General features: G+C 50.6%; 117 protein-coding genes, 1 pseudogene and 1 other annotated feature (2 of these 119 only partly in view). Of the genes and pseudogenes, 99 read left to right on the forward strand and 19 right to left on the reverse strand.

Annotated elements, in window-relative coordinates; translation table 11 throughout:
- The 10 genes from FGI41_RS12005 to FGI41_RS12050 form a co-directional block, all read left to right on the forward strand.
- Window positions 1-236: the 3' end of a PAS domain S-box protein gene (locus tag FGI41_RS12005; protein WP_139490383.1), read on the forward strand. 2,332 nt of this gene lie to the left of the window's left edge; 236 of the gene's 2,568 nt are visible here — the last part of the coding sequence; its start codon lies beyond the left edge, outside the window; it ends in the stop codon at window positions 234-236.
- 150 nt (window positions 237-386) lie between these two features.
- Window positions 387-1,097 (forward strand): RNA polymerase sporulation sigma factor SigK, encoded by a 711-nt coding sequence (sigK, locus tag FGI41_RS12010; protein WP_139490384.1) that lies wholly within the window; start codon window positions 387-389, stop codon window positions 1,095-1,097.
- Between the two features lie 276 nt (window positions 1,098-1,373).
- Entirely contained in the window at window positions 1,374-2,651 is a 1,278-nt protein-coding gene (locus FGI41_RS12015) for a helix-turn-helix transcriptional regulator (protein ID WP_139490385.1), read from the forward strand.
- A 211-nt stretch (window positions 2,652-2,862) separates the two neighbouring features.
- Window positions 2,863-4,188 carry a helix-turn-helix transcriptional regulator gene (locus FGI41_RS12020; protein ID WP_176560249.1) on the forward strand — a complete coding sequence of 442 codons (1,326 nt, stop codon included), beginning with the start codon at window positions 2,863-2,865 and terminating at the stop codon, window positions 4,186-4,188.
- A 797-nt stretch (window positions 4,189-4,985) separates the two neighbouring features.
- The gene (locus FGI41_RS12025) at window positions 4,986-6,446 is read left to right on the forward strand and encodes a phospholipase D-like domain-containing protein (protein ID WP_139490387.1); all 1,461 of its coding nucleotides are present in this window, start codon (window positions 4,986-4,988) and stop codon (window positions 6,444-6,446) included.
- Between the two features lie 172 nt (window positions 6,447-6,618).
- Window positions 6,619-7,272, forward strand: a complete 654-nt coding sequence (locus FGI41_RS12030) for a hypothetical protein (RefSeq protein WP_139490388.1) — start codon at window positions 6,619-6,621, stop codon at window positions 7,270-7,272.
- A 433-nt stretch (window positions 7,273-7,705) separates the two neighbouring features.
- Window positions 7,706-9,178, forward strand: coding sequence for a hypothetical protein (locus FGI41_RS12035; protein ID WP_139490389.1), 1,473 nt, complete (start codon window positions 7,706-7,708; stop codon window positions 9,176-9,178).
- Between the two features lie 102 nt (window positions 9,179-9,280).
- Window positions 9,281-9,673: a VOC family protein gene (locus FGI41_RS12040; protein WP_139490390.1), complete on the forward strand. Its 393-nt coding sequence runs from the start codon at window positions 9,281-9,283 to the stop codon at window positions 9,671-9,673.
- A 389-nt stretch (window positions 9,674-10,062) separates the two neighbouring features.
- Window positions 10,063-11,307, forward strand: a complete 1,245-nt coding sequence (locus FGI41_RS12045) for an MDR family MFS transporter (RefSeq protein WP_139490391.1) — start codon at window positions 10,063-10,065, stop codon at window positions 11,305-11,307.
- Window positions 11,308-11,405: 98 nt separating this feature from the next.
- Window positions 11,406-12,185, forward strand: a complete 780-nt coding sequence (locus tag FGI41_RS12050) for a DUF4931 domain-containing protein (RefSeq protein ID WP_139490392.1) — start codon at window positions 11,406-11,408, stop codon at window positions 12,183-12,185.
- Between the two features lie 432 nt (window positions 12,186-12,617).
- Here the strand turns inward: FGI41_RS12050 and FGI41_RS12055 are convergent, their stop codons facing one another.
- Window positions 12,618-15,179 carry a PAS domain S-box protein gene (locus FGI41_RS12055; RefSeq protein WP_176560250.1) on the reverse strand — a complete coding sequence of 854 codons (2,562 nt, stop codon included), beginning with the start codon at window positions 15,177-15,179 and terminating at the stop codon, window positions 12,618-12,620.
- Window positions 15,180-15,366: 187 nt separating this feature from the next.
- Here FGI41_RS12055 and FGI41_RS12060 point away from each other — a divergent pair, with 187 nt between their 5' ends.
- On the forward strand, window positions 15,367-16,500 hold the full coding sequence (locus tag FGI41_RS12060; RefSeq protein WP_139490394.1) for a virulence factor: 1,134 nt from the start codon (window positions 15,367-15,369) through the stop codon (window positions 16,498-16,500).
- 262 nt (window positions 16,501-16,762) lie between these two features.
- Here the strand turns inward: FGI41_RS12060 and FGI41_RS12065 are convergent, their stop codons facing one another.
- Both FGI41_RS12065 and FGI41_RS25445 read right to left on the reverse strand, forming a co-directional pair.
- The gene (locus tag FGI41_RS12065; protein ID WP_139490395.1) at window positions 16,763-17,065 is read right to left on the reverse strand and encodes a hypothetical protein; all 303 of its coding nucleotides are present in this window, start codon (window positions 17,063-17,065) and stop codon (window positions 16,763-16,765) included.
- A 41-nt stretch (window positions 17,066-17,106) separates the two neighbouring features.
- Window positions 17,107-17,241, reverse strand: coding sequence for a hypothetical protein (locus tag FGI41_RS25445; RefSeq protein ID WP_255298439.1), 135 nt, complete (start codon window positions 17,239-17,241; stop codon window positions 17,107-17,109).
- 121 nt (window positions 17,242-17,362) lie between these two features.
- Here FGI41_RS25445 and FGI41_RS12070 point away from each other — a divergent pair, with 121 nt between their 5' ends.
- The 5 genes from FGI41_RS12070 to FGI41_RS25450 all read left to right on the forward strand — a co-directional run bounded on the left by FGI41_RS12070 (window position 17,363) and on the right by FGI41_RS25450 (window position 21,814).
- On the forward strand, window positions 17,363-18,157 hold the full coding sequence (locus FGI41_RS12070; RefSeq protein WP_139490396.1) for an SDR family NAD(P)-dependent oxidoreductase: 795 nt from the start codon (window positions 17,363-17,365) through the stop codon (window positions 18,155-18,157).
- Window positions 18,158-18,211: 54 nt separating this feature from the next.
- Window positions 18,212-19,543, forward strand: coding sequence for a redoxin domain-containing protein (locus FGI41_RS12075; RefSeq protein WP_139490397.1), 1,332 nt, complete (start codon window positions 18,212-18,214; stop codon window positions 19,541-19,543).
- Between the two features lie 39 nt (window positions 19,544-19,582).
- A complete protein-coding gene (locus FGI41_RS12080) occupies window positions 19,583-20,242 on the forward strand; it encodes a hypothetical protein (RefSeq protein ID WP_139490398.1) in 660 nt (219 codons plus the stop codon).
- Between the two features lie 105 nt (window positions 20,243-20,347).
- On the forward strand, window positions 20,348-20,632 hold the full coding sequence (locus FGI41_RS12085) for a DUF2573 family protein (RefSeq protein WP_139490399.1): 285 nt from the start codon (window positions 20,348-20,350) through the stop codon (window positions 20,630-20,632).
- Between the two features lie 270 nt (window positions 20,633-20,902).
- The gene (locus FGI41_RS25450; protein ID WP_139490400.1) at window positions 20,903-21,814 is read left to right on the forward strand and encodes a M15 family metallopeptidase; all 912 of its coding nucleotides are present in this window, start codon (window positions 20,903-20,905) and stop codon (window positions 21,812-21,814) included.
- A gap of 157 nt (window positions 21,815-21,971) precedes the next feature.
- Here FGI41_RS25450 and FGI41_RS12095 read toward each other — a convergent pair whose 3' ends face one another.
- The gene (locus FGI41_RS12095) at window positions 21,972-22,784 is read right to left on the reverse strand and encodes a serine hydrolase (protein ID WP_139490401.1); all 813 of its coding nucleotides are present in this window, start codon (window positions 22,782-22,784) and stop codon (window positions 21,972-21,974) included.
- Window positions 22,785-22,896: 112 nt separating this feature from the next.
- Here FGI41_RS12095 and FGI41_RS12100 point away from each other — a divergent pair, with 112 nt between their 5' ends.
- Window positions 22,897-24,519, forward strand: a complete 1,623-nt coding sequence (locus tag FGI41_RS12100) for a peptide ABC transporter substrate-binding protein (RefSeq protein ID WP_139490402.1) — start codon at window positions 22,897-22,899, stop codon at window positions 24,517-24,519.
- A gap of 16 nt (window positions 24,520-24,535) precedes the next feature.
- A complete protein-coding gene (locus tag FGI41_RS12105) occupies window positions 24,536-25,270 on the forward strand; it encodes a gamma-glutamyl-gamma-aminobutyrate hydrolase family protein (RefSeq protein ID WP_139490403.1) in 735 nt (244 codons plus the stop codon).
- An 81-nt stretch (window positions 25,271-25,351) separates the two neighbouring features.
- Here the strand turns inward: FGI41_RS12105 and FGI41_RS25455 are convergent, their stop codons facing one another.
- Window positions 25,352-25,483 (reverse strand): hypothetical protein, encoded by a 132-nt coding sequence (locus FGI41_RS25455; protein WP_255298440.1) that lies wholly within the window; start codon window positions 25,481-25,483, stop codon window positions 25,352-25,354.
- Window positions 25,484-25,633: 150 nt separating this feature from the next.
- On the opposite strand from FGI41_RS25455, the gene FGI41_RS12110 reads away from it, so the two are divergent.
- The 13 genes from FGI41_RS12110 (at window position 25,634) to leuS (ending at window position 35,803) form a co-directional block, all read left to right on the forward strand.
- Window positions 25,634-25,984 (forward strand): hypothetical protein, encoded by a 351-nt coding sequence (locus tag FGI41_RS12110; RefSeq protein WP_139490404.1) that lies wholly within the window; start codon window positions 25,634-25,636, stop codon window positions 25,982-25,984.
- Between the two features lie 120 nt (window positions 25,985-26,104).
- On the forward strand, window positions 26,105-27,181 hold the full coding sequence (locus FGI41_RS12115; protein ID WP_139490405.1) for a DNA polymerase IV: 1,077 nt from the start codon (window positions 26,105-26,107) through the stop codon (window positions 27,179-27,181).
- A 2-nt stretch (window positions 27,182-27,183) separates the two neighbouring features.
- Window positions 27,184-27,534, forward strand: a complete 351-nt coding sequence (locus tag FGI41_RS12120) for a thiol-disulfide oxidoreductase DCC family protein (protein ID WP_139490406.1) — start codon at window positions 27,184-27,186, stop codon at window positions 27,532-27,534.
- 3 nt (window positions 27,535-27,537) lie between these two features.
- Entirely contained in the window at window positions 27,538-27,726 is a 189-nt protein-coding gene (locus FGI41_RS12125) for a hypothetical protein (protein ID WP_139490407.1), read from the forward strand.
- 87 nt (window positions 27,727-27,813) lie between these two features.
- Window positions 27,814-28,338, forward strand: coding sequence for a YqeG family HAD IIIA-type phosphatase (locus FGI41_RS12130; RefSeq protein ID WP_139490408.1), 525 nt, complete (start codon window positions 27,814-27,816; stop codon window positions 28,336-28,338).
- Window positions 28,320-29,438, forward strand: coding sequence for a ribosome biogenesis GTPase YqeH (gene yqeH / locus FGI41_RS12135; RefSeq protein WP_139490409.1), 1,119 nt, complete (start codon window positions 28,320-28,322; stop codon window positions 29,436-29,438). The genes FGI41_RS12130 and yqeH overlap by 19 nt, the downstream gene beginning before the upstream one ends.
- Window positions 29,439-29,501: 63 nt before the next feature.
- Window positions 29,502-30,356, forward strand: a complete 855-nt coding sequence (locus FGI41_RS12140) for a shikimate dehydrogenase (protein WP_139490410.1) — start codon at window positions 29,502-29,504, stop codon at window positions 30,354-30,356.
- Window positions 30,357-30,650, forward strand: coding sequence for a ribosome assembly RNA-binding protein YhbY (gene yhbY, locus FGI41_RS12145; protein ID WP_139490411.1), 294 nt, complete (start codon window positions 30,357-30,359; stop codon window positions 30,648-30,650).
- A gap of 5 nt (window positions 30,651-30,655) precedes the next feature.
- On the forward strand, window positions 30,656-31,246 hold the full coding sequence (locus tag FGI41_RS12150; RefSeq protein WP_139490412.1) for a nicotinate-nucleotide adenylyltransferase: 591 nt from the start codon (window positions 30,656-30,658) through the stop codon (window positions 31,244-31,246).
- Window positions 31,230-31,817 carry a bis(5'-nucleosyl)-tetraphosphatase (symmetrical) YqeK gene (gene yqeK / locus FGI41_RS12155; RefSeq protein ID WP_139490413.1) on the forward strand — a complete coding sequence of 196 codons (588 nt, stop codon included), beginning with the start codon at window positions 31,230-31,232 and terminating at the stop codon, window positions 31,815-31,817. The genes FGI41_RS12150 and yqeK overlap by 17 nt, the downstream gene beginning before the upstream one ends.
- On the forward strand, window positions 31,811-32,167 hold the full coding sequence (gene rsfS / locus FGI41_RS12160; protein ID WP_139490414.1) for a ribosome silencing factor: 357 nt from the start codon (window positions 31,811-31,813) through the stop codon (window positions 32,165-32,167). The genes yqeK and rsfS overlap by 7 nt, the downstream gene beginning before the upstream one ends.
- Before the next feature lie 12 nt (window positions 32,168-32,179).
- The gene (locus tag FGI41_RS12165) at window positions 32,180-32,920 is read left to right on the forward strand and encodes a class I SAM-dependent DNA methyltransferase (protein ID WP_139490415.1); all 741 of its coding nucleotides are present in this window, start codon (window positions 32,180-32,182) and stop codon (window positions 32,918-32,920) included.
- 74 nt (window positions 32,921-32,994) lie between these two features.
- Window positions 32,995-33,242: a binding site (T-box leader), on the forward strand.
- An 89-nt stretch (window positions 33,243-33,331) separates the two neighbouring features.
- The gene (gene leuS / locus FGI41_RS12170; protein ID WP_139490416.1) at window positions 33,332-35,803 is read left to right on the forward strand and encodes a leucine--tRNA ligase; all 2,472 of its coding nucleotides are present in this window, start codon (window positions 33,332-33,334) and stop codon (window positions 35,801-35,803) included.
- 202 nt (window positions 35,804-36,005) lie between these two features.
- Here leuS and comER read toward each other — a convergent pair whose 3' ends face one another.
- Window positions 36,006-36,827 carry a late competence protein ComER gene (gene comER, locus FGI41_RS12175; protein WP_139490417.1) on the reverse strand — a complete coding sequence of 274 codons (822 nt, stop codon included), beginning with the start codon at window positions 36,825-36,827 and terminating at the stop codon, window positions 36,006-36,008.
- 83 nt (window positions 36,828-36,910) lie between these two features.
- Between comER and FGI41_RS12180 the strand changes: the two genes are divergently transcribed.
- The gene (locus FGI41_RS12180; RefSeq protein ID WP_255298441.1) at window positions 36,911-37,159 is read left to right on the forward strand and encodes a DUF4870 domain-containing protein; all 249 of its coding nucleotides are present in this window, start codon (window positions 36,911-36,913) and stop codon (window positions 37,157-37,159) included.
- 420 nt (window positions 37,160-37,579) lie between these two features.
- Here the strand turns inward: FGI41_RS12180 and FGI41_RS12185 are convergent, their stop codons facing one another.
- From FGI41_RS12185 to FGI41_RS12205, 5 genes are all read right to left on the reverse strand, one after another.
- Window positions 37,580-39,115: a solute symporter family protein gene (locus tag FGI41_RS12185; protein ID WP_139490419.1), complete on the reverse strand. Its 1,536-nt coding sequence runs from the start codon at window positions 39,113-39,115 to the stop codon at window positions 37,580-37,582.
- Window positions 39,112-39,462 (reverse strand): DUF485 domain-containing protein, encoded by a 351-nt coding sequence (locus FGI41_RS12190; protein ID WP_139490420.1) that lies wholly within the window; start codon window positions 39,460-39,462, stop codon window positions 39,112-39,114. The genes FGI41_RS12185 and FGI41_RS12190 overlap by 4 nt, the downstream gene beginning before the upstream one ends.
- A gap of 173 nt (window positions 39,463-39,635) precedes the next feature.
- Window positions 39,636-40,685 (reverse strand): ComEA family DNA-binding protein, encoded by a 1,050-nt coding sequence (locus tag FGI41_RS12195; RefSeq protein WP_139490421.1) that lies wholly within the window; start codon window positions 40,683-40,685, stop codon window positions 39,636-39,638.
- Between the two features lie 106 nt (window positions 40,686-40,791).
- Window positions 40,792-42,711, reverse strand: coding sequence for an asparagine synthase (glutamine-hydrolyzing) (gene asnB, locus FGI41_RS12200; protein ID WP_139490422.1), 1,920 nt, complete (start codon window positions 42,709-42,711; stop codon window positions 40,792-40,794).
- A gap of 86 nt (window positions 42,712-42,797) precedes the next feature.
- Window positions 42,798-43,223 carry a deoxycytidylate deaminase gene (locus FGI41_RS12205; protein WP_139490423.1) on the reverse strand — a complete coding sequence of 142 codons (426 nt, stop codon included), beginning with the start codon at window positions 43,221-43,223 and terminating at the stop codon, window positions 42,798-42,800.
- Between the two features lie 170 nt (window positions 43,224-43,393).
- On the opposite strand from FGI41_RS12205, the gene FGI41_RS12210 reads away from it, so the two are divergent.
- From FGI41_RS12210 to holA, 4 genes are all read left to right on the forward strand, one after another.
- A complete protein-coding gene (locus FGI41_RS12210) occupies window positions 43,394-45,880 on the forward strand; it encodes a DNA internalization-related competence protein ComEC/Rec2 (protein ID WP_255298442.1) in 2,487 nt (828 codons plus the stop codon).
- Window positions 45,881-45,951: 71 nt separating this feature from the next.
- The gene (locus tag FGI41_RS12215) at window positions 45,952-46,494 is read left to right on the forward strand and encodes an RNA polymerase sigma factor (protein ID WP_139490424.1); all 543 of its coding nucleotides are present in this window, start codon (window positions 45,952-45,954) and stop codon (window positions 46,492-46,494) included.
- A gap of 3 nt (window positions 46,495-46,497) precedes the next feature.
- A complete protein-coding gene (locus FGI41_RS12220; protein WP_139490425.1) occupies window positions 46,498-47,439 on the forward strand; it encodes a hypothetical protein in 942 nt (313 codons plus the stop codon).
- Between the two features lie 418 nt (window positions 47,440-47,857).
- A complete protein-coding gene (holA, locus tag FGI41_RS12225; RefSeq protein ID WP_139490426.1) occupies window positions 47,858-48,889 on the forward strand; it encodes a DNA polymerase III subunit delta in 1,032 nt (343 codons plus the stop codon).
- 293 nt (window positions 48,890-49,182) lie between these two features.
- Here holA and rpsT read toward each other — a convergent pair whose 3' ends face one another.
- Complete coding sequence (gene rpsT, locus FGI41_RS12230) at window positions 49,183-49,449, reverse strand: 30S ribosomal protein S20 (RefSeq protein WP_139490427.1); 267 nt, start codon at window positions 49,447-49,449, stop codon at window positions 49,183-49,185.
- Between the two features lie 156 nt (window positions 49,450-49,605).
- Between rpsT and gpr the strand changes: the two genes are divergently transcribed.
- The 9 genes from gpr to FGI41_RS12275 all read left to right on the forward strand — a co-directional run bounded on the left by gpr (window position 49,606) and on the right by FGI41_RS12275 (window position 58,996).
- Window positions 49,606-50,715, forward strand: a complete 1,110-nt coding sequence (gpr, locus tag FGI41_RS12235) for a GPR endopeptidase (RefSeq protein WP_139490428.1) — start codon at window positions 49,606-49,608, stop codon at window positions 50,713-50,715.
- Window positions 50,716-50,865: 150 nt separating this feature from the next.
- Window positions 50,866-51,507, forward strand: coding sequence for a hypothetical protein (locus tag FGI41_RS12240; protein ID WP_139490429.1), 642 nt, complete (start codon window positions 50,866-50,868; stop codon window positions 51,505-51,507).
- Between the two features lie 104 nt (window positions 51,508-51,611).
- Window positions 51,612-52,796: a stage II sporulation protein P gene (gene spoIIP, locus FGI41_RS12245; protein ID WP_139490430.1), complete on the forward strand. Its 1,185-nt coding sequence runs from the start codon at window positions 51,612-51,614 to the stop codon at window positions 52,794-52,796.
- Between the two features lie 8 nt (window positions 52,797-52,804).
- Window positions 52,805-53,110 carry a DUF3679 domain-containing protein gene (locus FGI41_RS12250; RefSeq protein ID WP_139490431.1) on the forward strand — a complete coding sequence of 102 codons (306 nt, stop codon included), beginning with the start codon at window positions 52,805-52,807 and terminating at the stop codon, window positions 53,108-53,110.
- Between the two features lie 181 nt (window positions 53,111-53,291).
- Window positions 53,292-54,263, forward strand: a complete 972-nt coding sequence (locus FGI41_RS12255) for an ABC transporter ATP-binding protein (protein ID WP_139490432.1) — start codon at window positions 53,292-53,294, stop codon at window positions 54,261-54,263.
- A 12-nt stretch (window positions 54,264-54,275) separates the two neighbouring features.
- Window positions 54,276-55,253 (forward strand): ABC transporter ATP-binding protein, encoded by a 978-nt coding sequence (locus FGI41_RS12260; RefSeq protein WP_176560251.1) that lies wholly within the window; start codon window positions 54,276-54,278, stop codon window positions 55,251-55,253.
- 102 nt (window positions 55,254-55,355) lie between these two features.
- Window positions 55,356-56,993, forward strand: a complete 1,638-nt coding sequence (locus FGI41_RS12265; RefSeq protein ID WP_139490433.1) for an ABC transporter substrate-binding protein — start codon at window positions 55,356-55,358, stop codon at window positions 56,991-56,993.
- An 83-nt stretch (window positions 56,994-57,076) separates the two neighbouring features.
- Window positions 57,077-58,081, forward strand: coding sequence for an ABC transporter permease (locus FGI41_RS12270; protein WP_139490513.1), 1,005 nt, complete (start codon window positions 57,077-57,079; stop codon window positions 58,079-58,081).
- 15 nt (window positions 58,082-58,096) lie between these two features.
- Entirely contained in the window at window positions 58,097-58,996 is a 900-nt protein-coding gene (locus tag FGI41_RS12275) for an ABC transporter permease (RefSeq protein WP_139490434.1), read from the forward strand.
- Between the two features lie 122 nt (window positions 58,997-59,118).
- Here FGI41_RS12275 and FGI41_RS12280 read toward each other — a convergent pair whose 3' ends face one another.
- Complete coding sequence (locus FGI41_RS12280) at window positions 59,119-59,922, reverse strand: alpha/beta fold hydrolase (protein WP_176560252.1); 804 nt, start codon at window positions 59,920-59,922, stop codon at window positions 59,119-59,121.
- Between the two features lie 185 nt (window positions 59,923-60,107).
- On the opposite strand from FGI41_RS12280, the gene FGI41_RS12285 reads away from it, so the two are divergent.
- The 3 genes from FGI41_RS12285 to FGI41_RS12295 all read left to right on the forward strand — a co-directional run bounded on the left by FGI41_RS12285 (window position 60,108) and on the right by FGI41_RS12295 (window position 63,177).
- Complete coding sequence (locus tag FGI41_RS12285; RefSeq protein ID WP_139490436.1) at window positions 60,108-61,199, forward strand: M24 family metallopeptidase; 1,092 nt, start codon at window positions 60,108-60,110, stop codon at window positions 61,197-61,199.
- Window positions 61,200-61,506: 307 nt separating this feature from the next.
- Entirely contained in the window at window positions 61,507-62,031 is a 525-nt protein-coding gene (locus FGI41_RS12290; RefSeq protein ID WP_255298443.1) for a sigma-70 family RNA polymerase sigma factor, read from the forward strand.
- Window positions 62,032-63,177, forward strand: coding sequence for a hypothetical protein (locus FGI41_RS12295; protein WP_139490438.1), 1,146 nt, complete (start codon window positions 62,032-62,034; stop codon window positions 63,175-63,177). It begins immediately after the preceding gene.
- 75 nt (window positions 63,178-63,252) lie between these two features.
- Here the strand turns inward: FGI41_RS12295 and FGI41_RS12300 are convergent, their stop codons facing one another.
- The gene (locus FGI41_RS12300) at window positions 63,253-63,957 is read right to left on the reverse strand and encodes a VOC family protein (RefSeq protein WP_139490439.1); all 705 of its coding nucleotides are present in this window, start codon (window positions 63,955-63,957) and stop codon (window positions 63,253-63,255) included.
- Between the two features lie 220 nt (window positions 63,958-64,177).
- Here FGI41_RS12300 and lepA point away from each other — a divergent pair, with 220 nt between their 5' ends.
- The 13 genes from lepA (at window position 64,178) to FGI41_RS12365 (ending at window position 77,824) form a co-directional block, all read left to right on the forward strand.
- The gene (lepA, locus tag FGI41_RS12305) at window positions 64,178-66,004 is read left to right on the forward strand and encodes a translation elongation factor 4 (protein WP_139490440.1); all 1,827 of its coding nucleotides are present in this window, start codon (window positions 64,178-64,180) and stop codon (window positions 66,002-66,004) included.
- A 174-nt stretch (window positions 66,005-66,178) separates the two neighbouring features.
- A complete protein-coding gene (hemW, locus tag FGI41_RS12310; RefSeq protein WP_139490441.1) occupies window positions 66,179-67,324 on the forward strand; it encodes a radical SAM family heme chaperone HemW in 1,146 nt (381 codons plus the stop codon).
- Between the two features lie 175 nt (window positions 67,325-67,499).
- A complete protein-coding gene (hrcA, locus tag FGI41_RS12315) occupies window positions 67,500-68,531 on the forward strand; it encodes a heat-inducible transcriptional repressor HrcA (protein WP_139490442.1) in 1,032 nt (343 codons plus the stop codon).
- Between the two features lie 93 nt (window positions 68,532-68,624).
- A complete protein-coding gene (gene grpE / locus FGI41_RS12320) occupies window positions 68,625-69,194 on the forward strand; it encodes a nucleotide exchange factor GrpE (RefSeq protein ID WP_139490443.1) in 570 nt (189 codons plus the stop codon).
- A gap of 56 nt (window positions 69,195-69,250) precedes the next feature.
- Window positions 69,251-71,089, forward strand: a complete 1,839-nt coding sequence (dnaK, locus tag FGI41_RS12325; protein ID WP_139490444.1) for a molecular chaperone DnaK — start codon at window positions 69,251-69,253, stop codon at window positions 71,087-71,089.
- 116 nt (window positions 71,090-71,205) lie between these two features.
- Window positions 71,206-72,345: a molecular chaperone DnaJ gene (gene dnaJ / locus FGI41_RS12330; RefSeq protein ID WP_139490445.1), complete on the forward strand. Its 1,140-nt coding sequence runs from the start codon at window positions 71,206-71,208 to the stop codon at window positions 72,343-72,345.
- A gap of 38 nt (window positions 72,346-72,383) precedes the next feature.
- Window positions 72,384-73,322 (forward strand): 50S ribosomal protein L11 methyltransferase, encoded by a 939-nt coding sequence (gene prmA, locus FGI41_RS12335; RefSeq protein ID WP_139490446.1) that lies wholly within the window; start codon window positions 72,384-72,386, stop codon window positions 73,320-73,322.
- Between the two features lie 17 nt (window positions 73,323-73,339).
- Window positions 73,340-74,071, forward strand: a complete 732-nt coding sequence (locus FGI41_RS12340; RefSeq protein ID WP_139490447.1) for a 16S rRNA (uracil(1498)-N(3))-methyltransferase — start codon at window positions 73,340-73,342, stop codon at window positions 74,069-74,071.
- Window positions 74,072-74,094: 23 nt separating this feature from the next.
- Complete coding sequence (gene mtaB, locus FGI41_RS12345) at window positions 74,095-75,453, forward strand: tRNA (N(6)-L-threonylcarbamoyladenosine(37)-C(2))-methylthiotransferase MtaB (protein WP_139490448.1); 1,359 nt, start codon at window positions 74,095-74,097, stop codon at window positions 75,451-75,453.
- A complete protein-coding gene (locus tag FGI41_RS12350; protein ID WP_139490449.1) occupies window positions 75,450-75,884 on the forward strand; it encodes an NUDIX hydrolase in 435 nt (144 codons plus the stop codon). Before mtaB ends, FGI41_RS12350 begins: the two co-directional genes overlap by 4 nt.
- Window positions 75,885-75,888: 4 nt before the next feature.
- Window positions 75,889-76,554: a deoxyribose-phosphate aldolase gene (gene deoC, locus FGI41_RS12355; RefSeq protein ID WP_139490450.1), complete on the forward strand. Its 666-nt coding sequence runs from the start codon at window positions 75,889-75,891 to the stop codon at window positions 76,552-76,554.
- A 141-nt stretch (window positions 76,555-76,695) separates the two neighbouring features.
- Window positions 76,696-77,154 carry a CidA/LrgA family protein gene (locus FGI41_RS12360; protein ID WP_176560253.1) on the forward strand — a complete coding sequence of 153 codons (459 nt, stop codon included), beginning with the start codon at window positions 76,696-76,698 and terminating at the stop codon, window positions 77,152-77,154.
- A 1-nt stretch (window position 77,155) separates the two neighbouring features.
- Window positions 77,156-77,824 (forward strand): LrgB family protein, encoded by a 669-nt coding sequence (locus FGI41_RS12365; protein ID WP_139490452.1) that lies wholly within the window; start codon window positions 77,156-77,158, stop codon window positions 77,822-77,824.
- A gap of 1 nt (window position 77,825) precedes the next feature.
- On the opposite strand, the gene FGI41_RS12370 is transcribed toward FGI41_RS12365, so the two are convergent.
- Window positions 77,826-78,770, reverse strand: coding sequence for a Na/Pi cotransporter family protein (locus FGI41_RS12370; protein WP_139490453.1), 945 nt, complete (start codon window positions 78,768-78,770; stop codon window positions 77,826-77,828).
- A gap of 92 nt (window positions 78,771-78,862) precedes the next feature.
- On the opposite strand from FGI41_RS12370, the gene FGI41_RS12375 reads away from it, so the two are divergent.
- The 4 genes from FGI41_RS12375 to FGI41_RS12390 all read left to right on the forward strand — a co-directional run bounded on the left by FGI41_RS12375 (window position 78,863) and on the right by FGI41_RS12390 (window position 82,213).
- The gene (locus FGI41_RS12375) at window positions 78,863-80,227 is read left to right on the forward strand and encodes a class I SAM-dependent rRNA methyltransferase (RefSeq protein ID WP_139490454.1); all 1,365 of its coding nucleotides are present in this window, start codon (window positions 78,863-78,865) and stop codon (window positions 80,225-80,227) included.
- Between the two features lie 102 nt (window positions 80,228-80,329).
- Complete coding sequence (locus tag FGI41_RS12380) at window positions 80,330-81,010, forward strand: hypothetical protein (protein WP_139490455.1); 681 nt, start codon at window positions 80,330-80,332, stop codon at window positions 81,008-81,010.
- 108 nt (window positions 81,011-81,118) lie between these two features.
- Entirely contained in the window at window positions 81,119-81,574 is a 456-nt protein-coding gene (locus FGI41_RS12385; protein ID WP_139490456.1) for a hypothetical protein, read from the forward strand.
- 3 nt (window positions 81,575-81,577) lie between these two features.
- Entirely contained in the window at window positions 81,578-82,213 is a 636-nt protein-coding gene (locus tag FGI41_RS12390; protein ID WP_139490457.1) for a PIN domain-containing protein, read from the forward strand.
- A 74-nt stretch (window positions 82,214-82,287) separates the two neighbouring features.
- On the opposite strand, the gene FGI41_RS12395 is transcribed toward FGI41_RS12390, so the two are convergent.
- On the reverse strand, window positions 82,288-82,830 hold the full coding sequence (locus FGI41_RS12395) for a GNAT family N-acetyltransferase (protein WP_139490458.1): 543 nt from the start codon (window positions 82,828-82,830) through the stop codon (window positions 82,288-82,290).
- Window positions 82,831-82,957: 127 nt separating this feature from the next.
- Complete coding sequence (locus FGI41_RS12400; RefSeq protein ID WP_139490459.1) at window positions 82,958-83,449, reverse strand: hypothetical protein; 492 nt, start codon at window positions 83,447-83,449, stop codon at window positions 82,958-82,960.
- 235 nt (window positions 83,450-83,684) lie between these two features.
- On the opposite strand from FGI41_RS12400, the gene FGI41_RS12405 reads away from it, so the two are divergent.
- Window positions 83,685-84,821 (forward strand): D-alanine--D-alanine ligase, encoded by a 1,137-nt coding sequence (locus FGI41_RS12405; protein ID WP_139490460.1) that lies wholly within the window; start codon window positions 83,685-83,687, stop codon window positions 84,819-84,821.
- Between the two features lie 248 nt (window positions 84,822-85,069).
- Window positions 85,070-86,116, forward strand: a pseudogene (locus FGI41_RS12410) (alkene reductase); the annotation flags it as partial.
- Between the two features lie 123 nt (window positions 86,117-86,239).
- Here FGI41_RS12410 and FGI41_RS12415 read toward each other — a convergent pair.
- Window positions 86,240-87,616 carry a UDP-N-acetylmuramoyl-tripeptide--D-alanyl-D-alanine ligase gene (locus FGI41_RS12415; protein ID WP_139490462.1) on the reverse strand — a complete coding sequence of 459 codons (1,377 nt, stop codon included), beginning with the start codon at window positions 87,614-87,616 and terminating at the stop codon, window positions 86,240-86,242.
- Between the two features lie 184 nt (window positions 87,617-87,800).
- Between FGI41_RS12415 and FGI41_RS12420 the strand changes: the two genes are divergently transcribed.
- From FGI41_RS12420 to FGI41_RS12480, 14 genes are all read left to right on the forward strand, one after another.
- Window positions 87,801-88,133, forward strand: coding sequence for a histidine triad nucleotide-binding protein (locus tag FGI41_RS12420; RefSeq protein ID WP_139490463.1), 333 nt, complete (start codon window positions 87,801-87,803; stop codon window positions 88,131-88,133).
- 99 nt (window positions 88,134-88,232) lie between these two features.
- Window positions 88,233-88,409, forward strand: coding sequence for a 30S ribosomal protein S21 (rpsU, locus tag FGI41_RS12425; protein WP_139490464.1), 177 nt, complete (start codon window positions 88,233-88,235; stop codon window positions 88,407-88,409).
- Between the two features lie 18 nt (window positions 88,410-88,427).
- Window positions 88,428-88,871, forward strand: coding sequence for a GatB/YqeY domain-containing protein (locus tag FGI41_RS12430; protein WP_139490465.1), 444 nt, complete (start codon window positions 88,428-88,430; stop codon window positions 88,869-88,871).
- A 142-nt stretch (window positions 88,872-89,013) separates the two neighbouring features.
- Window positions 89,014-89,688 (forward strand): NfeD family protein, encoded by a 675-nt coding sequence (locus FGI41_RS12435; protein WP_139490466.1) that lies wholly within the window; start codon window positions 89,014-89,016, stop codon window positions 89,686-89,688.
- 6 nt (window positions 89,689-89,694) lie between these two features.
- A complete protein-coding gene (floA, locus tag FGI41_RS12440) occupies window positions 89,695-90,696 on the forward strand; it encodes a flotillin-like protein FloA (protein WP_139490467.1) in 1,002 nt (333 codons plus the stop codon).
- A gap of 12 nt (window positions 90,697-90,708) precedes the next feature.
- Window positions 90,709-91,173 (forward strand): hypothetical protein, encoded by a 465-nt coding sequence (locus FGI41_RS12445; RefSeq protein ID WP_139490468.1) that lies wholly within the window; start codon window positions 90,709-90,711, stop codon window positions 91,171-91,173.
- A 127-nt stretch (window positions 91,174-91,300) separates the two neighbouring features.
- A complete protein-coding gene (locus tag FGI41_RS12450; protein WP_139490469.1) occupies window positions 91,301-91,549 on the forward strand; it encodes a hypothetical protein in 249 nt (82 codons plus the stop codon).
- Window positions 91,550-91,695: 146 nt separating this feature from the next.
- Entirely contained in the window at window positions 91,696-92,982 is a 1,287-nt protein-coding gene (locus tag FGI41_RS12455; RefSeq protein WP_139490470.1) for a helix-turn-helix domain-containing protein, read from the forward strand.
- A 20-nt stretch (window positions 92,983-93,002) separates the two neighbouring features.
- Complete coding sequence (locus tag FGI41_RS12460) at window positions 93,003-94,274, forward strand: helix-turn-helix domain-containing protein (protein WP_139490471.1); 1,272 nt, start codon at window positions 93,003-93,005, stop codon at window positions 94,272-94,274.
- Between the two features lie 6 nt (window positions 94,275-94,280).
- Window positions 94,281-94,427 carry a hypothetical protein gene (locus FGI41_RS24970; RefSeq protein ID WP_176560255.1) on the forward strand — a complete coding sequence of 49 codons (147 nt, stop codon included), beginning with the start codon at window positions 94,281-94,283 and terminating at the stop codon, window positions 94,425-94,427.
- Between the two features lie 199 nt (window positions 94,428-94,626).
- Complete coding sequence (locus FGI41_RS12465) at window positions 94,627-95,100, forward strand: hypothetical protein (protein WP_139490472.1); 474 nt, start codon at window positions 94,627-94,629, stop codon at window positions 95,098-95,100.
- A 134-nt stretch (window positions 95,101-95,234) separates the two neighbouring features.
- Entirely contained in the window at window positions 95,235-97,142 is a 1,908-nt protein-coding gene (locus FGI41_RS12470) for a CocE/NonD family hydrolase (protein ID WP_139490473.1), read from the forward strand.
- A 39-nt stretch (window positions 97,143-97,181) separates the two neighbouring features.
- Window positions 97,182-97,442 (forward strand): CDGSH iron-sulfur domain-containing protein, encoded by a 261-nt coding sequence (locus tag FGI41_RS12475; protein ID WP_139490474.1) that lies wholly within the window; start codon window positions 97,182-97,184, stop codon window positions 97,440-97,442.
- 101 nt (window positions 97,443-97,543) lie between these two features.
- Window positions 97,544-98,125 carry a Uma2 family endonuclease gene (locus tag FGI41_RS12480; protein WP_139490475.1) on the forward strand — a complete coding sequence of 194 codons (582 nt, stop codon included), beginning with the start codon at window positions 97,544-97,546 and terminating at the stop codon, window positions 98,123-98,125.
- Window positions 98,126-98,173: 48 nt separating this feature from the next.
- On the opposite strand, the gene FGI41_RS12485 is transcribed toward FGI41_RS12480, so the two are convergent.
- Window positions 98,174-98,776: a DUF3298 and DUF4163 domain-containing protein gene (locus FGI41_RS12485; RefSeq protein ID WP_139490476.1), complete on the reverse strand. Its 603-nt coding sequence runs from the start codon at window positions 98,774-98,776 to the stop codon at window positions 98,174-98,176.
- A gap of 208 nt (window positions 98,777-98,984) precedes the next feature.
- Between FGI41_RS12485 and yqfC the strand changes: the two genes are divergently transcribed.
- The 18 genes from yqfC to FGI41_RS12575 form a co-directional block, all read left to right on the forward strand.
- Complete coding sequence (yqfC, locus tag FGI41_RS12490; RefSeq protein WP_139490477.1) at window positions 98,985-99,266, forward strand: sporulation protein YqfC; 282 nt, start codon at window positions 98,985-98,987, stop codon at window positions 99,264-99,266.
- 41 nt (window positions 99,267-99,307) lie between these two features.
- Window positions 99,308-100,534 (forward strand): sporulation protein YqfD, encoded by a 1,227-nt coding sequence (yqfD, locus tag FGI41_RS12495; RefSeq protein ID WP_139490478.1) that lies wholly within the window; start codon window positions 99,308-99,310, stop codon window positions 100,532-100,534.
- 22 nt (window positions 100,535-100,556) lie between these two features.
- Window positions 100,557-101,546, forward strand: coding sequence for a PhoH family protein (locus FGI41_RS12500; RefSeq protein ID WP_139490479.1), 990 nt, complete (start codon window positions 100,557-100,559; stop codon window positions 101,544-101,546).
- Window positions 101,547-101,564: 18 nt separating this feature from the next.
- The gene (ybeY, locus tag FGI41_RS12505; RefSeq protein ID WP_139490480.1) at window positions 101,565-102,044 is read left to right on the forward strand and encodes an rRNA maturation RNase YbeY; all 480 of its coding nucleotides are present in this window, start codon (window positions 101,565-101,567) and stop codon (window positions 102,042-102,044) included.
- An 11-nt stretch (window positions 102,045-102,055) separates the two neighbouring features.
- Window positions 102,056-102,436, forward strand: a complete 381-nt coding sequence (locus FGI41_RS12510; protein WP_139490481.1) for a diacylglycerol kinase family protein — start codon at window positions 102,056-102,058, stop codon at window positions 102,434-102,436.
- A 14-nt stretch (window positions 102,437-102,450) separates the two neighbouring features.
- Complete coding sequence (locus FGI41_RS12515; RefSeq protein WP_255298444.1) at window positions 102,451-103,152, forward strand: DUF502 domain-containing protein; 702 nt, start codon at window positions 102,451-102,453, stop codon at window positions 103,150-103,152.
- Window positions 103,149-103,547: a cytidine deaminase gene (locus tag FGI41_RS12520; protein ID WP_139490482.1), complete on the forward strand. Its 399-nt coding sequence runs from the start codon at window positions 103,149-103,151 to the stop codon at window positions 103,545-103,547. Before FGI41_RS12515 ends, FGI41_RS12520 begins: the two co-directional genes overlap by 4 nt.
- Entirely contained in the window at window positions 103,540-104,457 is a 918-nt protein-coding gene (era, locus tag FGI41_RS12525; RefSeq protein WP_139490483.1) for a GTPase Era, read from the forward strand. The genes FGI41_RS12520 and era overlap by 8 nt, the downstream gene beginning before the upstream one ends.
- Before the next feature lie 706 nt (window positions 104,458-105,163).
- Window positions 105,164-105,316: a YqzL family protein gene (locus FGI41_RS12530; RefSeq protein WP_139490484.1), complete on the forward strand. Its 153-nt coding sequence runs from the start codon at window positions 105,164-105,166 to the stop codon at window positions 105,314-105,316.
- Window positions 105,307-106,074 carry a DNA repair protein RecO gene (gene recO, locus FGI41_RS12535; protein ID WP_139490485.1) on the forward strand — a complete coding sequence of 256 codons (768 nt, stop codon included), beginning with the start codon at window positions 105,307-105,309 and terminating at the stop codon, window positions 106,072-106,074. Before FGI41_RS12530 ends, recO begins: the two co-directional genes overlap by 10 nt.
- Window positions 106,075-106,290: 216 nt before the next feature.
- Window positions 106,291-106,926, forward strand: coding sequence for a transcriptional regulator CcpN (gene ccpN, locus FGI41_RS12540; RefSeq protein ID WP_139490486.1), 636 nt, complete (start codon window positions 106,291-106,293; stop codon window positions 106,924-106,926).
- Window positions 106,927-106,938: 12 nt separating this feature from the next.
- A complete protein-coding gene (locus FGI41_RS12545; protein ID WP_139490487.1) occupies window positions 106,939-107,766 on the forward strand; it encodes a pyruvate, water dikinase regulatory protein in 828 nt (275 codons plus the stop codon).
- Window positions 107,767-107,978: 212 nt separating this feature from the next.
- Window positions 107,979-109,832 carry a DNA primase gene (dnaG, locus tag FGI41_RS12550; protein WP_139490488.1) on the forward strand — a complete coding sequence of 618 codons (1,854 nt, stop codon included), beginning with the start codon at window positions 107,979-107,981 and terminating at the stop codon, window positions 109,830-109,832.
- 36 nt (window positions 109,833-109,868) lie between these two features.
- The gene (gene rpoD, locus FGI41_RS12555; protein ID WP_139490489.1) at window positions 109,869-110,987 is read left to right on the forward strand and encodes an RNA polymerase sigma factor RpoD; all 1,119 of its coding nucleotides are present in this window, start codon (window positions 109,869-109,871) and stop codon (window positions 110,985-110,987) included.
- Between the two features lie 83 nt (window positions 110,988-111,070).
- Entirely contained in the window at window positions 111,071-112,168 is a 1,098-nt protein-coding gene (locus FGI41_RS12560; protein ID WP_139490490.1) for a hypothetical protein, read from the forward strand.
- Window positions 112,169-112,395: 227 nt separating this feature from the next.
- Window positions 112,396-113,535, forward strand: coding sequence for an acyl-CoA dehydrogenase (locus FGI41_RS12565; protein ID WP_139490491.1), 1,140 nt, complete (start codon window positions 112,396-112,398; stop codon window positions 113,533-113,535).
- 112 nt (window positions 113,536-113,647) lie between these two features.
- A complete protein-coding gene (locus tag FGI41_RS12570) occupies window positions 113,648-114,373 on the forward strand; it encodes a tRNA (adenine(22)-N(1))-methyltransferase (RefSeq protein WP_139490492.1) in 726 nt (241 codons plus the stop codon).
- Window positions 114,364-115,343, forward strand: partial view of a Nif3-like dinuclear metal center hexameric protein gene (locus tag FGI41_RS12575; RefSeq protein WP_139490493.1) — the 5' portion only. Its footprint extends 136 nt past the window's final position; 980 of the gene's 1,116 nt are visible here — the first part of the coding sequence; its start codon is at window positions 114,364-114,366; its stop codon lies beyond the right edge, outside the window. The genes FGI41_RS12570 and FGI41_RS12575 overlap by 10 nt, the downstream gene beginning before the upstream one ends.

The following is a 115,343-nucleotide window of genomic DNA, read 5'->3' on the forward strand; positions in this document are numbered from 1 at the left end:
TCAGCCTCTGTCGGGAGGATGAGACGGCAGTCATCCAGATCAACGATCAAGGCATCGGCATCCCAGAAGAGATCCTGTCCAAAATCGGTCAGCCGTTCTTCACTACCAAAGAAAAAGGCACCGGCTTAGGCCTTATGGTCAGCAACAGCATCATCGAGAAGCACCAAGGCAAGATGTCGATTCAAAGCAAGCTGGGAGTGGGGACGACGTTTACGGTTATCCTGCCGATTTCCTAACCACCTGCTTACCGTAACCCTCTGTGGCGATGCATCCACAGAGGGTTTTTGCCATGCAATTTTTCCCATTCGTCTCGTACAGGCACACATAGGCGACCGCCCACATATGTATAGCGTATATACGTGACTTAACAGCAGGAGGTGGAAGCTGTGTCTGGCATCTTCATGGCGCTTTCCCTGATCTTCAAAGAACTGGTGATGTTCGTTGCTTACGTGAAAAATAACGCCTTTCCTCAACCGCTCCAAGATGTGGAGGAAGAAAAGTACCTCAAGCTGATGGCAGTCGGTGATCCATATGCCCGCAACAAGCTGATCGAGCATAATCTGCGGCTGGTTGCCCATATTGTGAAGAAGTTTGAAAACACGGGTGAAGACAGCGAAGACTTGATTTCCATCGGGACGATCGGGTTGATCAAAGCGATTGAGAGCTACCAAGTGGATAAAGGGACCAAACTGGCCACATACGCGGCGCGATGTATCGAGAACGAAATCCTCATGCACCTGCGCAGCCTGAAAAAGACCAAAAAAGACGTCTCGCTCCACGACCCCATCGGTACCGATAAAGAGGGCAACGAAATTACTTTAATCGATGTCCTCGGCACGGAAACCGACGAAGTGGTGGAAGCCGTGCAGCTCAAGCTGGAGAGCAACAAGATCTACCAGCATATTCACATCCTCGACGAACGGGAAAAAGAAGTGATCATCGGACGGTTCGGACTTGATCAAGACAAAGAGAAAACCCAGCGCGAAATCGCCCGCGAACTGGGCATCTCCCGCTCCTACGTATCACGTATCGAGAAGCGTGCGCTGATGAAGCTCTTCCACGAGTTTTATCGGACGAAACAGACCCAGGGGCGATAGGGGAACATTGGATACGACGGTAATGGAAACATACGAAACGAACGAGCAAGAAGGTAGAGATAAAGGGTAAAGGTATAGGGTAAGGGGTAGAAAATTAGGCCATAAACATGAACGGGGATTTGAAAAGACACCCCTGCGCTGTTCCGGAGAAGGAATGGGCAGGGGTGTTTGCCTTTTTTATTACCCAATAAAGAAACATGTGGTAAAATTTATAAAAGTAAATAATTCAAGTATTTTCTAACGGATGATACGTATATCGTTTGAGGGTGAATAATAATGTTTCCGATCGACTACGAGCAGCTAAGAGTAGAGCTAAGACAAAAAATAATAGATATACTCAACGAGTCTGGATTTACTGCCAAAGCAATTGCGTCTAGGATCAATATGACGGAAGCAGTTATAAGCAAATTCCTAAATAAAAAGCAATCCATAAAGTTGACCAAGCTTGATGAAATAACAAGCGCATTAGAGTTACCAGAAGGATACTTTTACCGTAACTATGTGGGGGAGTGTTATAACACAGATACTGGTAAATTGAGGAAGGAGAAAACAAAAGAGTTTATCATCCGAAGCTATACAGTAGGGTATACAGATATCGCTGAGCAGTTAGTTTCTGAACTCATTGATTTCTCAAAGAGCAATATGATAATCGTGTACGAGATAGCAGAATATTTTTTTGCCCAAAGGCAGTATCAAGTAGCGAAAGGCTTGTATCAGCGGATTGTGAGTGAGGAAACGAATACGCTGGCTGACCACTACTCCATCGGGTATCTGCGCTACTTCCAGATCGTCAGAGACAATATAGGCAAAGCTTACGAACCTTCCGTCAGACTGGAGAACCATGCTGAGCAGCTGCCAAACAAAGAATTGAAAATGGAAGCTTATATGCTCTTGGCTAAATATTGTTATGTTACGGAAGACTGGGAGCGAATGTCTCGTATCACAGATTTATGGGTGACTCTTACCAAACCAGATGATGGTGAAATGTATGGCTATAGCCTGTTATACAAAGCCAGTTCCTTTCACAGAATCGGTAACATAGACGAAGCGATCCGACTGACTTATCAATACGAAACGGTTGATCAAAAATTTAGTGAAATAGCGAAAGGAAACCGCATGATCTATGCGATTGATCAAGGTGAAATCGAGTTAATACCAGAGCTGATCGCCTATGCTAAAAGAATAAATGCTGTTGATGAAGTGTTTAGACCTGTGCTGAACAGTTATCTGAAAAACAGTATGTATGATCAGTTTCAGTCTTTTCTAAAGGACATCTCTCTCTATTTAAAACCTATTACTACAAACGATTTACCTTTTACAATAAAAAATTATTTGTATTACCACTATTTAACCGCTGTCTATTATGTTCGCATAGATGAAAATATCAATGCTATTCCGCAGTTGCTGAGTGCGGTATCACTGGCAGAACGCTTGGAAGACTACAACTTTATGAAGAAATGTCTTTACCTTTTCTATGAAAATTCTGCTTACGCGACTCTGGAACAAAAGCGGGAAGTAAAGCAGTTTGTTGAAGGAGGTGATCTACCGATATGAAAAATAAGTTTTCATACATGCTGATAACTCTGATGGCGTTAGCCTCAACGATCAAGATGGATGATTTTGGAATGAACTGGTAAAATGTAATCTTCTCTAGGCACTCATATTGTTTGGGTGTCTTTTTTATATCAAAATTAACTTTTATTATTTCGAAACCAAAAACGGAAATTCCAATTAAGATCATAAATGGAAGGAGGTTGTGGTTTCATTGATAATTGATCCAAACGTAATTCGTATCGAGTTACGCCAGAACATTCAAGTCCTATTAGAAGCGAAAGACTGGAAGCGTAAGCAACTGGCAAAAGCTTCTGGTCTAGATCGTGTGACCATCAGCAATATCCTAAACTCTAAACAAACCATGCAGCTGAATCAATTGGATGCGATCACCCAAGCGTTTGAGTTGCCGCAGGGGCATTTTTATGATTACTTCATTGCAGAATGTTGTAATGATCAAGGAAGGCTCAGGCCGGGGAAGCTAGGGGAGTTTGTTCTAAAGTGCAGCTTACTGAACAAGCATCGGACGATTGGAATGCTAATGAATGTCTTATTAGAAGATGAAGACCAACATAAGATCATTACTATACTTCTAGACATTGCCGAGAAGCTATACCAGACTCCTGAGAAGAAGACCGCATTACCCTACTATGAGAAAATCATTGCCATTGATCAGAAACGAGGAGAACGGGTAGCCTTATCTCTTTATCGCCGCTTCATGATCGTAAAGGAACTGGACCTTCGGCAGAAGGGGCGAGAAGCATTCATTCAATTTCTTCCCTATCTCAATATACTAAGCCAAGAAGGAAGCGAGAATCTTCTCTTCGATGCATACCGCCAAGTTCTTCTGTATTACGAAATAGTTGAAGAATGGAAAAGCCTATTGCATCATGCGTATGAGTTTGAGCGGTTATCAAGACGAACCAATGATCGAGTTGCATGGAGTGAGGCTCTCGTTTTCCAGATCACAGCATGTATAGGACAGAGGGATTATTTAAAGGCATTGCAGATCATTGAGCAACTTTCACTAATGGGGGATGAATACGAACGTATAGCGGAAGGGAAGAAGCTCCTGGTACTTATTACGATAGGGCGGGTTCAGCAGATTGAAACTTATCTAGGGTGGGCTAGGTCGAGGGAAGAAAAAGTTCAACTAATTCCAGCAGCTATAAATAGCTACCTACAACATAAGATGATCAAGGATGCTTCAGTTTTCATGGAGAGCAATGGGGATGATCTAGAAGATGGAATTCATGCAACCGATTATGATAAGCAGGGTTTAGTGATGCGACTAATTGAAGCCAGGTCAGAGTATTACTTTGCCACAGGTGATATGTTTCTAGCTTTATTTGACTTGGGCAACTTAATTGAGCAATCGTGGAAGCTTGGAAACATCAAACGGATGAAGCAGCTAGCAGAAAAAGTAATCCATTTATTTATGGTTCATCTCAAAATGATGACAACAGTCTTTGGAAATACGACAAAAGAAAAAGACGTTCCCCCATCCGCCAAGACAAAGGGAACGCCCGATCAAACATGATACATGTACATTGTAACGAGAAACGGTTAGGCAGGCAATGTACAAATGGAAGCCATCTAACCTAAGCCTGAATCAGATCCGTAATATCAACTCGACCGACTCGACCGGAGTCTTCAAATTTAATTTTCGCTTGATAAGGATTGTACAGATCGTCGTTAACGAATCCGACAAGGATCCCAGCTCGTCCCCTATGCTTTAACTTTTGAGGGTTGAGGGGCTCGACACGGTATCTGTTTCCGTGGATCAGCTCTGCCTTACTGACTGTTTCGCCTTTAACCTTACTCGTTACTACTACTCGCCTTATAATTCCATGCTCGTCCTTATAGGATCGAATGTCATTAAATCTCATAGTCATCCCCCTCGCCTTAGTATTTCTATAAAAACAAAAATACCCCCTCTAATTGGAATTATATTCCGATTAGAGGGGGTATTGTTTGGTGTATTATGAAGTAAAACGAACGGATATTTATCTGGTAGTCCTATTTAGTTATCTATAGAACGATGACACCATCTCCTGTGTGGGGATGGTTTTTTTACATATAGAACACGACTCACGAACGTAGCACTTCGTGTTAAACAAATTCAATAAACACTATGTTCGAGATTAAACACAAACAAATGGACAAAACAGGAAATGAATGCGCATGCATACGATAAAAACCGATCCTTTATTAAGAAAAAACAGATATCGTTAGCTCTTGTGCATTTACTAAAATAAAACAACATGATATATTCATTTTGTGATTATTATGTTCTTACCATTTAAACAACTCAGAAAATGAACGGGGGTTCTCCTTTTGACATCATCGTGGATTCGTAAAATCACCGCTGCCTCTCTCACCGCCGCCCTTGCTCTTGGCATCACCCTGCCGCTGGCGCAGGCTCCTGCTGTCCAAGCCGTCACGTACGACAGTCAGACGGTTGCATTTGGCCCTGGGTTTTCTGAAAATGTCGTGGATGCGTTCGTCCGCTATATCGACGCGGCACAGTTTACGATTGACGGTGCATTTTATGAGATTCGCTATCAGCCGATTGTAGATGCATTCATCCGCGCCAAAAACCGTGGGGTGCAAATTCGTCTGATCACGGACACCGACTACATCACCAACACCTTCACCCAGCAGCTCATCAGCGCCGGAATCGCGGTCAAAGGCGACAACCGCAGCGCCCTGATGCACAACAAATACGCGATCCTCGACGGCAACAAGCTGTGGATGGGTTCGGCCAATGTGACCGACACCGACAATGCCAACAACTACGACAACACCATCCTGTGGGAATCCCAGCAGCTGGCCGATATCTACAAGACGGATTTTGAAGAGATGTACGTGTACGGACAATTCACCCGCACAGCTTCTCCATCCACCCCGGATCAGCAAAAAGTAAGTGTGAGCACCTCCACCCGCACCATTCCGGTAGAAGTCTATTTTGCACCAGAGGATAATCCGATCCAGCAGCTGATCAATCTGGTCAACAATGCGAAATACAATATCTACTTTAATTACTTCAGCTTCACCGATGACAATCTGCGCCAAGCGATTATCGATGCGAAAAACCGTGGGGTGAACGTCGAGGGGATCTTCGACTCCAGCCAATACGGCTCCAATGGCCCATACGGTGAACTGGCGTATCTGGCGAATGCCGATATCCCGGTAAGCATTGCAGAGAACCGCTTCAATGGCAAAATGCACAACAAGGTGCTCATCGTCGACAAGGGCTACACCATTGGCGCTGTGGCAACCGGTTCGTTCAACGCCTCTGCCAATGCCAACGACACCAACAGCGAAAACCTGATGATCATCCGCGACAAAGCGACAGCGGACGCTTATTACGATGAGTTCCTGCGCATCCGTGGCGATTATGGTCGCGGTACGGCTTCCATTGACAAAACCACGGTAGGCCTCGGCACGAAGCAGACGGTCAAAGTCACCCTGCGTGCTCCGTCCACTTATCCGATTAATAAAATCAAGGTGATGGCCCCGCCGAAGTGGCCAGATCCAACTGCGTCCACAGTGACGGCGGTGAAGAGTGACGGAACGAACGTGTCGGGCAATCTGACGTTCTCCGGCAACTACGTCTATTTCACCAATGCCAATCTGCTGGGCAACCAAAGCGTGACCTTCACGTTCAACAACTGGACAGCACCAACGATTGCCGGAGACTATACCTGGTACATCGAGACCGTGACCAGCAGCGCGGCTGATATGTATGATTATTTGCCAGTACAGCTTCAGGCGGCGACAGTGACGGTGCAGTAGTATAGACAATAATAGGAAGAGCCACTCCAGTTTATGGGGTGGCTTTTTTTGACCCTTATTTTATGTACCAAATCATACATGTGTCGAATGTTTTAATGAAGGTATATAATTTTAATTTGAGAGAATGTCATTTAGATACTGAACTTAAGTCAATAGGATGTGACACTTAATTATGGTTAATATAAAAAAACTGATCTTATCTTATTTAGCGGTAACAATAATCTGTTTAACTGTTTCATCTTATGTTGGCTCTGCGGCATCAAACATTCAGAATGTGAAAGAATCAAATGTGGATCAAGGATTTGTCCAAAAAATGAGCCAATATGTAAAGTTAGATAGTAAAAAGAAACGATACTATTTAAGTAATCAAGCGGTCAACATCCTAACTCAGGAAGAATTAGATCAAGTTTTGCAAATCATAAAAGAAACCAATAGCATTTTGAACCGACATCAAAGCGAATTCATTGTAAACAATGGAAAGTTCACATACAAGCATCCAGATCAAGGTGGCATGCGGATCTCCACTATTAATACCAAGGCTTATTGGGACTACGATCTTTTTTGGTGGGGACACCGTTTTTATTTCCATACGAATCTGATTCGGGCTATTAAATCACATCCACTCTATATTGCGGCGGGTGCGGCAATGACCACAGGTACAATTAACGCGATTCTCACCTCTAGTGGATTACCTGGTTGGATTGCAAACATACTGGTGGCTTGTGGATTATTCACATTAGGAACGATTGTTTATACAGACAGGGGTAGAGGTGTATATGTCGATGCGTTTCACGGTACGGTAAGGTTCAAAGCGTATTCAGCATAGGAATCAGTGTGGGGGAGGGAGAAGGAATTGGCTGTTTATCGATCAGTTATACACAACATATTAGGTTTTCTCGCTATCATTTTGCTGGGAGAATATCATTTTCATTCAGCTTGGGAAATATCAATTGGCATGACCATCATCGCATTATCTGTCATTTTTTGGTCTATAGACTATAAAAGAGCAGAGAAAATGAACAGCTATTTATGGAACGTCCTTTTTCTATATCTCTTCATGGATTTCCTCATCATTTGGCAGTTAGTTAATTAGCTCGAGAATAGATGTTCAAAAAAACGAATGCAAAACATCCATAACAGATGGGAGGACATCTAATATGGATGTTTTTTCTTTCCACTCAGCATACCTTTTCCTTCCATTTTGCTTTAGAATACGAGTTGATAGAACCAACCAACTCGAAGAAAATGGGGGTACCTGGATGAAAAAATTTCTCCTGTCGACGCTTGCCTTGCTGCTCATCTCTCTGGGAGTGTTGCCTGCACAGGCGGCTACTGAGCCTGTTATGACTCCGAAAAAGCTTGCGATTTATTATGGCTGGCCTTCGCTGGTCAATGATGCGACTACACTTCAGCAGGCGAAGGATACGTTTGGGCAGTTTGACGTCATTGTGTTTGGTGATACGATTGAGGATACCAGCCACGGTGATCATGCCAACACCCAAGAGATTATTGCCGACCTCAATACCAAGGGCAAAAAAGTCTTCGGCTATGTCGACCTCGGCGTCTCCACGCAAAACCTGACCTATGAACAGCTGCAGGCCAAGGTAGACGCCTGGGATGCGATGGGCGTCTATGGAATCTTTTTCGATGATGCAGGCTACGATTATCTCGTGACCCGTGCTCGGCAGAACACGATGGTCGATTACGCGCACGCCGCAGGTCTCAAAGTGTTCATGAATGCATGGAGGATCGACGACGTACTGGCAGATGTGGATGAGACAGGTGCTGCCGTGCCGACCAAGGTAGGTGCCGGTGACTGGTATCTCGCGGAAAGCTGGCTGATCGCAGGCGGCAAGTACACCTCGGTATCCAGCTGGGCGACAAAAGCAGACAAGGCCCTTGCCTACCACCGTTCCAAAGGAGTAGAGATTGCAGTTGTTTCGACCAATGTTTCCAGAGGGGCAACCCCAACGGACAGCACCACCGATCCGTTCAAAATGGCGTGGTGGGCTGCCGCGATGTACGGTTTCCCGTTCCAATGGACAGATTATTCGTACTCCAGCGGCAACAACCAGCTCCATGTCTACGCAGATCCGAGTAACAGCTATGGAACCACCTTCACAGGAGATCCGTCCCATCTCAATAACGCCACCGTCAACGAGCGCATGACCGATAAAGGTAAAATTCGCGTCAATGGTGATGGCTCGACTACAGGCACAGGTGGATTCGAAGTGGTGACCCTGCCGCCAGGCTATCCGACGATTACCGTCAACGGGGATGCAAGCGACTGGAGCAGTGTGCAGGCAGCGGCAACAGGCACAACCACCGTAACCACGCTCAAAGCTGCCAATAACGCCACCAACCTCTATCTGCTCGTCCAAGGCACAAGCCTCAACGTCAAGGGACAGTTCTATCTCGACACCGACAACAACAACGCGACAGGCTACCTCGCTTCCTACTGGACAGCAGGCGGTGCCGACTATCTGATAGAGAACAGCTCTCTCTACAAATACACCGGTGCCAACAACAGCTGGTCCTGGCAGTTTGTCACGTCGCTTCCAACCAGCCAATACGTGAAAAATGCCACCACAGTGGAAGCCTCCCTCCCGCTCACGACGCTTGGGATTACTAAAGGAAGCACGATCCGCCTCGGCTACATCAAGGCTGACTCCCGTACCGAGCGCCTTCCAGCGTCGAATGTAGGCTTGCCCGCTGTGACGCTGCTTCCATAGAAGTGAGACTCGCTTTCGCTTGCAAGAGTAGTAGGATTTGCGGGAATGGGCAGCGAAATGAGAAGAGGAATGGCAAACATACAACCTAGGAGGACAACCAACATGGCAGTGAAAAAACTGGAACACGTGGGCATCATGGTTCGCGACATCGAAGCGTCTATTGCTTTTTATACCAATGTGATCGGTATGGAGCTCAAAGGCACGCTTGACCACACCAATGGCGTCATCAAGCTGGCGTTCCTCGGCTTCAAAGGTCACAACGAAACCGAGCTGGAGCTGATCCAAGGCTACAACTCCGACCTGCCGGAAGAGGGCAAAGTACACCACATCGCCCTCACCGTAGACGATCTGGAGGAAGAGATCGAGCGTATCAAAGAGCTGGGCGTCGAGCTGATCGACAGCGAGATCACTACCCTGCCGAACGGCGCACGCTATTTCTTCTTCCGCGGCCCTGACCGTGAGTGGATCGAGTTTTTCGAGCCTGCACGCGGGTAAGGATTTGGGTAGCACGGTTGCATTTTTCTGACGGCTGGCTTATGCTGAAATCATGTGACAATTCTACCCAAACCGATACGTATTCAAACCGATACTTATTCGACAGGAGCGATGAACCGTGGAGGCAATCAGTGTACAGATCATCAGTTAATCCATGCCCTGATTTGGGGCGTGCAGCTTTTTCTTTTTGAAAAAAATAGCTGAATAACTGATGATGTACAGGATGCCGGCATTGCTTTCTGTCTCTTTATTTTTGACGGAAGCAAGAGGGCTTCTTTCCGCATGCACTAGTGCGGGGAGGGCCTTTTTGCTATGCCTGTCAAGTCCATAAAAGCATGACAAGGCATTCCTGTAAGCCATCGGATCTGACCAAATGGAGGATGCGAACGATGAAATGGCTTACGTGGGATCGTAATTTGCAAGTACGGCTGTTCGGCGAGATGCTGATACAGATTTTCTTTTGGATGTTCTTTCCGTTTATGGCGGTGTATTTTTCAAACCAGTATGGCAAAGAGACAGCGGCCTGGATGCTGGCGCTGCCCTCGGTATTGGGACTGTTTGTAGGTCTCTTAGGGGGCTGGCTGGCCGATCGGATCGGGCGGAAAAAGACGATGATCGCCGGGATGCTGACACAGGGGCTGTTGTTTGTAATCTTTTGGTTCGCCTCGTCAGCAGGTTCGTGGTGGGAGTATCTGGCGTATGTGGGCATGAGCAGTGCCTACCTGATCTACCTGCCTGCAAGCCAGGCGATGGTGGCGGATTTGACTGAAGAAGCGGAGCGGCGGAGTGTGTTTGCCGTCTTTTATGCTGCGATGAATGTAAGTATTGTGCTCGGGCCGGTGCTTGGGGCGTATGTGTTCGAGCATCATCGGCTGTTGGTGACTCTGCTGTGCGGATTGGTGCTGATCGGCTATGCGCTGGTGATCGCTCTTTTTGTCAAAGAAACACTGCCCGTGCGCCAAAAACAGGAGCAGATGAAGCAACAGCGCGAAAATCCACTGGTGGCACAGTTACGCAGCTATCGTCTGATTTTCCTCGATAAGCCGTTTGCCGTCTATCTGTTGGCGAGTAGCCTAATCGCGGTCGTCTATATGCAGACCAGCCTGTACATGGCGGTATATGTCAGAGAAAATGTCCCGGTGCAGACGCTGTTCTCGTGGGCAGATGGCACGTTCACACTAGGTGGGACAGAGGTGTATGGCTGGATGATGGGCGAGAACGGGATACTGGTCATCACCTGCACGATGCTTGTGACCAGGTGGTTTCGGAACTGGAGTGACCGCAATGCCTTGATGCTGTCCGCGTGTCTGATTGGCACGGCGATGTTTGCGATGTCGTTTACTGCCAATGTCTGGATGCTGTTTGCTTTCATGGCGGTATTTACGCTGGGAGAGCTGATTCGCACACCTGTTGCACAGAGCTTTGTGAGCAAGTATGCACCTGCTGATCTGCGAGGACAGTACATGGGAGCGTCCAATCTCCAATTTACGTTGGGCAAATTTTTTGCTCCGTTGATCATCGGATTGGCCGGGACACTGCCGCCTGTTGGAGTATTTGGGGCGGTGCTTGTCTGCGCCTTGGTGAGTGCAGGGCTGTTTGCCTGGCTTTTTTCCATGATTGCCAGACAAAAATGAATGCAACCAAACATTTGAATATTTATCATCTGTCCAAAATGCGATAGAGTAGGGAGAAAGATGGGTTCGTCATTTTTTGCACGAAGCAGGTGATTTTTGTGACAAAGAGCAGACAGCTTCAGTTTAATCTTCAGATCGGCAGTCAAAAGCCAGAGAGCATCATTAACCGCAGCACGGCCTGCCCGTTTTGCGACCGTGATAGTCTGACCGACATCATCGAGGAACAAGGCCCGATCATGCTCCTCAAAAATAAATACCCGGTGTTGCAGGACACCTATCCGACCGTGCTGATCGAGACAGATGACTGTGACGCGGATCTGACCACCTATGACAAGGAGCATCTCTATCGGCTGATCCGTTTCGGCGTCCAGCATTGGCGGGCGATGGAGGAGAGCGGGGAGTTTACCTCTGTGATGTTTTTCAAAAACCACGGGCCGTATTCAGGCGGCTCGATTCATCATCCACATATGCAGATCATTGGACTCAACCATGTGGATTGCATGGAGCATACCCATGTCGATCATTTTGAGGGAGTGTTGATCGACGAGCAGCCAGGTGTATCGTGTAATCTTTCTACTCAACCGCGCATCGGTTTTTCCGAGTTTAACGTCGTTCTGCGTGACCGTGAGCAGATCGACCGGATGGCGGATTACATCCAGATGCTCACGCATTATGTGATGAATCATTTTCATAAGAGCTGCAACAGCTACAATCTGTTTTTCTACCGTTTTGGGGACACGATCAAGGTCAAGGTAATTCCGCGCTTCATCGTCTCTCCGGTCTTCGTCGGGTATTCGATCCCGCAAGTCCCCACCAATCTGGAGCATGTTGTCCGCGATATCCAAAACAGGTATTTGCAGCGGGAGATCTGCCCGTAACACAGTGCAACGGAGTTTCATACAATAAAACAAGTACCCAGCCTTCTACACATGGAGAGAAGGTTGGGTACTTTTTATTAGCCCGTGTTGGGGGAGAGAAGCAGGGTTCCATTGCTTACCTGCTTGAAAACTCGCAAGGATGCTTATACTGTCCGCTAGGAAATAAACAAAAGTGGGACGGGTCAAAAAGTTTCGGATAAGCAGATTCAAGCGAAGGAGTTTGCCCCTTGGCGGATTCAGGGAAGTGGGCCACTTTTGTTTATTTCCAAGCTGGGGGGATTTTCAAAGAGGTTCGCACTGGAACCCTGCTTCTCTGCCATCTTATGGGCAAGAAATCGTTTGGTAGGAATTTTGTGTTGGATATTACAAAGATGAAAACATACGACAAGGACTAAAGACCCTCACCGTAGGAAACGCCTAGATTTCAAAAACTTACTCAAACTTCATTACTAACTCATCCTGATTCCCCGCTGGCAGTACCACATCCACCGTGGTACCCTTCTCCACCTCACTGGCAAACTCAATGCTTCCCATGTGATCGCGGATGATCTTATAGGTCACCATCAGACCCAGCCCGGTGCCTTTTTCTTTGGTTGTATAGAAGGGTTCGCCAAGCTTGGGGAGGCGTTCTTGGGGGATGCCGCAGCCTTGGTCGATGAAGCTGATCTGGATGTGACCGGGTTCCTTCTGTTGTAGATGGATGTGCAGCTCCCCGCCGGTGGGCATGGCTTCGAGGGAGTTTTTCAGCAGGTTGATAAAGACCTGTTTTAATTGTTTATCCTCGCAGAAGAGGTCAGGTACGTCCGGTTCAAAATGTGTGATAATCTGCACGTTGTTCATGATCGCCTGCGATTCCATCAGGGAAATCACGTCCTGCAGCAGGGCGGCGGGCTGGTGGATGGAGAAGTGGGAGACCTGCGGCTTGGCGAGGAACAAGAGCTCGCTGACGATAAAATTAATACGGTCAAGCTCAGAGATCATGATGTCAAAATACGACTGGTACGGGCTTTCTGCCGTCTGCATCAGCTGGATGAAGCCGCGCAGAGAAGTCAGTGGATTTCGAATTTCGTGGGCGATTCCGGCGGCGAGTTGTCCGATGGCAGAGAGCTTTTCGGAATTGCGGAGCAGCTCTTCGGTGCGTTTGCGTTCGGTGATGTCGCGGCTGACCACCAGAATGCTGGTGACTTGACCCAGTTCATTGGTGATCGGGCTCAGCGACGCTTCGATGACCAGGTATTCCCCTGAGCCGTGACGTTGGCGGAACTCGGTAAAGACCGGTGTCTTGGTCTTCGCCATTTCCTGAAAACGAATCCCGGCCTTCTCCACCATGGTTGGATGCAACATATCAAACGAATACTTTCCTTCCAACCAATCTGGATCAAGTCCCAATACGGTCTGGTGGGAGGGAGAGGCGTAGCGGATCGTACCGTCGATATCAACCAAGCTGATCAGATCGTTCACGTTATCGGCGATCAGACGGTATTTTTGCTCGCTTTTCCGCAGCTTTTCTTCCATATGGATGCGTTCGCTGATATCCCGCAGGATGCCGGAGATCCCGACGATGTGGCCGTTGGCATCGCGTACGGCAGAGAGTGTGACACTGGCATGGAAGAGAGAGCCGTCTTTGCGCTGACGGACGGTCTGATAGCCAGATACGTGGGCACCTGCTTTGACTTGCTCGTAGATACGCATCTCCTGCTCGAGCAGAAAGGTGGGGACGGTAAGCAGACGCTTGCCCACGATTTCGGCTTCGGACCAGCCGGAGATTTTTTCGATGGCACGGTTGACTAGCAACGTGTTAAAATCACAGTCCATCAGCACAATGCCGTCGGTCGTATGATTGATGAACGATTCGAGCAATTCCTTGGTGCTGCGCAGCTCTTCCTCGGCTTTTTTTAGGCAGGTGATGTCAACGGCGGAGCCGAGCACCTCCAAGATTTCACCGTCCCGATAGATCGGCTTGAGCCGGGTCAACAATGTGCGGCCAGATCCAGTAGTAATCTCGAAGCTGACGGCTTCACCTTCCCAGGCCTGCTGGTAAAAACTTTGGGCATAGATAGCCAGCGATTCTGGAACAAAATCGGACAGCTCACGGCCTATCATCATGACGGGATCGGCCTTCAGCTGCTCCAGAAGTTCGCCTGCGGCCACTGTGTGGATGAATTTTCCGTTGATTTTTTTATATTTGAACAAGATGACTTGCTGCTCTTGAACCATCTCTTTCAACTCGCGCTGTGCTTGTTGCAGGGCGTCACGGGTCTGCTTTTGTTCGGTAATGTCTTTGGCCACGATATAAATGCCGATAGATGTATGTTCAATCATGATAGGAATCCCGGTGATATGGATATCTAAGAGTTCACCTGCTTTGTTCTGGATCACAATCTCGAAGTCTATCGTCTCACCGGCCAGGATTCGATAATACATCTCGTAGGTGCGCGGGCGCTCCTCTGGGACGACCAGAGAGAAGCATTCGGTCTGGAGAATCTCTTCGGAGCTGTATCCGGTGATGCGTTCGAATGCGGCGTTGACCCGCTGAAACCTCCCCTCTCGATCGAGTGAAAAGGCAGCATCAGGATGCAGCTCAAACAGCGAAGTGAATTTGAACTGCCGCTGCTCGTCGGTTTTTTTCTGCTCTTTGGTCTCTGGGATGTCCTCCATCACTGCGAGAAAGTAGCATGTATCGTCATAGACGAATGTATTGATTTTCAGCCCTACTTGAAAAATAGAGCCATCTTGGCGCTGTGCCTGAAACATATGCCTGCCATTCGTTGGATAAAGCCCGTCTGCAAGTGTACGGATATCAGGAATAAAATGATAGATCTTTTGGAGCATCACCTCATCAATCGTGCTGCCAAACAGAGAGGCGGCCATCTCATTGCAGAAGTGAATCACACCATATGTATCGACGGCCATGACACCGGCTGGCGTGTGGGCCAAAATCTGCTCCAGCAAACCAGTAGGACGAGGCTGAGTGGAGGTAGGACTTTTTTTCATGCTGAAAACCATCCTTGCACCAAAATGTAGTTGATGTAATACATTCTCCTTCTGCCATTCAATTCCTAGCACAAAAGTACAAAAAATTGACAAAATTTTCTCTTTACACTTCGATGTTTGACAAACGTGTATCAACATTGTACGTTGGGCATGATAAGCTGTTTTTTGGAAAAAGGAGGAATGGGTCTTGAACATCATCTCGATTGAACCGACACCAAGCCCGAATACAATGAAACTGACCATGGACGAAAAATTGGCGTCCGGCGTCCAACTTTCGTTTACACAGGAAACCAAGGCATCGGCCCCGGTGTATATACAAAAATTACTCGAAATCGAAGGCGTGCGAAGCGTGTTTCATGTGGTGGATTTTATCGCATTGGAGCGGATCACCACAGCGGATTGGCAACCGATCTTAGCGCAGGCCCGTGAGATTCTGGGTGGGAGCGTCGATGGAACATCGGTCGGCAATGCCCCGTCAGCAGCGGCCGATTCGTACGGCGAGGTGCAGGTCTTCGTCCAGATGTTCCGTGGCATCCCGATGCAGATCAAGCTGGTGACAGGCACGGAGCAGACACGCCAAGGGCTGCCGGAGCGCTTCGCCCAGGCTGCCCTGCAGGCTGGTTCGTCTTCGCCTAATCTTGTCATGGAGCGCAAATGGGAAGAAGCAGGCGTGCGTTACGGTGAGCCGAAGCAGATCGGGGAAGAGATGGCGCAGGAGCTGGACGCGGCATATGATCAGGCACGGTTGGACGAGCTGGTAAAGATGGCTCCACAGCTGACTGGCGAAGAGGTGACGGTGTCAAGACCTGAACCGATTCCGGTCACGCTTGCGACGCTGGACAATCCGGACTGGCGCAAGCGCTATGCTGCCTTGGAGCAGATGAACCCGACTGAGGAGGATATCCCGGTATTGGCGAAAGCGTTACAGGATGAAAAATCCTCGATTCGCCGTCTGGCTGTCGTCTATTTCGGGATGATTGGCGGCGCACAGGTGCTCCCTTATCTCTATGAGGGCCTCAAAGACAGCTCCGTCTCCGTCCGCCGCACAGCAGGTGATACCCTGTCTGATATCGGTGATCCTCAAGCGATTCCAGCTATGATCAAGGCCCTTGGCGACTCCAACAAGCTCGTCCGCTGGCGTGCTGCCCGCTTCCTTTATGAAACAGGGGATGAGACAGCACTGGATGCCTTGCGTCAGGCTGAGCACGATACCGAGTTTGAAGTGGCGTTGCAGATCAAGATGGCGATTGAACGGATCGAAAAAGGAGAAGCAGCCGCAGGGTCTGTCTGGCAACAGATGACCAATCGGGAGCGGGGATGATTGGGAAACTCGTTTTGTGAGAAAGGCAAAAGTGCTTTTTGAGGCTTTTGCCTTCTTCTTTTTATAGGTTGTGGCTCCGACAGGAGCGTGAGGAGCATCTGTTTTCCAGTCGCCTTTCCCTCACTTCGTTCAGCCGGTCTCCTTACAAACAGATGCTCCTCACGCTCTGCAGGTGGATGCCGACTTCTTTAAAAAGCTTCGGATAAGGCAAAGATGGTATAGAAGCAGATGCCTGAGTTCGTGCATATCCGCCGTTTACCAATCATCGAGGAGTAATGAGGAAAAAATGGAGGAAGGCCAGTTTTTTTCTTTTATTCCTTATTTTAAATCTATGGCTGTCTGGAGCTGTGGCGGCTGGCAAGCGGCGAGCCTCTTTAAAAATCCAGCTGAGCGGAGAAACAAGCAAAAGCAGCAGGCCTCTTCGAGTCTGCTTAGGGGCAAACCTCTTCGTACGAATAGGCTTCTTCGAACCCTTTTTGACCCGGCCGCTTTTGCTTGTTTCGGAGCGGACAGTCTCGGCATCCTTGCGGATTTTTAAGAAGGGGAGCAGATTGCCAGCCGCCACAGCTCCCGCACCACCGTAGACCCTCGCCTCTTCGAGTCCGCTTAGGGGCAAACCTCTTCGTACGAATAGGCTTCTTCAAACCCTTTTTGACCCGGCCCGCTTTTGCTTGTTTCGGAGCGGACAGAATCAGCATCCTTGCGGATTTTTAAGAAGGGGAGCAGATTGCCAGCCGCCACAGCTCCCGCACCACCATAGACAGCCCCCCACCCATAGACCCTCACCGCTTCGTGTGCTAGAGTAGAATCATATCATCTATACATTATTTACTAATTATTTTGATATGAGGGTGGCTGATATATGTCCAGCAGCAAGCAAACTGCACTGATCACGGGAGCCTCTGGCGGCATTGGCTTGGATTTGGCGCGGGAATTCGCAAAGGATGGTCATAATCTTGTTTTGGTTGCGAGAAGTCAGCAAAAGCTGGAGCAATTCGCAAACGAGCTTCGTCAGCAGTATCATATAGATGTCACGATTATCGCGAAGGATCTTTCGAAGTTGGGTGCTCCAGAGGAAATCTATCAGGAGGTAACATCCCAAGCCATACAGATTGATGTTTTGGTCAACAACGCGGGGGTGGGCCTTTTTGGAGAGTTTGCTGATAGTGAATTGCAGTCTGTACTGGATATGATGCAGCTTAATATGGTTTCCCTCACGCATATGACCAAGCTGTTTTTGCAGCCTATGGTCAAGCGAGACAATGGGAAAATTCTCAATGTTGCTTCGACCGGAGGATTTCAACCTGGACCGTTGATGGCGGTCTACTATGCGACCAAAGCGTATGTCCTCTCGTTTACCGAAGCCATTGCCAGCGAATTGAGAGGGACGGGGGTCTCGGTCTCTGTCTTTTGTCCGGGCCCGACCAAGACAGGCTTTGATCAGGCGGCTTCCGCCCAACAGTCCAAGCTGTTTACCGGGATGATGGTGATGGAGTGCGGGGAGGTTTGCCGGCTGGGCTATCGGGAATTTAAAAAAGGGAAGACGTTGATCATCCCAGGCTTCATTAATAAAGTGCTGACCAAAGTCCACCGTATCGTGCCGCGCAAGGTCATGCCTGAAGTGGTGCGGTATTTCTCAGACCGAACCAACAGCTAGAACCACCGAACAAGTCATACAGGTGCAAAACATAGACAAGGAGTGAATATCATCATGGCCAAAAAAGGGATCTCCATCGGGAAAAAAGCTCCGGCGTTTGAACTGGACTCCACACATGGCGTGAAGTCGCTTGCTCATTATCAGGGGAAGCCGCTTGTCATCGTGTTTTTGAGGGGGACATGGTGTCCAAACTGCCGGAAACAATTCCTGGAGTTGAATGAATACTACGAACGATTCGTACAAAAAGGCGTCAATCTGATCGCGATCGTCGGGCAAAAGCTGGCGAACGTCAAGCAATACGCAGAACACGAACAGATCAAATACCCTGTGTTCTCCGACGAAACGCGCGAGGTGATCAAAGCCTACGAAGTCTTTACCCCGATCAAATGGGACTCGTTCCGCATCGCGATCCCAAGCACCTATCTGGTAGACTCGAAGGGCTTGATCCGCTATTCCTATGTAGGCGATTCCCAGTTCGACCGTCCGACTGCCCAGGAGCTGCTCGATGTAATCGATACGCTCTCCGATACTCCTGTGCAGCAAGGCAATGCATTGGACGAACTGCCGATATTTCTGCGCAATATGCAAGAGACTTTCCGCCATGTCCAAGAAGCGGGACAATACGCGACCAAGAGTGTGGAGAACAATCTGAACAATATCAATCAACTGACACAGATACTTGCGGGGAATAACCAGCAGCTGGCAGGATTTACCGGGGCTTATGAAGAAAGCTATGAGGAACTGTACCGCAGCAGCCAGAAGCTGGACGCGACTTCGGGAGAGTTCGGCAAAATCCATGAGCTCAACAGTCAGCTCAGCCAGCACGTCCAAAGCACACATGATCTAATGCGCGAACTGATCGAGATGACCAACAGTGTGCACGAGATGAGCCGGGTGATCACCCAGATCTCCAACCAGACCAAAATCCTCGCCCTCAATGCCTCCATCGAAGCGGCACGCGCGGGTGAGCATGGAAAAGGCTTCGCGATCGTCGCTCAGGAAGTGACCAAGCTGGCCAACGGAACGGAAAGCTCCGCCCAGCAGATCACCACCCAACTGCAGTTGATTGAGAATAAGATTCAAGAGAGCTTTTCGTCTTTCAACGGCTTTGAGGAGACGATGCACCAGATCGGCTCTCAGGTCAGCAGCAACATCGAGGAGGTCCACACGATCTCCCGCGACATGCGCCGGATTGCGGAGCGGACCAATGACATGATCCCACAGATCGAAGCGATCAAAGACAGTCAGGAGGAAGCCCAAAGCCATCTTCACCGCATCGGGCAGGTGGAGGAGAAGATCAAGCAGGATATGTCTGAGATCCATCAAGATATGGACTACCAGCTGAATCTGCTCAAAGAGATGAAAAACCGGATCAAGACCAAATAAGCCAGCAAATCCAATCAAATAAAGTGAGGCGTTTCATTCATGACCCCATCCGTAACTCGCCACAACCGTCTGTGGCTCGTCGTATTTACTATGTTTGCCGTACTTTTCGCCCAGTTGAGCACAGCTGGTCAAGCTGGATTCGGATTCACCCAACAGGCGACGGCGGCCGAATCTCTTTTCGACAAAAACACCATCAGCGCGACTGTCCAGTCGACCAACATCACAGGAATCTACAAAGTACAGGTCAGCGGCAACATGAAAGCAACCGATATCTCCACGATCAATGTAAAGATCGAGAACACCACCTCCCGCGCCCTGTACACCGCATCTACCAAGCGATTCACCCTGAGCAAATCTGTTAAGCTGAACGCCGCTCCAACCAAAGTTATCCTCGAAGCTACCACCAAAAGCCGTGTCAAGGAAACCTATGAAGTTGCTGTCAACCAGCAGACCGCACTCATCGAGCAGATCAAGGTCACCAAAGGACAGTTCAGCAAGGACACATATGCCTACATCATTTCCGGTAAGGTAGCTTCCACCAAGGTCAAGGATGTTACGGTTAAAGTAGGCAATCAAAGCAAAAAAGCCACGATTGAGGAAAGCACGTTCAAGCAGACTCTTCTCGAGAAAAAAGGAGCCCGCATCTCGCTGGAAGTGAAGCTCACCGACGGCCAAGTGCAGGTCATCACCATTGAATAGGGCAGACTAATAAAATATCCAGGCCTATGCGTTATACTAATAGAAAAACCATTCCAACCGCCAACGACCATCAGGTGCCCGTTGGCTCCAGAAAGGAACGATCCCATGTCTGACAACAATCTCAACCGAATTCCCGATATCGACGGGCTACTGTATAAGTTCACCGAGCTGCTCACCGGCGAAGCCACACCTGAGCGCATTGAAATGGTCAAGATTTGGTGCCTCTACTCCCACATGGCCAAAGTCATGCCACCCCTCGTCCAGCACTGGGGCAGCGAGCCAGATCATCTGGAGACCAAAGCGGAGATCAAGCAGCTTTTTGAACAAATCAAGAAATGGAACCAAGAAAAAAACGCTCAATCCGCAGAGCCGCCTAAGAACCTGCAATAGGGCAGCATACACCAAGGCACATACCCAAGCACGTCAAGTAACGATGAAAAGACACGCGTCCCAAAATCCCCGTCTTCAGATGGCATTGGCCCATCTAAGATCCAAGCGGGAGAGAGGCAGCGTGTCTTTCTTTTTTCTCTGATTCTTTTTATACTTGCTGACAGAGATGAATCATACGAATTGTACAAATCGTACGAAGCTAGTCTTAGCAGAGAGGGACAGAGATTACGTAATAGCTCGTAACGGTAATAGAAAGAGAGATGCTTGATCATGCCATACGATATCTTTCGAGAATTCAATAAGCCCATTCCACCTGAAGCAGATCGGTGGGGGAGAGCGGGTTCTGATCTGCCCCCTGTACCACATGCACACGCACACGACCAGACCCCAGACGACTTCACCGATTGTGGCGAACCGCTCGTCTCCCTATCCGGTCTGTCACCCAAAATCCAAATCGCTCCCATCTACCACCAACAAGGCCTTCCGGGCGCCACTGCCGACTGTTATGCCCGAAGCACGGTAGCTCTGCGCCTCGTCCAAGCCGCCGAACTGCTTCCCGACGGCTACTCACTCGTGATCCTGGATGCTTGGCGGCCCTGCGAAGTACAGCAGGCTCTCTACGACAGCTTCCGGCAAACCCTGATCAACCAAGGCTGGCCCGACGATGAGACGCTCACCGAGGAGCTCCGAAAATACGTAGCCAAACCCTCCACCGACATCGACAAGCCCTCCCGCCATCTCACCGGCGGCGCCATCGACCTGACCATCGCAGGCCCAGACGGCTGGCTAGACATGGGCGGCCCGTTTGATGATTTTACGGCTCGTGCGGCGACCAGGTACTATGAAGAGATTACGAGAAAAGAGACGATGACAGAAGAGCGTGCATGTGTAGGAATCACGTCGGCTGAAACCAAGATTGCCGAAACCATAGATCCTTTACCTGAACACAAAACGGTTGCTGTTTCCGGCCTCACATCACTCCGATTGGATGCCAACGAAAAAAACGACGGCAAGCTCCAATACCAAGCTCACCGCCGTTACCTGTATCATTTGATGATCAGCGCAGGGTTCACCAACTACGCCAAGGAATGGTGGCACTACGACTACGGCAACCTCCCATGGGCCAAGCAGACGGGGGAAATACCGTTGTACAAGGGTGTTTTGAGTCCCGAAGCTATATAAAAAAGTGAGAATCATCAAGTTGCATATCGCAATTCCTGTTCGTTTTTAGTAAAAATGAACCAAACGTTCATCAAAGGGTGAACAAAACCACTATATATATCCATCCTCCCATTTAATAAGATCAACCAAGCCAAGCCACGCCAATTCCGGGAAAGCCTTATTTACGGCTATACGCCTCATACACCAGTTTCCCGATCTCACCGATGGCACGTTTGGCAGTCAGCGAATCGGTCGCATCTTTGGTCAGCACAGAGATCAGCACTGCGGATTGCCCCGTGTAGAGGATACCTGTATCGTGCTCGATGCCGGTGACAGTCCCGGTTTTATTCGCCAATTCCCATTTGGGCTGACCGCCGATGATGTCATGATCAGGATCCCCGAGCAGTAGTGGAAGAGCATCACGGAGCTGCTGGCGTTTTAGAATATCAATCATGCGCAGGCAGCTGTCGTAGGAGATTACAGAACCGTGGGCGAGGTGGCGCAGAATGGAGGCCATGTCGCCTGCTGTCACTTCGTTTCGCCCTTCTAATTCGGCTGGGATGATCATTAATTTATTATAGAACTGACTGTTCACCATACCTGTTTTGTCCATGATCGCTCGGATGCTGTCTCTGCCTGCCTGATCAATCAGGATGTTGGTTGCGGTATTATCGCTTTGGATAATCATCAGCATCACCAAGTCATAGATGGACAATGACAAGCCGGGCTGCAAATGCTGAAGTACCCCCGCACCGCCGACCAAGTCCTCCTGACGCAGGGAGAGGCGATCCTCGAATGCATATTTTCCTGCATAGACATCAGCGAAGACAGCTGTCATAATCGGCACTTTGATCAGACTTGCCGCAAAAAAACGCACATCAGGTTGATGCTCAATTTTCTCCTTCGTATGTAAATCCTCAATCACCACGCCCCATGCTCCACCTGCCTGATCGATAATTCGGAAAATTTGATCTTCCAAGGCTTTAATCATCTGCCATCGACTCCTTTTTTCGCCTAATTTATATACAAAAGAATAAATCTCATATAATATTAAAAATATTATCGCACTGATAAAAACCAGAGATTACAAGGGGGTACTTTGCATGAAGAACATTCCATTTCGGAAGATGGGCTACGCTTTTTTGATGAGCGCCCTGCTTGCCGGCTGTGGCAATACGGCTGCTCCAGAGACAAAAACTGGTGATCAGACAGCCGAACAGCCAGCGAAGCCTGCAGACCAAACGCTTGATATCAACATCAAAACCGAACCGCCTACAGCCGACCCGGGTCTTGCTGATGAGTTGATCGGGATTGCCGTAGCGAAAACCGCTTTCGACGGTCTGATCCGTATGGGTGAAGACGGCAAACTGCACGAATCTGTAGCGGAAAGCTATGAGATTTCACCTGATCTCTTAACCTATACCTTCAAACTGCGTGATACCAAATGGTCCAATGGCGACCCAGTGACCGCACATGACTTTGAATTCGCATGGAAACGCGTCCTCGATCCAAAAACCGCGTCTCCATACGCCTATCAATTATACTATATTAAGAATGGCGAAAAAGCCAACGGTGCCAAAGCAACTCTCGATGAAGTCGGCGTAAAAGCGCTTGACGACAAAACCTTGCAAGTCACCTTGGAAAATCCAGCCCCATTCTTCCTTGAACTCGTATCTTCTGTGACCTATCTGCCAGTCAACAAAAAGGTAGTAGAAGCAGATCCGAAATGGGCAGGGGAAGCCAAAACCTTCGTAGGTAACGGCCCTTACATCATGGAAACATGGGAGCATAAAAACAAAATCGTATTCAAGAAAAACCCGAACTATTGGGATGCGAGCAAGGTAAAAATGGAAACGATCAACATGTCTATGATCGAGGATTCCAACACCGAGCTTTCTATGTTTGACAGCGGTGAATTGGATTGGGCGGGCTCTCCACTCGGCGATATCCCAACCGATGCGCTGGCATCCAAGGCTGACCAGCTCAAAACCCAGCCGACAGCGGGTACCTACTGGTATACCTTTAATACCAAAGCAGCCCCATTTAACAACGTAAAAATCCGCAAAGCGTTTGCCTATGCAATCGACCGTAAAGCAATCGTAGACAATATCGTACAACAAGGCGGACAGCCGGCATATGGCATCCTGCCTCCATCCATGGCGCTCAAACCAGAGGGCTACTTCAAAGACGCGCAGACCGATGAAGCGAAAAAGCTGCTCGAAGAGGGGATGAAAGAAGCAGGTCTCACCACGCTGCCTGAAATCACGATCCTCTATAACACAAGCGAACTGCACCAGCAAATCGCAACCGCGATCCAAGACCAATGGCGTAAAGCACTTGGCGTAGAAGTCAAACTCAAAAACATGGAGCTGAAGGTTGTCCGTCAAGAAATGACCCAAGGCAACTTCCAAATCGCCCGTGCCAGCTGGATCGGTGACTTCAACGACCCGGTTAACTTCCTCGAAGTATTCCGTGAGCCAACCGGTACCAACAAGAGCAACTGGTCCGATCCGAAGCTGCAAGAGCTGCTTAAAGCCTCCGCAGTGGAGAAGGATGTTGAGAAGCGCAAATCGATCCTTGCTGAAGCAGACGCCATCGTGGCAGACGCGATCCCGGTCACGCCGATCTACTACTACACATATAAATGGCTTCAAAAAGACAATTTGAAGGGCGTTGTGATTGACGCACTGGGTTACCCAGATTACAAATACGCGCGTTTCGAATAAAAAGGGGAGAGTGGCCTTGTTACCGATTATCGGGATAGCAGCTTCCAGAATGTTTTTGCCGGGCAACACGCTGGATAAATACTACTATGTCGGCAACGGCTATGTAGACGGTGTCGCACGCAGTGGTGGCATTCCGTTCATCCTGCCGCTCATGCACGAGCCGAACCGCCCGATCCGGGAGCTGGTGGAGGCCGTCGACGGGATTATCCTCACGGGCGGTGAAGACCCTGCTCCGCATCTGTTCGGCGAAGAGCCGCATGCCAAGCTGGGTGAAGTCGATTATGAACGAGACCTGGCTGAGCTGGAACTGATCCAACACGCCATCGAGCTGAAAAAGCCGATTCTCGGGATCTGCCGCGGTATGCAAATCCTCAACGTGGCGTTGGGCGGGACTCTTATCCAGGACATCCCGAGCCAAGTGGAAGGGGCTTTCCAGCATTCGATGATCGGCTCCCGTCAACATGGTGCGCACAAGGTTACGCTCACCGACGGTTTTATCCGTCAAGCGCTTGGCACCGACCAGCTGCTCGTCAACACCTCGCATCACCAATCCGTCAAAGACATAGCTCCTGGGTTTCGGATTACCGCCATTTCTGCTGACGGCGTGATCGAGGCGATGGAAAGTGATGACGGTCAGATCATCGGTGTTCAATGGCATCCTGAGCGCATGTGGATGCACGACGACACGATGCTCAAGCTCGCCCATGCATTCATCCAAAAGGTAAAAGGACACAGCACGACAACGGCATAATACCCATGCCAAAACAAAACCAAAAGCCCTCTATCTAACGTCCCATGATGGCGTTGATGGAGGGCTTTTTTGCATGATGAACTATTCAACGACACGAAGCTCTACCGTGATGTTGCCACGGGCTTGTCCACCGACGAGTTCAACCGACTGCTTCAAGACTTTCAGGGTCTGCTCCATCGGGTACACCAGTTGAACCAGCAAGCACCATAACACCCCATAAGCCACCACATCACCATACAAAAAGGGAGACGGCCCGCGAAACGGACTGCCTCCCTTTTTCCTGTGATTCTGCGCCCTGATTCTAATCACTTCTCTGTGCGTTTGACCATACAATATCACAGCAAGATGTGGGGGTGGATGATCATGGCCAATAACGGAAACGGGCGTAACGGCTGCAATGGGAAAAACGGAAAGAACGGCAAGAATGGCAAGAACGGAAAAAATGACGTGAAGGCCAAAATTAAAGAAGCCATCTCCATATCAAGCTTAGAAACGGCTGAGCTGCTGATCATCGGACTCATCCTTGCTGGTGAATTAAAATACAACAGCATTCTGGTCAACCGCGATGGCGACATAGAAATTGTTTTCGCCGGCAACATCAAGAACCAATCCAACGGAAATGCCCAAAAGATGGCGGATTTCCTTGCCTCCAATAATTCCATGACCATTGATGAAGCGATTCAGGGGCTGCGCTTGCGTCTTTTTTCTGATTGAGGGGCTCCCCGAAGGCTCCCGCTCCCCCGGAGTCCATAGAAAGACAAGCTCTTGCATTTCATCTCATTCAGATGAATAATAGATATAATGAGAATGTACGTTTGGGGGTGGTGACCCGTTATGAAAAAATTCATTCACCTGGACATCGATGCGTTTTACGCCAGCGTAGAGCAGCTGGACCGGCCCGAATTGCGCGGAAAACCAGTGATTGTCGGCGGCACAGGCAATCGGGGAGTGGTCGCCACCTGCAGCTATGAGGCCCGCGCCTTCGGTGTACGCTCGGCAATGGCTGTGGCTATCGCCCGCCGGAAGTGTCCGCAGGGGATATTTGTTGCGCCCCGCTTCGACCGCTACCGGCAAAAGTCACAGGAGATCGCCGCCATCTATACCGCCTATTCTGACCGCTATGAACCGATCGCGCTGGATGAAGCCTATCTCGATGTCAGCCACTATGATAATGCGGTTCCGATCGCCCGTGAGATCAAAGAGCGGATCAAGCAGGAGACCGGACTCACCTGCAGCATCGGTCTTTCCTATAACATGTCGCTTGCCAAGATCGCCAGTGACCTGAAAAAACCGGACGCCTTCGTCATCATCCGTCCACATGAGGCGCTCGACGTGCTGCGTCCGCTCAAGGTGGGCTCCCTGCACGGCATCGGCCGCAAATCCCAAGAGATGCTGGCCGCCCGCGATATCCACACCATCGAGGATTTTTGGTCATTAGATGAAGAGGAAGCCGTCCGCCTGTTTGGCAAAATGGGACACGCTCTCTATCATCGGGCACGCGGGATCGATCACCGTGAGATTAAGATGGACCGGCCGGTTAAGTCGATCAGCCGCGAGACCACACTTGTGTTTGATGTATATGAACGCGACCAGCTCATCCCGATTGCCCGCGAGTTACTGACCGAGGCAGGGGAAGACGTCAAAAGCGAGAATGTCGTCCCGCAGACTCTAACTGTCAAAATCAAGTATTCTGACTTCACATTGCGCACCAAACAGCGTAAAGTGGAATCAGAGCAACAATGGCCGGACGTGTTGGACGAATTGCTTGACGAGTTTGATTTTTCCCATGGCGTGCGGCTGATCGGTGTCGGGTTCTCCAATTTCCTGACACCGGAAGAGGCGGCGGCCGAGCGGTACGAGCAGCTCAGCCTGTTTTCATCCCGTTCGGTCGATTGGCAAAGGGAGGGATAGCGATGCAACCCATTACCGTGTATGTTGACGAGACCTGCAACCTATGCCAGTTTATGAAACGCACCTTCATGCGCATCAGACACCCCAGACGTGCCGCCGTCGTCGAGTGGAGGCACTATCACGAAGCACCGTGCGGAATCGGCGACTACAACTGTGGCGATGCGATGAAGGTGCAGACCCCGGACGGACAGCTGTACCAAGGCTTTTACGCCGTACGTGTACTGGTCGGCTATACCTGGCTGGCTTTTTTGCAACCGCTCTTATACATCCCCGGTATCCCGCCGCTCGGAGAAAAAGCCTATGCATGGGTCGCCCGCAACCGCTATCGTCTGTTCGGAAAAAGGGAGGGCTGATGTATGAACCAACCGAACCGTTTTCACTGCTGTGCCACCTGCGAGCATTATCGCGTACAGAAAAACGAGACAGGCACAGGCTATCACTGCTCCCGTCTCGGATATGAGACCAAGCCCACCTACCAGTTCAACTGCTGGTCACCCAAGCCGCAGGTACAGCGGCTGATGGCGGGCAAAAATGAACCATCGTAGCATTTTTGCTTTTCTTTTGCAAGGCTGTGCCTTAATATGGTATAGTTAGTGCCGAAATCGCCTTGTGTGGCGGCATGGAGGTGCCTCGTGTTTCTGGAAAAATTGATCCCGGACCAATACGTGGAGTCAATCCACGCGATTGATATAGAAGACCTGCATAAAAGGAAGATTCGTGCCGTCATCACCGACCTGGACAACACCTTGGTTGAGTGGCATCGTCCCGAGGCAACCCCTGAAGTAATCGAGTGGCTCGGACGCTTGCATGAGAGAGGTATTCAAGTCACCGTGGTGTCAAACAATAAGCAAGAACGGGTTTTTCGTTTTTGTGAGCCGCTTGGCATTCATTGTATCTGGGCGGCGAAAAAACCGACCAACCAGGCATTTCTTCAGGCGGTCAAGGATATGAACGTACGCATTGATGAGACCGTCGTGGTCGGCGATCAGCTGTTCACAGACGTGCTCGGTGGCAACCTGCTTGGGTTTCACACCATTCTCGTCGTGCCGGTGACACAATCAGACGGCTTCTTCACACGGTTTAACCGTAAGATGGAGCGGTTTGCGTTTTATTGGATGCGGAAGAAAGGAATGATTTCGTGGAAGGACAACGTGTAGACGTACAATGTGCCGGCTGTGGCATCCAGATTCAGACGGAAGACAAGGCCAAGCCCGGCTTTACACCAAGCTCTGCGCTCGAACGCGAAGTCGTCATCTGCCAGCGTTGTTTTCGCATTAAGCACTACAACGAAGTGGCCCCTGTGGCGATGGGCGATGACGACTTTTTGCGCATCTTAAACAGCATCGGCGGCACCGACAGCCTCGTGGTGATGGTCGTCGATATTTTTGATTTCCAAGGTTCATGGCTTCGCGGCCTGCACCGCTTCGTCGGGAACAACCCAGTCCTGCTCGTAGGGAACAAAGTGGACCTGCTCCCGAAAAACATCAACCTCAACCGCGTGAAAAACTGGCTTCAGCACGAAGCCAAAGAACGTGGTCTCAAGCCAAATGATGTCGTGCTGGTGAGTGCCGGCAAAGGAACCGGGATCGACGAGCTGCTCTCCCGTATCGGCCAGCTTCGCCGTGGGAAAGACGTATACATCGTCGGTGTCACCAACGTGGGCAAATCCACTCTGATCAACCGTATCCTGCATGACTATGGTGCGGCAGACATGGAGATCACGACATCACCGTTCCCAGGCACGACACTGGACAAGATCGAGATCCCGTTAGAGGATGGCCGCTCCATCTTCGACACGCCGGGGATCATCAACCGCGATCAGATCGGACATATGATCTCACCGGATGATCTGCGCAAAATCACACCGAAGACACGGATCAACCCGACTGTTTTCCAGCTGTTCGACAAGCAGACCCTGTTCCTTGGCGGTCTCGCCCGGATCGACTACGTCCAAGGGGAGCGTCAGCCGCTCGCCTGCTATGTGGAAAACAATCTCTATATCCATCGTACCAAGCTGGAAAATGCAGATGAATTCTTCGCTAAGCACCATGGAGAAATGCTCCAACCACCGGGTGGCGAAGATGCGAAAAAGCTTACTCCGTTCGTCCGCCATCAGTTCAGGGTGGAGCCGACCGGCAGCCAAGACATCGTGATCTCCGGTCTCGGCTGGATCGCCCTGCAAGGCAAGGAGCGCGCGATCATCGATGTGCATGTACCAAAAGGCGTCAGCGTAGGACTACGCAAAGCATTGGTTTAATGGGTAACGCCCCTTCGATGATGGAGGGGCGTTTGTGGCACTGTATTGGGGGAGGGAAGCCCGTTGATTACAAGTAAAACCAAACTGGTGGGGCTCTTTGGTCATCCTGTCGGCCATTCGCAGTCCCCGCTCATGCATAACGCAGCATTTGAACACAAAAGACTTGCTTTTGCCTATGCCGCATTTGATATCCTCCCAGAGGACCTGGGAGAAGCCGTAGCCGGGATCAGAGCACTCGGCCTACGTGGTGTCAATGTGACCATCCCGCATAAGGAAACGATCATGCGCCACCTAGACGAGATAGACCCATTGGCTGCCCGCATTGGTGCGGTTAATACGGTCGTCAACGATGGTGGTCACCTGATTGGCTATAATACAGATGGGACAGGCTATGTGCGTTCCTTTGTCGAAGAGACCGGCGTGCTTTTGTCCAATCAAGTTGTCACCCTGATCGGTGCAGGAGGCGCGGCCCGTGCTGTAGCCTGCACGCTGGCTGACAAAGGCGTCCGTGAAATCCGCATCGTCAACCGTTCCCGTGAGCGTGCACAGAAGCTTGCGGCCCATATCTCACCATGGGTCAAGACCTCTGTCTATGCGCCTGACGATGGCAATGCGGTGATGACAGACACCACCTTATTGATCAACACCACCTCGATTGGGATGTATCCCAATGTCGATGAGATGCCTGTCCCACTCGACTGGCTTCATTCAGACCTGATCGTCAGCGACCTGATCTACAACCCGCTCGAAACCAAGCTGCTTACCACCGCCCGTGAGCTCGGCGCGATGGTACACTCCGGGATCGGGATGTTCATCAACCAAGGGGCCTTGGCCTTTGAGCTGTGGACAGGCGAGGAAGCACCGACAGACATCATGAGAGAAACCGTACTGAAACAACTGCAACAGGGAGGCCAATAAATGTTAACTGGTAAACAAAAACGATTCCTGCGCTCCGAAGCGCATCACCTGACCCCGATTTTTCAGGTGGGCAAAGGCGGCGTCAATGACAATATGCTCAAACAGATCCAAGAAGCGCTGGAAGTACGCGAACTGATCAAGGTTCAGATCCTGACCAACAACCTCGATGACAAGCACGAAGTCGCCGAAGCACTGTCCACTGGTGCAGGAGCGGAATTAGTCCAGCTCATCGGACATACTGTGGTACTGTACAAGGAATCCAGAGAAAACAAACAGCTGGTCCTGCCACGCTAAGCTCCATGACCCGAAAAAAAATCGGCATCATGGGCGGCACCTTTGACCCGATTCACAATGCCCATCTGCTTGCCGCCGAACAGGCGAGGGACGCAGTGGGCTTAGATGAAGTCTGGTTCATGCCCGCCAACATTCCACCGCACAAACAGCGCCCAGACATCGCAGACACACACCACCGCTTGCGCATGACGGAGCTGGCGACACAGGATCACCCACAATTTACGGTGACGGATATCGAACTGACCCGTGAAGGCAAATCCTACACGGTAGACACGATGCAGCAGTTGGTCGACACCTATCCCGACTACGACTTCTTTTTCATCATCGGAGGCGACATGATCGCGATCCTGCCCAAGTGGTACCGGTTCGATCATCTGTCCACACTGGTCCGTTTCATCGGACTGATGCGTCCCGGCTCCGTCTACGATAAAGAAGCACTGTCCGCCTACGTCACGTTCGTAGAAAACCCCGTCTGGGAGCTCTCCTCGTCGCTGATCCGTGAAAACGTGCGAACTGGAAAAAGTCTACGCTATCTTGTGCCGCCTACAGTGGAATGCTATATAAAGGAGAACAGGCTCTATGAGCATTTTGCATGACAGGGAGAGACTTCTGGCGCAAATCCGCGCCCAGATGTTTGAGAAACGCTACATTCATACCTTGGGCGTAGCCGAATCCGCCCGCATCCTGGCCCAGCGCTTTGGTGCTGATCTGGACAAAGCAGAGATGGCCGGGCTCCTGCATGACTACTGCAAATGCTGGGAGATCGACCGCCAGCGCCAAGTCTTAATCCGTCACGATTACCCGGCTGAATTGCTCGAAGCAGACAAGGAGCTGTATCATGCCTTCGCAGGAGCGATTGTGGTACAGCAGGAGCTTGGCATGGAAGACCCGGAGATTCTCCAGGCGATCCGCTACCACACCACGGGACGCGTAGACATGACCCTGCTGGAAAAAGTCGTCTGTCTGGCCGATTACATCGAGCCAAACCGCGCATTTCCGGGAGTAGAGGAGCTTCGCCAGCTTGCTGAGCAGGACTTGGACAAAGCACTGGCCCAAGCGCTCGGCGGCACCATTCACTTATTAATCGGGCAGAGAAAGCAGGTTTACCCGCTGACTTTGCTTGCCTATAATGACATCATCAAAAAACTAGGAGGGGTTACATGGTAAAAACAACGGAAGATCTCGCGAAACTCGTAGTCAAGGCAGCAGAAGACAAGAAGGCAGAAAAACTGCTGGTGATGGATATCACCAACCTGTCCACTATCGCTGACTACTTCATCATCTGCCACGGTAACAACGAACGCCAAGTACAGGCGATCGTACGTGAGATCCGCGACCAAGCACATAAAGCAGGCTATGATATCCGTGGGATCGAAGGGGAGAACGAAGGACGCTGGGTACTGGTTGACCTGCGCGACGTCGTTGTCCACGTGTTCCACAAAGAAGAGCGTGAGTTCTACAACATCGAGCGTCTCTGGAACGACGCGCCTTACGTCAACTTCAGCGAACAAGCGTAGGTGCCGTAGCGGATGTCGTATACTCACTTAGCCGCGATTTACGATCAATTGATGGCGGAGACGCCTTATGATACATGGATTGCATGGGCCGAGAAGCACTGGCAGCAGCACGGTAAGCCGCAGTCGATCATCGATCTTGGCTGCGGCACCGGCAACATCGCGATTCCTTTGGCACAAAAAGGCTACCAGGTCACAGGTGTGGACCTCTCCTCCGAGATGCTTACCGCCGCTGAAGCGAAGGCAAGAGCAGCAGGCGTCCGCATTCATTGGACAGAGCAGGACATGTGTGACTTGGAGCTTCCTGTGGCCGATGCGATCATTTCGTTTCTTGACTGCATCAGCTATGTGACCGAGGAAGAGGATGTCAAAGCGGCGTTTGCCAATGCATTCGCCCATCTGCGTCCAGGCGGTACGTTCCTCTTTGATGTACATAGTCCGTACAAGATCCTTGAATTCTTTGGCAATCATACGTTCACCCTACTTGAAGACGGGATCAACTATGTCTGGCAATGCTTCTGTGACCCGCTTCGCATTGAGGTGGAGCACCAGCTGACATTTTTCATCCAGCAACCCAACGGACTGTATGAGCGCTTGGAGGAAGACCATCTGCAGCGCGCCTATCAACCGATGCTGATGCAAAAATGGCTCAAAGATGCAGGGTTTGTCGATATCACCATCACGGCAGACTTTACCGATGAGCCGCCACAGCACACGAGTGAGCGCCTGTTTTTTACCGCGAGACGCCCGGAATAGGGGAAGCTGCATTGACATTGACAGCCAAATCTGTCTATAATCAATCATGTTATATCCCTACATGCACATATCGACTAGAAGCTATGATGCGGAATAGTACGTATCCCGGATTCAGCACATCCAGAGAGTTGACGGCTGGTGCAAGTCAACCTGAACCGATACCGAACTCACCTGTATCGCTCTCTTCCTGAAGACCTTGACGGTTGCATAAGGCAGAGCGTCTGATCCACGTTACGGACAATGAAGCGGGCAGTATCTTTTTATCGATCTGCCAACCAGGGTGGTACCGCGGGAATTGAACCAACAACCTCTCGTCCCTACAGCACATGTCTTGTTGCTTGTAGGTGATTGAGAGGTTTTTTATTTTTATCCCATTAACTTTTTGCAACTATGTTGAGGAGGCACATCACAATGGCAAGAACGTATGACCCTGCCCACATCGAACCAAAATGGCAGCAAGTCTGGCAAGAAAAAGGCACTCACCGCACCGTGGAGGACGCCAACAAGCCTAAATTCTATGCACTGGAGCAATTCCCGTATCCATCCGGCCATCTGCACATGGGCCACATGCGCGTATACTCCATCGGGGATATCATCGCCCGTCTGAAACGCATGAACGGATACCAAGTACTTCACCCAATGGGCTGGGATGCATTCGGTCTGCCAGCGGAGAATGCGGCGGTTAAATTCGGCGCACAACCTGCCAAATGGACCTACGAAAATATCGATTTCATGAAAACCCAATTGAACCGCCTTGGTGTCAGCATCGACTGGTCCCGTGAAGTAGCGACCTGCTCCCCTGACTACTACAAGTTCACCCAATGGCTGTTTTTGACCTTCTACGAGCAAGGTCTTGCTTACCGCAAACGCGCATTCGTCAACTGGTGCCCTGAGTGCTCCACCGTACTTGCCAACGAGCAGGTAATCGACGGCCTCTGCTGGCGCTGTGACTCTGAAGTAACCAAGAAAGATCTGGAGCAATGGTTCTTCCGCATCACCGATTATGCGGAGCGTCTGCTCAATGACCTCGATAACCTCCCAGGCTGGCCGGAAAAAGTACGCACCATGCAGAAAAACTGGATCGGCAAAAGCCAAGGAGCTAATGTCACCTTCACTATTCCAGAACTGGCTGACGAGCAAGTGACCGTCTTTACGACCCGTCCAGATACCCTCTACGGTGTCTCCTATATGGTGCTCGCTCCTGAGCATCCACTCGTACCACGTCTGGTAGCAGGTAAGGCGCAAGAGCAGGAAGTGCTTGCTTTTGTTGAGGAAATGAAAAAAGAAAGCGACATCACCCGCACCTCTACTGACGTAGAAAAAGTGGGCCACTTCACAGGCGCTTACGCCAAGCACCCGCTCACAGGCGAACAAGTACCGATCTGGGTAGCCAACTATGTCTTGCTCGACTATGGTACTGGTGCTGTTATGGGCGTACCTGCTCACGACGAACGCGACTTTGCTTTTGCGAAAAAATACGATCTGCCAATCAAAGTGGTCATCAACCCAACCGATGAAAACATCATGTGGGAAGAAGTAGGCATCACGTCTGCTTACACCGAAGACGGCACCCTGATCAACTCCGGCGACTTCGACGGCACGCCAAACCGCGATGCGATCCGCACCATCGCTGAGCACTTGGAAAAAGAGGGCAAAGGCGGCTTGACCACATCCTACCGTCTGCGCGACTGGCTGGTTTCCCGTCAACGCTACTGGGGCTGCCCAATCCCAATGACCTATTGCGATACCTGCGGCACTGTACCTGTACCGCGTGATCAGCTTCCAGTCTTGCTCCCAGAAGATGTCATCATCGACGGTAAGCGCAACCCGCTCACGTCTTCTGAAGACTTCATGAATACCACTTGCCCAAGCTGCGGTGGCGCGGCACGCCGTGAGACCGACACGATGGATACCTTCATCGACTCTTCCTGGTACTATCTGCGCTTTACAGATGCCAACAACCCTGACCTGCCATTCTCCAAAGAAGCGGCAGACAAATGGCTCCAAGTCGACGAGTACATCGGCGGGATCGAGCACGCGATCCTTCACTTGCTGTACTCCCGTTTCTTCACCAAGGTCCTGCACGACGCTGGCATGGTGAAATTCGATGAGCCGTTCAAGAGCCTGCTCACTCAAGGGATGGTACTCAAAGACGGCGCGAAAATGTCCAAATCCAAAGGCAACGTGGTTAGCCCGGATGACATGATCGAAAAATACGGTGCCGACACCGTCCGCCTGTTCATCCTGTTCGCTGCACCACCTGAGCGCGACCTCGACTGGACCGACACCGGGGTAGAGGGCAGCTACCGCTTCCTGAACCGCGTATGGCGCCTGATCGAAGCCAACACCGCACTCTTCGGCAAAAAGGCAGCTACACCCAAACCAAACGATGATGCGGCCAAAGATCTCTACCGCACCGTTCACCATACGATCAAAAAAGTAACCGAAGACATCGGCGAACGCTACACCTTCAACACCGCCATCTCCACGATCATGGAACTGGTGAACAAACTCTACACCTATCCTAATGAAGCCGACCGCAGCACCTTCGTGTTCGCACTCGAAACTCTGATCGTCCTGATGGCGCCTATCACTCCACACATCTCCGAAGAAATGTGGCAACTGGTGGGCAAAGAAGGCAGCGTCCACGAACAGACCTGGCCAACCTACGATCCACAAGCACTCGTCCTCGACGAAGTGGAGATCGTCATCCAGATCAACGGTAAAGTCCGTGACAAACTGGTTGTACCAAACGGCCTCTCCAAAGAAGAACTGGAGCAACACGTCACTGCTAATGAAAAAACACAAGCCCTCATCGAAGGCAAAACCATCCGCAAAGTGGTAGCCGTACCGGGTAAGCTGGTTAATATCGTAGTAGGGTAAGAACGTAGCAATAACGTAGCAATAACGTAGCCATAACCCCTTTTCGGGAAAACGAAGAGGGAAGAGGAGGCTTCCAATCCGGTAAAACGGGGCGGAAGCCTTTTTCTTATTCCCTGTTGCAGTGAGCCTCCGCTTCAAGCCATCCCTTCATTTCAACCCCAGCCCACGTACAAGAAAAAGTACACCTCAATAAGAGATGTACTCATGTAATAAACTGCTTTGACATTTCAACCCGATCCTCAGCGAACTTTTCATGTGTTCGCTTGAATACATCATTAAATACACCAGGAATGCCTTTTTCCAATGCTTTCAGACCTTCACCGGTGATGCCACCCGGCACACATACGCGCTGTTGCAGCTCCGGCAGGGTGAAGTGCTGGGCTTTGAGCAAGTCTGCCAGACCAATGATCATATGCGTGGTCAGTTGGACAGCAGCGTCACGGGAAATGCTCGTTTCTTCTACAGCGGATTGAATCATCTGTTGCAAAATATAACTCATAAAGGCAGGCCCACAGCTGCAAATATCCGAAGCAACGCGCAGGTATTGATCCTCAATTTCGACAGGATGGCTGATCTTGGAGAACAGTGCAACGATCCATTCACGCTGTTGGGAAACAACACGCGAGCCGTACTCTAACAGGGTCAACCCACTGGCCGCCGCGTTGGTGATACTGGGAATTACCCGCGCCACCGCACAAGGAACATACTGCTCAAGCTCCGCAATCCGTACCGGGCTGGTAATCGTGATGAGTAAGTGCTTAGGAGTCAAAGCATCAGCCATTTGTTCGAGAGCCTTCCGATATTCAAGTGGCTTTACACATAGGAAAAGTACGTCGCTTTTCTTCGCCACGTCCTTATTGTCATAAGCTACCTGCAACCCTGAATGAACCTGTGCCAGTGCTTCCACTTTTGAGGGAGTTCTGTTAGAGGCGACAATCTGGCTTGGCTGTAAGGCTTCCTGGCTGATGAGAGCGTTGATGAGGATGCTCCCCATGCTCCCCGTACCGATAAAGCCAACTTGCATGTATATCCCTCCATCCAATCTTCTTTTTCCATTGTATGAATCAGATGGGCAGTTGATGTGCATCTTTTCGGAACATGAATCGTATGAAGGAAGAGGACATCGTCCCATTGATCATCTGGCTGATCAAGCGGGAGCAGAGTGAGTTTGTCGCAAGCCATGCCAAAGAATCGCTTAACTTTAACATTACGATATTCTTGATTACCGCAGTTGGTTATGTGCTTGCGTTCTTGCTGGTCATCCCGGCTGTGATGATGGAGACCGTATGGGGATATGGCATGTTTCCTGTTCTGGTTGCGGCAAGCTTAGCTCTTAGCATCTTTTGTATCGTGTAGGTGGTTCGTGGGATTATCAGTGCGAACAACGGAGGGTATTTCCGTTATCCTCTGACGATTCGACTGGTGAAGTAGCGGTGTGAAGGGTAGGGAATTGTGAGAATAACATGTTGATGTGAGTTCACATTGGTGAAAATACGAAGTGGCGAGAATAGGAGTAAGTCCAATTAGACGTGGTATGACAATGAATTACTTTGTTCAATTGGGTTTTGGTGAAAGAAGGAAAAAGAAAAATCAGGGGAGACGGTCTCACCCTGATTTTTTTACGTTTCGGTTCTCGTCTGGGGGTACTGCCAGTTGATGCAGAAGTATTACCTAGTTCATGCAAAAGAGTTTCTAGTCCATGAAGTAGTGTTACTAGTTCATGAAGAAGTGTTATCGGTGCATGGTGAAGGGGTGCTAAGCGTAGTGAAACGTTGCTTATGCGCTCTCACGGACACCTGTGTGAGCTTTTACCAGGATCTCATCGTATTTCTTATCGTCACGTTCAGTGGAGAAGAACGTACCGAGGAAAGCGGCGAGGAAGCCGAGCGGGATGGAGATAATCCCTGGATTGGTCAGAGAGATCAGCGGTGTACCTACGAGGATGGCTTTACCTGCTTCTGGACTCCAGACGTTCGGACTGACAGCCACGAGGATCAGAGCACTGAGCAGACCTACCAGCATTCCTGTTACAGCGCCTGTTGTGTTAAAACGTTTCCAGAAGATCGTGAAGATGATAACAGGCAGGTTGGCACTTGCTGCAACCGCGAAGGCAAGAGCGACAAGGAAGGCTACGTTCATTTTTTGGGCAAACAGGGCGAGCAGGATGGAGATGATCGCTACCCCTACAGAAGCCCAGCGAGCAGCTTTCATCTGCTCATGTTCAGTTGCAGAGCCACGGCGTAGGATGTGCGTGTAGAAGTCATGGGCGAACGCAGATGCCGCAGAAAGAACCAGACCAGCCACAACAGCAAGGATGGTAGCAAAGGCAACAGCGGATACGAAGGCGAAGAGGAAGTCGCCGCCGAGAGCTTTTGCGAGAAGCGGAGCTGCCATGTTACCAGCTTTGTCAGCAGCCATAATGTTATCATAGCCAACGAATGCAGCCGCACCGAAACCGAGGAAGACGGTCATGACATAGAAAGCACCGATGATCCAGGTCGCATAGACAACAGAGCTGCGGGCAGTCGGAGCGTCTTTTACGGTGAAGAAACGGATCAGGATGTGTGGAAGACCAGCCGTACCAAGTACAAGGGCAAGGTTTAACGAGAGGTTATCCAGTCCATTCTTGAATTTGTTACCAGGGTTGAGGAAGGCTTCGCCAAGTGGAGTAGCGGTCTTCATATGTTCAAACATGTTGGAAATACTGAAGCCGAATTTGGCAAAAACCATGAAGGAGATGATGAATGTACCGGCCATCAACAGAACCGCTTTTACGATCTGTACCCAAGAGGTAGCTGTCATCCCGCCGAATACAACGTAGATAGTCATCAAGGTACCGACGATGAGGACGGAAGTGGTGTAGTCGAGACCAAGCAGCAGTTTGATCAGACCGCCTGCACCAACCAGCTGGGCAATCATGTAGAAGATGGAGATGGTGATCGTGTTGAGAGCAGCGACACCACGTACTTTTTTGTTGTCGAAACGGGCTGCGATCATGTCTGCCATCGTATATTTACCGAGGTTGCGGAGCGGTTCAGCAACCAGATAAAGCACGACCAGATAAGCGACCAAGAAGCCGATCGAATAGAAGAAACCATCAAAACCAAAGAGGGCAATCATCCCGGCAATCCCGAGGAAGGAAGCGGCTGACATGTAGTCACCGGCAATCGCCAAACCGTTCTGCCAACCGGTCAAACCGCCGCCTGCGGTATAGAATTCGCTTGTGGTATTGGTCTTTTTCGATGCGTAGTAGGTGATGACCAGTGTTCCGAGGACAATCCCCAGAAAGAGAAGAAATGCGGTTACGTTCATCGGCTAGCCCCTCCTTTTGCCATTTCAGCTTTGATCTGTTCTACATCTTCGTCAAATTTACGGGCTTTGCTGGAATACACCATGCAAAAGATCCACGTCATAATAAACTGCGCGATACCAAATACCCATGCCCAGCTGATCGCACCGACTGCTGGTGCATCCAGTACTGGAAAGAAAGCAGTCATAACAGGCAACGTGAAGTAGAAGACAAAGAAGAATACGGACATTGGCAAGATGAAAGCCCGCTTATCATGCAGAAGTTTTTGAAAAGAAGCAGATTGTACAACAGCGGTGTAATCTACTTCTGGTTTGGCGTTTTCTTGTCGAATCGCCTTTTTGGTAGCCATTTGAATTTCCCCCCATCACTCATCGTTATTTTTGCTGGAAAAATGGAAATGTAAGCGCTTTAATGATTACAATTTGATTATACAGAAAAATTAATAAACTTGTAACGATTCTGTGCGAAATGCTGATATGGGGGGGTGAGAAGTAAAAAAAATTACGTGTACGGTAGCAAAAATCACTCAACAGCGATTTTTGGGGCAAGTTTTACATACGTTTTTTCTCCGATCCCATTGATTTTTTTCAATTCATCTGCTGAGAGGAAACCACCGTGCTCACTGCGGTAGGCAAGGATCGCGTCTGCTTTGGTTTTACCGATTCCGGGCAAGGTCATCAGCTGATCGGCTGTAGCGGTGTTCAGGTTAACCTTGCCGGTGGCTGTACTGGATGCGGAAGAGGATGTGGGAGAGCTTGTGCTGTTGAGTGAAGAGTTTGCAGCTGACAGGGAGAGAGCGTCTGGCGGCTGTCCTGTTGCTTGTCCTGCTTGTGCTGTCTGATTGGGCAGAGTAATGACTGAGATGGTTTTGTTGTTGGCCGAAGAGGTCTCTTTTGTAGAGGGGATATAGATCACCATGCCGTCTTGTAATGGCAGGGCGAGATTGATCAGCTTCGTGTCCGCATCGGGTAAAAAACCGCCTGCTTGGGTAATGACACTTTGGATGCGGTCATTTTCGGAAAAGGTGTAGACACCGGGGGTTTTGACGCGTCCCTTGAGGTCAACGTACATGGGGTGGGAGTTGCTTTGGGCATCCGGAGAGGACGAGCTTGTCGTGTTTTTCTGGGCTGAGTCTATGCTGGAGGATGTAGACGTGCCAGTGTTAAGCGTGAGGGAAGAAGAACCAGATGTGGCTTGATTACCAAAACTGGAGGACGAATCAGTGATACGGGCAGAACCAGAATCATGAACCGAAGCAGAACCACGTACCGAATCAGCATCATGGCTCGAACCATTGTCATCGTTCGAATCAGCATCACGACCTGAACCATTGTTACCGTTCGAACCAGATTCCCACCCTACCTGATCAGCTCCACCGGCCTCTCCCATCTCCCCGCCGCTCAAATAAGCGGGAGGTGTAAGCGGCATCTCTGTCTCTTTTTCCGTATAGGAATATCCCCAAAAACTAAGCCCGATCACTAGCAACACCCCTGCGATCATCAAACCCTTCCGATATCGTTCCCACCAATCCATCAACATGGCACCAGCCACTCCTTCCGTACTCGGTCTCATCGAATCTTACTCATCTACCTTTATCGTAGATAAAGACAGAGCCTTGTGCAAAAAAAATTTCTCACAAGCAAGCAGAGAGGTTGGGAAACAAAAAAAGAACCGGGAATTATCCCAGTTCAATTTTGTTGCCGCGGCGCTGGTCAACAGCGGGGCTTACGTATGGTCCGAAATGATATTTTTGCTCAATGAAAATCTGATGCCACAGCATGAAGATCAGGATGGTCCAGATTTTACGGCTGTAGTCGCCATGACCTTCGCGATGCTCATCTAACATGTAGAGGACATAGGCTTTGTTGATCAGGTGATCGACCTTGGCTTCGAAAATAATTTCTTTGGCCCATTTATAGAATTGATGCTTCAGCCAGTAACGGGTAGGTACTGGGAAGCCCAGTTTTGGACGGGTTTTGATCTCTGGCGGCAGGAAGTCCTTCATCGCTTCGCGCAGGACGTGCTTGGTCGTGCCTTCGGCGATTTTGTACTTCGTCGGAATGGTGGAAGCGAACTCGAACACTTTTGGATCGATGAACGGAACGCGCAGCTCCAACGAGTTGGCCATCGTCATTTTGTCCGCTTTCATCAAAATATTGCCGCGCAGCCAGGTATGGATGTCGAGATACTGCATTTTGGTGACATCGTCATAGTCTTTTACTTTGTCATAGATCTTCTGTGTGATGGACCAAGGTGTCTGGTAGTTCGGGTCACGCAGGATATCCTCGGTAACTACTTTTTCCTTGAGATCTTCACTGAAGATCAACGCATTGCCGAAGAAGCGCTCCTCGACGGTTTTGGAGCCGCGGATGAGGAAGTTTTTGCCCTTGACGCTGTCTGGCAGCTGTTCGGCTACGCTGCGCATCGATTTCTTCATCCAAGCAGGCATGCCCTTGAACATACGCAGGGAGTTCGGTTCACGGTAGATGTTGTACCCGCCGAAGAATTCGTCTGCGCCTTCGCCGGAGAGAACGACTGTGACATGCTGACTCGCAAGCTCTGCGACGAAGTTGAGCAGGATCGCGGACGGGTCTGCGACAGGCTCATCCTGATGCCAGATCAGACGAGGCAAATCTGCCATGTAGCGCTCAGCATTCAATACCACTTCAAAATGCTCGGAACCGAGGTAATCGGCGGTGCGGCGTGCATATTCCAACTCGCTGTAGCCAGGGATGTCGGAGCCGATCGAGAAGGTTTTTACATTTTCAAAGGTGCGCAGCATCCCGACGATACTGCTGGAGTCGACACCACTGGAGAGGAAAGCGCCGCGCGGTACTTCACTGATCCGGTGTTTGTCTACTGATTCAAGCAAAATAGAACGGGTTCCCTCTACGAAATAGGAGAACGGCTTGCTTTCATCTGGCTTGAACTCGACTTCCCAATACTTCTGGGTGGTGAGCTTATCGTCCTTGATGATAAAAGAATGACCCGGTTCAATCCGGTAGATCCCTTTGTACATCGTCTCAGGGTCTGGCACGTATTGGAAGGTCAGATAATGATAGAATCCATTTTCATTAACAGCACGCTCGACACCAGGCATCTCCAAGAGGCTCTTGATCTCGCTGCCGACACCGATAGCGTCTTCTGTCTCGGTATAGTAGAGCGGCTTGATCCCGAAATGGTCGCGGGCACCAAACATCAGCTGTTTGCGGCCGTCCCAGATCGTGAAGCCAAACATACCGCGCAGGTGCTTCGGTGCATCGAAGCCTACTTCTTCATATAAATGCAGGATCGTCTCGATATCGGAGTCGGTATGGAAGCGGTGGCCGAGGTCTTTAAGCCATGCTTGCAGTTCCTTGTAGTTGTATACCTCTCCGTTCCCGATGATCCACATATCTTTTGTCTCGTTAAACAGCGGTTGATGACCGCCTGCCACGTCGATGATGCTCAAACGGCGGAAGCCCAGCGCGATGTTGTCTTCAATATGAAAACCGTCATCGTCAGGGCCGCGATGGAGAATCATTCGGGTCATGGCTTTGATCGTGTCTAAGTCAGCAGGTTTTCTGCGCTTGTTGTACAGCGATACAATTCCACACATATGTTCAGAATCTTCCTCTCACAGGGAGGTTCCCCAAAATACACTATATAAATCTACCATGGATTAGATAGGAGCGCAATGAACAACTATCCTTCCCGATTTTCCGAGTGTTGATGATGAACCCACTCCATCGGTTCAATGAAGTACTTATTGAATTCGTTGTCGTAGGCGTGGATAAAGATCACTTTCGCCACCCCGGCTTGATTGAGACGCTTGGTGCAATTCTCGCACGGTTCATGGGTCACGTAGGCGGTTGCTCCTTTGAGGTCATCGCGGCGGGCATGCAAAATCGCATTTTCCTCCGCATGAATGGTCCTGATGCAACGCCCTTCTTTTAATAGACAGCCTGCCTCGGTACAGTGCGGGTGACCGTGGATAGAGCCGTTGTACCCTGTAGAGACGATGCGGTTCTCTTTTACGATGACACAGCCTACCTGTAGGCGGTTGCAGGTCGCTCTGGTCGCTACTTCATTAGCAAGATCCAGATAGTATTGATCCCAAGATTTTCGCATAACGCACACCTCTTTTGTCCGTCTTCTCTGTTGCTCATAGCCCATTCTAGTAAAAGGGAGGGACAGGTTCAACTCCTAACCATTGTTTTTCGATAAAACGAGTTTTTTTGTCCCAAAGGGTTGGAGTATGCTGGGGAGAACAAATGAGCGTGTCGGGGTGTGATGTGGTTGTGGCTATTCTGTGGGATCGTTGGTTTATGATGAGTCTGGCGCTGGCGGCTGGGTGTGTGTTGGGTGCATATGCAGAGTGGGTTTACACGATTGTCGGCGGCATCGTCTTCTTCGTGCTGTCGCGCTTTCTCCCTTGGCATGAAGTGAAAAAGCGGATCGCGTTGCTCACCGTCGTCTGCTGGGTGGGATGCGGTTATTTTTTGCTGTACGATCATTGGCACCAATCTGCTTTGCTTGCTTATGTGCCGGAAGGGGAGGAAATCCAAGCGAATGTGCATGGTGTGATTGATTCGGCGGTCAAGCGGGACGGGGATGTGGCACGGTTTTTCGTGGTGATAAGCGAGGCTGAATTTGTTGACGGTCGCACAGATGATTTTGTTCCACATGTTCCAGACGTACAGGGTGTTTCGGGGGATTCATCCGATGCTGATGCGCAGTACGGGTACGTGAAGCGCGAACTCCATGAACGCATCGCCCTCCGGGTCAAGCTGTCGGAGGAGGAGCAGATTTCCGAAGTGGAGAGTTGGACGGCAGGCAGCCCGTTCACCACCGTGTTGACTCTTACCCGCCCGCAGCATGCACGTAACCCGAATGCATTTGATTACGCCAATTACTTGCGCTGGCAGGGGGTTGCATTGAGCGGAGAAACTTCCTATAAAGAAATGCGCGTCACGGCATCACCGTGGAGTGTCGGGGCGTTTTTTGAACGCTGGCAAACGTACGAGGCAGAGCAAATCGACAGGGCTTTTCATGAAGAAGTGACACGGGGCTATATGAAATCCCTGCTGTTAGGCTTGCAGGATGGGGTGGAGCCTGATCTGTCCAATATGTATGCTGATCTTGGCCTGATCCATGTACTGGCAATCTCTGGTCTGCATATTACCATTGTGAGTGGCTTTATTCTGTGGGGCTTGGAGCGAGCGGGTATGACACAGGAGCGGGCCTTGCTGGTCAGTATCGCTCTGATTGCTGTCTATGTACTGCTGGTCGGAGCCAGCCCCTCTGCTGTTCGCTCCGGGCTGATGGGTGGAATCGCACTGTGGGCCCGCTATGCCCGAAAACGGGTGGATATTCTGGCGATCTGGGGGACTTCGCTTATCGTGATGCTTTTGTGGAACCCGTACCAGCTGTGGGGAATTGGCTTTCAGCTGTCGTATGTGGTGACACTTGGGTTGATCTTATATGTCCCGCTGTTTCAAGAGATGAGCTTCCCGCGTCATGAACGGCTCCGCTCCGAGCTGGCTGTCGCGGTGGCGGCCCAGCTGGTTTCGTTTCCTTTTTTGCTTTATTGGTTTCATCAGTCTTCTCCATTATCCATGCTGGTAAACCTTTTGCTTGTCTCGATCCTCTCCTATGGTGCACTGCCGTTTGGCTATCTGGCACTGATTTTGTCGCATCTTCAACCGGCCTTGGGGCTTTTTCCGGCAAAAGGAGTGGAGTGGCTGCTTACCCTGATTCACTGGGGGCTTGAATGGGTACATACGATTCGTGTGCCCTTTACGTATTGGCCGCATCCACATGCGTTATGGCTTTTATCCTATGTCATTTTTCTTATATTCTTTTGGGTGGCGTGGCACAGAGGTTATCAGCGGAGGAGGGATGCGGCAGTATACCTAGTCTTTTACTTGGTTTTGCTCGTTTTTGCCCGTCAGCCGTTTTCTGGGACTAACGAAGTACGCGTCACTTTTATCGATGTAGGACAGGGAGATTCTGCCCTTGTTGAAATTGGTAAGGAGAAAGTATACTTAATCGACGGTGGAGGCACCCCTATATTTCCAAAGGCGGAGTGGCAGCAGCGACGAGACCCTTTTGAAGTAGGTAAGGATACCCTGTTACCTTTTTTAAAAGCAAGAGGGATTGAACATATCGACACACTGGTGCTGACACATGGCGACAATGACCATGTCGGCGGTATTCCAGCGATCCTGCCGTATTTTACGTTTGGCCGAGTGTTGGTCAATGGCTTGCCGCCGGAAGAGAAGGAACATGAAATCATCGAGAATCTGACGAAGCGGAAGGTACCGATTGTCATGGGACGTCCGGGCAGTACTTGGCAGGACATGGAGGGTGTAAGCTGGTCCTGGTTGCATCCCAGTCCACAGCATCTCTTGGGTGCTGGCGGCAATGACAGTTCTATCGTTCTGAAATTAACTGCCTATGGTATACATGTACTGTTTACCGGGGACGTAGAAAAGTCCGGGGAAAAAAGTCTCTGGGAAGCAGGCTTGCTTTCTCCGATAGATATTTTAAAGGTGGGACATCATGGAAGCAACAGTTCCACCACCGAGGATTTTCTGGCAGCCATCCGACCGAGGGCAGCAATTATCTCAGTCGGATACCGTAATCGTTATCATCATCCATCACCCGAAGTCATCTCACGCTTAGAGAGGGCGGGCACGGACATCTACCGCACCGACCAGCAGGGCGCTGTGACGATTGTCATGAGGGATGGGGGATATCGGATCACGACGCAAATAAAAAAATAACGAAAAAAGTCCTATATTTTATGCAACTTTCCCAACTACCGATTCGTCTGAGGGAAGGAGAGGAGATAACAATGGGGGAGACAGAGCTGATCAAGCGAGCCCAACAAGGAGATCAGGAAGCTCTGGTTGAACTTCTGCGTTCGATCGAACAAGCGGTTTATAAAAGTGCGTTTTATATTCTCGGCAACGAACAGGATGCATTGGATGCTTCACAGGAAGCCTTGATCCGCATCTACCGCAAGATCGACACCTTTCAGGAAAAGGCGAAGTTCAGCACATGGGTGCAGCGTATCGTGAGCAACATCTGCATGGATAAATTTCGTGCGAAAAAGGAGACGGTCTCCATCGATGAGCATGAGATGATCCTGCCCGACAAGAATAACGTGGAGGAGTCCATTCTGCGTACCAGTCTGTCAGAGGATGTGAACAAAGCGATCGAAAAGCTGCCGGAGCAATACCGGTTGGTCATTGTGCTACGCTATCTGCAGGACTTTTCTTACCAGGAGATCGCAGACACGCTCGATCTGCCGCTGAACACGGTCAAATCATATTTGTTCCGTGCCAGACAGCAGCTCCAGGACCATTTGTATGAATATCAGAAAGGGGGGACATAGGGGATGAACAAAGAAGCCGTGCTCGATCTGATCCAGCGGGATGTAGACGGCGACTTGACGGCTGATGAAGAAGGAATACTCAAGGAAGCTCTCCGCCAAGACCGTGAGCTGCAATTAATGCACCAGCGCCTCATGCGGGTGAATCAGGACTTGGCCAATCTGCCTGACGTCAAGCCACCGTTTAGCCTAGTGGACTCAATTCTTCCGCAGCTGACCGAACAAGTCAAACAGCCGCCAATCGCCGCGACAGAGGATACACCGTCAATGCCGCGCCTTGTTCGCAAAGAAACCCCGTCACCCGAGCAGCCGTTGAAGAAACGCCGGAAGCTTCCGCTCTGGCTTGCCAAAGCAGGCAGTGGTGTGGCAGCCGCCTGCTTATTGATCGGACTTTTTGTGATGTCGAACAGTGCAGATGTGGACCGTAACTCCGGCACCGTCGGATCTAACAACCCGACCTCGATCCAGAGCAATCCGGAAGACAATGGAGTAAGTCCAATGAAAAATCTGGATGAAACGAAAACGCCAGAGACTCCGTCACAACAGACAGAGACCCCGGATACTCCGACTGCACCTAAGACAAATGAACAGACCAAGCCGGAATCAACACCAGATTCGACCCCGATGAATACTCAGCCGTCACAGCAACCGGTGGACCAGCCGCCAGTCTTCGTTGCCAAACCGCCGACTTCAGGTGCGACGGCCGCTCCTGCTGACACGGTACAGCCAACAGAACCAACTAAGTCTTCCACACCGCAACCGGCCGACACGAAAAATAAAGACACCAAGCTTGCTGTTCCATCCAAAGAAGGCAAAGGCAACGGCAAGTCGACCGCAGACTCGGACGATGAAGATGACGACAAAAACGAAAAAAAAAACAAAGATAAAAAGAACGACAAAGAACGGGGCAACGGCAACGGTAATAAAAACAACAACAATGACGACTAGGTTCGTCAGGTGAAAAAAGGGCGATGAGGCTGTCGATGATGACAACCTCATTTTCTTTTTGCCCCAACAAATCCGCCCGCCCCACCTGCCCGCAACAAAAGTGGATAGGGAATCGCCAAACTTCTTTTCAGCGAGTCACCAAATCGCCCACGCGAGAATAACATATCGTATAGAAAACAGATGACGAACGAAATTCGCAACAGGTAATCGCAACACGAAGGAACAGTATCCCCCTGCTTCCCGTTTGGAGAGAAGACATCCCGGGGCTTTTCTCCAAACGTTTACATAAAAGCGAATATATCGTCTCTCATCAAGCCGTGGCCGGTCTGGTCATGGTTTTTCGCCGTTGATTTACGAGACATGCTATAATAGGATGAATAGACTTACACGGACGAACGAGAAAAAGGGGGAGGAACCGATGCCGCTTTTGACAGCCATTCGAGACATCAAACAGAAAAAATTCGCACCCGTCTATGTTCTCTACGGCACGGAGACCTTTCGCAAAGAAGAGCTGATCAAGCTGATGAACCAGACCATGATCGACCCTGACTACGCAGATATGAACGTGGGACGCTACGACTGCACCGAGATTGCACTGAGTGAGATTTTGGTGGATGCCGATACCGTCCCGTTTTTCTCCGAGCATCGGTTGATTATCGCTGACAATGCCTATTTTCTGACCGGAGCCAAGCCGCCAACCAAGGTGGAGGCAGATACAGATGCTCTGGCGGCTTATATCGAGAATCCGCAGCCGACCACCTCGCTGGTTTTTAGGATCGATGCCGACAAGCTGGATGAGCGTAAAAAGCTGGTCAAGTCGCTCCAGCAGCGTGCGGTCGTGATCAACTTCGAACCGCTCAAAGACCATGACCTCTCCTCCTGGATCGAGCGTCAAGCCAAGCAATGGGATGCCACCATCACGCCTGAGGACGCGCATCTCCTCGCAGAGCGCGTCGGTTCCGACCTGCGGCTTTTGTATAAGGAGATCGAAAAAATGGCCCTCTATGCAGGCAAGGGAGGTCGTATCGACAGGCAGGTCATCGAGACGCTGGCCGCCCGTACGCTGGAGCAGGACGTCTTCGGCATGGTAGAGGATGTCGTGACCGGACGGGTCTCCGATGCCTTCCGCACGCTGTACGATATGCTCAAAACCGGGGAGGAGCCCATCAAGCTGATGGCGCTCTTTATCCGCCAGTTCCGCATGCTGCTGCATACCAAGACACTGGCTGCACAGAGCTATTCTGCACAGTCGATTGCAGGGATGATCAAGGCACATCCTTATGCGGTGAAGAAGGCGATGGAGCAGGCGCGTTATTTTGACGAAGCGGGGTTGAGGCGCTTGCTCGGGATTTTGGCGGAAGAGGATTTCCGCATGAAGACAGGGCAAGTAGATAAAAGGCTTGCGCTGGAGATGTTTATTACGAAAGTTGCGCAGGAGAAGAAGAGGTAGTGTGGATCGGTCGGGGGGGGAAGAGTGGGGATATGATCTGTTTTCCAGTCGCCTTTCCCTCACTTCGTTCAGCCGGTCTCCTTACAAACAGATCATATCCCCACTCTTTTCTGGCCGACAGGTTCCGCTATCCTCTTAAAAAATTAAGAAGGAAAAAAGAAGGCCGTACTCCAACCAGCCAATTAACGGCTAAAAATGGAGTTCGGCCTAATTTATATTTCAATCAAAAAATAGAAAAAACCTCTCTGCACCTAAGTCCAAAGAGGTCATTCCTATCATCCCGTAAAAAGAACTTACGCAGTTACAGCGTTGAACTTTTTAGTCAGGCGAGATTTTTGACGGTTCGCTGCATTTTTATGGATAAGACCTTTCGTAGCAGCCTTGTCCAATTTTTTCACAGCTACGAGAAGGGAAGATTTCGCCAACTCAACGTCGTTTGCGAGAACTGCTTTCTCGAAGTTTTTCAGTGCTGTACGAAGATCAGATTTTTGAGCTGCGCGGTGTGCACGGCGTTTTTCAATCGTCTTGGTACGTTTGATCGCAGATTTAATATTTGGCATACTTGTCACCTCCTTAAAACAAAAACGCAAAAAGCAATGAATACAACAGAACATATTCTAGCATTTAACGGGACGTATTGCAAGAACGCTTTGAGAATAATTTTGCCATGTATGAAGAACCTAATACGTAAGAATGCCAAAAGGAGGAGCTTACACATGGCAGAAACACATAATATCGACCTCTCCGGCTATAGTGTGCGTACAGACCTTGCAGTCGAAGCACACGCGATGGCGGTGGAGAGAACCAATGAAAGTGATATCCCCGGAGTCTTTTTGCAGTCCGATGATAACGAGTCAGGCATCAAGGTGACCCGCCTGAGCGTGCAGAGTGAAGAGGCAGGCAGACAGATCGGCAAGCTCCCCGGCAACTATATTACCATTGAAGTACCGAAGCTGCGCGACAACGATACCCAGCTGGAGATGGCTGTTGAGAAGCGCTTCGCAAAAGAATTCCGCCGTTTCCTCGAGGAGCTGGGGCTGACTGAGGATAAGCGCGCGCTCGTCGTCGGTCTTGGCAACTGGAATGTCACACCGGATGCACTTGGACCGATGGTGGTCGAGAACCTACTCGTCACCCGTCACCTGTTTCAATTGGCTCCTGAGACGGTTGGGGACGGCTACCGCGAAGTAAGCGCACTCTCCCCGGGGGTGCTGGGGATCACTGGGATCGAGACCAGCGAGATCGTGTTTGGTGTAGTTGAAAAAAGCAAGCCTGATTTCGTGATCGCGATTGATGCTCTCGCTTCCCGTGCCCTGCATCGTGTCAACACAACCATCCAGATCGCGGACACCGGTATCCATCCAGGTTCAGGTGTAGGCAACAAGCGCAAAGCGATCGACAAACATACATTAGGAATTCCTGTTATTTCTATTGGAGTACCTACCGTTGTGTTTGCCTCGACCATTGTGAATGACGCGATTACCTACATCATGGGTCACTTCAATCAATCCATGCAGGAGAGCAGCCGTCCGTTCAACCGCCTGTCCGCAAGCAGCCTCCCAGAGCGCAAGGAGCCTTATACCGAAGCCGATCTGCCGGGCATGGAGCAACGCAAAACCTTCATGGGTCTCGTCGGCACGCTTTCTGATGACGAAAAACGCCAGCTGATCAGCGAGGTACTTCGTCCACTCGGCCAGGAGCTGGTGGTGACACCGAAGGAAGTGGATGATTTTATGGAGGGAATCTCCAACATCGTCGCGCAAGGATTGAACAGTGCGCTGCATCGTGCGGTGAATCAGGATAATGTAGGGGCGTATACGCACTAGATAGATACAGTAAAAAGGTAGCTGTAAACGGAATTGGTTTACGCTACCTTTTTTGTTATTTCGATTACTAGGATCATCTGTTGTGAAACCAATCTTAAAAAATTTCGTAATCTAAAATGAGTTTAAGCAAATAGAGAGGTGTGTAAAAATTTGGATACGATTTCTTTTTCTGATTGCATAGTAATTTTGGGAGGAATTATTGGACTGGCTACATTTTCGACTAAACTATATTCCAACCACGGTGTAATTGAAAAATATGACATGGGGGTGAGGCTGAATTCTTTTGTTCCAGCATTCGTATATATAACTGCGGCCACGCTTCTATTGTTATTATTTTTCGTAAGAGGTGGAGATTTATTAATAGTTATACCAGCAATACTTATTTTGCTTTTTTGTATGTTTCTAGATATCGGAAGCTGGAAAAGTCGAGGACGTAAAAAAGCAATGATATATTCAATTTTGTATCTCATAGCCCAGTGTATTATATCTTATGGGATGATTTCAGATACCTCTGGTATGTTAGGTCCGTTCGGTTTAGTATACGGAACGTTTTCTGTCTTAGTATGTATTATGTTCGGAGTAGCAAATCTCAGCATCTACATGAATGAAAAAGACATAGAGAATCGAAGGTTTGTCACTTTTATCCTGACCGACAATTCCCTTCCATTCAAAGCTAAGATACTCACCAGAGATAAACAAGGCGATTTCCTAGTGATCAAAGAAGGGGAACCCGATTGCGAGTACTCTATCTCAGCCGCAAGCGTAAAGGAAAGAAGATACGATAGGGAATAAAATAAAAACAAAAGATATTAATTTACTAGGGTTGCCGTTCTACCTTCTCTATGACGCGCATAGGATAGACTATCAAGCGCAAAGTCTGACAAGGAGGGTACGAGATGGCAACCCTTTTGCAACGCCACTTTGTTCTACTGTCTGTCGGCACGGCCCTGCTGTTTTTGCTTTGTGGAGCGCTGGTTACGGACAGTTCCAAGGACATGTTCAAATCATCCACGCTCAACCGCGCCACGAGTCATGTCTCCAGCCTGACCCTGATCAATCTGCTTGGCATGGAAATCCCGGCTTTCCATAAAACCGTACAAGCTCAAGTCGAACCACAAACCACTACAACCTCCAGTTTCTTTTTTCAACTGGCCACCGGGATTCATCCGGGCGATCTGCGCAGCCTGCTTGGACGCGAGCTGCCGGGACTGCTCACCTATGACGACGCCCGTATCCTCGTAAAAGGCAAAGACTTCGAGCTGGCCGACCTCTATGTCGAGTCACCGGCTCCCGCTCACACCGTCATCGAGATGCCAGAGACACCAGCCCCCGCAGAAAAACCGACGGAGACTCCAAAACCTGCCGACGACAAGCCAGCTGTCCCAATCGCCCCCGGTGATTCCAAGAAAAAGAGCGTCTTCGTCTACCACACCCACAACCGCGAATCATGGATCGGTATCTCGAAGCCTGCTCCTGCCACCGACTCCATCGACCACCCGAGCCAGAACATCACCCTCGTCGGCAAAAAGCTGGGCGAAGCGCTCAGCGCCAAAGGCATCGGCACACAAGTCAACACCGATGACTTCTATCAGAAGCTTCTCGACAACGGCAGAAGCTATCCATTCTCCTACGCCGAGTCACTCAAAGCCGTCCGCGCTGCCACCCAGCAGAACCGCGATCTCAAATTCTACTTTGACCTGCACCGCGATTCCAACGGCACCCGCGAGAAGACCACCGTCAAGATCAACGCCAAAAACTACGCCCGCCTTCTGTTCGTCGTCGGAACCCGCAACAAAAACCATGAGCAGAACGAAAAATTTGCCCGTGAGCTGCACGCGCTCATGGAGAAGAAATACCCGGCCCTCTCCCGTGGGATTATTGCGAAAACGGCAAGTGAAGGCAACGGCGAGTATAATCAGTCCATCTCACCGGGCAGTCTGTTAGTAGAGGTGGGAGGCACCCACAACACGATCCAAGAATGCTATAACACAGCAGAAGCCTTTGCTGATGTGTTCGCCGAATACTACTGGCAGGCAGAGGAAGTCAGCAAGACCAACAGCCAAAAACCCGACAAGAGGTGAGATACACGATGAATGTAACGCTTCGATTTGTAGGCATGCTTACCATTCTCCTTGTCGGAGTTGTACTCGGACTGCAGACAGCAGAAAAAGGAATTTATAAGGTTGACGGCTTGCCCGAACAGAAACCACAAACTTTTTACATAAAGAAAATCGACAAGGGGCAAGTCGAAATTGCGGTAATGGGAAAAGAAGTAAAAGCCAAACCGCAACAAGTCGTAAATTACGTGAGTGAAACGGGAACCTCTATTGGCGGCTGGATTAAAAACAGCGTAAAATCTACGGTTGATTGGTTTTCTCAGTTTTTTCAACCTTGAGTTCGTCTATTGACGTGCTTGGGGTTGTTTTTTTATTTTTTATAAACAAAAAAAATTGGGTCAAGTTAGATTTGTGTGAATAATATGTGTTGCGCAAAAAAGAAGTTAATGGCATAATGTTGGAAGTTACCTAACATGTAGAAATGTTCAAAAAATTCTTCGGTAAGAGGGGTGCGCCCTATTGTCACAGTCTATTTTGCAGATTGAAAACCTCCAGACGCACTTTTTCACAGACCGGGGCGAGATTCCAGCCGTTGACCGCATCAACATCGAGGTCAAGCAAGGAGAGATTCTCGGGATCGTTGGCGAATCCGGCTGTGGAAAGAGTGTAACCTCCCTTTCCGTCATGCGACTCGTCCCGAACCCGCCCGGTAAGATCGTCGGGGGCAAAATTTTGTTCAAAGGGGAAGACCTCGCAGCCGTCAGCGAGAAGCGAATGCAAGAGATTCGCGGTGACCGTGTCGCGATGATCTTCCAGGAGCCGATGACCTCCTTGAACCCTGTTTATACCATTGGCGACCAGATCGGCGAGACTGTTCGTTTGCATAGGAAGCTTTCCAAGAAAGAAGCCAAAGTCCATGCGGTTGAGATGCTGAAAAAAGTAGGTATTCCGCGTGCCGAGCAGATCGTGGATGAGTATCCGCACCAGCTCTCCGGCGGGATGCGTCAACGCGTGATGATCGCGATGGCGATGGCCTGTGATCCAGAGCTCTTGATTGCAGACGAGCCTACGACCGCTCTGGACGTAACGATTCAGGCGCAGATCCTCGACCTGATGGTTAAGCTCAACAAAGAATCCGGCACCGCCATCATGCTGATCACCCATGATCTGGGTGTAGTCGCTGAGATGTGCCACCGTGTCGTCGTCATGTACGCAGGCAATGTGGTGGAGGAAGGCTCGGTTCGCGATATCCTCAAAGATCCGAAGCACCCGTACACCCAAGGCCTCCTGAACTCGATTCCGAAGATGGATGAGAAGTCAGACCGTCTGTACTCGATCCCAGGCAACGTGCCGATCCCAGGTTCCCTACGTGAAGGCTGCCGCTTTGCACCGCGCTGTGAGCACGCTACAGACAAGTGCCGCGTGGCTATGCCGGAGCTGATCGAAGTGAAGCCGGGGCACCAATCCCGCTGCTGGCTTAACGAAGCCTAACCCGAAAGGAGCATGCAAGTGGTTGAAGATCTACTCACCGTCACCCATCTAAAAAAATACTACCCAATCACAGGCGGCGTCCTCGGGAAAGTCGTCGGTCAGGTCAAAGCCGTCGATGACGTATCCTTCAGCGTCAAAAAAGGAGAAACGCTCGGTCTCGTAGGAGAGAGCGGCTGTGGTAAATCTACCACCGGACGATCGATCCTGCGCCTGATTGAACCGACAGAAGGGCAAGTGCTCTTCGAGGGCAAAGATGTCACCAAGCTCAGCAAAGAAGAGATGCGCCTGATGCGCCGCGATATGCAGATCATTTTCCAGGACCCATTCGCCTCGCTCAACCCGCGTCACACCGTCCGCAAGATTCTGGAAGAACCGCTCTTGGTTCACGGAATCGGCGACAAAAAAGAGCGTGAGAAGCGCGTCGATGAACTCTTGGAGGTCGTCGGTCTCTCCAGCTACCACGCCAGCCGCTTCCCGCACCAGTTTTCCGGCGGTCAGCGTCAACGGATCGGGATCGCCCGTGCCCTGACGCTCAACCCGAAGCTGATCATCTGTGACGAGCCGGTGTCCGCACTCGACGTATCTGTCCAATCGCAGATTTTGAACCTGCTGCAAGACCTGCAGCGCGATTTTGGACTGACCTATGTCTTCATCGCGCATGACCTGAGCGTTGTGCGTCACATCAGCGACCGTGTCGGCGTGATGTACTTAGGCCGGATCGTGGAGATGGCTTCCAAGGATGCCCTCTATGAAAAGCCGCTTCACCCGTACACACAGGCACTCCTGTCTGCTGCACCGAATCCTGACCCGGATGCCAAGCGTGACCGCATCATTTTGCAAGGAGATCTGCCAAGCCCGGCTAATCCGCCGTCTGGCTGTACCTTCCGCACCCGCTGCCCACTGGTCAAAGATATCTGTATGTCAGCACGTCCTGAATTTAAGGATGCAGGCAATGGGCATTTTGTCGCTTGTCACTTATACAATGAGTAATAGCTCATGTTTTCCAAAAACAGCATGTTAAGGGCGGAGCTTACTTCGGTAAGAGTCGTTCTTCATGAAAATACAAAAAAAGTAGAACAAGGGGGAACCTTCATGAAAAAGCGTACGTTGGGTACCGCTCTCACAAGCGTACTCGCACTTTCAATGGTTCTGACCGGCTGCGGCGGCAACAGCGCTGAACCGGCTAACAGCACCAAGGAGCAACCTGCTCAAGAAACCAAATCCGGTGACAAAACGATCATCGTAGGCCGCGGCGGCGACTCCGTAGGTCTTGACCCAATCCGTGAAACAGACGGTGAGTCTGCAAAAGTAACGGAAAACATCTTCGATACCTTGGTTAGCTACGAAGAGACCAGCACCAAGGTTATACCGGGACTGGCTGAGAGCTGGGAAGTATCCCCAGACGGCCTGACTTACACCTTCAAGCTCCGCCAAGGTGTTAAATTCCACGATGGCACTGACTTCAACGCGGAAGCAGTTGTATTCAACTTCAACCGCTGGATGGATAAATCCAACCCGCTTTATGACAAAGAAGGGTTCGAATACTACAACGACATGTTCGGCGGCTACAAAGGCGACAAAGACCACGTGATCGCTTCCGTCACTGCAAAAGACGCCAACACGGTAGAAATCAAGCTGAGCCGTCCACAAGCTCCATTCCTGCAAAACCTTGCAATGTGGTGCTTCGCGATCGCGTCACCTGACGCGCTCAAAAAATACGGTGAGAAATTCACTGAAAACCCAGTGGGTACCGGTCCATTCAAATTCGTTGAGTGGAAGCGCAATGACTCCATCACTCTGGAGAAAAACCCGAACTACTGGAACCAAGGCTTCCCGAAACTCGACAAAGTTATCTTCAAAACCATTCCTGAGAACTCCGCACGTCTGACTGCGCTGCAAGCAGGCGAGATCGACCTGATGGACGGCCTCAACCCTGAAGACGTGAAAACCGTAGAAGAAAATGCAGATCTGCAACTCTTCAAACGTCCTTCTATGAACGTTGGCTACCTCGGCTTCAACGTTGAGAAGAAACCATTTGACAATCCAAAAGTGCGTCAAGCGATCGGTCATGCGATCAACAAACAAGGTCTGGTAGATGCATTCTACGCAGGTCTGGGTGAGCCGGCTACCAACCCAATGCCACCATCCCTGTGGGGCTTCAACGATCAAATCAAAGACCGCGAGTACAACCTCGACAAAGCGAAGCAACTCCTTGCTGAAGCAGGCTTCCCTAACGGCTTCCAAACCACTTTCTGGGCAATGCCAGTACCACGTCCGTACATCCCAGACGGTCCTAAAATGGCAGAAGCTATGCAACAAGACTTCAAGAAAATCGGTATCGACGCTAAAATCGTAACCATGGAGTGGGCTACTTACCTCGACAAGACCAAAGTGGGCGAACAAGACATGTTCATGCTCGGTTGGACTGGCGACAATGGTGACCCTGACAACTTCCTCTCCGTCTTCTTCAACAAAAACAACATCGGTGGTAACAACCGTTCCCGCTACGCAAACGACGAGCTCCAAGGTATCCTCATGAAAGCTCAAGCAGAACCAGACCAAGCGAAACGTGAAGAAATGTACAAAAAAGCTCAAGAGATCGTATTCAACGAAGTTCCTCTGATCCCGCTTGTACACTCCACACCTCCACTTGCTGGTAAAAAAGGCATCACTGGCTATGTACCACATCCAAAAGGTTCTGAGAGCCTGGAGAAAGTAGATATCCAATAATTCGCTACAACAGACACAAGGGGTAAGAGGAGCGACCCTCTTCTTACCCTTTTTATTACGCAAAGGAAAGCGAGGCGATGGCTATGCTAGCCTATACCGTACGCCGCATGCTAATGCTCATCCCCGTTTTGTTGGGAATGTCTATCGTCGTATTCTCGATCATCCACGCCATCCCGGGCGATCCGGCGCAAACCATTTTAGGTGAAAGAGCTACACCGGAAGCGATTGAAGATTTACGCGAACAGCTTGGTTTGAACAATCCATGGTATGTGCAATATTTCAGCTACTTAGGTCAGGTTGTTACCGGGGACTTGGGCGTATCTCTGCATAGTAAATCAGAGATTTCGACCGAGATCGTCCCTTATCTGGCAGCAACCGTTGAATTAACGATTTTTAGTATGATCTTTGCCGTATTTGTCGGCGTCAACGCAGGGATTATCTCTGCCTGGAAACAAAATTCTTGGTTTGACTACATCTGTATGCTTATGGCCCTAATCGGCGTATCTATGCCAATCTTCTGGCTCGGTCTGATGGAGCAATGGTATTTTGCCCAAGAGTTAAAATTGTTGCCTTCGGTAGGCCGCGATAATCCGCGCGATGCCGTCGAAGCAATCACGCACTTGTATATTGTTGATACGATCCTGCAAGGCAGATGGGATCAATTAAAAGATGTCCTGCAACACCTGGTGCTTCCAAGTATCGCACTTGGCACGATTCCGATGGCAATCATCGCCCGGATCACCCGCTCCAGCATGCTCGAAGTCATGCGTTCTGACTATATCCGTACCGCACGTGCGAAGGGGCTTGGTCAATTCATCGTCGTGTACAAGCACGCGCTGAAAAACTCCCTGATCCCGGTACTGACCATCGTCGGTCTGCAGACAGGGGCACTCCTGGGTGGTGCGATCCTGACCGAAACCATCTTCGGATGGCCGGGCGTAGGGCGTTACATCTATACAGCGATTGGGAACCGTGACTATCCGGTCATCCAGTCTGGTATCCTCGTAGTCGCTTCGATTTTCGTCATGATTAACCTGGTGGTCGACCTGCTGTACGCCTATGTCGATCCACGTATCAAATACCGCTAAGGAGGAGGAAAACCTATGGCTCAAACCGTTACCCAAACCAACAATGTCCCAGTCAAGCCGACGCAGGAAACTGCCTCCTCTCCTTGGCGTGATGCTTGGAAAACGCTTCGCAGGAACAAAATGGCCCTCGTGGGGTTTGCCATCATCTTGTTCTTTATCCTCGTCGCGGTTCTTGCACCATGGATCGCTCCTTACGCGTATGACGAGGGTTCACTTACTGACCGTAACCTGGCTCCATCTGCTGAGCACTGGTTCGGTACCGATTACAATGGACGTGATGTGTTCTCCCGTATCGTCTACGGGGCACAGATCTCCCTGTGGGTCGGCTTCTTCTCAGTTGTCGGTTCCATCATCGCCGGGACGTTCCTTGGTCTGATCGCCGGTTACTATGGCCGCTGGACCGACACTCTGATCTCCCGTGTGTTTGACATTATGCTGGCATTCCCAAGCATCCTTCTCGCGATTGCGATCGTGGCGATCTTGGGGCCATCTCTGCAAAACGCGCTGATGGCGATTGCGATCATCAACATCCCAACCTATGGCCGTCTCGTACGCGCTAAGGTATTGAGCCTCAAAGAAGAGGAATTCATCATGGCAGCCCGTGCGATCGGGATGAAGGACTCCCGTATCCTTTTGCACCACATCCTGCCGAACAGCTTGGCTCCGATCATCGTCACGGGTACACTCGGTATCGCTTCTGCGATCATCGAAGCGGCTGCACTCGGCTTCCTTGGTCTCGGTGCCCAACCGCCAGAGCCAGAGTGGGGCAAGATGCTGGCGGACTCCCGTCAGTACATTCAAAAAGCTCCATGGACGGTTATTTTCCCAGGTCTGTCGATCATGCTGACCGTGCTTGGGTTTAACCTCGTAGGGGATGGCTTGCGCGATGCGCTTGACCCGCGGATGAAGAACTAAAGTAACGATTAGCATGAAGCACTTTTCTTGCTGATCCCAACACAAAGAACCGACTGCAGAGAAATGATTCTCTATAGCCGGTTCTTTTTTACATGTCCGATTCAGTTTCGTATCATCCAAGCTTAGATCAGCTCAACGGACTGTCTGCCAAGCACTCGCTCCTCTACAAACTCCCCAATCAACCGATTAAACTCCTCTGACTCATGTGTCACCAACTGATGCTTCGCTCCCGCCACAAATCTCAGCTCTGAATTCGGCAGATGATCACGAAGAATCTCCCCATAATGATGCATCGAATAATCCCTCGCCCCATACAGCAGAAGCACCGGCGTTTGGATCTCCCGAAGCCGTTCGGTACAATTAAACACATGCCCCGCCTGATAAAGCCGATGAAGCGACTGTGAATCGGTTTTATTAAAATGCTCCATCCAAATCTTCCGCTCTTCATGATCGGCGATGTGAGTCCCGGTGATTCCGCGGGCAAACAGGGGAACGGTATCAGCATTGCTCAACAGCTCAGCCAGCCAGTACTCGCTCTCCAAGGTGAGATTATTCACCTCCGAATACCCTCCGACCAGGATCGCCCCAGAAAAGCACTCCGGATAGGACAGCAGGCATTCCAAAGCGATACAGGCCCCTTGGGAATAGCCGCAGAGCACGACATCCTGAAGCTGTAGCGCTTCGATCAGGTCGTGCAGATCATCTGCCACATCGCGGATCGTGAACACCTCTCTCGCCGGGGTGCTGTCCCCATGTCCGCGCAGATCAGGGATCAGCAGGCGATATTTGTGGGCCAGTGGTTCTTGGCGGGAAAAGTTGATCGAGCCAATCCCCGGTGCGTGGATAAACAGGATGGGCTGTCCACGGCCTTTGTCGATATAAGAAAGCTTCGCGCCGTCGCGCAGCGTGACAGCTGGTGCGGTCATGATGAGACACCTCCATGGCTGTAGTTTTTGCGACCAGAGGCAAAAACTTGCATGGAAGCGATAGGAGCACAACGCTTTTTGTCCGAAATCGCTTGCTTTTTCTCCTTCTTTTTTCCACGAAGAAGTGGTATCCTCACAGTAAATAAAAAAGATTCTATCAACCAAAGGAAAGTAGGGTGTAAGTGATGACCTCATCCCGTTTTGACCGTTTATATACGTATTTGAATGAACAGCAAGTGGACGCGATGTTGATCACATTGCCGAAGCATGTGTATTACCTGACTGGTTTTTTGAGCGACCCACATGAGCGTTTTCTGGGACTGGTTGTGCCGCGTGAAGGTGAGCCGACCCTGATCGTGCCTGCACTTGACCGTGAAGCGGCAGAAGCGGCGTCTTCTGTGAAGCAGATCGCCACCCATACCGATACGGAAAATCCGTACGATGTACTGCGCCGCACCCTGCCAGCCGGAACCAAGGTGCTTGGTCTGGAAAAAGGCCACCTGACTGTCAACCGCTATGAAGCGATCTTGGAGAGCATCGGGGCAGACCGCTATGTCGATATCGACGCAGTGCTGCGCGACATGCGTCTGCTCAAGACTCCGGAGGAAGTAGCAGTGATCAAGCGTGCCGTGGCGATTGTCGAGGATGTGCTGCGTGCCGGGCTGAAAAAAGTAGCGGTCGGTGTAAGCGAGATCGAGATCGTCGCAGAGCTGGAGTACCAGATGAAAAAGCTGGGCGCAGAAGGCCCGTCCTTCTCCACCATGGTGCTGGCTGGTGAAAACTCCGCACTCCCGCATGGCAATCCGGGCGAGCGCAAGATTCAGGCAGGAGAGCTATTGCTCTTTGACCTTGGTGTCTACGTCGACGGCTATGCGTCCGACATCACCCGTACGTTTGCGGTAGGTGAACTCAGTGACAAGCAAAAAGAAATCTACCAAGCCGTACTGGATGCCAACCTCAAAGCGATCGAGCGCGTCCAACCGGGAGCAACTCTTGCCAGCCTCGACCAGGCCGCACGCGAGCATATCACAGCAAAAGGCTATGGCGAATACTTCATGCACCGCTTAGGTCACGGCATGGGGCTGGATGTCCACGAGTACCCGTCCGTACATGGGCAAAACCAAGAAACCCTGCGTGCAGGCATGGTCTTTACCATCGAGCCGGGGATTTATCTCCCAGGTGTCGGCGGTGTCCGCATCGAGGACGACGTGCTGGTGACGGAGAACGGGGTAGAGGTGCTGACTACGTTCCCGAAAGAATTGACTGTGATCGGGTAAGACAGAGTTCATCTAGCTTCTGCATTGCAAAATGGCCTAGGGTTCATGGCGGCCTTAGGCTATTTTACCGACTTCACCAAACGTACCGATTTCACAAACAACATCGAGATTTGCTTCACGCACGCTGCTATGGGTAGCGTGTTTTTTATTTATTTCAGATATTTCTGGTGTAACAAAATACGCCCGGCCGCATCTATACATACGAGACCGTTGATCTGACAGGCAACACGGCACCATGACCGTCTAGAGTGCCCACAGATCAGCGCCATGCATGGTAAAGTCACAAGAAAGGGGTGGACGTACCCACGTGGAGAATGTTCATCGTTTGCAACGCACCGAGACCGCTGATTTTGATCAGGTCATGCGGGAAAATGGGACGAAGGTGCTGCGCTTGGTAACGTTATTTGTAAAAAATCAGGCAGTGGCCGAAGACATCACCCAAGAGGTGTTTCTCAAGGTATATAAAAATCTGCCCTATTTTCGGGGGGAATCCTCGATTCAGACATGGGTGTACAAGATCGCGGTGAATGAGAGCAAAAGCTACCTGCGCTCGTGGTCCTTCCGCAATATCTTTGCCAAAGACGAGATCGAGCAGGAGAGCGGACAGAACGTGGAGGATGAAGTGATCGGCAAAGCCAACCGGGAGACGGTGGCAGAGCTGGTGCTGAAGATGACACCGAAGTATCGGCAAGTCATCGCGCTTCGGTACTACGCAGATCTGAGCATCAAGGAGGTGGCTGTTGCGCTTGGGGAATCGGAGGGATCGGTACGTACGAGGCTTCACCGCGCTCGCGCCCAACTGAAAAAATTAGTGGAAAAGGAGGGACTATAGATGGACAGCGACCAAAGGTTCGAGCAATCCCTGCAACGTCTCAAGGACGAAGCCGACAATTCCGTACTCAAGCAAGTGTTTTTCACAGAGGAGATGGAGCAGAAGATTAAGAACAAAATCGCCAAAAGCAAGCGACAGCGCTCCTACTGGCTCAAAGGCTCCGGCTTAGTGGCGTGTCTCTGCCTGCTGCTGGTGCTCGGAAGCAATTCCGGCTGGTGGACACTGACGGGCATAGACTCTGGCAACCATGCATCAGGCGTGGGAACAGATGCAGACCATACTGGAGCATCTGGTGGTGACGAACCCCCATTAAGCTTTGACCCGCCTGTCCCAACCGAACGCCATGCGTGGGAACTGTCGCCAGCGACTACCTTGCCGAGTGGGAATGTGATGACGTTCTACGGCTCCGATCTGATGGAGGTTCATTTTCTCACGGACAGTGTCAACCTCTATGCGGGGAATGATTACAAGACCCGTGTCGTCCTGCGCGGATTTTTTCCAGAGACGCTGCAATATCGCTGGGTTCAAGAAAAAGGGGAACGATGGGCAATCGATGATGTCGGGGTGAAGCAGAACCAGACGCAGGCTGAGTTTAACCGAAACACGTATTTCAGCCAACCAGGCAAATGGCGCATGGAAGTCTACAAAGAAAATAAACTCTACAGCTTCATTGTCGTCGACGTCAAAGAGAAAAGCGAAAAATCCTTCGACATCAAAGAGGCTACCGTGCTGGCTCGGCAATACTTCGCGAGCGACGCGTCCTTCACCAAGATGGGGCAGCCTCGCTATGGCAGCATCGAGATTTTTGGCATAGACGGAACCACTGAGCAGAAAAAAATCTACGGCTGGGCCGTCATCCGCTCCTTCCATGATAAGAAGAACGGAGAAGTAACCATCAATCAGGCACTGGACGCTCCAGTCGTCCTAGATGTCGCCTACAACAAGAAGAACTACCGTTATGAAGTCCAGCACATGACCATCATGGAGGACAAAAATCTGTACTTCGCCGATATGCAGAAACTCTTCTCGGCCGATGCCTACATGACCGCACATTCCTACTTGAAAAATCCGGCTGAGCTGGAACAGATGATCCGCCGTGTTGAGCAGGATGTCATGCAGGCAGCACGTGATCAGGCTCTGCATTAATCAAAAAAAGTAGTGTCAACCAGGCATTTCCACCTGACATTGACACTACTTTTTTACTATGATAGAAGTATTCACTTATTTCTCTTCGCTGTCGCTTTGTGCATAGATCTTGCTGTAATCGGTCTTATCCATCAGCACACCGCGCGGCTCGAAATACCCGAAGCCGTACTCCTCGCTTGATTCAATGCGGAAGGATGCATTACGCAGAGGCAGGATCGCGCAGATCATATTGGGATAGTTGACCGTGGTGGCAGGGGTGCCAAGCAGTTTTTCGAGCAGCTGCATGTCAGCGGTAAATGTGGTGGTACGCAGGATGGCTGCTTGTGGGAAGCCGGCAGGAGTTGTGCGTTTTTTGCTGTATTGTACGAACCATGGCAAGTGTGGGTATGTGCCGAGCATCTGGAATTGTACCTGTTCACCGGATGCGAGGTCGGTCATCTCCTGTACGCCTGTCAGTTGTACCGGATACTCCTCTTCGGTCAGCGCGTTTTTGACATGGTTGATGTTGTCCGTTTCGAGGATCATCGCGTAGTAGCCCTCTTCTTTTTCATCGAGGAACTGTTTGAGTGCGAGGCCGCCTTCATTTTGGGTCAGCTTGCTTTCATCTTCTATGTATGCTACTTCTAAGAAACCGCCGCCGGGAAACGGATATACGTTGGTAGCTACACCCGGAAACGATTTACCGGAAGCCACCTTTACCATTTTGCGTTCTTCCTGCAGGTGACGATCTACTTCCTCAGGGGTCTTGGTCGCATAGACGAGACGATCTAATTGAAACATGCTATCTCTCCTTCAACGTCGCTTGTATCATCCAATGTACCATAATCGCCGGATGAGTGCGAGAAGTTATGCGCTTTCATGGAAGGTTTATCCTTGTCTGATGCATCATTTGTTGCCGAGTGGAGAGGGCTTTGATATAATGATTCTTAGTGCATTTTTTTACTGAACGACTTCATAGTACGTGGTGGACTTGCCTCCATCGCGTGGGAGGGAACGACGAATGGATCGCCTTGAAAGACAGAAAAAAATCCGCAATTTCTCTATTATCGCTCATATTGACCACGGGAAATCCACGCTCGCAGACCGCATCCTCGAACTCACTGGTGCGTTGACCGCCCGTGAGATGGAAGACCAGTTCCTTGATACGATGGAATTGGAAAGAGAACGCGGGATTACGATTAAATTGAACGCTGTGCGCTTGAACTATAAAGCGGATGATGGTGACGAGTATATCCTGCACCTCATCGACACTCCGGGTCACGTCGACTTCACGTACGAAGTATCCCGAAGCCTTGCCGCTTGTGAGGGCGCGCTCCTGGTAGTCGACGCTGCACAGGGGATTGAGGCACAGACACTGGCCAACGTATACCTGGCACTCGACAACAATCTGGAGATCATCCCGGTGATCAACAAGATCGACCTGCCAAGCGCAGAGCCTGAGCGCGTCAAAGGCGAGGTAGAAGACGTCATCGGTCTTGACTGCTCTGACGCTTGTCTCACCTCTGCCAAAGCAGGCATCGGGATCAAAGACGTATTGGAAGCAGTCGTCAAAAACGTACCGGCGCCAACAGGCGACCCGGAAGCTCCGCTGCAAGCTTTGATTTTTGACTCGTATTTCGACCAGTACCGCGGTGTTATCGTATCTGTCCGCGTGATGAACGGTACGCTTCGCAAAGGCATGAAAATCAAGATGATGGCTACCAATGCCGTCTTCGAAGTAACCGAGGTAGGTACGTCCACACCTCGCCAAACCCCTGTCAATGAACTGACCGTAGGCGACGTAGGCTATCTCGCCGCGTCTATCAAAAACGTAGGCGATACCCGTGTCGGTGATACCGTAACCGAAGCGACCCGTCCTGCGGTAGAACCACTGCCAGGTTACCGCAAAATCAACCCAATGGTATTCTGCGGGATCTACCCGATTGAGACCAACCAGTTCAACGACCTGCGTGAAGCACTCGAAAAACTGCAGCTCAACGACGCATCCCTGCAATTCGAGCCAGAGACCTCTCAGGCCCTCGGCTTTGGTTTCCGTTGCGGCTTCTTGGGTCTTCTGCACATGGAGATCATCCAAGAGCGTATTGAGCGTGAGTTTAATATCGACATCATCACCACCGCGCCAAGCGTAATCTACCGCATCACCCAGACCAACGGCGAGACCTATGAGATTGATAACCCGTCAAAAATGCCGGAAATCCAAAAAATCGACTTCATCGAAGAGCCATATGTAATCTCTACCGTCATGGTACCAAAAGATTACGTAGGTGACGTTATGCAGCTGTGCCAAGGCAAACGCGGCGAGTTCATCGACATGCAATACCTCGGCGAAAACCGCGTGCAGCTCAAGTACAACATGCCGCTCTCCGAGATCGTCTACGACTTCTTCGACCTGCTCAAATCAGGTACCAAAGGCTATGCCTCCTTTGACTACGAGATGGCTGGCTACAAGCAATCCAAGCTGGTGAAGATGGACATTCTGCTCAACGGCGAGACCGTCGACGCGCTGTCCTTCATCGTACACAAAGATACGGCATATCCACGCGGTAAGGTCATCTGCGAAAAGCTCAAAGAACTCATCCCGCGCCAGCAGTTCGAGGTGCCAATCCAAGCTACCATCGGTCAAAAGGTTGTAGCGCGTGAAACCATCTCGGCTATGCGTAAAAACGTTCTTGCAAAATGTTACGGTGGTGACATCTCCCGTAAACGTAAGCTCCTCGAAAAACAAAAAGAGGGTAAGAAGCGTATGAAAGCGGTTGGTTCCGTTGAGGTTCCACAAGAAGCATTCATGGCGGTTCTGCGCATGGACGACAACAACGGCAAGAAATAAAAAATGGTGCGGGAATAACCACCCGTACGTTCACCGACCTGACGAGGCATGTTACGCCTGCCTGTCAGGTCTTTCACTTATGTTGCGGTTGCGCCGAGGTTCGGCCATAGCGTACCGCCGACAGCCGTCTTTTGCGGCATTCCGCCTACTTTTTACCAGACAGGAGGGGAGATCGTGCCCCCAACATCCGTATATATGCATATCCCGTTTTGTACCAACAAATGCTACTACTGTGACTTCAACTCCTTCGTCACCAAAAACCCGCAGCTCGTCTGGGACTATCTCGATGCGCTGAAGAATGAGATGAAGCTTACCTTTGAGCAGACCCCGGTCGAAGAGGTCAAAACCATCTTCGTCGGTGGCGGCACACCAAGCTATCTAGAGCACGACCAGATGAAGTACTTCCTTGAAGCCGTGCAGGAGCATCTGGGCCGCTATTTTGCCAGCGATATCGAATTCACGATGGAAGCCAATCCCGGTACGACCGATGTGGAGAAGCTTACCATCATGCGAAGCTTCGGGGTGAACCGTCTGAGCTTTGGTGTCCAGTCTTTTGACAATGCCTTGCTGGAGCGGATTGGCCGCATCCACGACACGGACGCAGTCTATCGCAGTATCGACAATGCCGTGGCCGCTGGATTTAGCAACATGTCGATCGACCTGATGTTCGGCCTGCCTGATCAGACGATGGAGACCTTTGCTGAATCTCTGAATAAAGCACTAAAGCTCCCGCTGACCCATCTCTCATCCTATGGGCTGAAGGTAGAGGAGAACACGCTCTTCCACACCCTCTATCAAAAAGACCAGCTCCCCCTCCCAACCGAGGAACAGGAACTGGAGATGTATCTCTACCTGATCGAGACACTCGAAAAGCACGGTCTGCATATGTATGAGATCAGCAACTTCGCCAAACCAGGCTGTGAGAGCCGCCACAACAAGACCTACTGGCTCAACAACGACTACTATGGTCTGGGTGCAGGCGCCCACGGCTATGTCGGCGGACAGCGCCATGTCAATGCCGGGCCGCTTGCGATCTACCTGCAAAAGGCCAAAGAAGGTCTGCCGCGTGTGGACGAATATAGGATCAGCACCAAGGAACAGATGGAAGATCAGATGATTCTTGGCTTGCGTCTGCGCGAAGGTGTCGATCTTGCACGTTTCCAAGCCCGTTTTCATAGAACGGTAGAGGATGAATTCGGTGCCATCGTCACGGAACAAAAGGCAAAAGGGATGCTCGAAGAAGTGGACGGACACCTGCGTCTGACCGAGCAGGCGATCCCGCTTGGCAACGAAGTTTTCGCTTGTTTTTTAAGAGAATAAGAGAAAAAACCATAAATTTTACCAAATTATCAATAGAAGCGTGCGACAGACATTGACAAACGCACAATCTATTGATAATTTTATAATAGGATTTAGCACTCTACGTAAAAGAGTGCTAACAAAATCCGAAACCGTGTTTTGGATCAGACGTATATAGTAGGGAGGCTTGTGACCAATGCTTTCTGACCGACAACGTTTAATTTTGAACGCCATCATTGACAACTACATTCGTTCGGCTGAACCCGTTGGCTCCCGCACGATCTCGAAACGCGAAGATGTCGGATTCAGTTCAGCCACCATCCGCAATGAAATGTCGGATTTGGAGGAACTGGGCTATCTGGAGCAGCCGCACACGTCAGCAGGACGGGTGCCGTCGACAAAAGGCTACCGCTTTTATGTCGATAACCTGATCACCCCGATGTCGCTTAATACCGACGAGGTGGGCAATCTCAAGCAAGTCTTTGCTGACCGGATCATCCATTTTGAACAGGTGATCGAGCATACCGCATCGATCCTTGCGCAGATGACTAACTATACGGCCATTGCGTTTGGGCCGGAGATTTTCGAGCATCGCTTGCGCAGTATCCAGATCATCCCGCTCAACGAACGTCAGGCGGTTGCGATCATCGTGACCCACACCGGACGGGTCGAGAACAAGCCGATTGACCTTCCACCGGGCATCCACCCAGGGGAGATCGAGAAGCTGACCAACATTTTGAATACCAAGCTGATGGACACCCCGCTCTCGCAACTGCGTCACCGCCTCTATGAAGAGGTAGCCGCCGAGATGAAACAGCATGTCGAACAGTATCAGAACATGCTGCAAGCCATCGAAGGCACGATGCCGGCAGAATCCAGCGAGAAGATGTTCCTGCGCGGTACGACCAAAATCCTCGACCAGCCGGAGTTTCAGGATGTGGATAAGGTCAAGGATATCCTCCAGCTCTTCGAGAGCAATCAACAGGTGCATAATCTCTTCCACACAGGCAACAGTCACGGGCTGCAGATCCGGATTGGCCAGGAAAATGATGTGGATGCCGTAAAGAATTGCAGTATTGTCACCACATCTTACTACTATAATGGCAAGCCGGTGGGAACAATAGGTATTCTGGGGCCAACCCGCATGGAATACGGCAAAGTGATTTCCCTGCTCGACTATCTGGCACAAGGATTATCCAAGATCCTCACAAACGAATTCGAAAAGTAAATCCAAGCAAAGCACCCTTGAACATGAGTAAGCGGTGGGCAGACACGCTCTGCCCCCTTACATAGACAGTGCTGTGATTAGGAGGTAAATACGTTGAGTGAAGACAAAACGACAGTCGACCCGACACAGGACGACTCTCAAGTAGAAGAAACTGCTGCGGACACCCAGGGGGAAGCTACTTTTGAAGTGGTGGAAAAGAGCGCAGAAGAGCTTCAAGCCGAAGTAAATCAGCTCAAAGCCCAGCTCGAAGACGCGAACAGCCGCATGCTCCGCACACTCGCGGACATGGATAACCTGCGCCGCCGTGTACGCAAGGAACAGGAAGATCAAGCGAAGTACGCTTCGCTCAAAGTGGTAGAAGCACTGCTTCCTGCACTGGATAACTTCGAGCGCGCCCTGTCTGTTGACAAGGAAACCGCTTCTGTCGATGCTGTCCTGACTGGTGTCAACATGGTATACCGTCAGATGGTGCAAGTGTTCGAGCAAGAAGGTCTGGCTGTGATTGAAGCCAAAGGCCAGCCGTTCGATCCGCATCAGCATCAAGCGGTGATGCAGGCAGAAGACCCGAACTTCGAGTCCGGCGTCGTCGTCGAAGAACTGCAAAAAGGCTACAAATTCAAGGACAGAACCATCCGTCCTGCCATGGTAAAAGTAAATCAGTAACCATTACTCATATATCAAAATCACAGAATGCAATGATCTAAGGAGGAACCTCAATTATGAGTCGCGTAATTGGTATTGACCTTGGTACAACTAACTCTTGTGTAGCTATCATGGAAGGCGGCGAGCCAGTCGTTATTGCCAACATCGAAGGCAACCGTACCACGCCATCTGTTGTAGCATTCAAAAACGGTGAGCGCATCGTCGGTGAAGCAGCAAAACGCCAAGCGATCACCAACCCAGACAACACCGTCATCTCCATCAAGCGTTACATGGGTACCAACCACAAAACAACGCTCGAAGGCAAAGAATATACTCCACAAGAAATCTCTGCAATGATCCTGCAAAAGCTCAAAGCAGACGCAGAAGCATACCTCGGTGCACCTGTAACCCAAGCGGTTATCACCGTTCCTGCTTACTTCAACGACAGCCAGCGTCAAGCAACCAAAGACGCAGGTAAAATCGCAGGCCTCGAAGTTCTGCGTATCGTCAACGAGCCGACCGCAGCAGCACTCGCATACGGCCTTGAGAAAAACGAAGACCAAACCATCCTCGTATATGACTTGGGCGGCGGTACCTTCGACGTATCCATCCTCGAACTCTCCGAAGGCTTCTTCGAAGTAAAAGCAACCTCCGGTGACAACAAGCTGGGTGGCGACGACTTTGACCAAGTGATCATCGACTACCTCGTAGCTGAGTTCAAAAAAGAGAACGGGATCGACCTCTCCCAAGACCGCATGGCGCTCCAACGCCTCAAAGATGCGGCTGAAAAAGCGAAGAAAGACCTCTCTGGCGTTCTGACCACCACCATCTCCCTGCCGTTCATCACAGCAGATGCGACTGGTCCAAAACACTTGGAGCTCAACCTTACCCGTGCCAAATTCGAAGAGCTTTCTGCTAACCTCGTAGAGCGCACCATGGGTCCTACCCGTCAAGCACTCAAAGACGCTGGTCTGCAACCGGGCGAAATCAACCGCGTCATCCTCGTTGGTGGTTCTTCCCGTATCCCAGCGGTACAAGAAGCAATCAAGAAGTTCCTCGGCCAAGAGCCACACAAAGGCGTTAACCCAGACGAAGTAGTAGCCCTCGGTGCTGCTGTTCAAGCGGGCGTACTCACTGGTGACGTAACCGACGTCGTTCTCCTCGACGTAACTCCACTCTCCCTCGGGATCGAGACACTGGGTGGCGTATTCACCAAGCTGATCGACCGCAACACGACAATCCCAACAAGCAAATCCCAAGTGTTCTCTACAGCAGCTGACAGCCAGACTGCAGTAGATATCCACGTACTCCAAGGTGAGCGTCAAATGGCGTCCGACAACAAAACCCTCGGCCGTTTCCAATTGACTGACATCCCACCAGCACCACGCGGCGTACCACAAATCGAAGTATCCTTCGACATCGACGCCAACGGTATTGTTAACGTACGTGCGAAAGACTTGGGCACTGGCAAAGAGCACCGCATCACCATCACTTCCAACTCTGGTCTCTCCGATGACGAGATCGAACGCATGGTAAAAGACGCGGAAGCGAATGCGGAAGCGGACAAACAACGCCGTGAACAAGTGGAAATCCGCAACGAAGCAGACCAACTCGTGTTCCAAACCGAGAAAACCATGAAAGACCTCGAAGGCAAAGTAGATCAAGCTGAGATCGACAAAGCCAACGAAGCCAAAGATAAATTGAAGAAAGCTCTCGAAGGCGGCAACATCGACGAGATCAAATCCGCTAAAGATGAACTCTCTGAAATCGTGCAACAGCTGTCCGTAAAACTCTACGAGCAAGCGGCTCAAGCACAACAAGCAGCACAAGGCGGCGCTGACGCAGATCAAGGCGCATCTGCCAACAAAGACAACGTAGTAGATGCTGACTACGAAGTGGTAGACGACAAGAAATAAGATAGTAGGATAGCAGAAAGAGAGTCAAAGTCAGGTTTCTTATGGCTTTGACTTTTTTTCTGATAGAAGACATGATATGATAACATCTGATTGTTTGGAAACGGGAGGATTGAAGCATGAAGCGGGACTACTACGAAGTGCTGGGACTAAGCAAGGATGCCTCCACAGACGATATTAAGAAGGCCTATCGGAAACTTGCCCGTCAGTACCACCCAGACGTCAATAAAGAAGCAAATGCAGAAGAAAAATTCAAAGAGGTCAAAGAAGCCTACGATACTCTCTCTGACACTCAGAAAAAAGCCCAATACGACCGTTTCGGTCACCAAGACCCGAACCAAGGCTTCGGCGGTTTCGGCGGCGGCGGTGCCGGATTTGACGGCGGCGGCTTTGGCGATATTTTTGATATGTTCTTCGGCGGTGGTGGACGCCGTTCCAACCCGAACGCACCACGTAAAGGCGCCGATTTGGAATATGCATTGACGATTGATTTTAAAGATGCAGTCTTCGGCAAAGAGCAGGAGATCGAGATTCAGCGTGAAGCAGAATGCGACACCTGTCTTGGCAGCGGGGCGAAAGCAGGCTCCAGTGTCGAAACCTGTAATGGTTGTCACGGCAGCGGTCAGGAAGAACAAGTGGTTAACTCCCCATTTGGTCGTATCGTCAACCGCCGTGTCTGCTCCAAGTGTCAAGGGAAGGGTAAAGTCGTCAAGGAAAAATGCCCAACCTGCCGTGGTGCAGGTCGTGTGAAGGTGAAGCGCAAGATCAATATCAACATTCCAGCAGGTATTGATGAAGGCCAACAAATGCGCATCTCCGGCGAAGGCGAACCAGGTGCCAACGGTGGACCGTCTGGTGACGTATACATCCACTTCCGCATCCGCAAGCATGACTTCTTCAAGCGCGAAGGCGCGGATATCTATTGCGATTATCCGATTAATTTTGCTCAAGCCGCTCTTGGCGATGAAGTAGAAGTGCCGACCGTTGACGGGAATGTGAAATTAAAAATTCCTGCAGGTACACAGACCAGCACGGAATTCCGCCTGCGCGGCAAAGGGGTACCGCATCTGCGAGGCTCAAGCCGTGGCGATCAGTATGTCCGCGTCAAAGTAGTGACTCCGACCAAGCTGACAGACCGTCAAAAGGAAATTCTCCGAGAATTCGGAGGTATGACGGAGGGCAACAGCACACAAACTGATAGTAATCATTCCGAAGATGGCTTACTTGATAAGATCAAGCGGGCTTTCCGCGGTGAATAATTGTTTTTTGTCATTCAGGATGGGAGATGGTAGACAGAATGAACTGGTCAGAAATTAGTATCCATACAACAGCAGAGGCAGTGGACGCAGTAACCAATATCTTATATGAAGCAGGTGCCAACGGGGTGGTAATCGAAGACCCCGAGGTGCTTGGCCGTGAGTGGGATACGACCTACGGTGAAATCTACCACCTCTCTCCTGATGATTTCCCGGCAGAAGGCGTCATCGTCAAAGCTTATTTGCCAGTAACCAGCTATCTCGGTGAGGCAGTTGATGGGATCAAGACGCAGATCAATGCGCTTTTGACCTATGGACTCGATATCGGGAAAGCGACAATCACCACCACCGAAGTCCACGAAGATGACTGGGCGACCGCTTGGAAAAAGTACTACAAGCCAGTCAACATCTCGGCGCGCATCACGATCACCCCGATCTGGGAAGAGTATGTGCCAAAACATGCAGATGAGCTCATCATCGAGATGGACCCAGGCATGGCGTTCGGTACAGGGACACACCCTACCACCGTATTATGTATTCAAGCGATCGAGAAATATATCACCGAGGGAGACCGCGCGTATGACGTCGGTACCGGTACAGGTATCCTGAGTATCGCTGCAGCGAAGCTGGGCGCTTCTCACATCGATGCCTTTGACTTAGACGAAGTGGCTGTCCGCTCGGCTCAATCCAATATCAAGATCAACAAGGTTCACGATAAAATACACGTCAGACAAAACAATCTGCTCGACGATATCAACGAGCCGGTTGAGATGATCGTCGCCAACATTTTGGCAGAAGTGATCGTCCGCTTCACTGACGATGTATACCGCTTGCTCAAGCAAGACGGTACCTTCATCGCATCCGGTATCATCGGTGCGCGTGAGCAAGACGTGAAAAACGCACTCGCCAAGTCCAATCTGGAAGTCGTGGAAACACTTCACATGGAAGATTGGGTAGCCATCATCGCAAAAAAACGATAAAATAGTGGGGTTACATTATGCAACGATATTTTGTCGATCCAGAGCAGTTTCATGAGCGTGAGGTAGAGATTACCGGTGATGATGTGCATCACATCGTCAAGGTCATGCGCAGTGAAACAGGCGAGGAAATCATCGTCTGCGACGGTACAGGCCGGGTCGCACGGGTCCGCCTGAGCGAGTTGTCCAAGGAGCTGGTCCGCGGCGAGATCGTGGAGCTGTTGGATGAGCAGCGCGAATTGCCGATTCGTGTGACGATTGGACAAGGTCTGCCGAAAGCCGACAAAATGGAATGGATACTGCAAAAGGGTACGGAGCTTGGGGCGTACGCCTTTTTTCCTTTTTCATCAGAGCGTACCATTGTTAAGCTGGATGAGAAAAAAGAAGGGAAAAAGCTGGAGCGCTGGCGCAAGATCGCCAAGGAAGCGGCTGAACAGGCCCACCGCGCGATTGTCCCACAGCTGTTGTCCCCGGTTTCTTATAAACAGCTTCTCAAAGAATTCGAGAAGTACACAGCAGTCGCCATCGCCTATGAAAAAGAAGGCGGAGGCAAGCTCTCTGATGTGCTTCCGACCTTATCAGCAGGCGACTCCCTGCTTGTCTTGATCGGACCTGAGGGTGGCTTCTCCGAAGAAGAAGTGCGTCTCGCCGAACAGGCAGGTGCGAAGTCCGTATCACTTGGACCGCGTATTCTGCGCACGGAGACAGCCAGCCAGTATGTGCTGTCAGCTGTATCCTATCATTTTGAATAAATCTAGAAGGGAGGAGAGCAAAAGTGAGTACTGTTGCTTTCCACACACTGGGCTGCAAAGTTAACAGCTATGAGACGGAAGCGATCTGGCAGCTGTTCAAACAGAACGGTTATGAGCGCGTGGAGTTTGAGACTGGCGAAGCAGATGTTTTCGTCATCAACACCTGCACCGTGACCAACACAGGCGATAAGAAAAGCCGCCAAGTGATCCGCCGTGCGATCCGTCAGAATCCAGACGCGATCGTCGCTGTTACCGGATGCTATGCCCAAACCTCACCAAAAGAAATCGCCGATATCCCAGGCGTTGATATTGTCGTAGGTACACAAGGCCGCGAGAACCTGATCGAGTACGTCGAGCGAATCCGCCAAGAGCGCACCCCGATCAATGCGGTCACCAACATCATGAAAGCCCGTGAATTCGAGGAGCTGGACGTGCCGAACTTCACCGACCGTACCCGTGCTTCCCTCAAAATCCAAGAAGGCTGCAACAACTTCTGTACCTTCTGCATCATCCCATGGGCACGTGGCCTGATGCGCTCTCGCAAGCCGGAGAGCGTCGTCGAGCAGGCGAAAAACCTCGTGGCGGCAGGCTATCTCGAGATCGTCCTGACCGGTATCCACACAGGTGGCTACGGGGAAGACCTGGAGAACTACAACCTCGCGAAGCTGCTCGTTGACTTGCACCAAGTAGAAGGTCTCAAGCGCATCCGCATCTCTTCCATCGAAGCCAGCCAGATCACGGATGAAGTCATTGAGGTGATCAACAACTCTGATCTGGTCGTGCGTCACCTCCACGTACCGCTTCAAGCAGGTAATGACGAGGTTCTGAAGCGCATGCGCCGCAAATACACCACCGCTGAATTCTATGAGCGCATGGTGAAAGTCCGTGAAGCGCTCCCAGGTGTTGCTCTGACCACTGACGTCATCGTCGGTTTCCCAGGCGAGACCGAAGAGCAATTCCAAGACGGCTATGACTTCATCAAAAAAATCGGCTTTGCCGAGCTGCACGTCTTCCCATACTCCATGCGTACAGGTACACCAGCAGCGCGTATGGAAGACCAAGTACCGGAAGAAATCAAAAAAGACCGCGTTGCCAAATTGATTGAGCTGAATCAAGAGCTTACGCTCGAATACGCTCAACAATTCGTCGGCGATGTACTCGAAGTCATCCCAGAGCGTCCGTTCAAAGAAGATCCAGAGAGCGGTCTGTTGATGGGTTACTCCGACAACTACCTCAACCTCGTGTTTGAAGGAACCGAAGACATGATCGGCAAAATCTGCAAAGTCAAGCTTGACGAAGCAGGCTCCGAGTACTGCAAAGGGACACTTGTCCGCGTCTTGGAATCCGAGCATCTCACCCTCAACCGGAGCGAGGCCGTATGAATAAAAAAGAACTCTCCGCTGGCGGCGTCGTCTACAAGGTAGAGAACGGCACCTATCACTTCCTGATGATCCACGACCGTTTTGGCAAGGTGACTCTGGCAAAAGGCAAGATCGAAGCGGGGGAGACACTGGAAGAGTGCGCTCTCCGCGAGATTCTTGAAGAGACTGCTGTACGCGGCAAGCTTATCGAGCTGCTCGAAGTGGTTCACTACGAATACCAACACGCAAGTACTGGCGAGATGATTGATAAAGAGGTACACTATTATCTGGTCGAAGCCCTCACCGATGAACTCACTGCCCAGGTAGAGGAGATCAACGGTGTCGAGTGGATGCCGGCCCAAGCGGCTTGGCAGGCCCAGCTTACCAAAGGCTACGACAACAACCGAAGTGTCATTCAAAAGGCGCTGTCCTATCTGAAAATCGAGGTGTAGAATTGTGCAATTGAACAAGTACATTGACCACACGGCCCTCAAGCCAGAAACAACTGCTTCCCAGATCGAAACACTGTGCCAAGAGGCGAAAGAGTACAATTTCTTCTCCGTCTGCGTCAACCCAATCTGGGTGAAAAAATCTGCGGAGCTGCTCGCAGGCTCTGACGTAAAAGTCTGCACCGTCATCGGCTTCCCACTCGGTGCCAACACTCCAGAGGTAAAAGCATTCGAGACCCGTGACGCTGTAGCCAATGGCGCACACGAAGTAGACATGGTACTCAACGTAGGCGCACTCAAGTCCGGCGACCTCGATCTGGTCAAACGCGACGTGCAAGCAGTTGTTGAAGCATCCGGCGACGCACTCGTAAAAGTCATCCTCGAAACAGGTCTGCTCACCGACGAGGAAAAAGTAACCGCATGCAACATCTGCGCAGAAGCAGGTGCGGACTACGTGAAGACCTCCACAGGCTTTGGTCCTGGCGGTGCGACTGTAGAAGACATCGCTCTGATGCGCAAAACCGTAGGCCCTGACATCGGTGTCAAAGCCTCCGGCGGCGTGCGTGATACCGCAGGTGCGGTGGCGATGATCGAAGCAGGTGCGACCCGCATCGGTGCGAGCGCAGGCGTTTCCATCGTTTCTGGCGTAAAAGCAGAAGGCAGCGGCTACTAAGCAATCGACCCGCTCATGCAAAAAGCCCGACCGTTGAAGAATGCGGTCGGGTTTTTCATTTCGATTTTCTATTCTGCTCGGGGCAAACAGGTGTATACTAATGGCAAAAACGTTTGTACCGACCGAGAGGAGAAGAGACAGATGAGCGAAGAGAAACCTACTGGAAAAGATGGCGTCACTGTCTCACGCGGTGACTGGAAAACAGCGCTGCGGGGATGGATCATTTTATTGATCTGCTACGGTGTCGGGGTGCTGCTGCAGCATGCAGGCGTACCATTGCCCGGCAATCTGATCGGATTGATGCTGTTGACACTCTGCCTGTTGCGAGGCTGGGTAACCTTTGCCGTGATGGAGCAGGCTTGTCAATTTTTACTTCGGCACATGCTGTTCTTTTTTATCCCGATCATCGTGGGGGTGGCACAGTATGCAGGGCTATTGCAGGAGCAGGCGATTCCGGTGACGGTGGCGATGCTGACCGGACCGCCATTGATTATGTTAATTACGGGCAAGATCGTACAGAAGGCACACGATCGAATCGCTGCCCGGGATACCCGGGATAAGACCATCAAAACCTCTTTTGAACCAAAGGAGGAGAAGTAACATGGAATTACTGGCGATCTTACTTACCTTGCTGGTCTATCTCGGCGTCCGTCGCCTATCGGTACGATTTCCCCGCGTGCATCCGATGATCTTGTCTGCTGTGGCGATCTGGTTCATCTGGTGGCTGATCTCCGGCGATTTTGAGGTATATGCCAAGGGTGGTCAGTGGATCACGTTTTGGCTTGGACCCGCTACCGTGGCGCTTGCCTATCCCGTAGCAAAAGAATGGCAACAGCTGACCAGCATGTGGAGAAGCGTGCTGGTGGCTGTTGCCTTTGGAACGGGGGTAGTAATGATATCGACGTGGATCACGATGGAAATGTTGCAGGCCGATCCAGTTCTGACCCGTAGTATTTTATCCAAATCCGTCACCATGCCGATTGCCATTGAATTATCCGAAAACATCGGCGGGATTCCACCACTGTCTGCATTGTTTACGGCGATCACCGGGATTATCGGCAGTGTGATGATGCGCCCGTATCTCAAGGCACTGGGGATCACGGATGACTGGGCGATTGGCATCGCGGTTGGGACCAGTGCCCATGCGATTGGGACAGCGAGTCTGTTGCGCGATTCTGAGCGGCAGGCTGCGGCGTCCAGTCTGGCAATGATTTTGGCTGGTGTGATCACGTCTCTCTACTACATTCCGCTGCATTTGTTGTTGGGATGATTTACCGCCGCTTCTTCTCCGGAATGAGCCATTTCATAAACCGCGCAATCTGATAGGCGAACGGCAACGCCACAAGCGAGCAGACCAGATTGTAGATCGTCTGTGCATGTGCGATCTGCGTCGCCGGATCACTCGTTAGCGAAGCGGTAATCTTGGCTAAAATAGAGAGGAGCGGCAAAAACACAATCGCACCCGCCACATTGAACCACGTATGCAGCCAAGCCACCTGACGGGATGCCGTGTTGGTGCCGAAGCTGGCGATAATTGCGGTAAAGCACGTCCCGATATTGGCCCCAAGCACGATAGCAAGCGCCGTCTCCATCGTGAAAATATTGTGTGCCATCAGCCCCATCGTGATCGCAGTAGTTGCAGAGCTACTGTGGATTAAGGCGGAGAACACCGTCCCGGTAAAAAGTCCGATCCAGATCGAACTGCCGCTGTCCATAAACAGCTTGCGGAAGGCTTCTGAGTGTTCCAACGGTTTGGCCATCACCTGCATGGTATCGATCCCAAGGAAGATCAGACCGAATCCGGCGACGATCAGCCCGAGACAACGGATGGTCAGCTTTCGTTGCAGCCACATCGCCACCCCGATCAAGAGCATCGGTACCGCGAATTCTTCCAGCTTCAGTGCGATCAGCTGGGTCGTGACGGTCGTTCCCACATTGGTGCCGAGGATGATCCCGACCGCATTGGCGAAGCTAAGCACCCCCGACTGCGTCAGACCAATCGTCAGCACCGTGACCGCGCTTGAGCTTTGCAAGACAAAAGTAGATAATAGACCAGAGATAAAACTGCGTGTCGGCGTCTGCGTGAAGCGGAGGATCATCCTCTCCATCCGCTCTCCCGCCAGATTGTGAAACCCGATGCGCATCGCATACATACCCAACAGGAAAAAGGTTAATCCCAAGCTAAACGGCAGGATTATATCATAAAACCACGACATGGCAAAAAATCCCCCCAAGTGCTAAACGATATGTTTACTACTTACGCTATGCCTGTACCAAGACAAGCATGACTAGGAGGCCGTACAACCCTATGGCAAAAGTAATTCTGACCAAAAACCGCAAAAAACGCCTCGAAGCAGGCCACCCATGGATTTTCCAATCTGAGGTGCAAGAGATCCAAGGCGACTACATTCCGGGCGATATCGTCGACGTTGTCAATGCGTCTGGCGCGTTCCTCGCCAAAGGCTACATCAATCCCAATTCCCAGATGATCGTCCGTGTGATGAGCTATAACCAGGAGGAGAAGATCGATCTCGACTTTTTCATCCGCCGTTTCCGTGAGGCAGGCGAGCTGCGCACCCGTTTTGTGGACAACCCACGCGCTTGCCGTCTCATCTACGGCGAAGCTGACTTCCTGCCGGGCTTAATCGTTGACCGCTACAATGACGTACTGGTCGCCCAAATCCTCTCCCTCGGGATGGATCTGCGCCTCGACCTGATCAAGCAAGCCTTGATCGAAGTCTTCGCACCAACAGGCATCTATCTGCGCAACGATGTGCCAGTACGTAAGCTGGAAGGCTTGGAGGAGACCAAAGAGGTGCTCTACGGCGACTGCCCGCGCGAGATCGAGATCGAAGAGAACGGTCTGAAGTACATCGTCGACATCATCGAAGGGCAGAAGACCGGCTTTTTCTATGACCAACGTGAAAACCGCGCAGCCATCGCTCCGCTCGTGACCGGCTGGGGAGCGAAGCACGGCATCGAGTTGCGGCCGCTTGCCACCGACGGCGAACCGCTTCAAGACAAGAACGGCAAAAGCCGCGCTGGTGCAGAACCGATGCTGGATGAGCAAGGCGAGATCGTCACCAAGCCAGTCGACATCCGACGCAACAAAGTGGTGAAAAACCCATTCTGGGATGGTGCCGAGGTGCTGGAGTGCTTCACCCACACCGGTTCCTTCACACTGAACGCCTGCAAGCACGGGGCGAAAAAAGTAACCGCCCTCGACATCTCCGAGCATGCCGTCGAGACAGCGAAGCGCAACGTCCAGCTCAATGGATTTTTGCACCGCGTCGATTTCGTCGTCGCCAATGCTTTCGACTACTTGCGTGAAAATGTGGAGCAGGGCAACACGTGGGATGTCGTCATCCTCGATCCACCTGCGTTTGCCAAGTCCCGTGGAGCGGTCAAGGGCGCATGCCGCGGCTACAAGGATATCAACCTGCATGGTCTCAAGCTCGTCCGTCCAGGTGGCTATCTCGTCACGGCATCCTGCTCGTACCACATGTCACCCGAGCTGTTCATGGAGACGATCCAAGACGCTGCCTACGATGCGAAAAAAATCCTGCGTCTCGTCGAATTCCGTGGGGCAGGCAAAGACCACCCGCAAATCAGCGGCGCAGATGAGGGGCATTATCTGAAGTTCGCGATTTTTGAGGTACGGGATCGCAAGTAAGCGATAACCATGATAAAAAAGGTGCAGATGAACCAAATCTGCGCCTTTTTCCAGTTTTCCCACGACATATATCGGGTATAGGTATGGTAGGGGAGGGAAACGATGGACACGATCACTGACGATTCGCAACTCAGCTTCATACTGATCGGCATTGGTCTTTTTTTGGCCGTAATCACCGTATATGCCCTTGTCAGCCGTTCTCGCCGGATACGCCGTGGGCAAGAGGACCGTTGGCTGTTGGACTTTATCCATTTTTATCGGAACATGGGCTTCTTCTCTTACTACTACGATTTGGCCGACCGTGAGCTTGTGAATATCCTCAAGTTGCTTTATGCCGATGAATATAGACGCCAGATCCGCCTCAAACACGCTTCTACTGACTTGGACATGCTGGTCTTAGACGAAGTCCGAGTCTGGACGGATGATCTGGAAGCAGATGTGGGGCCTGGTGAACAGGTCTATGTAAGTACGCTCTACCGCTGGGCCGAAATCTCGCAGGGAGAGTTTCACCCAACCGAGATCATTGAGACCTGGGACGGGGAAGAGGGGCCGATTACCATTGAGTTCACCTTGCATGGGGTAAGACATACGATTACACCGAAGTATCTGGAGGATTGGATGGATATCGAAACGCTCATCGACAGTGTCAACGCACTGATCACCGATACCGGGCGTCAATTTGTCTGGCACTCGGATGGACAAGCGGCTGTCGTGTTACTACTGACGCAGGAGGAACGCGAGCGGATGGAGCGTGAGCGTGGGGTACAGCTTTGGAGTAAATAGGACAATAATAGGCCACAGGATGGTGTTTGGGAGAACACGTTCTGTGGTTTTTTGTGTGGGATGCTGATAAAATGTAATATCAAGATTACATCGTAAGGGGGGAAAGGGATGGATAATTTCAAATACGTAAAACCGGATTTTGCGATCGTGGACAAAGATAGCGGTAAAGAGGTCGTGGTTATTGAATGTAAGGAAATGGATATGAACTCGAACTTGGGAATTCAACAGCTTATCCATTACATGGATGCCTTTTATACTGAAATCGGATTATTGATCACCCCTGACAGTACATTCGTGGTTACCGAGGGAATCCCATTAACAGGGAAGAAAACCGATTATGAAATTAAGCGTATTGATACGAGTTTGCTTTTTCCCATCGATCAGGAAAAGAATACAGAGAAAGTCCAAGATCTTACCGACAAAGAGTTCGAGAGTCAAGTATACGCAAAGCTTATCGAATTGGTGGAAGAGATCAGAGAAGGCAAGTCTTACACCCGATCCAAACTGATATCACGGAAACTCCCTTACCTGCTGCAAAATGCAAGAGTAGTCAAGGGGGCATAACTAGTGGACAATGCCACCGTCTTCGTTGAAACCAATTTCCTTATCAGTTTGTTATATCCCCATTTACGATATAAAGACCATGAAGCTGCAAAGCAACTGATAGAGCGAAGTCGTGTAGGGGGGTACGATCTTGTAATCCCGTTTTATTCAACGTTTGAATCGTTAGCAACGACCAGAAGGATCAAACAGGAGTTCACCAGATGGTTGTCCCAAATGGAAGCTTACCAGGATAACTTGCTGAAATATCAGATCATCTCCCGAGAACAGATGGATGTACTGCATAAAGTGAATGAACAAATGGATCAATATAGTGAGCAAGACTTCGAAAAAAACCTACAAGAGATCATTGATCAAATAGATGTGGTGCACATTGATGAAAGGGTTCTTCAACTGGCAAGATATGAGATTAGCCCGTTAAACATCTTTACAAAGGGAGATTCTCTTGACGCTTACATACTGGCCAGCATCATAAAAAGATGTGAAGAAATCGGACCCGATTCAGTGAAAATATTCATGAGTACAAATACGGAAGAGTTTAATAAAGTACCTGAAGAATTATTAAACAAACACAAATTAGTCTATATCAATAACTTTAATTTTCAGTATGGTTTGAAAAAGTGGAAAGAAGAATATCCATGATATGCGGCGTTCACAAAAACAGCACCCATTCCTTATTAATAAGAATAGAGTGCTGTTTTTTGCTATTTATATATCTATTTCTTCCAATCCTCCGCCAACAACCCATACACCACATGATCATAAAACCGATCATTCACCCACTCCACCTGGCGAACCGTCCCTTCCAGCGTAAAGCCCAATCGCTCCGGAATCGCCCGGCTGCGGACGTTCTGCACTGTCGCCCGAATCTCAATCCGATTGAGCTTCCACACGTCAAACGCATAGTCGATCAGCGCCCGACAAGCCGAGGTCATCAGCCCGCGGCCTTGATACCCTTCTGCCAGCCAGTAGCCGATCGTCGTCTTTTTATGAGCCCAGTCGATCGAATGAAACCCAATCATCCCAACCAGCTTATCCTCGTAAAAAATCCCCGCCTGAAAGCCGTTATTGTTGCCAACCTGCTTGCTCGTGAATTCGATAAAAGCACGGGAGTCTGCCGGCGTCAAAGTATTATCCACCCAAGGCAGCCAAGGGCGCAGATGCTCCCGATTGGCATCCACCAAGGCAAAGCATTCTTCGGCATCCTGTACGTTCAATATACGTAAAAAAGCAAGATCACTAAGCGCGTATGTAAACATGAATCTGTCACCTCATCTATGGCTTTTCAATATTTTACCTAGGCTGAAACTAAAACTCAATAAAAAACATGAGCCCCGACAGGAACCCATGCATGCATCCATCCATGTTCTTTTTTCAAATACACACTCACGTAAACTGCTTATCCGACTTCACCTTTTGCAGGATCTCCAGCGCTTTTTTGAACGCTAGTTCCTTGCCCAAAAGCACCTGGCTTTCTGCCGGAGTATGAGCGCGGATGTCGGCGAGCATCTTCAGCTCCAATTCCAGCAGATGCTCGATGATATGCACCTGTACCTTGCCGATATCCCGTTCGCTCCGCTTTTCCCGCTCCCAGTATTCCTTCTGGGCCTTGGCTTCTGCGACGTATTTGTCGATATCATCTTCGAGAAAACGGGTCGCGGTACAGATCACATTCATATACTCATCCGTCTTGGAAGGAATCAGGCGGAGTGGGTGGCCGAGGTGGGCGAGCAAAAATTTATGCAGGATGATGCTGTTGTGCGTGTGGGCGTTATGCAGAAGCGAATATTCACCCAGAAAGTTGCCGGTCTCTTTATTGTACGTGTGCAGCAGGGTGTAGCTGGAGCAGTACGTGCATAACAGCAGATAATCTCTCATGGTACATCCCTCCCATTTTGCGAAAAGAGTGCCATGAACAGGCGCCAGACTTTGTGTTTATCATATGAAACGCCTAGGACAAAAGTGAATGTGTCCCCTTGTTTTGCCGAAATACTTTATGTATGCTGGATAAGTACCAAAAAGGATGGGGGGCATTTACTGGGCTCCTGCATACCATACGGAGTAGGAGAAAGTTGCTTGTTACAGCAAGAGGAGAGAAAGGGGCATTATTTACATGGGGAACAAAATCCGCCTTGGCATTGTGTATGGGGGCAAATCATCCGAACATGAGGTTTCATTGCGTACCGCCCTTTCCATTATGAAAGCGGTCGATCCTGATAAATATGAAATCAAACCGGTCTACGTCACGCTCGAAGGCAGCTGGATTCAAGGTGAGACCGTTGCTGATGCACGATTAGTACATGTTGAAAAACTGCGTCTGACCAACGGAAAAACCGGAACAGAAGCAACCACCGATGCCGCACAGCAAGACACCGCTGTCGCATCTGGCGGCCAGCCGCAAGCACCTGGAATGTTTTTTGGTAAAGAAGTTGACGTCATCTTCCCGGTCGTCCATGGGCCTAACGGTGAGGACGGCACGATTCAGGGGCTGTTGGAGCTGGCTGGCATCCCATACATAGGCACAGGAGTCATGGCCTCCGCTGTCGGGATGGACAAATGGATGATGAAAAACGTCTTCGCCCAAGTTGGTCTGCAACAGGTCAAATACGTCGGCGTCCTCCGCAACCGGGTGGAAAAGGAAATCGACGCCGTGATGGATCAGATCGAGCAGGAGCTGGGCTATCCGTGCTTCGTCAAGCCGGCCAACATGGGCTCAAGCGTCGGGATCTCCAAGGCAAAAGACCGCACTGAGCTTTCCGAAGCGCTTCAACTGGCCTGCAAATTTGACCGCCGTCTGGTCATCGAATCCTTCGTCAAAGCGCGCGAGCTGGAGATCGGGGTGCTGGGTAATGAAGAGCTGCTCACCTCTGTCGTCGGCGAAGTGATCGCGGCCAAAGAATTCTACGACTACGAAGCCAAGTACAAAGGCGCGGGCACTGAGCTGCAAATCCCTGCCAATGTACCGGAATCCGTCGTCACCCGCATGGAGGAGATGGCCCGCACCGCCTTCCAAGCGATCGATGGCTCAGGTCTCACTCGTGTCGACTTTTTCTGGGATGAAGCAGCCGATCAGATCTACATCAATGAAGTCAACACCATGCCAGGCTTTACGCCACACAGCATGTACCCGCTCCTGTTCGCTGCAGCGGGCATCCCGTACAACGAGCTGATCGACCGACTCGTACAGCTTGCGCTGGATCGCCATGCAGAGAAGCAGAAGAATGTGGTGTCTGCAGAAGAGCTGGAGTAGGGAAGACGGAACAATAAATACGAATGAAAAAGCGTGCAAGCATACTCCTTGTCGAGACGATGCTGTGCACGCTTTTTGCGTCTGATCCCATCGAGTTAACCGACACTTTTGCATAATGAATCACTTGAAATGGAAATTACAGTAAGATACTATATTTGGAGAAGTTCATGAACAATCAAAAGGACCGAATCGTTCCCCATCTCCCACAAACGAAAACGAGAGGAGCTTCCCCCATGACCAAAACCGCAAAAGCCAAGCTGTTCGAACCCATCCAGCTTGGAGCCTGGAATCTCAAGACCCGCACCGCGATGGCCCCAATGACCCGTTGCTTCGCAGATGAACAGACAGGTGTTGTCGGTGAGGACGTAGCCGAATACTACCGCAGACGGGCAGCAGATGGCATCGGCCTGATCATCTCCGAAGGCATCGTCATAAGCCCGCGCGGCAAAGGAAACCCCGGCGTACCCGGACTCTACACACAAGAGCAGATCGACGCTTGGAAAAAGGTCACGGACGCAGTCCACCGTGAAGGCGGCACGATCATCGCACAGATCTGGCATGTCGGACGCCTCTCTCACCGTGAACTGGCTGGCAATCTGCTTCCGCAGGCTCCATCTGCAATCGCTGCAGAGGGGATGATCGCACGTTTTCGCCAACCATATGACACTCCAGAAGCGATGACCACAGAAGACATCCAAGAAGTGATCGGTCAATTCGCCCAAGCCGCCAAGAACGCCATCGCAGCAGGCTTTGACGGGGTCGAAATCCACGGAGCACACGGCTATCTGATCGACCAGTTCACCTATGATGCCGCCAACCAGCGCACAGACCGCTACGGCGGAGACCTTGCCGGACGCCTGACTTTTATGAAAGAAGTACTCCAAGCCGTGATTGATGCCATCGGCGCAGACCGAACCGTCATCCGCTTCTCCGCCTTCAAGGTGGATAACCCGACCTATATGTGGGACGACCCGGAAGCCGCGCTCCGCACCTTCACCGATATGTTCAAGGAAGCGGGAGCGAAGATCATCCACCCGTCCACCATGGACTTCACCCAAGTCCTCGCAGATGGCCAAAATATGCACCAGCTGGTCCGCAAGCACTGGGACGGCGCGATCATCGGCGTAGGCAACCTCGACCCTGACACAGCGGAAAAAGCACTGGAGGAAGGCTATATCGACGTCGCCGCATTCGGCCGTCCACTCATCTCCAATCCAGATTTCCTGCACCGCGTAGCGGAAGGGGAGGAGCTTGTTGTCTACGATCCAAAAACACACCTTGCGGAATTGATCTAAGCCAACCATCGGCTAGACAAAGGTGTCAGCAAATCGAACGCACACAAAAAAGCCAGGACGCTCTCCCGAAATCGAGATGTCCTGGCTCTTCTTTTTAACGATGCATATCAGGTCGGTGTTCGCCTAGCCCTTCAACTGCTCCACAAGCCAATCCAGCTTCATTCCCCGAGACGCTTTCACCATCACAGCATACTCACGTCCCACATAAGGCCGGATCGCCTCCACAGCCTCTTCCTTCGTATCAAAATGGAGCTTTTCCCCCGTAAACCGCTCAGAGATATGGCGCGAATCCTTCCCAATCGTCACGACCAGCGGGAACAAATCCTTATATCGATTGGCATACTCCCCAACCTCGGCATGCAGCACAGCACTGTCTACCCCCAGCTCAAAAATATCCCCGAGCACCACAATCTTGCGACGCTCCGGAAAAATCCCAGCCAGTGTCTCCAGCGCAGCCTTCATCGAGTAGGGACTCGCATTGTACGCGTCATTGATCAACAGACCACCTGACTCCGTCTGCACCACCTCAAAGCGCATCCCCGACACACTCGCACTCTTCAGAGCATCCGTAATCTGCTCCACCGTCATGTCAAAATACCGCGCAATCGCAATCGCCGGCAACGCATTCTGCACATTAAACTTACCCAGCAGCGGGAGGTACGCCTCGAACGTTTCCCCTGAACGGAAATGCACGGTAAAATGCGTTCCTTCATCAGTAGCACGCAAGTTGTCCGCCCAGATATCCGCCTCGCCTTCCACGGAGTAGAACCACACCTCACCTTTGGCCAGATGGCTTACTTGACGCAGATACTCGTTATCTCCGTTCAACAGCACCAGACCGTTCGGATTGTTATGCGGCAGCAGCTCCGCTTTCGCCAGCGCGATTTTTTCCCGCGTCCCGAAAAATTCGATATGAGCATCCCCGATCGTCGTGATCACACTGATCTGCGGGTGAACCAGCGAGGCCAGCAGATCGATCTCACCCGCGTGATTCATCCCCAGCTCCAGTACCGCCACTTGATGCGTCTCGTCGATCTGGGTGAGCGAATAAGGCACACCAATATGATTATTAAGATTTTTATACGTTTTATACAGATGGAACTGACTGCCCAGGAGGTGAGCGATCAGATCCTTGGTTGTCGTTTTTCCGTTGCTGCCCGTCACCGCGACGAACGGGATGTCGAAGCGCTCCCGGTAAGCAGTCGCCAGCTTTTGATAAGCACGCAGCGTGTCATTGACCAGAATCAGCCCAAAATCCTGCGGTAATTCATCTGGAATCTTCGTCTGATCAGAGACAAGTGCCGCCACAGCCCCTGCCTCATAAGCGGTCAGGAGATAATCATGGCCGTCGCGCGCTTCACCCTTCAGCGCAACGAACAGACTGTCCGCAGTCAATTGTCTCGTATCAAAATGCGTCGCACGTACGCCTTGGGATGGCTCACCTTGGATAATCAGGCCCTGTGCCATCGTTTGGATGTCAGCCAGCGTAGTCAGTTGCATGGCGTTATCGCTCCTTTGTACTTTCGTAACGTAATCTTACGCCATGCTATCATGCGTGACTTGGCGCAAGCAAGACATTTTCCCGTTTGTTGCCTTTTTATGATATCATGGAAATAATATCCTGACTTATACATACGAACACACTGCGTATGCTATGTATGAATGAATGGAGGGCGTCATCCACGTGGAAAAAAGCATTTTTACCCGAATCATGGACGGTGAGATTCCGGCCAAGGTAGAGTATGAAGATGAACAGGTAATTGTCATTCACGACATCAGCCCAAAAGCTCCTGTGCACCTTCTGATTATCCCGCGCAAGCCAATCCCGACTCTGATGGACGTTGAGGGCGATGATTTTGCCATCCTTGCACACATCCATGCAGTCGCCCAGAAGCTGGCGCAAAAGCTTGAACTCAAGGGCTTCCGCCTCATCAACAACTGCGGAAAAGAGGGAGGACAAGAGGTCTTCCACATCCATTATCATTTTCTTGCAGGGTTTCAAGACGAATCCGCCTAGAATGGTTGACCAAATGTAGGTATCTAGTCTATAATGATGTATGACATTCTGTAAGTGAACAGTTGTCCCAACGGTTTTAAGCGGAGGGAGGGAAAATAGATGGCAGAGATTCGCGTTAGAAAAAACGAGTCTTTGGAAAGTGCACTGCGTCGCTTCAAGCGTGAAAGTGCGAAAGCTGGTGTATTGGCTGAGGTTCGTAAACGCCGCCACTTCGAAAAGCCTAGCGTAGCACGCAAGAAAAAATCCGAAGCGGCTCGTAAGCGTAATCGTTACTAATTTACGGGAGGGCTCATCATGAGTTTAATGGAGCGACTCAATCAGGATATGAAGCAAGCGATGAAGGACAAAAATGCCCTTAAGCTCTCTGTTATTCGATTGGTGAAAGCCGCTATCCAGAACGAAGAGATTAACAAAGGGCAGTTGTCTGAAGACGAATTGCTTACAATCTTGGCCCGTGAGTTAAAGCAACGCCGTGACTCCCTCCAGGAATTCGAAAAGGCTGGTCGTGAAGACTTAGCCAGCAAGACACGCGATGAAATCGAAGTGTTAACCGACTATCTGCCTGCACAGTTGAGCGAAGATGAGCTTCGCCAGATCGTCCGCGAGACGATTGCTGAGACAGGTGCCAGCTCTAAAAAAGAGATGGGTAAACTGATGGGCGCGCTGATGCCGAAAGTAAAAGGCAAAGCCGAAGGTGCACTCGTCCAACGTGTCGTCTCTGAAGAATTACCATCTTAAATAGATGCGTCAAAACCCGGTCTACTTCGGTAGGTCGGGTTTTTTAATTTTATATCGACAAAATGTTGCAACGGAACTCCACCATGAATCGTATATCTTAGTAGCATTTGACAGATGATGGGGGAAAGGAGGTAGAGATCTGATGGAACCAACCATTACAGAGACGATTGCCAGCATCGTGACCCATCCGTACATGCTCTCCCTGTTATTTACCCTTGGGCTCGTCGGATTAACCATCGAATTTTTTGCTCCTGGTCGTGGTGTGGGAGGGGTGATTGGGCTCTTGGCATTTGCCTTGTATTTTTACGGGCATCTGGTGGCGGGGTATGCGAGTCTGATGCATATCGGGCTGTTTCTTTTGGGACTCCTCTTGTTGATGCTCGAGCTGGTACTGCCGGGCGGCATCGTCGGTGGGCTGGGGTTCGTCAGTCTGGTGGGGGGATTGGTGCTTGCTGCTGCTGATACCAGCCAAGGTCTTCTCTCACTCGGTGTGGCGATCGCCATTTCGGCTGTGGTCGCTTATGTGCTCTATCGGTATTTTGGGATGCGGGGTGTCTGGCACAAGCTCGTCCTCACTGATCAGCAGCACAATGAAGACGGATTCGTCGCAGTCCCAAACCATCGGGAGCTGATCGGTAAGACTGGAGTGGCTCTGACCCCACTGCGTCCCGCTGGAGTGGTGCAGATGAATGAGAAGCGGATCGATGCGGTCAGCGTCGGTAATTACATTACGCAGGGAACACCCGTGACCGTCGTACAGGTAGAAGGGGCCCGCGTGGTCGTGCAAGAACAACAGGATGCAGATTGGAAGGAGTAGGTTGTTATGGATGGAAGCTTTGTTTCGCTTGTTTTCTTCGTCGTTGTAGGGGTGATTGCCTTATCTGTGTTTTTCTCATTCGTTCCGGTGATGCTGTGGATCTCAGCACTCGCCTCCGGGGTAAAAGTGGGGATTCTCACCCTGGTTGCTATGCGCCTGCGCCGTGTCGTACCGGCACGGATCGTCAACCCGCTCATCAAGGGTCATAAGGCAGGTCTGGATCTCAACACCAACCTGCTGGAGAGCCACTATCTGGCCGGTGGTAACGTCGACCGTGTCGTTGATGCTCTGGTCGCCGCCCAACGTGCAGATATCGATCTCGGGTTCGAGCGTGCCGCCGCGATTGATCTCGCCGGCCGTGATGTCCTGCAGGCTGTCCAGATGAGCGTCAATCCAAAAGTAATCGAAACTCCGGTCGTTGCTGCTGTAGCGATGGATGGGATCGAAGTCCGCGCCAAAGCCAAAGTAACCGTCCGTGCCAATATCGAACGCCTCGTCGGTGGGGCGGGGGAAGAGACGATTATCGCCCGTGTCGGGGAAGGGATCGTCACGACGATTGGTAGCTCCCAGCGCCACAAGGACGTGCTGGAGAACCCAGACCGAATTTCGCAGACGGTACTGAACAAAGGCTTGGATGCAGGGACCGCTTTTGAAATTCTCTCGATTGATATCGCAGACGTCGATGTAGGCAAAAACATCGGGGCACAGCTGCAGACCGACCAAGCAGAAGCAGACAAACGCATCGCCCAGGCCAAAGCAGAGGAACGCCGTGCCATGGCGGTCGCTACCGAGCAGGAGATGAAAGCCCGTGTCCAAGAGATGAAGGCCAAGGTCGTCGAAGCCGAGGCACAGGTTCCACTGGCGATGTCAGAAGCACTCCGCACAGGCAAGCTCGGCGTGATGGATTATTATAACCTGCAAAACCTCCAGGCCGACACCCATATGCGCAAATCATTCGGGCATGTGGATGAGAAGGCAGATGCAGGCATCGACGATGAGCAGGGGTAGGGGGTCTCTGTGATGGATGTGATCGCTGATATTCTGGAGATTCTGTTCAACCTGATCGGTGGTCAAGGGAGCCGGGAAAAAAAGCGCACGACCGTCTATCCAGCGTCAACAGACAGACACCCGACCCATCATGGATCGGGGGAAGCTTGGGAGCAAGATGACGACGATGACTTAGCAGATCAGGAAGGCTGGGATGATGAGTGGGAGGACAAGTGGGACGAAGGCATCCCGACTAACACGGCTCCGTCTGAATATGACCTCCCACCAGTCTCCGAAGGCCGTGATGCCCCACACCAGCATGAGGGAGGAGCAGGCTTCAAGCGGCCCATGCTCCAACCATCGGTCCAACAGCCTGCACAATCTGTAGCCTCTGTTAAGCGACCCAACGCACGCGAGGGAATGAAATGGGCATTGATCTTTTCTCCTCCTCGCTCCAAACAGCCCTATGGATCACCACCACTGACCCGCAAACGATAAGAGTTTCCCATTATACCCAATGAATCCCAAATGAAAGGACGTTTTGGGATTCTTTTTTTGTGAGGAAATGGTATAATTTTGATATATAACTAATTTGAATAAGTATAAAAAGAAGGGGCAGATAAGCGTGGGTCAATTAACTCCAGAACAGTTGGAACGAAAGCGGGATTTGACAATCAAGCTCTTGAACCGGCTGGCTAAAAAGCATGCGTCCGTCAAAGCGACTTTGGACAAGCTCCAAGGCAAGGATTTGATGATGCAGTTTGATATCATTCACAGAGAGCTTCCCATCATGAGCGGCTTGACACTGGAACTATTAGAAGACCGGGAAAAGACAGAACAATTCGTTTCTGCGTTTGAACTCATGCATCCATAATATACATATCTGATATCAAGGGCATTTCTGCATCGGGCTTGGCAGAAATGCCCTTTTTTCTGTACATTCCTTTTCATAAATTTATATGATAAAGTATTAACAAAATATTAAAAACGATGGCATATCAATAGGTAAAGGTGATCTTGATGACTGATTATCCAACTGATCAACATACCTTACAGTCGCTTGGCGAATTGATCCGCAACCATCGGAAAAATGCCCAGCTTACCCTGCCTCAGCTGGCAGAGCGAACAGGCCTGTCCAAGGGCGTTATCTCCAAGCTGGAGAATGGAGAGACGAAGCGGCCTGAACTGAAAACGATTCGAACGGTCGCTCATGCCCTGCAAATCCCGTATGATGAAGCCATCTCCTACTATATCAAGGTGGAGCAGCGCCCGGAGATTCTGCGCGACCTGCTTCTGGAGATGATTGGGCGTAATGACCAGTCACTCATTGGCAAGGTGGCGATCAAGCTGATCCAATCCCCCAAGCGTGACAGCCAAAAGGCGTTGGATGAGCTATACACCATCGCCAATTCGGTCCTCTGCCCATCCACCCAGATGAACCTGTACCAACTGATCCTCAAATATGCCCGCGAGCATGGTCTGCAAAACTATGTAGCCAAAACTCTGATGCAGAAATTTACGATCAAGCGTGTGGATCTTGATCGGCTGCAGGAAGCGTATTGGATTGGTATGGAGCTTCTCTATTACATTTCATATCTGACCGCTCAGGAGCGAGTTGACTTTTACTACAGACTGAGCATTCACTCCTTTAATTTAAAAAATTATAAAGAGAGTACCTTTTTTTGCGAACAGGCGTTAAAGGAAGATAACACCAAGTCAGCCCTGCGAGCAGGAGCCATTCTGGCCGCAGTCAACAGCTTCTCTATTCTTGGTGATTTCGAAACCGCGGAAGAGTATCTTCGCTTGTATGAGGAGAATGACTACCCGCATGTGGAAGAGAATGCGAGGATGGTCCGGGCGATTTTTCATTACCGGAAAGGGGAGCTGAGCTTAGCGATCCCTGCGCTTTTGGCCTGTTTTGAGGAAGCTAGCTCCAATGCCAAGATCCATATCGCCAACAAGCTGCTGGAGCTCTATGCACTGATCGATGATTTTACGGCGATGGAGGAGATCTTTGCCCAGGAGGAGCTGATGACTACGTTTCCAAGTCTGACTCCCTACAAGCAAGACGAGCTGGCACGCTACTATAAGCATAAGGCTCACTACTACGTACAGACCCAACAATTCCGGGAAGCCATCGAGCTCTACGAAAGGAGTGCCGGGCTGGCCCGTAAAGATACGAATGTGCATCAGGAAATCTACCAAAGCATGCAAACGATCATCGCCTATCATCGTACGCGGAAGATACCAATCTCCCTGCCCGTCATTGAGAAGATGGAAGAGGTATTTGCCCGCTTCGGTGTGTAAGAGAGGAAGAGTAGTTGACCATGAACACGCTGACATTAGGGGAACTCGTTCATCTTTACCGCAAACAGGCTGGTCTGACCATACAGCAATTAGTTGAGCGCACGGGTGTCAGCAAGAGCGTCATCTCCAAAATCGAAAACGGTTCCACGCGTCGCCCAGAGCTGAAAACGATGAAATCGCTGGCCAGTGAACTGGGCATTCCGCTAGAGCGAGTGGTTGAGGAATACATAGAGACCGAACACCGGATGGATGCGTTGCGCCAACTGCTGGCGGAAGCGGTCAGGCTGTCCAATGTGTCGATGCTCTCCAAGGTGACACTCCGCCTGATTCAAGCCTCTCAGGAGGACAGCTATACCGCTGTAGGCCACCTCTATGACGTGGCTGGTTCGATTCTCGATATTCCGGTGAAGCTGTCACTCTATGAGCTGATCATTCAGTATGCCCGCAACCACGGCATGCAGCGGTATTTGGCCAAAGCCATCCTGCAAAAATACCTGATCAACCGTTACGACATCAACAAAGCGGAAGCAGCCTACCGCGAGGGTCTGCAAATTCTCGATTATATCGACTATCTGGACTCGCATGAACGGCATCGTGCCTATTATTATCTGGGAATTCAAGCATTTTCGCTTAAGATGTACGAACAGTGTATCAAGCTGTGCCGTGCCGCCATCCACGAAGATACGACGATCAGCGTCCCAAGGATTGCTGCCGTTCTGGCGGTAACCAACTCCTACTCATTGATGGGGAATTATGAGATGGCTGAGGTATATCTTGAAATGTACACCAAGTTTGACTCGGAGCAGGTACAGGAGAACGCCCAGTTTTTGCGGGGAATTCTATATGCCAAAAAAGGGGAGTATGCTCAGGGCATCGAGACGCTGCAGGCTTGTTTTGAAGAATCCAGCCCCCATGCACGGATTCACATTGCCAATAAGCTGTTGGAAGTCTACCTGCAGTTTGACATGGTGGAAGCGATGCAGGAGATTCTGGCTGCCGAAGAGACCCTGCTCGATTTTGGGCCTACCAACCCGTACAAACAGATGGAGCTTGGGACATATTACCAACAAAAAGGAACCTTTCTCTTCTCTCAAGGATTGGAACAAGAAGGCATCAACAGCCTGCTCAAAGCGATGGAGGCCTTTGGAACAATCCAGTCGTACCGTGAAGTGAACACCTGTATCCAACTGATTTTGAATTTTTTTCGAAAAAATCAAAAAAACATTACATTGGAACTACTAGAAATGTTCGAAGCGGTATATAATATAATAAATAAGACACAAGAGGGATGAGGTATTATGAAAAAACTCCTAAAAAAATCAATTTTTGTTGCTGCAGTCCTGTCTCTGGCTACATCCTTTGGCGTTATTGAAGTGGCACCGAAAGCGACGGTATCTCCAACTGCTGTGATTATTGGCCCAGAAGCTCCAGACCCTTGGGTATAGTTGAACTTATTTTATAGTCATTATAAAAAACGTTCTGCACAGTACAGAGCGTTTTTTTTCATCTATAATTGTCGAATAATGTCGAAAGTTTCTTCAATCGCGCGATTGCGGCGAAATGAGAAACCAATATTAGAATAAAACTAAATAAAACATGGTAAAAAAGTATTACCTTACAAACACCGTATAAGGAGGGAACATCATGTCACTCGTCTGGCCTGATGAAGTAACAACGATTCGTCCCACTATCGAAACACCCAAAGAGCGTCCCGCTGACCGCCAAGCCACAGGAACGCTCCTCACAAAAAATGGTGGAAGAAGAAGAAGACGCACCTTGAAACAAGAGGTGATCCTCAAGAACATCTCCAAGGTTTCCGTCTCCCAAGACAAGTTATTCGTACACGGAACACTCACCGGCTCCAGCATGTACGCGGTGGTCAATGATAATCAGAAAGTGATCATCTCCGCGATGAAGCTGAATCAATCCACAGAGCCAGTGCCGGTCACGCTCGAACTCACAGGCGAAACCGAGCTGTTGCTTGCTTTTGTCAACGAGATTTTGACCCAGACAGAGGAAGAGGGACAGGAACTCTCTCTGAATCGGTTGACCGATGAGCCTTATAATCTAAAGTTAGCGCAGGTACAGGTAGATTGGGAAAAAATTCCTACTCACTAACATGACGAAGAGATATTCAGTCCAAGAGGGTTGGCTGGTATCTCTTTTTTGCTATTTGTCCTAGAAGGATTGACGCAGGCCCTTGGTTGGGGATACGATTGTCCCAATAGAACCAGAAACAGGGAGATGAGGAAATGAAAATCGGTTTCGCTAAAGCGCTCTCAATTGTCGCGCTATTCTCACTAGTCGGCTGTTCAACCGTGCCTGCATTTGCCGCTGAAGCACCTGCTGTACCGGAGCAGACTTTTGGCAATTTGTCAGTCAAACAAGCCCTAACCGCCGAGACCGGCACGACTGTCCAGGTGGAAGACAAGATGGTTGTGATGAAAGACGGCACACCATTGGCTGTCCGGATTTACCGCCCGGAGGCAGAGGGGAAATATCCGGTTCTGTTTACCCGGACTACCTATAAAAGTGGTGCATTTATCGACCCGCATGGAAAAGGTGATTATGCCGATGTCGGGATGGCCTTTGCCCAGATGGGGTATGTCGTTGTGGTGCAGGATGTGCGTGGGAAATTCGCTTCCCAAGGGGAGACCGATTATTTGTTCCGCTCCGATAAAGCAGATGGTGAACAGACGCTGGAGTGGATCGCGCAGCAGCCGTGGAGCAACCAGAAGATCGGGATGTTTGGCGCTTCCGCACGTGGGATGACACAGAACGTGATGCAAGATACCAAGAATCCGAATCTTCAGGCGATGTTTGTCATAGCGGCACCAGCCCAATATTATGATGAGGTCGTGTTCCAGGGCGGGGCGTTCCGCCAAGAGCTGATCCAATCGTGGCTTGCCTCCCAGAACATTTATGATATGGCCAAGAAGTACGGTCCGACCAGTCTGGAATTCCTCACCGCTTCTGCAACCTATCTGAAGCTGGCGGGCAAAGAGAGCCTGTATTGGTACAACCCGCTGACCGAATTCCCGACACTGGGCAACCAGAGAGGCTCTGAAAAAACCAAAGTGCCGGCTTACTATGAAGGGTTCCAGCATGCGGTAAAAGACGGCTTTTTCAAGCATTACGACAACTCGCTGATGTTTAAAAACAGCCACATCCCCACCTACCAAGTGGCAGGCTGGTATGATATTTTTAGAGAAGGAAATCTCAAGAACTTCGTTGGATTGCAGAAAAAAGGCGGCGAGGGAGCATTCGGCAATCAGAAGCTGCTCGTTGGCCCTTGGTCGCATATGAATATCGGGGACAGCCCTGAGTTTGCCGGGGATGAAAAGGATCTGACCGCTGAGATGAAGCGCTGGTTTGATTACTGGCTCAAAGGGGAAGATAACGGAATCATGAAAGAAGCCGCTGTCTCGTACTACACCATGGGCAGCAATGAATGGACAGAAACGGATACATGGCCGATCCGCACCGGGCCGAAGCGTTATTACTTCCATTCAGGTGATACCGGTACGGCTGAGTCGCTCAATGACGGCTCCCTGTCGCTTGCGAAGCCACGCGGGGAAGAGGCGGATTCTTACGTCTACGATCCGAACGACCCGACGCTTACGATCGGTGGGCAGCTGATTTTCCCAGACATCAACATTCAAGGGAAGCGAGATCTGGTTGGTCCAGAAGACCAGCGTGAAGCGGAAAAATCCTCACTCACCTATACCGGCGAGAAGCTTACAGATGATCTGACCATCACAGGCGAGGTGTCTGCCGTGGTCTATGCTTCGTCTGACCGCAAAGACACAGACTTCGTCGTCCGTCTAAGCGACGTGGCTCCAGATGGTACGTCCACGCTGATCACCGACGGAATCCTGCGCGCACGCTTCCACCAAGGGCAGCATAAAGAAGTCTTTTTGGAAGACGGAAAAGTGTACAAGTTCACCGTGAAACTGGGGAACACCAGCCATACGTTCAAAAAAGGTCATCACATCCGCGTCGCGGTAGCGAGCAGCAACTTCCCGCGTTTTGACCGCAATACAAATACAGGCAATCCGATTGGCACAGACCGTCCGGAAGATATGCTGATCGCCAACAACACGGTATATCATGACCAGGCACATGCTTCCTACATCCTGCTCCCTGTGGTGAAGAAATAACAGCTCCAACGAAGCACCAGCAAAGGAGAGTATCACACCATGTCTATGTACGACAAAAAAGGCCCATACATCATCCATGAAGAGCCAGGCCCTAAATTCTACTGTATGTGCGGTCTCAGTGATGAGCCACCATACTGCAACGGCTCCCACAACGGCAAGGAGACCGGCAAGCGCCCCTATATCGTCAAAGTGGAAGAACCGCGCACCGTCAAAATCTGCGGTTGCGGCAAATCGGCTACGATGCCATACTGCGACGGGGCACATGGCAAGTACGAAGCGGCTGAGAAAACAGAAGAGTAGACAGATGGCAAAAACCCCTGGTTGTGTATAACGCACTCGGGGTTTTTGCGTTGTTAATGTCCCAAGTGGTCAGATATAATGGAGCGAAGAGGTGAGGAACGATGAGTATTCCACATCACAGACCGAATCAACGGTATACCTATCAAGATTATCTGAGTTGGACGGGAGATACCCGATGGGAGCTTTTTGAGGGAGTTCCTCATAGCATGACCCCTTCCCCATCCACGGTTCATCAGCAGATTTCGATGAGCCTGTCATCCGCTTTTTATCAATATCTGAAGGGAAAGACATGCAGCGTGTTTGCAGCACCGTTTGACGTGCGGCTGGTTCAGGAGGGGGAGTCGGAGGCGAACAGCACTACCGTCGTACAGCCGGATATCACGATCATCTGTGACCCGAATAAACTGGATGCCAAAGGCTGCTTAGGCTCTCCTGACTTACTCGTAGAGATCCTCTCCCCATCGACGGCCAAGGTGGATCTGATCACGAAGCGCCAACTGTATGAAAAATTCGGGGTGCCCGTTTATTGGATCATTGATCCGGTGAATCAGTTTGTCCAAGTTCTCGAAAGGCAAAAAAATGGGTTATATGGCACTCCAACTGTATACTTTGCGCAGGATGATTTGCCCGTGACGATCTTCGACGGTTTTATGATTCCGTTACGCGACATCTTTACCACCTGACCCGCTTTTCACCAACAAAAAAACCTGAGCACCCGTCTCAGGTTTTTTCTATCTCATCAACCGCATCAGCGGCCCGTTCGGATCGACCAACCCCTTGAACAAGGTGTAGGGAATCACAAAAACCAAAAACCCATACGCATACGGCGTATACTCATACAGTTGAAAATAAATCCCTAACCCATTCGTGGTCAGGTAAAACGGCTGCTCATCTTTTATGCCACCAAAAGGCCTGAGCATCGGCACCTGTTGCGCTTGGATCTGGCGGCGGATGTAATCATTAATCCGTCCTTTCCAATTGGTATTGGGCGCAAACAGATCAAACAGACTAAACATCCCGCCACCCTGCAAATCAAAATTGAGCGAATACTTATGCTGGATGCCATGAGCACCGCCAGAGTAGCTGTCCGTGGTGAACACGATGCTCAGAATCCCACGCTGATTCATCGGGATATTGTACGTTCCTTTAAAATAACGCAGGTTCGGGTCCGTCTGCTGCCCAGCGATCATCTCCGCGTATTGCCGGATCGTCTGATTGATGGAACGTTCAGCATTTTGATTGGGAAGACCAGTGATGACGGGGTAATGCATCTCAACGGGCGGGCGTTTGATCACATGGTCACTGATTTTGGCGGATAGCCCTGTGTATACCAAGCGTGCCAGCTCCTTTTATAAAAATCATATTTGTCATTAGAATATGATACGAATGAGGTAGGTGCGACAAGAACTTGTCCGCCAAAAAAAGAAAGCTTGTTTCATGGTTTGTGCAATCGGCGCATACGATGAAGCAAGCTTTCTTTTTTATCCCGTCATGTTTGAAGCCCCTATCTGCATAAGGTTATAGAAGAAAGGGGGCTTACCCATGAAGCGTTGGAGCCGCCGACTGCACCGATTAGCTGTAGGCGTACTTGATCTGCCACAAGATGTGGTGTTAGAAGTCCCGCGTATCACTATGATTGGACACTTGCAAATGTACATAGAAAATCACCGAGGGGTGCTAAGCTTCAGTGAAAAAGAACTTCGCCTCTTGTTAACCAAAGGCCAGTTGATCGTCTCCGGCGAGCAATTGGTGATTCGTGCCATTTTGAAAGAAGAAGTGCTGTTAGAGGGAAGGGTTTCTGGAGTCAAATTCGTGGATCAATAACCTAAAAAGTACAGGGATGAAGGCCAAGGGGGAGACAAGAGATGCGGAATATGCTGAAGGAATGGATCGAGGGACACATCACGGTCACCATCCGGGGGAAGCGCTTCGAACGGCTGATTAATTTGGCCGTTCGTGAAGGCATCCATATTTGGAATATTGTGCGTGTACAAGAGGAGGTAGGGCGCCTTGATATTCTGATCAGCGACTACTTTCGTCTGCGTCCGCTCCTGAGGCAGACAGGCTGTCGCGCCCATGTCGAGCGGCGCGAGGGGCTGCCTTTTTGGCTGATTCGGGTCCGCAACCGGGCGGGATTTGCCATTGGGATTTTTGCGTTTTTGATTGGATTGTACATGCTCTCCTCGGTGATCTGGAAGGTCGATGTCCAGGGGACGCATATGATCTCCGAATATGAAGTGAAGCAGGCAGCCGAAAAAGTGGGACTCAAGCGCGGCGCCTTCAAGATGAATCTCAAGGAACCGATGGTCATTCAGCGCGAGATGCTGACCCATCTGCCGGAAGCCTCCTGGGTCGGAGTGGAGATCGAAGGAACCCGCGCGATCGTGCAGGTGGTGGAAAAAGAGGAGGGCGTCAAAAAACCGGCACAAGGCCCCAAAAACATTGTTGCCAGGAAGAAGGCCGTCATCCACAGTATTTTCGCCGATTCTGGGAAAACTATGGTTAAGGTCAATCAATTTGTGAACAAAGGACAGGTGCTGATCTCTGGTATCATCGGCAACGAAGAGATGCAGCGCACCTCGATGGTCTCTGCGGGAGGCAAGGTAAAAGGGGAGGTCTGGTACGTCTCCAACGTATCCGTACCGCTCAAGCAGACCCGCTACATCTACACCGGCGCTTCGGTCAACCATCAATATTTGATCGCAGGTGACTACGCCGTGCATTTGTGGCCTTTCAAAGCGGAAGTCTATAAGAAAGCAGAAACAAGCGAGCGCCGCATCCAGCCGTCCCTGTTCGGTATTACATCGCCGCTTGGATGGAAGACCGAGACGATTCACGAGATGTCCCCGCAGGTGAAGAGTGTGACCCGTGATGAGGCGACTGACACCGCCCGCAAGTTTGCCCAGCAGGATATATTGAAACGGGCGGGTAAAGATGCGACAATCAAGGAAGAAAAAGTTTTGCACGTGAAAGAAGAGAATGGTAAAGTTACCTTAAGTATTCATTATGCCGTCATCGAGGATATTGCGATGGAGCAGCCGATTGTCAACATACCTGCGCCAGACAAGCCGGATGCGACTAAATCGAATTGAACCGTAAGGAGATGGAAGCCGTTTGACAGTAAGAGAGGAAGTCACCGTCACAATCCAGTTTGCCGACGCATCAGAGGCCTTGCTGCTGTTTGGTCCTCACGATACGTACTTAAAACAGATTGAGCAAAAAACAGATGCAAGAATCATTACACGTGGTGGCGAGATTGCCATCAGCGGGGATTCAGAAGAAGTGGACCGGATCGCAGGTCTCTTCAACACGTTGCTCTCCTTAATCCGCAGAGGCATCACCTTGTCTGAGCGCGATGTGTCTTACGCGATGCAGCTCTCCAGAAAGGGAGCAGCAGAAGAACTGCTGCACCTCTACGACGAAGAGGTGGCACGCACACACCGCGGTAAATCGATCCGTGCGAAGACGCTCGGGCAACGCCATTACCTCTCGGCTATTAAGCGTAATGATATTGTGTTTGGGATCGGCCCGGCCGGTACAGGGAAGACCTATCTGGCTGTCGTGATGGCTGTCGGCGCGCTGAAAAACGGCCGCGTCAAACGCATCGTGCTTACCCGTCCCGCTGTAGAAGCAGGCGAAAACCTCGGCTTTCTGCCAGGTGACTTGCAGGAGAAGGTAGACCCTTACCTGCGTCCGCTCTATGACGCTCTCTACGATATGCTTGGCATGGAACAGGTGACCAAGATGATGGAGCGCAACCTAATTGAAGTGGCGCCGCTTGCCTATATGCGCGGACGAACCTTAGAGGATTGCTTTATCATCCTCGACGAAGCGCAGAACACCACGCCTGAACAGATGAAAATGTTCTTGACACGCCTTGGTTTTGGCTCCAAGATGGTCATTACGGGTGACGTGACACAGGTGGACCTGCCACGGGGCAAGCAGTCCGGTCTGCGCGAAGCCAACCGTATTCTCGCCAACATTCCGGATATCCAGTTTATCCACTTCCAAGAATCTGATGTTGTCCGTCACAGCCTTGTGCAGAAGATCATCAATGCTTATGCCAAGGAAGAAGGACCAAAAGACGGATCAAATACGAAATAAAAGATGAGGGACAAGACATTGCTCACCATTGAAATTTTGAACGAACAAAACGAAGCGATCAGTGACGAAGCGCTCGCCCTGATCGAGACTTCTTTGCAAGCAGCAGCCGAAGCGGAAAACGTCAAGGGCGAGGTGGTCGTCACGCTGGTGGACAATGAGCGCATCCACGAGCTCAACCGCGATTATCGCGGGGTCGACCGCCCGACCGACGTTCTTTCTTTTGCGATGAATGAAGCAGGCGAAGGGGAAATGGAAATCTTCGTCGCGGAAGAGGATTTCGATGAGTTTCCGAATATGCTCGGCGATATCATCATCTCGATTCCGAAGTGCAAGGAGCAGGCAGAGGAGTACGGTCACTCGTTTGAACGCGAGCTGGGCTTTCTCACCGTCCACGGCTTTTTGCATCTGATCGGTTATGATCACGGCACAGCCGAAGAAGAAAAAGAGATGTTTGGACTGCAAGAAGAGATCCTGCAAAAAATCGGCCTGACCAGGTAGGGGAATTTTGCTTGAAAGAATGGCAACGTTTTGTGCGAAGCGTAGGCTATGCCAGCGCGGGAATTGTACATACCTTGAAGACACAGCGAAACATGCAAATCCACGTCGTTGTTGCCATTCTTGCGCTCTTTTGCGCGTGGTGGCTCCAAATTTCGCGTGGAGATGTTTTGCTGGTCTTTTTTATTGTTACGCTGGTCATGGTGTTAGAAGTGGTGAATACTGCGATAGAAGCCGTGGTGGATCTGGTTACGGAAGAGTTCCACCCGCTCGCCAAGATTGCCAAGGACTGCGCGGCCGGTGCGGTGCTGATCGCCGCTTTTTCGTCCGTCATCATCGGACTGGCTGTTTTCGGACCGCCCCTCCTGGTAAAACTAAAAGCAATCATCGGATGAAGGAGTGACAGTCGGTGAACCTCTTCACGCGTATGCGCTCTGCCTTGTTCGTCGGCTTTATGGTGTTATTACCGTTATTTGTCACTGTGTACCTGATTTCGCTTGTGTTTGGAATCGTTGACCGATTTGTTGGCCGATGGTTCACGGAACTTTTGATTTCAACCGGACTAGCCACAGAGCATCATGGACTTGTCTGGTTTATTGGCATCCCGTTTCATGGGCGGGTACCGGTCGTCGGCATCCTGCTGGTTGTGATCATCCTGCTTTTGATCGGCGGATTGGCCCGTACTACAGTGGGACGGTATGTGTTTACCGGTGTGGAACGTGTCTTCACCTTCATTCCGGTCGCCCGCGGTGTCTATTCGACCGTGCAGCAGGTCTCCCAGGCATTTGTCCACGAAAACACTACCTTCAAACAGGTGGTGCTGATCGAATACCCGCGCAAAGGAATGTACGCTGTCGGCTTTATCACCGGTGATTCACAGGGGGACATGCTGGCCGATCAGGACAAAGAGTTTGTCAATATCTTTTTGCCCAAATCACCCAATCCTACCAATGGCTGGACGACCATCGTATCCCGCGACGAAGTCCGGTTTCTGGATATGCCGGTCGAGGAGGGACTGCGCTTCATCATCTCAGGTGGCGTCGTTCCACCCAAACAGAAGGCCCTGATCGAAACAGAAGGGCATCATGAGAAAAGAGGGTTGAAACCATGAAGGATCAAGAGTTGATTCAAAAAGCGGTTGAGGCGAGAGATCTCGCCTATGTGCCGTACTCCAAATTTCCAGTCGGAGCGGCACTTTTGAGCGCTTCGGGAAAAGTCTGGCTGGGTGGCAACATCGAAAATGCCGCTTACCCGCTATGTAATTGCGCGGAGCGAACCGCGTTGTTCAAAGCTTATTCCGAAGGCGACCGCGAATATGCCGCGATTGCTGTTGTTGCCGATACAGTCAAGCCAGTTCCGCCATGCGGTGCCTGCCGTCAAGTGATGGCTGAGCTGTGCCCGCCTAACATGAAAGTCCTGCTATCCAATCTCAACGGAGACGTCACCGAAACAACCGTAGCAGCCCTCTTACCGGGCGCTTTTACAAAGGAGGATCTTCTTGGATAAAACGAAACAAAAAGCCCCGTTCAAATCCGGCTTCGTCGCCATCGTCGGCTTGCCTAACGTAGGGAAATCGACACTGCTCAATCATATCGTGGGCCAAAAAATTGCCATCATGTCCAACAAACCACAGACGACCCGCAACAAAATCCGTGCCGTTCACACGACGGAAAAGGGTCAGGTCATCTTTATCGACACGCCTGGTATCCACAAACCAAAATCCCGTTTGGGCGACTACATGGTTAGTGCCGCTGAAACCACGCTCAACGAGGTCGATCTCGTTCTGTTCGTCATCGACGCCTCCGAAAAGCGCGGTCCAGGCGAAGAATATATCGTGGAACGTCTCAAACAGATCAAAACACCAGTCTTTTTGGTGCTTAACAAGATCGACAAAGTTCACCCGGAAGAACTGCTCCCGCTCATCGACGATTACCGCAAGCGCCTTGATTTCAAACACATCGTCCCTGTATCCGCCCTTGAAGGCAACAACACGGAGTCCCTTGTTGAATCGATCTATAATGAGATGGAAGAAGGCCCGATGTTCTACCCGGCCGACCAAGTGACAGACAACCCTGAGCGCTTCATCGTCGCAGAACTGATCCGTGAAAAAGTCCTGCACCTGACTCACGAGGAAGTACCGCACTCCATCGCAGTTACCGTCGAGGAAATGAAACGCGGCGAAAACGGCAAAACACTCTACATCTACGCAGCCATCTATGTTGAACGCGACTCGCAAAAAGGGATCCTGATCGGAAAACAAGGATCAATGCTCAAAGAAATCAGCCGCCGGGCCCGCCTCGATTGTGAGCGCCTGCTAGGAGAGAAGATCTTCATGGAGATCTGGGTCAAAGTGAAAAAAGACTGGCGTAACCAAGACCGTATGCTCCGTAACTTCGGTTATTTTGACGAGGAGTAGAGGCGGGGGGTTATACGCAGTCGTGGAGTGGGGGAAGAGCCGGGCATCGGTATCATCCCCCATTGACCATCCGGAAGGATGAAAAGACTGCCCGCTCCGAAAGGAGCATGGGGAACGGGGCAAAATGTTTCGATCCCCCGATGAGAGGGGACATCTGGGTATTTCAAGAAGTTAGACTATAGCCCCTAAAAGCGTTTCCCCATGCCCCTTTCTCCGCTGGGTGGGATGGTCAAAAGGGTCTGCTCCCAATGCCCGTCTCCTCCCCAGCCACGCTTGCGTTTGGAAGAAAGGGAATAGTTTGAAAGTATCTCAGGAAGATTACAAAAGCTTTCATTCATTCCCTCTCCCACTATCTTGGTTGGCCTAGAGAGGAGCGGCTGTTCAAGCTGTAAGCCTCTTTGAAGCCCTCCCCAGCGTAGTAAGTAAAAAGAACGTCACTGCTTCTTCGAACCTACCCAGGGGCAAACCCCTTCGTTTGATAAGCTTCTTCGAACCTTTTTGCCACGGGCTGAGTTCTTTTTACTTGCGAAGCGGACAGTCCAATCCCCCTTGTGGGGCTTCAAGAAGGCGAACAGATTGAACAGCCGCTCCTCTCGGAGCACATACCATAAAATCATTAACCATTTTTTCCATAGCATAGAACATAGGGCGAAAGAAGATTCTATATAAGGAAGTGGATTTCCGTAATAGGAAAGGATGATGCATCATGCTTCGCAACTTTTCTTGGAGTTATTTCGCTTCAACGGGTGACATCCACGCCTACCTTCTTTATCGGGAGCATCCTGAGTGCCAGAGTATGGACGAGGAGGAACTCGATGACGCCCAAATGAAATTGGGTGAATCTAACACATGCTTGTAAAATGGGAAGGTCTTGTTATCCGTAGTGTGAACTACGGTGAAAGCAGTAAAGTGGTGACACTTTACACAAGAGAACACGGCAAGGTTGGGATTATGGCTCGCGGCGCCAAAAAGCCTAAGAGTCGCCTGGCCGCCGTGTCACAACTTTTTACGCACGGCTATTACCTCTGTAAGAAGGGGGCAGGAACGGGAATGCCCGACTTGTCCCAAGGGGATATCGCCGAGTCTTTTAAAGAACTGCGTCAGGACCTGGTGAAAACAGCCTACGCTGCGTACATAGCTGAACTGCTTGACCGCCTGACCGGTGATCAAGAGCGCAATCCGTACTTGTTCGAAATGCTGCTTCTCTTATACCGCTATATTGATGAAGGCAGAGATCCCGAAATTCTCTGCCGTATTTTTGAATCTAAAATGCTGATCGTAGCCGGGATTCGCCCGCACCTGCATTCCTGTACGTCCTGCGGAGCTGAGCGTGAACCCTATGTGGTAAGCATTACGCAGGGGGGATTGCTTTGTCCGGCCTGCACCTTGACAGACCCCTATGCCGTTTCGGTGACTCCAGGCACATGGAAGCTCCTTCGCCTGTTTCAGATGTTTGATCTAGAGCGCTTGGGAGATATTGAGGTGAAGGATTCAACAAGGAATCAGCTTCGGTTTATCCTGCATCGTTTCATGGACGAGCATCTTGATTTACGGCTCAAGACCCGTTCGTTTTTGGAACAGGTGGAGCGTCTTACTCCACCCGGGCCGACTGCCTGATCATCTCGGTGATACCGCTCCTTGGTATATTCTTATGATACATATTGGCCTTCTAACGCATTTTGGCGCCACTGTCACAACCACAGAGGTGCTTTTTTGTCTGTAACCCATAATTTTTGTGTACAATCAAAACTTTTCGAGAATCATGCAGGAATATGTCAAGAAATAGAGTAATACTAGGAAATAGTAATCTCACTGAATCGGTGGTGATCCGTCATCGAACTTACCAAGCGCCAAGAGCAAATATTACAAATCGTCAAGGATGATGGTCCGATTACAGGCGAGCAGATCGCCGAACGACTTAATCTGACCCGTGCAACCCTTCGACCCGATTTGTCTATCCTCACCATGTCCGGTTTTCTGGATGCCCGCCCCCGTGTCGGTTATTTTTATGCGGGACGCCCAGCCCATTCGATGATGAGCGAGAATCTGCACAAGCTCATCGTCAATGATTACAAAGCCATGCCGATCGTCGTCCCAGAGTCCTCCTCTGTGTATGATGCGATTGTCACCCTGTTTTTGGAGGATGTGGGCACACTGTTTATCGTCAATGCCAAAGGCTTTTTAGCCGGGGTTGTATCGCGCAAGGATTTACTGCGTGCATCGCTTGGCAACCAGGCATTGGAGACGATGCCAGTCAGCATCATCATGACGCGTATGCCCAATATTGTCACCTGTACGCCAGAAGAAACCCTGTATCAAGCCGCTCAGAAGCTGATCGATTTTGCGATTGATTCTCTGCCAGTCGTACGGCCATTAGAAGAGGGGCGGAATATGGAACTGCTCGGACGGATAACCAAGACAACCATTACCAAAGCGTTTGTCGAGTTAGGCAACGATCCGACTGTTTAGGAGGAGTACTGTATGCACACAAACCAACAAGGACAGATCGTCTATGTCGTCTCGGACTCCATCGGGGAAACCGCTGAACTGGTGATCCGCGCGGTGGCCAGCCAGTTTGACCACAACCTGATCGACATTCACAAGTATCCGTACATTGAAGATAAAGATTCCATCGATGAAATCATCCAGTCCGCCAAAGAATCCAAGGCGCTGATCGTCTTCACACTGGTTATCCCTGAACTCAAAACATACATACTCGAGCGCGCTGCCAAAGCCAACGTTCCAATCGTCGACGTGATGAGCCCGCTGTTATCCACCCTGCAAAACATCTTCAAGGTGGAGCCACGCGGCAAACCGGGACTGGTGCGCCGTCTGGACGAAGAGTATTTCCGCAAAGTAGACGCCATCGAGTTCGCGGTCAAATACGACGATGGACGTGACCCGCGAGGTCTGTTGCGCGCCGACGTGGTTCTCATCGGTGTATCGCGTACCAGCAAAACTCCGCTGTCCATGTACCTCGCCAACAAACGTCTCAAGGTTGCCAACGTGCCTCTCGTACCGGAAGTGGAGCCACCGGAAGAATTGTTCCTGCTCCCACCGGAAAAATGCATCGGTCTGACCATCAATCCAGAACAGCTCAACGGAATCCGCACCGAACGCCTCAAAGCACTCGGTCTCACCGCTCAAGCCAACTACGCGACCATTGATCGAATCAATCTGGAGCTGCAACATTCCAAGGCCATCATGGAGCGCCTCGGCTGTCCGGTGATTGATGTCTCCAACAAAGCCGTCGAAGAGACAGCCAACATCATTCTGGAGATCATCAAACGCAACAAACAGAAAAAATAACGCTGTAAAGCGAAAAGAAGGGTTTTTCCCAGCATTTGTCGAAATAAGAGTTGTGGAATTATGCATCTGTTTCGATAAAAGCAAGTTTATAAGAACCCTATCTGTGGAACAGTAAAAGAAGAACCTTGAAAAGCAGGCAAAGAAGAAGAAGGATTTTGCCGAACTTTGACGAATTTAATATCCTCTGTCATGAGAAAAAAGGTGGAACATGTATGGCCAGTCCCACTTCAACAGAAGTTGTAAATCAAGTTCGGGCGGCGGTTGACATCGTGGACATCGTCGGAGAATACGTGCAACTGCGGAAGAGTGGGCGTGCCTTGGTGGGGCTATGCCCATTCCATTCAGAAAAAACCCCATCTTTTAATGTCAACGCTGATCGGCAATTCTTCCACTGCTTCGGGTGTGGAGCAGGGGGAGACGTGTTCTCTTTTGTGATGCAGATTGAACAGCTCACGTTTCCGGAAACTTTAACCAAGCTGGCCGACCGTGCGGGGATCGCCTTGCCGAGCTTCAGTCGCGACGAAGAGGACACACCTGAACGCAGGGGCAAAAAGTTGATGTATGAAGGCCACAATTTCGTGGCGAAACTATATCATCACGTCTTGACAAACACACCATATGGTGCTCAAGCTATGCAGTACTTAGAAAAGCGGGGCATCACGCGCCAATCCATCGATGAGTTTCAGATCGGCTTTGCCCCGGATTCGTGGGATTTCACGAAGTCGTTTCTGGAAAAGCGGGGATACCCTCTTCAACTGATGGTGGAGGCTGGGATTTTGGCGCAAAGCGAGAACGGGCGGATTTATGACCGCTTCCGTGGGCGTGTGATCTTTCCGATCCATGATTCACAGGGAGACGTGATTGGTTTTGGTGGACGCTCACTCGACGGCTCGAACCCGAAGTATCTCAACAGTCCAGAGAGTCCGTTGTTTAACAAGAGCCGGACCATCTTCAACCTTCACCGCGCCCGTCAAGTCATCCGCAAGCGGAATCAGGCCATCCTGTTTGAAGGCTACGCCGACGTCATTGCTGCTTGGCAGGCAGGCTTTCATCAGGGAATTGCCACGCTTGGCACCGCATTTACCGAGATGCACGCACAGATCATCAGACGGAATGCGGAACAGGTGGTTCTTTGTTATGACGGGGACTTCGCCGGGCAGGAAGCGACTGCCAAGGCGATCGAGATCTTGCAAAAAGCGGGCTGTACGGTTCGCATTGCCCCCTTGCCGCAGGGGATCGACCCCGATGATTATATCCGCCAGCATGGAGCGGAGAAATTTTCACAGCAGGTCTTACTGCAAGCGATGCCCATCACCGCATTTCGTCTCCAGCATTTGCGTGGCAAGATCGCGATTCGTGATGAGCAGGATACGGCACGCTATGTAGACGAGGCTCTTAAAGTGATCAGCACCCTGCCCAATGCCATTGAGCGGGATATGTACCTGCGCGAGCTGGCCGATGAATTTGACCTCTCTCTTGATGCACTTAAGATCGAACAGAGAAAAGTGTACAAGCAACAAAAAAGTCAAGAGCAGAGGGATAAAGTAACGCCAGTGAGGAATAATAGTATAAATAATGGCATGTTTGCGGGTACAAAACAATTGGCTCCCGCCCATCTGAATGCAGAGCGCATGCTTCTGTATTACATGATGCGGAGTCGGGATGTGGCAGAGCGTGTACAGATCGGTTGCAATGCCAGTTTTATCGTGGATGACCATGAGGTGCTGGCGGCCCATTTGTACGCCTATTATGCAGAAGGAAATCCGGAAGACGCCGGGACCTTCATTCATTATCTGGAAGATGAAAAGTGTAAGCAATTAGCCTCGGGATTGGCCATGATGGAGTACAAAGAGGACGTATCCGATAAGGAAATCGAAGACTACATCAGACAAGTGAATAACTACCCAACACGCATGGAACTTGAGCGACTTCGCGAAGACCAACGGAATCTCAATTTACAGGCGCAGCACACGGATGATGAGAGCGAGCGGATGCAACTTCTCATAGCGGCCGCGCAGGTAGGGATGAAGATTCATGAATTGGAAAATGCTTTAAAAGAAGGGTAGGCATCCTAAACATTCCCGGGGAAGGAGGGAAAGTAGATGAACAAGCAAAACATCACTTCAGACATGGAATCAGCATCAGTCGAACAAGTAAAGGAACAACTCGTGGAGTTAGGCAAGAAGCGTGGCATGCTCACCTACAAGGAGATCGTGGAGCGCCTGTCCGGCTTCGATCAGGATTCGGATCAAATGGATGAGTTCTTCGAATTCTTAGGGGATCAGGGTATCGATGTTTCGAACGAAAACGAAGAAGACGTCGATGAAATGATGCTCAAAGAAGAGGATAACGAAGAATTTGATTTCGACGATCTTTCCGTGCCTCCTGGAATCAAAATCAATGACCCTGTACGGATGTACTTAAAGGAGATCGGCCGGGTTCCACTGCTTTCCGCAGAAGAGGAGATCAAGCTTGCTCAACGGATCGAACAAGGAGACGAAGAAGCAAAGCGCCGTCTTGCTGAAGCCAACCTGCGTCTCGTCGTAAGTATCGCGAAACGCTACGTAGGCCGCGGAATGCTCTTCCTCGACCTGATTCAAGAAGGAAATATGGGCTTGATTAAAGCCGTTGAAAAATTTGACTACCGTAAAGGATACAAATTCTCCACATACGCTACCTGGTGGATTCGCCAAGCGATTACCCGTGCGATTGCCGACCAAGCGCGTACGATCCGTATCCCGGTTCACATGGTAGAGACCATCAACAAACTCATCCGCGTGTCCCGTCAGCTTCTGCAGGAGCTTGGCCGTGAGCCAGCACCGGAAGAGATCGCAGAAAAGATGGATTTGACACCGGAGAAAGTTCGCGAGATTATGAAAATTGCCCAAGAGCCAGTTTCCTTGGAAACTCCAATCGGGGAAGAGGACGATTCGCATCTGGGTGACTTCATCGAGGACCAAGAAGCATTGGCTCCATCTGATGCAGCAGCGTACGAACTCCTCAAGGAACAGCTTGAAGACGTACTTGACACCTTGACTGACCGTGAAGAGAACGTTCTTCGTCTGCGCTTCGGTCTAGATGATGGCCGTACCCGCACGTTGGAAGAGGTAGGTAAGGTATTTGGTGTTACCCGTGAGCGGATTCGTCAAATTGAGGCGAAGGCCCTACGAAAATTACGCCATCCTTCCCGCTCAAAACGCTTAAAAGATTTCCTTGAATAGCCGATAACGTAATAGACTGCCTACGTATGCTTCACTGCAGCGTAGGCTTTTCTTTTGTTCGCTTTCGAAAGGGGAAGTGTTGCGTGGACGACCAACGCAGGAAAGTTATTGTATCGGAGATTCAAAACTGGCGGAAGAACCATCTGCTGCCTGAACATTATTGCATCTTCCTGTTAAATCTATACACCGAGGGAGAAAGTCCCGCACCTGAAGAGAAGCCGTCACAAGCATTAAGCAGCAGACCGTCTAAGCCTAAGCGGGGATTTTTCGAGAGGGCGTTCCGTCCAGAACCACAAGCCCAAACGATTCCAGATGCCGGTCCGGGAAGGGGAGGACCAGCGAGATCTAACGGGGGAGCCTACAGCAGCCGGGCAGAGGAGGTTGACGCAGCAGATTATGTCGCAGCGAGCGGTGGAAGCGGTAATGGTAGCGGTAAAACCATCAGCAACTACGCGCCGGCCGGAAATGCTTACACAATCCCAACTCACCAGGCTATGACCAATCCGATTACGGGTAAAATGATACTGGGTTGGCTAATTGGAGCCTCTGTGATTGCTGCCCTGATCTTGCTTGCTTTTCATTTTAACGGTTTTAGTACCCTAATGCAAATTACCATTTTTACATCTATTGTGTTCTTCTTCTATATAATGGCATTCTTTTTCAAGCGTCGTGCTCCAGTCTTAAGCCATGTTTCGCTGGCTGTAGTAAGCTTGTTGCTCGTTGCAGGCGGGTTCTTCTTCATGGACAAATTGCTCTTGCCTGATACGGCACTGCTGGTCTATCTCGGTATCCTTTGCCTGTTCTGGTGTGTCAACGGTCTGATGTTCGGCTATGGCTACCTGCTTTATTGCGGGATCATCGGACTTGGGATGCTGTACGCCACGCTGATGATCAAACGGATCGAATTCGACTACACATGGTGGAGAGCCGAGCTGTATTGGGTGCCGCTCGCTGCATTGATGGTCGGCCTTGGCTTTTTGCTCAACCGCCGCAACACCCAGCTGGCAGGCGTCTTTGCCTTCTGCGGGGTCGCTTACTTTTTCGGAGCAGAGCTAGCTTCGCTCTATATCGAACAGGCTCCGAGTGACATCATTCAGCTCTTACTTTTTATCAAGGTTTTCATGGTCTCGATTCTGTTTTTCTTCACGCGCGGATATTGGTTTCACTGGCTTCGTCTCTAATGGCGAAGCTTTTTTCATTGGATTCGAAAAAATAAAGTACACAAATGATCAAAAAATTGTGTATAATAGTGTCAGAGCCAAACTGAGCAAACGCTCAGTCGGAAAAATAAGCATTTATTAATTTCCGTTTCTTACAGCATTGCCCTGACAACATAGACGAAACGGCTGGCACAGCCAATTTAGTAAGCGTTTTCAACCTAAGATAACCATGAAGGGAAGGATACAGAATGAATTTTGACCTGAATCAAGAACAGACCATGCTGAAAAAAATGATCCGTGAGTTTGCTGATGAGGTAGTAGCACCAGAAGCAGACGAGCGCGACCGTACCAAGCAATTCCCAACCGATATTTTTAAACAAATGGCGGAGCTGGAGCTATTGGGCCTGCCATTCCCTGAGCAATACGGTGGTGCCGGCGGTGACTATATCAGCTTCGCGATGGTGGTAGAAGAGCTGAGCCGTGCTTGTGCATCTACCGGGATCACCTACTCTGCACACATCTCTCTGGGGGGCGCACCGCTGAATCTTTTCGGTACCGAGGAGCAAAAGCTGCAATACCTGAGCAAAGTCTGTTCTGGTGAAAGCTTTGGAGCATTCGGTCTGACTGAGCCTAACGCAGGTTCTGACGCAGGCGGCACCCGCACGACAGCTGTCCGCGAAGGTGATGAGTGGGTCATCAACGGCTCCAAATGCTTTATCACCAATGCTTCCCATGCCAAATTCCTCGCGCTGACTGCGGTTACCGACAAGGAAAAAGGCTCCCGTGGAATCACAGCCTTCATCGTTCCAACAGATGCTCCAGGCTTCACTGTAATCGACAACTACGAAAAGCTGGGTCTGCATTCCTCCAACACCACGGAGCTGGTGATCGACAACGTACGTGTACCGCACGAAAACATCCTTGGTAAAGAGGGCGAGGGCTTCAGGCAATTCCTCATCACACTTGACGGTGGCCGTATCGGGATCGCAGCTATGGGCGTAGGTCTCGCACAGGCGGCTCTCGACAAAGCACTCCAATATGCTAATGAGCGCGTAGCTTTTGGTCAAAACATCTCCAAATTCCAAGCGATCCAATTCAAGCTCGCTGACATGGCGATGCAGATTGAACTGGCACGTAACATGGTGATGAAAGCAGCATGGCTCAAAGACAATGGCCGCAAATTCACCAAAGAAGCAGCGATGGCAAAACTCTACGCTTCTGAAGTGGCAATGGCTGCGACCCACCAAGCAATCCAAATCCACGGTGGTTACGGCTACATGAAAGAATACCAAGTCGAGCGTTTCTTCCGTGACGCCCGCCTGCTTGAGATCGGCGAAGGTACCTCTGAGGTTCTCCGCATGGTTATCGCGCGAGAAATCGGCTGCTAATCCACACATACACCTATTTTTTAAGGCTATCGGTCGAGAACCGGTAGCCTTTCGTTTTCCCTCCGAGAACCAGCTATGGTAAAATAGCCTTGATACGGAGGGAAATACGACCATGACATCATCTATTTTGATTTCGCAACGACTCAAAACCATTGCCGAGTACGTACCGGCAGACTCCCGCGTGGCTGATATCGGTTCAGACCATGCGCTTCTGGCCTCTTACTTACTCGTAAACCATATCGCCAGCTTCGTGATCGCCGGTGAGCTCAACGAAGGCCCATACCAAGCCGCGCTTCGCCAACTGGCTACTCTGCAGGCAGCCAAAGACCGCTCATCTGTGCGCAAAGGAAACGGGCTCGCCGTGCTTACGCCGGGTGAAACCGATGTGATCTGTATCGCAGGCATGGGAGGTCAACTGATTGCCTCGATTCTTGACGCAGGTCTTGATAAGCTCGGTGGAGTAAGCCGCCTGATCCTGCAGCCCAACGTAGGAGAAGAAGTCGTCCGCCGTTGGTTCATCCAGCATGGCTGGCAACTGATTGACGAGACCATCCTCGAAGAAGACGGCATCATCTACGAAATCCTCGTCGCCGAACCGGGTGAACCGCTTACCCCTTACCAGGACCAAGACCGCACCCCGGACGAATTACTCGCAATCGGACCGTTCCTCTGGACGAAAAAACAGCCCGTCATGCGTCAAAAATGGGAACACGAACTGGAAAAATGGGAAAAAATCCTAACCCAGATGGAGAAGTCCGACAAACCGGAAACCCAAGAGCGTAAAGAAGAAATCAAAACCCAGATGAACTGGATCAAAGGAGTGCTCGCATGCTTATAAACGGCCAAACCGTCATTCAATACGTGGAGCAATTGGCTCCCAAAAGCTATGCTTATGAAGGCGATAAAATCGGTTTACATTTAGGTACGTTACAGAAAAAAGTGAAAAAGGTAATGATAGCCTTGGATGTGCTGGAAAATGTAGTAGACGAGGCAATCGCAGAGGGTGTAGACTTAATAATTGCTCACCATGCGATTATTTTTCGTCCACTTAAACATTTACGCACTGACTTATCAGCAGGCCGCCTGTATGAAAAATTAATCAAGCATGATATCGCCGTCTACACGGCCCACACCAATCTGGATGTGGCCCAAGGCGGCATCAATGACTGGTTGGCTGAGGCTGTCGGTCTGATCGATACAGATGTACTCGATGTCACCTATACAGACCCGCTCAAAAAGCTGGTTGTGTTCGTACCAGAGACCCACAAGGATGCTGTCTATCAAGCCATCACCGACCAAGGTGCTGGTTGTATCGGCAACTACAGCCATTGCTCCTTCCAAATCTCTGGTACCGGGACGTTTCTCCCAGAAGAAGGCACGAAGCCTTTTATCGGAGAGACAGGCAAGATTGAGCAGGTGCAAGAGGTCCGCATCGAGACCGTGATCCCGGCTTCCAAGCAGAATGCTGTGATCAAAGCGATGAAGGCTGCCCACCCGTATGAAGAGGTCGCCTATGACGTTTACCCGTTGGAAATACAGGGAAAAGGTCTGGGAATCGGCCGCATCGGCAAGCTGCCCAATCCAATGACCCTGCGAGAACTGGCTCTTTTGGTGAAAGAACGCTTTGACCTGACAGGGTTAAGAGTCGTAGGTCCCTTGGATCAGGTGATCAAAAAAGTAGCAGTGGTAGGCGGGGACGGTAACTCGTTCCTCGGCAAAGCCTCCTTCCGTGGGGCGGATGTCCTGATTACCGGGGATATCTACTATCACAATGCTCACGATGCTCAAGCAGATGGTCTCAACATCAT

The sequence above is a fragment of the Brevibacillus dissolubilis genome (assembly GCF_006170445.1).
Classification (GTDB): domain Bacteria; phylum Bacillota; class Bacilli; order Brevibacillales; family Brevibacillaceae; genus Brevibacillus_B; species Brevibacillus_B dissolubilis.

Excerpts from the sequence above, each read along its gene's own strand:
- FGI41_RS12270 (WP_139490513.1), top strand. The coding sequence starts at position 57,077 with ATGCTAGCCTATACCGTACGCCGCATGCTAATGCTCATCCCCGTTTTG.
- FGI41_RS12015 (WP_139490385.1), top strand. The coding sequence starts at position 1,374 with ATGTTTCCGATCGACTACGAGCAGCTAAGAGTAGAGCTAAGACAAAAA.
- FGI41_RS12180 (WP_255298441.1), top strand. The coding sequence starts at position 36,911 with ATGAAGGAAGAGGACATCGTCCCATTGATCATCTGGCTGATCAAGCGG.
- rpoD (WP_139490489.1), top strand. The coding sequence starts at position 109,869 with ATGAACAAGCAAAACATCACTTCAGACATGGAATCAGCATCAGTCGAA.
- FGI41_RS12185 (WP_139490419.1), bottom strand. The coding sequence starts at position 39,115 with ATGAACGTAACCGCATTTCTTCTCTTTCTGGGGATTGTCCTCGGAACA.
- FGI41_RS12285 (WP_139490436.1), top strand. The coding sequence starts at position 60,108 with ATGACCTCATCCCGTTTTGACCGTTTATATACGTATTTGAATGAACAG.
- rsfS (WP_139490414.1), top strand. The coding sequence starts at position 31,811 with ATGGTAAAAACAACGGAAGATCTCGCGAAACTCGTAGTCAAGGCAGCA.
- FGI41_RS12360 (WP_176560253.1), top strand. The coding sequence starts at position 76,696 with ATGAGCGAAGAGAAACCTACTGGAAAAGATGGCGTCACTGTCTCACGC.
- FGI41_RS12565 (WP_139490491.1), top strand. The coding sequence starts at position 112,396 with ATGAATTTTGACCTGAATCAAGAACAGACCATGCTGAAAAAAATGATC.
- FGI41_RS12055 (WP_176560250.1), bottom strand. The coding sequence starts at position 15,179 with ATGAAAAAAAGTCCTACCTCCACTCAGCCTCGTCCTACTGGTTTGCTG.
- FGI41_RS12370 (WP_139490453.1), bottom strand. The coding sequence starts at position 78,770 with ATGTCGTGGTTTTATGATATAATCCTGCCGTTTAGCTTGGGATTAACC.
- FGI41_RS12190 (WP_139490420.1), bottom strand. The coding sequence starts at position 39,462 with ATGGCTACCAAAAAGGCGATTCGACAAGAAAACGCCAAACCAGAAGTA.
- FGI41_RS12080 (WP_139490398.1), top strand. The coding sequence starts at position 19,583 with ATGACCCCATCCGTAACTCGCCACAACCGTCTGTGGCTCGTCGTATTT.
- holA (WP_139490426.1), top strand. The coding sequence starts at position 47,858 with ATGCCGCTTTTGACAGCCATTCGAGACATCAAACAGAAAAAATTCGCA.
- FGI41_RS12365 (WP_139490452.1), top strand. The coding sequence starts at position 77,156 with ATGGAATTACTGGCGATCTTACTTACCTTGCTGGTCTATCTCGGCGTC.
- FGI41_RS12405 (WP_139490460.1), top strand. The coding sequence starts at position 83,685 with ATGGGGAACAAAATCCGCCTTGGCATTGTGTATGGGGGCAAATCATCC.
- FGI41_RS12070 (WP_139490396.1), top strand. The coding sequence starts at position 17,363 with ATGTCCAGCAGCAAGCAAACTGCACTGATCACGGGAGCCTCTGGCGGC.
- FGI41_RS12075 (WP_139490397.1), top strand. The coding sequence starts at position 18,212 with ATGGCCAAAAAAGGGATCTCCATCGGGAAAAAAGCTCCGGCGTTTGAA.
- FGI41_RS12375 (WP_139490454.1), top strand. The coding sequence starts at position 78,863 with ATGGCAAAAGTAATTCTGACCAAAAACCGCAAAAAACGCCTCGAAGCA.
- spoIIP (WP_139490430.1), top strand. The coding sequence starts at position 51,612 with ATGGCAACCCTTTTGCAACGCCACTTTGTTCTACTGTCTGTCGGCACG.
- FGI41_RS12300 (WP_139490439.1), bottom strand. The coding sequence starts at position 63,957 with ATGTTTCAATTAGATCGTCTCGTCTATGCGACCAAGACCCCTGAGGAA.
- rpsU (WP_139490464.1), top strand. The coding sequence starts at position 88,233 with ATGGCAGAGATTCGCGTTAGAAAAAACGAGTCTTTGGAAAGTGCACTG.
- recO (WP_139490485.1), top strand. The coding sequence starts at position 105,307 with ATGCTTGTAAAATGGGAAGGTCTTGTTATCCGTAGTGTGAACTACGGT.
- dnaK (WP_139490444.1), top strand. The coding sequence starts at position 69,251 with ATGAGTCGCGTAATTGGTATTGACCTTGGTACAACTAACTCTTGTGTA.
- FGI41_RS12100 (WP_139490402.1), top strand. The coding sequence starts at position 22,897 with ATGAAGAACATTCCATTTCGGAAGATGGGCTACGCTTTTTTGATGAGC.
- FGI41_RS12115 (WP_139490405.1), top strand. The coding sequence starts at position 26,105 with ATGAAAAAATTCATTCACCTGGACATCGATGCGTTTTACGCCAGCGTA.
- FGI41_RS12395 (WP_139490458.1), bottom strand. The coding sequence starts at position 82,830 with ATGTTTACATACGCGCTTAGTGATCTTGCTTTTTTACGTATATTGAAC.
- FGI41_RS12125 (WP_139490407.1), top strand. The coding sequence starts at position 27,538 with ATGAACCAACCGAACCGTTTTCACTGCTGTGCCACCTGCGAGCATTAT.
- FGI41_RS12195 (WP_139490421.1), bottom strand. The coding sequence starts at position 40,685 with ATGAGACCGAGTACGGAAGGAGTGGCTGGTGCCATGTTGATGGATTGG.
- FGI41_RS12220 (WP_139490425.1), top strand. The coding sequence starts at position 46,498 with ATGAACAAAGAAGCCGTGCTCGATCTGATCCAGCGGGATGTAGACGGC.
- gpr (WP_139490428.1), top strand. The coding sequence starts at position 49,606 with ATGGCAGAAACACATAATATCGACCTCTCCGGCTATAGTGTGCGTACA.
- yqeK (WP_139490413.1), top strand. The coding sequence starts at position 31,230 with ATGAGCATTTTGCATGACAGGGAGAGACTTCTGGCGCAAATCCGCGCC.
- FGI41_RS12475 (WP_139490474.1), top strand. The coding sequence starts at position 97,182 with ATGTCTATGTACGACAAAAAAGGCCCATACATCATCCATGAAGAGCCA.
- rpsT (WP_139490427.1), bottom strand. The coding sequence starts at position 49,449 with ATGCCAAATATTAAATCTGCGATCAAACGTACCAAGACGATTGAAAAA.
- FGI41_RS12400 (WP_139490459.1), bottom strand. The coding sequence starts at position 83,449 with ATGAGAGATTATCTGCTGTTATGCACGTACTGCTCCAGCTACACCCTG.
- FGI41_RS12250 (WP_139490431.1), top strand. The coding sequence starts at position 52,805 with ATGAATGTAACGCTTCGATTTGTAGGCATGCTTACCATTCTCCTTGTC.
- FGI41_RS12045 (WP_139490391.1), top strand. The coding sequence starts at position 10,063 with ATGAAATGGCTTACGTGGGATCGTAATTTGCAAGTACGGCTGTTCGGC.
- FGI41_RS12435 (WP_139490466.1), top strand. The coding sequence starts at position 89,014 with ATGGAACCAACCATTACAGAGACGATTGCCAGCATCGTGACCCATCCG.
- FGI41_RS12530 (WP_139490484.1), top strand. The coding sequence starts at position 105,164 with ATGCTTCGCAACTTTTCTTGGAGTTATTTCGCTTCAACGGGTGACATC.
- FGI41_RS12110 (WP_139490404.1), top strand. The coding sequence starts at position 25,634 with ATGGCCAATAACGGAAACGGGCGTAACGGCTGCAATGGGAAAAACGGA.
- lepA (WP_139490440.1), top strand. The coding sequence starts at position 64,178 with ATGGATCGCCTTGAAAGACAGAAAAAAATCCGCAATTTCTCTATTATC.
- FGI41_RS12465 (WP_139490472.1), top strand. The coding sequence starts at position 94,627 with ATGTCACTCGTCTGGCCTGATGAAGTAACAACGATTCGTCCCACTATC.
- FGI41_RS12520 (WP_139490482.1), top strand. The coding sequence starts at position 103,149 with ATGAAGGATCAAGAGTTGATTCAAAAAGCGGTTGAGGCGAGAGATCTC.
- yhbY (WP_139490411.1), top strand. The coding sequence starts at position 30,357 with ATGTTAACTGGTAAACAAAAACGATTCCTGCGCTCCGAAGCGCATCAC.
- yqfD (WP_139490478.1), top strand. The coding sequence starts at position 99,308 with ATGCGGAATATGCTGAAGGAATGGATCGAGGGACACATCACGGTCACC.
- FGI41_RS12085 (WP_139490399.1), top strand. The coding sequence starts at position 20,348 with ATGTCTGACAACAATCTCAACCGAATTCCCGATATCGACGGGCTACTG.
- yqfC (WP_139490477.1), top strand. The coding sequence starts at position 98,985 with ATGAAGCGTTGGAGCCGCCGACTGCACCGATTAGCTGTAGGCGTACTT.
- FGI41_RS12205 (WP_139490423.1), bottom strand. The coding sequence starts at position 43,223 with ATGCGAAAATCTTGGGATCAATACTATCTGGATCTTGCTAATGAAGTA.
- FGI41_RS12350 (WP_139490449.1), top strand. The coding sequence starts at position 75,450 with ATGAATAAAAAAGAACTCTCCGCTGGCGGCGTCGTCTACAAGGTAGAG.
- dnaJ (WP_139490445.1), top strand. The coding sequence starts at position 71,206 with ATGAAGCGGGACTACTACGAAGTGCTGGGACTAAGCAAGGATGCCTCC.
- FGI41_RS12380 (WP_139490455.1), top strand. The coding sequence starts at position 80,330 with ATGGACACGATCACTGACGATTCGCAACTCAGCTTCATACTGATCGGC.
- FGI41_RS12455 (WP_139490470.1), top strand. The coding sequence starts at position 91,696 with ATGACTGATTATCCAACTGATCAACATACCTTACAGTCGCTTGGCGAA.
- prmA (WP_139490446.1), top strand. The coding sequence starts at position 72,384 with ATGAACTGGTCAGAAATTAGTATCCATACAACAGCAGAGGCAGTGGAC.
- FGI41_RS12480 (WP_139490475.1), top strand. The coding sequence starts at position 97,544 with ATGAGTATTCCACATCACAGACCGAATCAACGGTATACCTATCAAGAT.
- FGI41_RS12295 (WP_139490438.1), top strand. The coding sequence starts at position 62,032 with ATGGACAGCGACCAAAGGTTCGAGCAATCCCTGCAACGTCTCAAGGAC.
- FGI41_RS12040 (WP_139490390.1), top strand. The coding sequence starts at position 9,281 with ATGGCAGTGAAAAAACTGGAACACGTGGGCATCATGGTTCGCGACATC.
- FGI41_RS12430 (WP_139490465.1), top strand. The coding sequence starts at position 88,428 with ATGAGTTTAATGGAGCGACTCAATCAGGATATGAAGCAAGCGATGAAG.
- FGI41_RS12545 (WP_139490487.1), top strand. The coding sequence starts at position 106,939 with ATGCACACAAACCAACAAGGACAGATCGTCTATGTCGTCTCGGACTCC.
- FGI41_RS12150 (WP_139490412.1), top strand. The coding sequence starts at position 30,656 with ATGACCCGAAAAAAAATCGGCATCATGGGCGGCACCTTTGACCCGATT.
- leuS (WP_139490416.1), top strand. The coding sequence starts at position 33,332 with ATGGCAAGAACGTATGACCCTGCCCACATCGAACCAAAATGGCAGCAA.
- FGI41_RS24970 (WP_176560255.1), top strand. The coding sequence starts at position 94,281 with ATGAAAAAACTCCTAAAAAAATCAATTTTTGTTGCTGCAGTCCTGTCT.
- FGI41_RS12095 (WP_139490401.1), bottom strand. The coding sequence starts at position 22,784 with ATGATTAAAGCCTTGGAAGATCAAATTTTCCGAATTATCGATCAGGCA.
- FGI41_RS12275 (WP_139490434.1), top strand. The coding sequence starts at position 58,097 with ATGGCTCAAACCGTTACCCAAACCAACAATGTCCCAGTCAAGCCGACG.
- FGI41_RS12265 (WP_139490433.1), top strand. The coding sequence starts at position 55,356 with ATGAAAAAGCGTACGTTGGGTACCGCTCTCACAAGCGTACTCGCACTT.
- floA (WP_139490467.1), top strand. The coding sequence starts at position 89,695 with ATGGATGGAAGCTTTGTTTCGCTTGTTTTCTTCGTCGTTGTAGGGGTG.
- FGI41_RS12570 (WP_139490492.1), top strand. The coding sequence starts at position 113,648 with ATGACATCATCTATTTTGATTTCGCAACGACTCAAAACCATTGCCGAG.
- FGI41_RS12280 (WP_176560252.1), bottom strand. The coding sequence starts at position 59,922 with ATGACCGCACCAGCTGTCACGCTGCGCGACGGCGCGAAGCTTTCTTAT.
- FGI41_RS12470 (WP_139490473.1), top strand. The coding sequence starts at position 95,235 with ATGAAAATCGGTTTCGCTAAAGCGCTCTCAATTGTCGCGCTATTCTCA.
- FGI41_RS12460 (WP_139490471.1), top strand. The coding sequence starts at position 93,003 with ATGAACACGCTGACATTAGGGGAACTCGTTCATCTTTACCGCAAACAG.
- FGI41_RS12030 (WP_139490388.1), top strand. The coding sequence starts at position 6,619 with ATGGTTAATATAAAAAAACTGATCTTATCTTATTTAGCGGTAACAATA.
- FGI41_RS12035 (WP_139490389.1), top strand. The coding sequence starts at position 7,706 with ATGAAAAAATTTCTCCTGTCGACGCTTGCCTTGCTGCTCATCTCTCTG.
- hrcA (WP_139490442.1), top strand. The coding sequence starts at position 67,500 with ATGCTTTCTGACCGACAACGTTTAATTTTGAACGCCATCATTGACAAC.
- FGI41_RS12415 (WP_139490462.1), bottom strand. The coding sequence starts at position 87,616 with ATGCAACTGACTACGCTGGCTGACATCCAAACGATGGCACAGGGCCTG.
- FGI41_RS12120 (WP_139490406.1), top strand. The coding sequence starts at position 27,184 with ATGCAACCCATTACCGTGTATGTTGACGAGACCTGCAACCTATGCCAG.
- FGI41_RS12445 (WP_139490468.1), top strand. The coding sequence starts at position 90,709 with ATGGATGTGATCGCTGATATTCTGGAGATTCTGTTCAACCTGATCGGT.
- FGI41_RS25450 (WP_139490400.1), top strand. The coding sequence starts at position 20,903 with ATGCCATACGATATCTTTCGAGAATTCAATAAGCCCATTCCACCTGAA.
- FGI41_RS12385 (WP_139490456.1), top strand. The coding sequence starts at position 81,119 with ATGGATAATTTCAAATACGTAAAACCGGATTTTGCGATCGTGGACAAA.
- dnaG (WP_139490488.1), top strand. The coding sequence starts at position 107,979 with ATGGCCAGTCCCACTTCAACAGAAGTTGTAAATCAAGTTCGGGCGGCG.
- asnB (WP_139490422.1), bottom strand. The coding sequence starts at position 42,711 with ATGTGTGGAATTGTATCGCTGTACAACAAGCGCAGAAAACCTGCTGAC.
- FGI41_RS12260 (WP_176560251.1), top strand. The coding sequence starts at position 54,276 with ATGCAAGTGGTTGAAGATCTACTCACCGTCACCCATCTAAAAAAATAC.
- FGI41_RS12215 (WP_139490424.1), top strand. The coding sequence starts at position 45,952 with ATGGGGGAGACAGAGCTGATCAAGCGAGCCCAACAAGGAGATCAGGAA.
- FGI41_RS12165 (WP_139490415.1), top strand. The coding sequence starts at position 32,180 with ATGTCGTATACTCACTTAGCCGCGATTTACGATCAATTGATGGCGGAG.
- FGI41_RS12340 (WP_139490447.1), top strand. The coding sequence starts at position 73,340 with ATGCAACGATATTTTGTCGATCCAGAGCAGTTTCATGAGCGTGAGGTA.
- comER (WP_139490417.1), bottom strand. The coding sequence starts at position 36,827 with ATGCAAGTTGGCTTTATCGGTACGGGGAGCATGGGGAGCATCCTCATC.